The sequence below is a fragment of the Latilactobacillus sp. genome (assembly GCF_033176295.1).
Taxonomy (GTDB): domain Bacteria; phylum Bacillota; class Bacilli; order Lactobacillales; family Lactobacillaceae; genus Latilactobacillus; species Latilactobacillus sakei.
The window spans coordinates 1-115,343 of sequence record NZ_JAMQEX010000003.1 but is presented as its reverse complement, the minus strand read 5'-3'; the positions used below and the strand labels follow the sequence as shown (position 1 = coordinate 115,343).

The following is a 115,343-nucleotide window of genomic DNA, read 5'->3' as shown; positions in this document are numbered from 1 at the left end:
TAAAGCACTTGCTGGAACGTCTGTTGTTTGTGGGCCTTCTACTGTGCCTTTGATGGCTTCAGCTTTTGATTCGCCGTATGCGAATAAGACGATCTTCTTAGCCTTTAAGATTGAGCCAATGCCCATTGAGATTGCTTTTGTTGGCACGTCTGCTTCGTTTTCGAAGAAACGAGCGTTAGCCTTAATTGTTGATTCTGTCAATTGCACTTCTTGTGTGTTGCTGTCAAAAGCAGCACCTGGTTCGTTAAAACCGATGTGACCATTTTGGCCGATACCAAGAATTTGGATGTCTACTGGGTTATCAGCAATGACTTGGTCATAACGTTTTAATTCAGCAGGAATATCACTTGCCAAACCGTTTGGTAAGTATGATTTTGCAAATGGTTTCTTATTAAATAGATTTTCTTTCATGAAATAGTGGTAACTTTGGCTGTTATCAGCTGATAAGCCAACATATTCATCCAAGTTAACTGATGTACAGTTTGTGAAATCTAAGTCACTTGCAACAACTGTTTCGTAGAATTTGATTGGTGAACTACCAGTTGCCAAACCGAATACTTTCGCGTCGTTTGCTAAACCTTCTTTGAAGATTTCAAAGCCTTTTTGGCCGCCTTCTACTTGATCTTTTACTTTAATAATTTTCATCGTGATAGTCTCCTCATAATTTAGAATTCAAAGAACCATTGGTATAGTCCAATTATAAAGCAGGCCCCTTTCATTTGCAAGCATTTTAAATTTAATTCTATGTCTAAATATTGGTATACCTACCAGTTAGCATTTCCACTACCGTGCTAATTAGCTATCAATTATTGATTGGTCTGGCGATTTCATATTTTTCATTTACCTTACAAATTTAAATACAGGTATAATATTCAGAAAAACTATTATATAATATTGGACAGTATGAGAAAAAAGGTGGCGTTATTATTTGAAAGATTCAAAGCAGCGTTCCAGCCAACGGCAAAAGCACGCATCAGCCCTCATCTCTAAAGGGCGTCGCAAAGTCAATACGCTATTTTCCAAGATTAAAACGAAATTATCACATTCAATGCCTTGGCTTAACAATTGGTTTAAACATCAAGACAAAGACCAAAATCGAACATTTGTCGATCAATTTAGTGCCAAACCCCTCACTTTTAAGCTTAATGTCTTTTTAGAAGCACTTAAAAGTTTAATCCTCTACGGCATTTCAATCGGTTTGATTATGTTTGCCTTAGGTCTTGGGATTGGTGCCGGCTACTTTGCCGCATTGATGAAGGATGAACCGGTCCCAAGTTATCAAGTGCTTAAACAACAACTTGATAACACTGATCAAGCGGCCGGCCTTTACTTTGCCAAGAACACAAAATTCGGCGCAATTAAGACTGATCTCTCGCGGACACCCGTCAGCATCAATGAGATGTCGCCTTATCTAACCGATGCGATTGTCGCAACTGAAGATGAAGACTTCTATAAACATCAAGGGGTCGTTCCAAAGGCCCTCTTACGAGCTGTCATCTCTGATTTAACCGGCTTTGGTTCTCAAACCGGTGGTTCGACTTTAACGCAACAGTTAATTAAGATGCAGGTCTTAACATCTCAAGTAACCTTCAAACGGAAAGCGACTGAAGTCTTACTTGCTTTACGTGTCGATAAATACTTCACGAAAAAGGAAATCTTACAAGACTACCTCAACATTGCAACCCTCGGTCGAAACAATAAAGGCCAAAACGTTGCTGGTGTACAAGAAGCCGCTCAAGGGTTATTCGGTAAAGATGCTAAGAACTTATCTTTAGCCGAAGCCGCCTATATTGCCGGTCTTCCGCAGAGCCCTTCCGTCTATACACCATATGACCAAGATGGTACCTTGAAAGATCCTGAATACTTGAAATACGGACTAGACCGTAAGAATACCGTTTTATTCCGGATGTATCGTGATGACCGCATTACCAAAGCAGAATACAAAGCTGCTAAAAAAGTCGATTTAACGAGTGAATTCCAAGCTAAAGCAGAACCTGAATCAACTTCTAAGCATTATGGTTACGTTTATAACCTTTTGGAATCACAAGCAACCGACACCATGACGAAACAACTCGCTAATGAAGCTAATGTTTCGACTGAAAAGCTTAATAGTAGCCCAACGCTCTACAAACAATATGAAACAAAGGCAACTGAACTCTTAAGTACTAAGGGCTATCAAATCCATAGTACAATTGACAAAGATATCTATGATTCAATGCAAGAAATCGTCAAACAAGAAGGCAGTTCTTTTGGACCAACCTATCAAGATGCAACGACCGATCCAATTACTGGTCTGCAATCAGTGGGCGACACACCGGTTCAAAACGGGAGTGTCTTACTTGATAACCAGACTGGTAAAGTCATTTCATTTGTTGGGGGTCGCGACTTCTCCCTCAAGCAAACTAACTACATGTTAACCAAACGATCACCGGGTTCAACCATTAAACCACTCTTGGTTTATGGTCCAGCGATTGATCAAAAACTGATCGGTTCTAAAACGATGTTGGCTGACTTTAAAACTAACTTCAAAACTTATGCGCCAACCGATTATGGTAACACCATTCAAAACAAGTTCATCCCTGCGGATAAGGCTTTAGCCCAATCCCTCAATATCCCAACCGTTAACTTATACAATAAGTTACGTAAAACGACTAACCCTGCGACCTATATGGATAAGATGGGGATTCACCTTTCTGATGATGAATATAGTCAATTGGGACTTGCCTTAGGGGGAACCAAAGATGGGATTAGCGTGCTCGCCCAAGCAAGTGCCTTTACAACATTTGCCGATGAAGGCCAACACGTTGATGCTTACGTGATCGATAAGATTACTGACCCTGCTGGTAATATCATTTACAAACATCACACTAAGAAAACACGAGTCTTCTCGAAGGCGACAAGTTACATCATGAACCAAATGTTATCAGGTGTTTTAACGGATACGGATGGGACCGCAACACAATTGAGCGATCAACTCTACTTCAACACTAATAACCTGGTTGGTAAAACCGGGACTAATAATGATAACCGGGATGTTTGGTTTATCGGTAGCACACCAGGGATTACCCTTGCTTCTTGGATGGGTTATGACAGTACTGGTCGTAACTTAACCGATAGCTCTAGCACGATTAATCAAAACTATTGGGCTAAGTTAGCCAATAGCGTCTATCAAAATGATCCAAGTATCATGAAGCTTGAAGAAGATCATGAAAAACCAAGTACCGTTACAAGTAGCAAAGTTGTTAAAGCAACTGGACAACTGCCAGGTATTGTTTCCATTAATGGTAATACGCGAACCGTTGACAGTGGTAAGGTCACTTCGCTTTACAATAATTGGACACCAGAAGCAACGCAATACGAATTCGGAATTGGTGGCACAAGCAGCAATTACGAAACCTTCTGGAATCATTATATGGGTTATAATAACGGCTACGGTACAATTACGTACGGTGAAACAAAAGCTAGTCAATCAGAATCAGAATAAAAAAACAAGCGGTGATTACAGATTATGTAATCACCGCTTGTTTTTGTTTTATTTAGTTGATTGACGATCAACAATGCTATATGGCAATAGGATTGTCTTATCATCGATTTCTTCTTTGTTCATCATCTTCGTTAACAGACGCATCCCAACAGCACCCATATCATATAAAGGTTGTGAGATTGATGTCATCTTAGGACGAACCATTTCAGTTAACTTCGTGTTATTACTTGTCACAATTTCAAAGTCAGTTGGAATATTAACACCTGCATCAACAGCAGCATTTAAAACACCTACGGCTAATTCATCGTCACTGACAACAGCAGCAGTTGCGCCAGTTGCTTGAACCTTACCGAATAAGGCTTCACCAGCACTGTAACTGTATTCTGTTTCGAAAATTAAGCTTTCGTCATAAGGAATACCAGCTTCGTTCAAGGTATCTTTATAGCCACGTAAACGATATTTGCTGTTGATTGGAAAATCTAAGTTGCCACAGATGAAGGCGACTTTTTCGTTACCGTTCTTGATTAACTTCAAAGTTGCGTCCTTAACGGCTGCAACGTAGTCAATATTAACACTACCGACTTGTTCGTCTGGATCGATTGAACCAGCTAATACGATTGGTGTCTTAGAACGGGCGAATTCAGCACGGATTGCATCTGAGATACTGTGACCCATGTAGATTAAACCATCCACTTGTTTTGCCAATAAGGTATTCAATACTTGAACTTCCTTTTGGTTGTTTTCATCTGAGTTCGCTAAAATGATGTTGTACTTGTACATTGTAGCAACATCATCAATCCCGCGTGCTAATGAAGCAAAGTAGATATCACTAACGTCTGGGATAATAACCCCAACAGTTGTTGTTTTCTTACTTGCCAAACCACGAGCAACAGCATTAGGACGATAGTCTAAACGGTCGATCACTTCAAGCACTTTCTTGCGAGTGGCAGGCTTAACGTTGGGGTTCCCGTTAACAACCCGTGAGACGGTCGCCATTGATACGTCAGCTTCACGCGCAACGTCGTAAATTGTAATTGTTTGTTTTTCCATTTTAAAATGATTCCTTTCATTCGCAAAATAAAATATATTGTATTTTCATTTGTTTTCATTTCACTTCTTGATTAATTTAACAGATATTTAAGGCAAATGCAAGCGGTTTACATCATTTTTATGAAATTTTCATTTTTGTTTTCATTTGCAGTTTACATTAACGTTTACATTTTCTGTGCTATACTGTGATTATCAACTGTAAAGGAAGTGCTTTAGATGAATAATCAATTAGCCCAATTACAAAATTGGCTTGTCGAGAATAATATGGATGTGGCTTACATTAGTAATCCAACGAACATCCTCTATTTCACTGGTTTTGAAAGTGATCCTGCAGAACGGGTTTTAGCCCTCTTTGTTTTTGCAGATCAGGACCCATTCCTATTTACACCACAACTAGAAGTTGAATCTGCTAAGAAGGCTGGCTGGAAACTTGATGTTTATGGTTACCTTGATCATGAAGATCCATATGCCATCATCGCAGATCAAATCAAGAAACGGATGGCCAATCCAACACGTTGGGCTCTTGAAAAAGACGACCTTCCCGTTCAACGTTATGAAGCAATTCTAAAGCAATTCCCTAACGCAACATTCCCTGGTGATGCATCACGCTTCATGGAAAACTTAAAATTAATCAAAACACCTGAAGAAATTGCTTTAATGGAAGCAGCCGGCCGCGAAGCTGACTACGCCTTTGAAGTTGGTTTCAACGCTTTAAAAGCTGGCAAAACAGAACAAGACATCGTTGCTGAAATCGAATATGCTTTAATGCGTAAAGGCGTTATGCATATGAGTTTCGATACAATTGTACAATCAGGCATCAACGCTGCTAACCCACATGGTGGCCCAGAAGCTAATATCTTAACACCTGATGCATTAGTGCTCTTTGATCTTGGGACATTACACAAAGGTTATATGAGTGATGCGACACGGACTGTTGCTTTTGGTAAACCAGATGCTAAGTCACTTGAAATCCACAAAGTTTGTCTTGAAGCAAACTTAGCTGCACAAGATGCTGTTAAACCCGGCATTACAGCTGCTGAATTAGATAAGATTGCCCGCGACGTGATTACGAAGGACGGTTATGGCGAATACTTTATTCACCGTTTAGGTCATGGGATTGGGACTTCAGAACACGAATTCCCATCAATCATGGAAGGTAACGACATGATTATCAAACCAGGCATGTGCTTCTCAATCGAACCAGGGATTTACATCCCAGGTGTTGCCGGTGTCCGGATTGAAGACTGTGTCCACGTTACAGAAACAGGCGCAGAATCATTCACACACATGACAAAAGAACTACAAACATTCTAAGAGTGCGTAAGCAGGCGGTTATATTTTGAGGACTAGCCTAGTCTGGTGAATGACCAACTTGTTGGTCGTTTAACGGACGTAGCTAGCCGCAGAAATATGCCTGCTGAAGCACGTTTCAAGTAAGAGTGCTGATTCGAACGAATTGACTTTGAGGATTAACTTAAAAACGCGGATTATGACGCCCTTGGTCATGATTCGCGTTTTTTGTTAACCGGAAAAGGCAGTTCGAAGAAGCACGTTTCAAATAAGAGTGCCCTTAATTGTGTCTAGCAACTGAGCATTAATACAAAATGAGTCATAATCTTGGTTTTAAGATTATGGCTCATTTTAGATTAAGCGGAAGTTGTTGCAATTAATCCCCCCTCCAAATTAAAAAGCCCTCACTATCAGTGAGGGCTTTTTAACAATCCTTTATTCACCTAATGAATCTGGTATCATTTTTTCTTCTGCTTCATCTTTGGCTTGGCCAAAAGCACTCTTGCCTTCAATGACGATATCATCAAAATCTTCAGCAGCTGGTTCTAAACTACTACCAAATTGTGATTTTAAGTCTGCCGTCTTTTCATCAAATTGCGCTTTAGCCTGTTCTTTGATATCCAATGCATTTTCTTGCCAATCACTCGCATAATCGTGCACACGGTTCATATGGAACTTTGCTTCTCCTTTAAGATCAGCAGCCGTTTCGTTCATCAAGTAATAATAGTCTTGTGCGCGATCAATGGCATCTTCACCCAAGTCCACTAATTTATTTTGTAATTCTTTACCCGTTTTAGGTGTTAATAAAAGTGTGGCACCAATTGCTGCTGCGCCGCCCACTAAAACACCGAATAAAAAGCCTTTTTTTGCCATGTGAATTACTCCTTGTCTTTTGTTTGTCGTCTATTTTGATAGAATCTAAGGGCACTGGCCCCCATTTTAGAAGCAACTGTTGCTTTGGCGGTCGTGCGACCGACACTTGTTACTTTTTCAGTCAAACCACGACTGGCAGCATTCAAACTTGAAACACTCTCGCCTAATTCGCCGGCTGCACGGAAAACTGGATCTAAATCTGCTACTTTACCGTTGACATCGTCTAGTAAAACATTCGTTTTGTTCAACAGACCTTCAACTTGTCTTGAAAGGACATCTACATCATTCGTAATTGTTGTCACGCTCTTATTGGCTTCGGTGACTGTCTCGGAAACACGCGTTAAAACCTTAGTGACTTTTAATAACATCACTATTAGAAAAACAACCAAAACTGCAAAAGCCCCTGCAGCGATTAATGCTGCAATTTGACCACCCGTCATCAATTTGTTCCTCCTATTTCGTCGTCTATTATCTTGTTTCTCAGTCTCTAGGATAGCATTATTCGGTACAACCTTCAAATAATCATACTATATTAGATGTCATTTTTTTAAACATTTGCTAAACTAGAATTATGCACTTTTAAAGGAGTTTGTCAGCATGTTCTTTCAATCACTAACCACCACACCCGTCGAGTCGGTTCAAAAGCAAACCAATATCTTTATGCGCTATATAACCAGCATCGATTGGGATCACCTCTTAGGCCTCTTCATCACGGGCTTTTTTCAAATCATTTTAATTTCACTACTTTTTTACTTGCTTAGTCGCATTGGGCGTTTTATTATCAAACGGGCCTTTCGCAAATATCGCGAAGCAGATGGTTTTTCCAACAATCGAATGAATACCATCTATACCCTGATGACCAACGCTTTGGCTTATCTGCTAATTTTCTTTTACCTTTATGCACTGCTCAGCATTATCGGCGTTCCAGTCGGGACATTAATTGCCGGTGCTGGGATCTTCAGTTTAGCCGTTGGTCTTGGTGCCCAAGGATTCGTCAACGATATTGTCACCGGCTTTTTCATCCTGGCCGAACAGCAATTTGACGTTGGCAATACCGTCCGAATTGGAACGATTGAAGGTACTGTTACAGCGATCGGCTTGCGAACCACACAAGTGCAAAGCTACGATGGCACGCTCAATTTCATCCCCAACCGGAACATTTCAATCGTCAGCAATCTTTCCCGCAACAATATGCGGGTACTGATTAATATTCGTATCAACCCTGATACGGATATCGAACAACTCGCAACAATCGTTAAGCAAGTCAACACTGAATTAGTGCCGCGCCATCCCGAAATCAAAGACGGCCCCACATTACTGGGGGTTTCAACCTTAACGGATGGCACACTTGCCTACCAAGTGGTGATGCACACGCTTAACGGCGAACAAGCAACGACGCAACGTTTATTCCTACAAGGTTACTTACAGGCGATTAACGCCGCTGGGATTACCTTACCCACCAGTTCATTGACTTTAACCAACTAAATTATCCGCCAAAGGAGCACTCTTATGCCACTAATTAATGCACTCAAAGGCGCCCTCATCGGTGTCGCACTCGTTATTCCTGGTTTATCTGGTAGTATCTTTGCCGTCATCGTTGGTTTATATGAACCATTATTAAAGGCCATCGCGCAGTTCAAACAAGATTGGCGCCAAGCAATTGGCTTTTTATGGCCAATCGGTATTGGCGCGGGCATCGGTGTTTTATTATCGACCAAAGTTATTTTATGGTTATGCACCGCTTATCCACTGGCCGCTTATAGTTTCTTCATCGGCCTCGTTTTAGGCAGTTTACCGTTCATCTGGCGCAAGCTTAAAAAGCTAAACTGGCAGCAAGTCTTAATTGCCATTGCCTGTGGTGGCTTGATGTTATTGATTACCAAAATTGGTGGTCATCAAAACGAATCTGACATTGCCATCAAACAACTAACGTCCCTCCAAGATTTCGGGATGTTAACCTTTACCGGCTTTTTCTCCGTTTCATTGATGGTGATTCCCGGTATTTCGGGTTCGATTATGTTGATGATTATCAAGCAATACGGGACTGTCTATCACGCCGTTAGCCAATTACTCGATTTGCTCGTTTATCTCGTTACCGGCCGCTTTGAACAGGCAGGCGAGGCTTTCAAAAGTGTCGCCCTCCTCTTGCCATTTATGCTAGGTGCTGTGATTGGGACCGTGATTGTCGCTAAAATCATGCATTACTTACTCGCTCACTATGCCCAATATGTTTATGCTGGCGTTTTAGGCGTGATCCTAGCAGCCATCTGGATCCTAGCTGAAACGGGCGTTGTACCCGCTTGGCCGGCCGTGGGTGGTTTAACCGCACTACTAGGGCCAATCGCATTAATCGCCTTGATGCTCGTCTTAGGAGCCATTGCAACGATTTACTTCGATCGGGCCTAAAGAGTGCGTTTGAAACGCTTTGGCTTTGAGCATTAGCACAGCTCGGCGAATAACTGCTGCAAGCAGTTGTTTGACGAGTAACGCTAAACGCAGAAGGCAGTTTCAAAAAGCATATTTTAGCTATCAAAAAAAGCGTTACGACAAAATAACTTTTGGCGCAACGCTTTTTTAATGCGCTAAAATAAACTAATTTTGTTGTTTCTCTATTGGTAAAGCCTCAATCTTATATTCTTTTTCAATATTATGGGCTACCCGGTTAAAACTCTTCATCATCTCGCGCCGAGTCACAATCCCTGTGAATTCGCCGTCGTCTGATAATACCGGTAAGTAAGGATGATCAACCAATAAATGAAGTGTTTCTTCAATATCGTACGGATCTTTAATTGTCACAACATCCTTTTGCATCACATCTTGAACGGTCATTTTACGGAGGTTATCGAAACTCAAGTGATCGAGTCCTAACATCGTCTCTGTAATCAGTGGCATGGTTAGCATCCCTTTAAACTTCGAATGATTATCGAGCACCGGAATACTTGAATATTTAACAGTTGTTAAGAGAATAAACGCATGTTCTAACGAGTTATTTTCCTGAACGCTAGCGACCATTTCACCAGGAATTAAAAAATGTTCTTTGTTTTCGAGTAATAAATTCTGAAACGCATCTGAAATCATGCAGTGTCCTCCTTCTAATTACCTACGTTTAATATTGTACCAAACCACTAACTAAAAAGACTATCCACAGCGTCTAAACTTTGGATAGTCTTTAACTTTAAGCTCTTTTAAATTTAAATTGGAGTTGTGGTACTTTTTCAAAATGGCGGTCATAATATTGGACTTGATAGTCAGTCGCCGTGATATCCACAACAGCATATGTGCCACCTAAGGGTTGGAATTGGCCCCGCGGTTGCGAAATACTGCCCGGATTTAATACCAAGAGCCCTTGGTGCATTTCACAGGCTAACTGATGTGTGTGCCCGTAAAAAGCCAATTGCGCGCCTTCTGCTTGAGCCGCTAACATCAACCGCGTTAAATCAAAATTAACACCGTACAAATGACCATGCGTTAAAAAGGCCTTTTGCGCCCCAACTGGCACCACCACTTGTTCTGGGAAGTGGCCATTAAAATCCATATTACCTTGCACAACCGTCATTTGTTGAAATAATGAATCGGTCGTCGTTAATTCGGAATCACCACAATGTAAGAAAGTGACTGCTTCATCCTTATAATGCGCAACCAATTGCACCAAAATATCCCGATCGCCATGACTATCACTGACTACTACTAACCGCATCTTAATTCCTCCTATTTTGCCAACCAATCACGCCAAAGTGGTTCTAAATTTTCAATCGCTTTTGCACGATGGCTAATCGCATTTTTCTCGGCCATCGATAATTCGGCCATTGATTTATCTAGTTCTGGTACGTAAAACAACGGATCGTAACCAAAGCCGTTATCGCCACGGGGAATTCCTAGAATCCGACCGTTAACACTACCTTCAACCACTAAATCATCGTCAGGCCGATCAGGTTTCGCAAACACTAACGTTGTATGGAAATGGGCTGTCCGTTTTTCAGCAGGGACGCCCGTTAATTCGTATAATAACTTGGCATTATTGCCGGCATCGTTATGATCACCCGCAAAACGGGCTGAATAAATGCCAGGACGACCATCTAAGGCATCGACCATTAAGCCTGAATCATCTGCCAAAACGGGGAGCTGTAAAATAGCAGCAATCTGATCAGCCTTTAAACGAGCGTTTTCTTCAAAGGTTTGACCGGTTTCATTAATTTCTGGTAATTCAGGGTAATCCAATAACGTTTTAATTTGGATCCCCTCTTTTTCAAACATCGCATGGAATTCTTGGGCCTTGCCCGGGTTTTTAGTGGCAATCACAATTGTTGGCATCTCAGAGTGCTCCTTTTGAATGATTGGGTGGACAGCTTGTTGATAACTCGCTTGAATCTGTTCAGCAGTCCGTGTACCGCCTTGGCTAGCGACCAATAACAATTCGTTTAACTGACTGCTGTTAACCGCCGTTGCGCCTTGTAACGTCATCGCTAAAATTTGTTCTTGATTATCGGTCACGACTAACAACGTGCTATCAGCAACCGCTTCTTCCGTGTCACTGGCATCCACTAATGTTTCGTTACCGGTCAGAATAGCCGTAACGGCTGCTGCACGATTAGGTAAGAATTGTTCAGGTAATAATTGCAAGGCCCCAAAAACGGCATTGCTAGCTTCTGCTAGTAAACTACCACCGTCTTCTAAAACCGTCACTGACACCAGTAACCCCGTCTTTTCCAAAGCGGGCGCTAACAAAGTGGTTAGCGTCTGTTGTAACCAGTCACTTTGCACTTGCGTCAAGCCACTGCCAATTAGCGTGACTTTCTTAGTTGCTTGCTCACTGACAGCTGCTAATACTTTGGTTGTCCCGCGTTGCCATAAGACAGAAGCGGGTTGTTTCGTCAGATAATGCCACTGTACTTTGACAGGGCGTACATCATTTGCTGCTCGATTATCGGTCCGGACCATCATTTTTCTCCTTTTGAATATCAACTTGTTGTGCTGTTAAATCTGGTTGGGCAAGCCATTGTTGCGCAATCTCTTCAAAAGCGGCGACAGAGCCTGTTGTGTACATCCGTAGCGTCCCTGGCGTGGTTGTCGCCAATTGTTGTTGTTGCGTCAAGACTTCTTCTAACATCGTAATCGCTTGGACTGCTGGGTTAACCAACGTCACGTCAGGCCCCACTACCGTTTGAATGGCGGTCGTCAATAATGGAAAATGCGTACAGCCTAAAACAAGCGTATCAATCTCACTTTTTTGTAAAGGTTGTAAAATCTGATTGACGATGGTTTGCACTGCTTGACCGTGTCGTTGGTTGGCTTCAATCATCGTCACAAACTGCGGTGCTGCTAATCCAGTCACTTGCACATCAGGATTAAGGGCTGCCATTTGTTGACTGTAAGCCGCACTTTGAATTGTGCCAGTTGTTGCAATCACCCCGACACGTCGATTATGCGTCGTTTGTAGGGCCGCAATACTACCTGGTTTGATAACCCCAATCACCGGAATCGCCAATTGGGCTTGTAAGTCAGGTAAGGCCGCAGCGGTTGCTGTATTACAGGCAATCACTAGCGCCTTAATCTCTTGATGGCGTAAGAAATTAGCCATCTGCCAAGCAAATTCGCGTACTGTGGCAGCCGGCTTTTCGCCGTAAGGTAATCGTGCTTGATCACCAATAAACACCATGTCTTCATTTGGGAGGCGTTTGCGGGCTTCTTTGACTAGCGTCAAACCGCCAACACCGGAATCCATAAAACCAATTGGTTGTTTCTTCATAGTAGTCTTTCTCTTTTCATCACAAAATGCATTCGTAAACTCTATTTTCTCTTTTTTTTACCTAAAATTCAACCGACTACCCTTTAAATACTAAAAAATAATCTGATTTCGCGGTATAATACAACTATCTTAATTAAAAAATGTTATTAAAAAGGAGCACCGTCGTGACTCAATCACTTTACACACAACTCACAGATACCCCTCAAACCGCTACTTACCTAGCCCAAGCCACGCTCCGCGATATCTTATTACCGCTTATTTTAGGTGATGAAACTGAAGGCATTAGTTATTGGGCTGGTAAGCAATTAGCTACTAAATTTCCGTTGGAATCAATTGCGGATCTCAGTCAATTCTTCGAACAAATTAACTTTGGCCAATTATCGCTTAAAAAGCAAAAGAAAAACCAATACTTTTTTGAACTCACTGGTCCGATTATCACTAAGCGACTAGCCGATTTCAAAACACCCGACTTCCAACTCGAAGCCGGTTTTATAGCCCAAACCCTTGAGCAACAATTACAAGTCACTGCTGAAGCTAAGGCAACCGTTGAAAATAAAAAACGAGTTACTATTTTTGTTCAAACGGATACAAATGATCCGATTGAAATCCCGCTTGAAACAGAAGCAATGGTGACCATGCAATCGCCTGAAGTCACACCAATTTCCCCCACTGAACCAGCAGAACCAGTGACACCAGTCACTACTGAACCAACACCTGAACCGGAACATGAACCGGTCGCTAAAGCTTCCTTTAGCAGTGTGGCTAATCTCCCTAGCCGCCAAGAGTTACACCGTCGTAAAAAACATTAAATATGTTCAAAAGGACCTGATGCCAAGTTTGCATCAGATCCTTTTTTTATTATCCCATCTATCGTAATCGTTCTTGCCAATAGGCTTTTGTATCCGCCTGGAAAACTGGATTATGCGTCGTGACCATCGGTGTTTTAGCTGTTGGTTTAAGTTGGGCAACAATCTCAGTTATCGCCGTAATCCCATCTTGAAAAGCACTTGTTAACAAGCTAATCCCAGCACGATCCGGAATTTGATTACCAATCACCCAAATATCTGGGCGTTCTTCAATCTGTTCTGCGCTTAACTGCCACTGATCAATCGTCTGTAATGACCGGCGGTAGCCAAGACTGACCACGGCTTGATCAAATGTAATCTGCGTTTGATCCGCCAACGTGATGCTCGTCACTTGTTGATCTACCTGTTGATAACTTGCAAAAGGCTGGCAGTAATAGTCAATCTGTGGATAAGCGGTTAAGAACGCTTTTTCAGCTGCTTCATCCACAAAGGGGCGCTTGGTCGTTAACCACACCACTGATTTAGCAGTCGCTAACAAATGCGGCGCCAATTCCATCCAGTTATACCCAGGGCCAATTAAGACCACCCGTTGATCCCGATAATCCTCAGGGTTGGCTGGTGCATAATGGACGTTTTCAAAAGTTTGTTCCTCAAACAACCGTAATTGCTTAGGCCGGACCACGCCACCACCCATCGCTAAAATCAAGGTTTGACTATAATACCGATCATCCGGCGTATCAATTTGATAATAATCTTGGTCGGCTAAATATTTGACGTCTGTCACTAAGGTTTGAGTGCGCAAAGGTGTGTCATAAAAAGCGGCCTGCGCTGTTAGATTCTGAATTAAATCCTGGCCCGTAATGTTGGGCATCCCGCCAATATCGTGAATCACACGCTCCGCATAAGTGGCAACCTTGCCACCAAATTGTTGATCCCCTTCCAATAATTGGCCGTTTAAACCGTATAAACCAGCTTGAAAAGCAGCATACAAACCAGCTGGGCCACCACCAATAATCGTTGTCTCGTAAATGTTAGTCATTGCGGTCATACTCCTCTCATTTCGTTTTGATTAGTAAGTAAATAAAGTAAGGGGCACCGATTAAGGCCACAATAATGCCGGCCGGTATTTCGGCAGTAGGGCTCAATAGCTTGCCACAAGTATCGGCAACCAATAAAAAGCAACTGCCCAAAAGTCCCGTTAATAGTAATTGATAGCGGTGCTGATACCCGATAATTCTGCGGGCAATATGCGGTGTAATCAACCCAATAAAGCCAATCCCACCACTAATTGAAACACTAGCACCCGCCAAGATCACCGCAGCGCCAATCAAGTACAACCGTTGCTTTTGAAAATCAACTCCCAATGAACGCATGTTATCAGGTTTTAAAACAAAGGCATCCAAGGTTTGACTCTTACTGAAAATATAAGGCAGTGTTAATAACAACCATGGCAACAGCGCCCAGATAAATGGCCAGCTGCTCCCCCAGATACTCCCTGCTAGCCAAGTCATCACAAATTGATAATTATCAGGAGATAACTTCAAGGTCAATAAGACCATTAATGCAGAAAAACAGGTCGAAACCGCGACTCCGGTTAGTAATAGGCGATTGGCCGTAATCCCCACAGACTTTTGATACGCGCCAATCACGATTACTACAGCGCTGACTAACGCACCAATCAAAGCTAATACCGGTAATATAAAAATCTGACTACCTTGATCGGCGGCAAATGTAATAAATAATAAAACCGCAATTCCCGCACCCGAATTAATTCCTAAAAAGCCGGTGTCTGCCAATGGATTTTGCGTCGTACTCTGTAATACTTCACCCGCAATCGCTAACGCAAAGCCCACTAAGATTGCAATAATAATCCGTGGCATCCGAAAATCAACTAAGATTAACGCATCTTGCGCTTGACCCTGACCAATCAATAACTGGCCGATTGCTTGTGGACCAATCGCTAATTGGCCTGTTTGTAAGCTAACCAGGGTCGTTGCAATTAACAAAGCCGACAACCCGACGAGCCAACGCCGATAACGTTTTGTCATCATATTCATGCTTGACTCGCCCCTTTTCTCGCTAGATAAATGAAGAATGGCACGCCAATTAAGGCAATCATAATGCCAAAGGGAATCTCTTGTGGTGGATTAATCGTCCGCGAAATCAAATCCGCTGCCACAACCAGACTGGCCCCTAATAATAACGTGACTGGCATCACCTTACGCACATCGTAACCAACTAGATAACGTGTAATGTGTGGGACCATCAAGCCGACAAAAGCGACAGACCCAACTAAGGCCACTGAAATACCCGCTAAAATAATGACACAGATAAAGCCCAATAACCGCACGACACTCGTCTTGCGACCTAAACTTAATACAAGTTCATCACCTAGTTGTAATAAACGTAGTTGCGGTGCCAAACAGAGGCTTGCAATCAAGCCAGCAATTAACCATGGTCCTAGTTGCGTTAATTGCGTCCACGTAATCGCCGCGACGCCCCCAAAATGCCAAAACGCTAAATCCCGTTTAAGCTGGGTCATTAAAGAAAGGCCTTCGCTTAAAGCAACCAGACAGCTACTAATCGCCATCCCGGCTAAAACTACCGTCGTCGTTTTCTGCGTCTTTTTAGCCATACTAATTGCTAAGATTAAACAGGCTGACAGTGCGGCCCCGATTAAGGCAAAAATAGCAGTTTGTTGCGGTGTCGCTTTAGGTAACACGATAAAGCTGATTGTTAACATGAACCCTGCACCTGCGTTAATGCCTAATAAGCCAGAATCGGCTAATGGATTTTGCGTTAGTTCCTGCATAATCAGGCCACTACCCGCCAAACTAGCGCCTATTAAAGCGGCGCCTAAAACCCGTGGTAACCGAATTTCATGAATCACAGCTTGTTGTAATTGACTTGCGTGATAATCAAAAACCGCATGATAGACCGTCTTCATCGTTGTTTGTGCCGCACCATAGCGAATGCTGACAACCATCAGAATGGCTAACAGAATCAAACTAATCACTAAAGAAAAGCCGAATTTTTTATTCATCATGGTCCTGTTCCCCTTCTGACCAGCGATCATAAGTTAGGATTAAGGGACGCTGATCATGTTCGATTAACGTCGCATCAATATTAAAGATGTGTCGTAAATTATCACGCGTCATGACCTCATTGACTGTCCCACTGGCCTGTAATTGACCATTCTTTAAGGCAATCAACTGATCTGAAAAACGGGCCGCATGGTTTAAATCATGCAACGCCATGATAATGGTGCGGCCTTCAATCTGATTTAATTCCTGAATTAATAACATAATTTCTAGTTGGTGGGTCAAATCTAAATAAGTGGTTGGTTCATCCAATATTAAAATATCTGTGTCTTGCGCCAAAGCCATCGCAATCCAAGCACGTTGGCGTTGCCCGCCTGACAAGGTACTCAAGAAACGGTCTCTAAATTGATTAAGCCCCGTTCGTTCAATTGCCCACTCAATTTTTTCTTTATCGACCGCTGACAAGGGTCTGAATTGTTGCCGGTAAGGCAGCCGTCCAAACGATACTAAATCAAAGACAGACAAATCGGTCGTTAATTCCCCAACTTGCGGTAATAACGCCATTTCTTGGGCCATCTCTTTAGGCGTCTTAGTCGCTAGCGCCTGATCTGCCAGCAGAACCGTCCCTGAAGACGGTTTCAACAAATGGGCTAACGTCCGTATCAAAGTTGACTTACCACTCCCGTTAGGTCCGATCAAGGTTGTAATCTGCCCTTGAGGAATTTGAATTGATAAATCCTGAATAATTAAGCGTCGATTATAACCGACACTAACCTGTTGTGTTTCTAAAATTGCCATAATTCCGCTCACCTTTCGCCGGATTAACGGCTCTTACATATTATAAGAAAACATTTCTCAGATAACAATCTTATATGAGAAAACAATATCAAAATTCCGAAACAACTTGACAGTTACACTGTAAACATTCGATAATGAGAATAGTTCTCAATTATATTTTTGGAGGAAACTCATGAAAAAGTCAAGTCGTTTTATTGCCATTTTAGGATTAACGTCATTAATCATCTTAGCTGGTTGCCAAGCCAAAACAGCCACTAAGAAACAAACTCGAACCATAGCCGATAGTATGGACCATAAGGTAAGCGTTCCCACACACCCCAAACGTGTTATTGGTTCATATCTAGAAGATTATCTTATTTCGCTGGATATCAAACCAGTCGTGCAATGGTCTGTCAAAAATGGGACCAGTCGCCAAGACTACCTCGCAAAATACTTAAAAAACGTCCCCACTATCAACTACGATTTACCATTTGAAGCAGTTGCTAAAGCTAAACCCGATCTGATTTTAGTGGGTGACAACAGTGCTGTTCAAGGTGGTAAATATGCTCAATACAACAAACTAGCACCAACCTACGTTGTCAAAAATGGCGCTAAAGTCAAATGGCGCACCCAATTAAAAGATGTCGCCCAAGCTGTTAACAAAGAAGATAAGGGGCAAGCCGTTTTAAAAGACTATGACCAAAAACTAGCTAGCGCCAAGAAAACAATCCAAACAAAAGCGCCGAATAAATCAGCCGCTGTTTTATGGGTTACAAATAACTCAGCCTTCATGGTCAATGATCACGCCGCAAGTGGCGCGCTCCTCTATCAAGATCTCGGTTTAAAAGAACCTGAGTTGGTTAAAACAATTTCTAAAAACGCAACCGCCGACTGGATGCCCGTTTCTTTAGAAAAACTAACCGAATTAGATGCCGACTATATTTTCCTAGTTAACAGCGACCGCGGGGCTGCTATGTTTAAGGAACCGATCTGGCAAAATGTCAAAGCCGTTAAGAATAAGCAACTCTACAGCTATGACAAATCATCAAGCTGGATGTACAAAGGCCCAATCGCATATGAAGAAATGATCCAATCGGTATTGAAAGTGGTTAAATAAGAAGTGTGACTTCAACTGAGTGGTTTTGAGCATTTACTTAAATTGGTGAATTAGCGATGCAATCGCTAGTTTGACAAGTGTTGCAAAGCACAGAAATCAGGTTGAATGAACACGTTATAAGAAGTGTGACTAAGCAATAAAAAAAGCGTGCTGACAATTGTCAGCACGCTTTTTTAGTTTATTCTTCAAAATCTTGTACTTGATTACCAGCAACATCTTGCCATGAACGATCTAAGTAGTCATCTGATATTTTATATGAAACCTTACCAGCCTTCTTAGTTGCCATGAATGGTTGGACATGTTGGTCAACCTTCAACCAACCACGCCAGCCTAAATGAATCGTATCTTGCATAAAGTAATCTTCGTTACCATCTTTGGTCATATCAACAATATTGTTAAAGCCTTGTGATTTCAATTGGTAAGAAATCTTTGTCGAGAAGTTATTTAACATGTCTTGTGATAAGCCCGTATAAGATGCCCACCGTGCGTTAACAGGTGGAATGATGAATTGCACTGCCATCTTGTGCTGTGCAAAGAAATCGAGCATCAACTGGAAGTCCGAAAATTCTGGTGAACTTTCATAATTAAAGTTACTTTGTTCGCCCTTCAATTTCGCTTGATTTGGTAAAATTCGTTGTTCATAAAATTTCTTTTGAATCCCAAATGGATTACCGGCTGTTGCTTTGCGACCAAGTGTTGTGGCAACTTGGTCAAGTGTTTGTAAGTCTTGTTCATCTGGTAAAACTTTCAAGCCTTTAGCCAATTCTTTTTCACGACCGTGAATGAACAATTGACTGAAGAGCTGATCTTGGTGTTGCAAGCCTGGGCGCTTAATGTTGTTGATATACACCTTTTGCACCGTTGTTAACGGTAAGCCCAACGCCTTGTTCTTTAATGCATCCCGCATTACCCCACTGGTTGTATCACTCGTTAAATCTAGAATCCGTTTAGCTGCATACCGTGTTGCTGCTGAATCCTTAGCATGAACTAAGAAGTACGATGTTTGCAGTGGTGAATAGAAGAAATCAAACATTTCTGATTTAACCCCTCGTGGTACAAACCATTGTGGCGAAATAATCACGACCGCTTTCTTACCCGTTAGGTGTTGTCCTGTCGCTTGGAGGGATAAGAAATGTGTTAATGACTGTGTACCAGGTGCGCCAATTAAGAACGGCTTATTTTTCCAATCATACTTCTCAGCCATGACGGATGGATGTAATGGATCCATTCGTGATAACTCGGAAGAACCGATAACGGGAATATAATCCGCATTAAACGCAGCATCCTTGATGGCTTCACCTTTAATCACATTGGATGACATTGATGTCGCCGCTGTTGATAAAGTCTTAGCGCTCGGATGACTAAAGCGAAATGGCGATAATAATAACGCGCCTAAGCACACCCCGGCAATTAACACTGGCCCAAAAATCAGCCACAACTTCTTAAACATCTTATTGCAATTCCTTTGCTTTGGCGATAATTTTGTTTGGTGTTGCCCATTCATTACGATCAAATTCTGAAACTGGTACGTCGATGTCTAATTGACCTTGTAATTCAAGTAATAATTGAACAGTCGCCATTGAATCTAATGTCCCTGTTTCAAATAAATCCATATCCATATCATCTTTGATATCATCGTTACCCGTTAAATCTGCCAAAATTTCTACTACTGTGTTTTCTACATCCATGATTAAAACGCTCCTTCAATTGTTTGGTCTTAATGGAACCAGAGTCGGTCCAAGAAGCCTGAGAAAATTAAAAAACTTAAACATACTGTGTTAAATGTTGCAAAAATTGCGAGATAATTTGTCCAACGATTGCTGATAATGTGATCCTTATGTTTCTTCTTAAAGCGTAACCAGACATCTGTTAGGATAATCCAAATCGCATGGAATAAACCATAAGCGATGTAATACCAGGTTAACCCGTGCCAGAAGCCCATCAATAAGAATAACGTTAAATAGCCAAGGTTGGCGATTAATACTTTGCTCTTAGTGATTTTATGCTTCATCAAGAAAAACATGAGCCGCATGTAGATGTAATCTCTAAACCAAAATGATAACGTCATATGCCATCTATTCCAGAATTCCTTGATGTTTGGTGATGAGAATGGCTTGTTAAAGTTGATTGGTGTTTCAATCCCCATGACATAACTCGTCCCAACTGCGAATAAACTGTAACCCGCAAAATCAAAGAATAAATACATACTATAGACATACATGTAACCCACAAGGCCCCATGAAATATCTAAGAAACCGCCGCGACTTGCCATGGCTAAGTGCGCCATTCTTGGCAATAACAAAGTTCCGAATGCATAACCTAAGATAAACTTATACACAAACCCTAACATGAAGTTGTGCATTGCTTTCCCTAACATGTCGATATAGTGATCACGTTCAGGTACTTTTAGATAATCCTTCTTAAAGCGTCGGTAACGATCAATCGGACCGGATGAGATAGTTGGGAAGAAAAGCATGAATTGTAAGAACAACCATGGTTCAAACTTCTTAATACTCCCATCACGGGTTTCCATAATCATGCCGACAGCTTTGAAGGTTAAATAACTAATCCCTAAGAAACCAATAATCGAATTCCGTCCTGGATTTAAAAATGGCACGAATTTTACAATGACTAGCGGCATAATCGCTAGGACAACCGCCAAGTCGAACAATGCTGTATTATTACGTTTTTGACGATACACGGTGTAGCCCCAAATGAGAGCCCCTTCGAATATCACGTAGCCGATTAAAGCTAACCCTTGATTAATCTTATCACCGTCAAAGATTAAGACCAAAAAGAGCAGTGAAACAAGTGTTTCATAGATGTGCCACCGTTTACCATTTAAAAAGCCAATGATTAGCGGCACTAACGCAATTCCTAAAATAATGAAATAATTAGGATTTGCGTACGGTTGTAAATTAGGCATTCCCGTTTACCTCTTTAATCAACGCTTTACGATCAACCTTACCATTGACGGATAATGGTAAACTTTCTGGATAGACGAAACGTTGGGGAATCATGTAGGCCATTGTATTTTCAGCCAGGGCTGCTTTTAACGTTTTTGTTAATGTCGCATCCCCCACTTGGCCTTCAGCTGGCACGACGTAAGCAATTAATTGCGTTACTTGATGTGCCTTGTTGTAACGAGGGACCGTGCAAGCTTGTTTCACTTGTGCTAGTTGCCCTAAATGATGATCGATTTCTTCTAGTTCGATCCGATAACCATGCATCTTAACTTGGAAATCAGTCCGTCCTTTGTAGAAGATTAATTGATTGTCATCGGCAACCACTAAGTCTCCTGAATGATAGAAACGTTGGCCATCTTTTTCGAAAAAGGCAGCATTCGTTTTTTCAGGGTTATTTAAGTAGCCTTTAGAAACACTAGGACCACTAATCAATAATTCACCAGGCTGGCCAGGAGCGACTTCATTGTTTTGTTCATCAACCACAACCGTCTTCGTATCAGCTTTTGTATAACCAATTGGTAACCGATCATACTGTGCTAGAATATCGGCGGTAATTTCAATGCTGGTCATTGCGACCGTTGCTTCTGTTGGGCCGTAAGTATTGAAGACTTTGGCACTTGGGAAGCGTTCGAGTAATTTTTCAGCCGTTTGGTGCGTTAATTCCTCACCACAGAAGACGAATTCACGAAGTTCTGGGTAATGTTCGCTATCAAACGTTGGTGCGAGTAAACAGATTTCAACAAATGATGGTGTTGAAACCCATTCGTTAACCTTCAAGGTTAGCAATACTTCAAATAAAGTCTTGAAGTTGTCCGTAATTTCTTTTTCTAAAATTACTAATGTTGCACCTGAGCAAAGCCCTGGATAAAGATTCATGACTGATAAATCAAATGAGTATGGGGCTTGAATTAAGACCCGACTATTATCGGCAACTCCAAAGGCTGGGTTCGCCCAGTCAACAAAGCTCAAAAGGTTGTTTTCACTAATTTGAACTCCTTTTGGTAAGCCAGTTGTCCCAGAAGTGAAAATGATATAGAAGTTATCATCCCCTTGGACGCTTTGTTGGGCATCATAATCTGTTGCCCCACTTGCCACAACGTCCGCTAATATATCAGCTTGGAAGACCGGCATGTCAACCTCAATTTGGCTAGCTGACGCCCATGATAGAACCGCCGCTGGTTTAGCAACCGATTCAATTTGTTGAATGCGTTCTGCATCTGAGTGTTGTTCAACCGGAATGTAGGCATGGCCTGCTTTGACAGCGCCTAAGAATGTCGCCACCATTTCGAACTGTTGGCCCCCAAAAACAATCACTGGGGCGCCCTTAGGCAATGCTTGGTCTTGGATAAACGCCGCGATTCGATCGGATGCAACTTTTAAGTCTGCATATGAATACTGCGTTTGACCGTATTGATACGCTACAGTTTGCGGTTGTTCAATCGCAATTGTATCAATTTTTTGAATAATGCTATTTGTCATCACCATTACGCTCCTTCATTAAACTAAAATTCATTATAAATAAATTTAGGGCTACCAATACCACTGTAATCGTACAGGTAGAGTAAAATTAAGAGAATTACAAAATATATAATCGTTCTGCCAATGAAATTGACAACTGGTTTTTGCCAAAAATTAAGGATTTTTTGTCCCATTTTCACCATTTCTTTCTCTTTTTTCTGATTGGTACGCTTTATTACTTTATTAAAGGTACCACACCGATTTAATAACCACCACTAACATTTTTGTCACACATTATTGAGGACTAAAAAAGGACCTGGTAAAGAAATTCTCCCCCTGGTCCTTCAGTTGTTAGAGACGCTTTTCAACGCATGCTTACAATCGTCGTTGTGCTCTAATCAGTATATTTAGCTAATGTTTCCGTTAATTGTTCCTTATTGTGGAAGCCAGTAATTGTTTCGACAACTTGCCCGTCTTTTTTAACGAGCAATGTTGGAATAGCCATGATCCCAAATTTAGCTGGGGTATCAGGGTTGGCATCCACATCCATCTTTGTGAATTTAACCTTATCATTTGTTTGTGCTAATTCTTCAATGACAGGTGATTGCATCCGACAAGGACCACACCAAGTAGCCCAAAAGTCTGTTAAAACAACACCTTGGCTTGTTTCTGCTTCAAAATCTTTATCCGTTAAAACATCTACCATATCCGCACCTCCTATAATCAGTTGTGTAAAACCGATTGCTTACTTTTAGTCTACACTTTTGCCCGCCAAAAAACAATTAAAAAAACTCAAAAGCCGGCATTACCAATGCACTAGCTTCTGAGTTTTTAATTTCAATACCTTACTTAAACGTCACAATGGTTGCACCATTCCCACCAGCATTAGCTGGTGCATATTCGTACTTCTTCACTTGACGGTTAGCTTGGAGGTATTCTTGAACCCCTTGGCGAATCGCGCCAGTCCCTTTACCATGGACAATCGTGACTTGTTGATAATTAGCTAATAGCGCCGCATCAATGTATTGATCCACTTCGGCCATTGCTTCTTCATAGCGTTTGCCGCGTAAATCCAATTGTGCTTTAACGTGGCGTGCGCCACCGCTATTAACGGTTGTTACATGGCGTTGTGGTCGGTTATCTTCAACGACTTTTTGCTTTTCTAAATCGTCGTTGGCAATCTTCATCTTGATGATGCCCATTTGGACTTCCCAATTTTTCGAGTCGACTTGGCGAATTAAAGTGCCTCGTTGGCCGTAAGACGTGACCAATACGTCATCCCCAACTTTCAGCGTTTGACGCCGCTTAGCCCGTTGAAGCACTTTATTTTTCTTCAAGGTTGTTTCTTGATGTAATTGCCCTAATTCAGCCTTGGCATCGATTAATTGATTTTCCTTAATCTGTGCGCCTTGATTCATCTGCATGTCACGCAATTTAGTGATGACTTTATCCGCTTTGACTTCAGCTTTTTCGACAATCGCATTTGCTTTTTCCTTAGCCTTCGTCATTTCCGTTTCACGATCTTCAAAGAATTGTTGATAAGCTGTTGAGAGTTGTTGATGTAGATCCGTCGCTTCCGTCAATTCATGACGTAGTGCTTGGTATTCTGTTTCAGCCGCTTTACGTTGATTTTCAAGATCGGTAATCATATTGTTCAAATCTTGGCTTTCATCGTTCATTAACTGTTTCGCTTGATCGACGATTGAATTTGGTAAGCCTAGGCGCGTTGAAATATCAAATGCATTACTCCGACCAGGTACCCCAATTAAAAGACGGTACGTTGGCTGTAAAGTCGCCACATCAAATTCCATGCTGGCATTAATTGTTTGTGGTCGATTGTAGCCATAAATCTTCAATTCAGGATAATGGGTTGACGCAACCACGTTGGCTCCGACAATCCCGATTTGATCCAAGATGGCAATCGCTAAAGCGGCCCCTTCTTGCGGATCAGTCCCGGCACCTAATTCATCTAATAGCACCAAACTCCGATCATCAATCTGTTTGAGAATCTGAATGATATTTTCCATGTGTGCTGAGAAAGTACTCAAGTTTTGTTCGATTGATTGTTCGTCACCAATATCAGCAAAGATATCTGAGAAGACACCAACTTGGCTTTCCTCACGCGCAGTAATGAATAACCCTGATTGGGCCATCACTTGGACTAAGCCCAATGTTTTAAGTGTGATGGTTTTACCACCGGTATTCGGACCAGTCACCACAATCGCTTGATAATCCGCACCGATTGCAATATCATTGGCCACGACTTTAGTCGCATCAATTAAAGGATGCCGTGCTTGTTTTAAATCGACATGGTTTTCCGCATTGATTAAAGGTTCCGTTGCTTTTAGAGCTTTCGCAAGTTGGGCCTTAGCATTCACGAAATCGAGTTGACCCAATAATTCAGCATTTGCTAAAATATTGTGACGTTCCGGCATGATAGCTTCTGATAATTCCGCCAAAATCCGTTCGATTTCTTGTTGTTCTTCAATTTGTAATTGGCGCAAACGGTTATTTAATTCCATAATCGCTTGGGGCTCCATGAATAGGGTTTGCCCACTGGCACTTTGATCATGCACGACGCCACCAAATTGGCCGCGGTATTCTTGTTTAACAGGAATCACGTAGCGGTCGTTGCGAATCGTCACGATCGGATCACTTAAATATTTAGCCTTGGCACCGTGTGTGTAGCTGGCCATCCGACTTCTAATCTGGCCTTCTAACTGCTTCAAGCCCGTTCTTAAACCGCGTAACTTGGTTGAAGCAGTATCTAAAATGGCACCATCATCAGCCACCGAACTTCTAATTCGTTCGGTTAATTGTGGTAACGTGACAAATTGCGCTACTAATTCGGGTAAGGCTTTTAATTCGAGTTCGTCTTTTTCCAGGTCATCAAAGAAACGAACCACGGCAGATGTCGCACGTAAAACGCGCCCGATTTGAGCGAGCTCACTACCATTTAACATCGCACCGATTTCAATTCGTTTTAAATGTGGTCTGATATTTTCCAGTTGGGGCAATGGAATGCCACCTTTTAACCGTTCGATATCAACACCATCTTTGGTTTGGTTTAAGCGAATCTGAATCAGATCTGCTTCATTAATCGGTTCTAAAGTTGCTATTTGTTCTTGACCAAATGCTGTAATCGCATAACCTTGCAACATTTGTTTAATTTTATCGTACTCTAATGTTTTTAATATTTTATGATTCATTTCTGTTAACTCCTTCTAAAAAAGGGGCGACCTTCGTCAGCCCCTTACAACTATGTTAACCAACTATCCACCATTGCGTTACAAGTGAGGTTAATAGTGGTGTTTTAAGCACCATCATCTTAGCGAGCCACGAATGGGCCAACATGTTCTGTAACCCGTCAACTGGTACTAAGGCCAAGACATATAACACTAAGAAAATCCCAATATAGACAACGATGAAGTTTAAAACACCACCTAAAACCTTATTAAAGCGACTGAAAACATACATAAACGTTAACGAGTTCAGTAATAAGCCAATAAAACGAATAATCAGGCCACTGATGAACATCACTAATACAAAGGCCACACCGATATAAAAAGCTTTATCGAGTGATAACCCCACCTTCTGTTGGAAAAAGGCAAAGTAACTTTCTTCTGTTGCCGATGGATACGGCACTAACAAATTCAATTTAGGTCCGAGTGTCTGACTCAATGGAACCGCAATCCAAAAGGCGATAAAATAACCAATTGCATAAACGACCTGTAAGACAATTCCCCGGCGCATCCCAGTATAAACCGCATGTAACAACATTAAGATAATAATTAGACTTAGCATAATTTCCCCTTAACCGCGCTTTTAATTTGATATGATTCATCACTATCAGGCCAACCAGTTATTTCTGGTAACCTGCTTCAGACATCGCAAATAAAATTTGCTACTTCAACTGAACTATTTTATCATGAAATAAGGAGAAGTAGCAATTTTACCATTAATATCTTATTTTACCATTCATTGAGGAGGATGGCGCATGCAAGCTGTGATAAAAATGACCCCAGCGCAATTAAAAACAATTCAACAAACTTATCCGTCCAACCGTCCCCTACCACCTGGTGCCGTTTTTGCCCACCGTGGTAACGGTTTGAACGTTACCGGCTATCGCTCCGGCAAAGTCCTTTTTCAAGGCGCAACAGCCGAAGCAGCCGCCGCTAAATGGGGCCCACTAGCACCTGCCAAGAAAAGTAAGGCTACTAAGGGGTCTGCTAAAGGTGACACACTACCACCCGATTTTGCTAACTGGTCGGTTATCGGCTCAGATGAAGTCGGTAATGGCAGTTACTTTGGCCCACTGACGATTGCCGCCGTCTATGTCAGTCAGGAAAATCTCAGCTTTGTCCGCAATTTAGGCGTCGCTGATTCAAAAACATTAACTGACGCTCAGATTGATCAGATGGCGATTAAAATGATGACCAAACTCCCTTATCATATCGTCAATATCATGCCGCAAAAGTATAACCAAGTTCACGAACAAATGAATATCGAAAAAATGAAGGCGGTCAGCCATAACTTCGCCCTCTTAAAAGTTTTGAAAAAAATCCAACCTGATCAGCCCCAAGGCATTTTAATCGACCAATTCGAACCCCGTGCCACCTACTATCGTTATTTAAAAGACGAACCGGTGGTATTACGTGATAACGTCTACTTTACAACTAAAGCGGAACAGTTTCATCTAGCGGTTGCGGCAGCCTCCATTATTGCTCGCCATCAAGCTAACCTATCAATGATTGAACTTTCCAAACTCGCTGGACGCGACATCCCAGTCGGTGCACACAAATCGATCGACAAAATTGCGGCTGATTTATTGGACCAAGGCGGTTTAGAGTACCTAGGCCAATTTGCTAAATTGCATTTTATTAACACTAAAAAAGCACAGGCTTTACGCTCATAATGATAATAGGGACCAAGACGATTTAGCGTCTTGATCCCTATTTTTTTTATGGCATAGCCTAATTAAAACGTGCCTCCCAAGCTAGAGCGGTCACTCTAACAAAACGTGCCATACCAACCTGATTCTTGTGGTTAGCACGTCAGTCAAATAATCGACAGTCTAATTAAAACGTGCCTCCCAAGCTAGATTTCTGCGCTTAGTGCCGGTTGTCAGATTAGCGATATAATCGCTAATCTGACAACCTATGCTAATGCTCAAAATCTGATCAAGCTTGAGAGGCACTCTGTTTTATTGCATATTGTCGTCTGCTAAGAATGTGTTTAGGACTTCTTCTACCATTTCCCATTCTTCATCATCTTCGATTGGGAAGAGATCGCCTTGGCTGGCGTCTCCTGCAACGTCTGATGTGAATGCGAAAGCTTGGATGTCGACTTCTTCGTCTTCAGCTGAGCTTGCTGGGTATAATAGGACATATGATTTACCGTAATCTTCAGAATCAAAAGTAAAGAGCACTTGGTATAATTCTTCGTTACCTTGATCATCGATTAAAGTAATTTCTTGTTCTGCTTCTTGGTGGATGTTCTTATTTGTTTCAGTCATTCATCAAAACCCCTTAATATTTAATTATCAAATTCATTAACCGGTTGCTTTAATACCCTTGTTTCGTCAAAGGGCCCTTAGCATCCAAATAATTCTGCAAAATCATTACCGCAGCAAGTTTATCAATCACTTGCTTACGCTTTTTCCGTGAGGTGTCAGCTTGTTCAACTAACATCCGTTCAGCCTGAACAGTTGTTAGTCGTTCATCAATATAATCAACTGGGATCTCTGGGAATAACTCGGTTAACATGGCACCGTATTCCTGTGCTTTAACCGCCCGGGGGCCGATTGAATTATTCATATTCTTAGGTAACCCCAAGACAAAGCCCGTTACTTGGTGCTGTGCAACGAGTTCCTTCACTCGGTCTAAACCAAATTCAGATTCATCTTCATTAATTCTAATGATTTCAACACCTTGGGCGGTCCAACCAAATAAATCGCTCACAGCAATACCGACGGTTCTTGAACCGACATCAAATCCCATTAAGCGCATTATTTAGTATTCCCCTTATCAAGATAGTTCTTCACGAGTTCTTCGATAATCTCATCTCGTTCGTGCTTACGAATTAAGTTACGAGCGTCGTTATAGCGTGGAATGTAAGCAGGATCCCCTGATAGCAGGTAGCCGACAATCTGGTTAATTGGATTATAGCCCTTATCTTCTAAAGTTTGGTAGACCGTTACCAATGTTTCATGCACATTCTTAGGACTATTCTTACCAAAATCAAAATGGACTGTTTTATCTAGATTCATCTCTCAACACCTCAACTTTTCGCTACTTATACAACCATATTCTACTCGAAAATCAGTAAAAGTACAACTCGCATCACTCGGTTGTCATAATGCTGAATATCCACTATACCACAATTCAAACGGAACATGCTGTTTTCTGCAAAAAAATAAAGTTGATTAAAAATAATCAACTTTATTTTTTATCTATTAAGCTAAGAATTCTTTAGCAGCTGCCAAAGCATCTGGAATCCCAGCTGGATTTTTACCACCAGCTTGGGCCATATCAGGACGGCCACCACCGCCACCACCAACAAGTGGGGCGATTTGTTTGATTAAGTCACCAGCTTTGATCCCAGCTTTAATCGCATCAGGAGCTACTGCCACAATCAAACTAACCTTGTCACCCGCAACAGTTGCGAGCACTAAGACGTCTGAAATTTGTTTTTGTTGCCATTGATCCGCTAATTGCCGTAATTCATTCATCCCGGCAACCTTTGCATCTGCTGCCACTAAGCGCCATTGACCTGCTTCAACAACATTTTCAAAAACATTGCCGGCTTGTTCTTGCGCAAATTTAGCTTTTAATTGTTCATTTTCTTTTTGTTCTGCTTTTAAATCAGCTTGTAATTGTTGAATCTTCTTAGGAAGATCCTTTGTTTGTGCAACTTTTAATTCACCAGCTAATTCATTTAAAAGCACTTGTTTGTCATTTAAATATTTAAAGGCTGCCTTAGAAGTAACGGCTTCAATCCGACGTGTGCCAGCCCCAATACCTGATTCACTGGTAATCTTGAACAAGCCAAGATCTGAGGTGTTATTAGCATGTGTCCCACCACAAAGTTCCATTGAGTAATCCCCAATTTGAACAACACGAACTGTTTTACCATATTTTTCAGTAAAGAGCGCGATGGCCCCCATTTGTTTAGCTGTTTCAATATCGGTTTCAACCGTATTAACTGGAAGAGCTGCCCAAATCTTATCGTTTACGATTTGTTCCACTTCAGCTAATTGGTCTGGTGTCACTTGGCCCAGGTTAGTGAAATCAAAACGTAAGTAATCAGGTTCCACTAATGAACCAGCTTGATGAGTATGTTCGCCTAACACATCTCTTAATGCTTGATCCAATAAATGGGTTGCCGTATGGTTCTTAACAACGCCGCCTCTGAAGGTTGGATCAACAGATAAGGTATAGTGGACGCCACTGATCATTTCTTTTAACACTTTAACAGTGTGTAAAGGTTGGCCATTTGGTGCGTATTGAACGTCTGTGACTTCAGCAACCACTTGACCGGCAAGGTTCTTGATAATCCCTTGATCAGCCACTTGGCCCCCCATTTCAGCGTAAAACGGTGTTGCTTCAAAGACTAATTGCGCAACGCCGGTTGTCACACTTTCTTGTTCAGCATTATCTTGAATGATATCTGCTAGACGACTTTCAGTTTCTAATTCGCTGTAACCTGTGAATTCACTCTTAGTCTTGATGTTTAATAAGACTTCGTTTTGTGAGCCCATTGATTGTTCATCGCTCCGTGCATTACGAGCACGTGCTTTTTGAGCAGCCATTTCCTTTTCAAAACCAGCTTGATCAACGGTTAAACCTTCATCTTCAGCATATTCAGTTGTTAATTCGATTGGGAAACCAAATGTATCAAATAGTTTGAAAGCATCTGCGCCGTTAATTTCAGTTTCGTTTTCAGCTTTAACGGCTTCGATTGTTTGGTTTAATAAGCGTAACCCATCATTTAAAGTTTCGCGGAAACGATCTTCTTCAGAACGAATCACTTTTTCAATGAAGTCTTTTTGTTCTAGGACGTCTGGGTAATAGCTGTGCATAATTTCGCCAACGATTGGGACTAATTTGTACATGAAAGCGTCGTTGATGCCTAACTTCTTACCGTTTAAGATGGCCCGACGGATTAAACGACGGAGCACATAACCGCGTCCTTCGTTAGCTGGCATTGCGCCATCGCCAATCGCAAAGGTAACTGCCCGTGCATGATCGGCGATAATCTTAAATGAAATATCGTCAGCGGCATTTTGACCGTATTGTTTATGGTCACTCATTGCAGCTGTGGCTTCAATCAATGGCATAAATAAATCTGTTTCAAAGTTAGTTGGGGCTTCTTGAATCACTGAGACAAGTCGTTCAAGACCCATCCCCGTATCAATATTTTTGTGTGGTTGTTCGACATATTCACCGTTTGGTAAGTGATTAAATTCTGAGAACACGATATTCCAAACTTCGAGATAACGTTCATTTTCACCGCCAGGGTAGTTTTCAGGATCGTCTTCACTGACATTGTTGAAGCTTTGACCACGATCGTAGAAAATTTCTGAATCGGGACCACATGGGCCTTCACCGATATCCCAGAAATTATCTTCCACTTCGATAATTCGGTCTTCTGCTAAACCAACTTTTTCGTGCCAGATGCGGTGCGCATCCTTATCCTTAGGATAAACTGTCACGTAAAGTTTTTCAGGATCTAAACCAATCCACTTGTCGCTTGTTAAGAATTCCCAAGCCCAAGGAATAGCATCTTCTTTAAAGTAATCACCAACAGAGAAGTTACCGAGCATTTCGAAGAATGTATGATGACGGGCAGTCTTACCAACGTTTTCGATATCGTTTGTCCGAATACTCTTTTGTGCGTTTGTAATCCGCGGATTATTAGGCACAACACGGCCATCAAAATATTTCTTCAAAGTGGCAACCCCAGAGTTAATCCATAATAACGTTGGATCTTCGTCTGGAATCAATGAGGCACTTGGTTCAACATCATGGCCTTTTTCTTTAAAAAAGTCTAAAAACATTTGGCGCACTTGGGCGCTTGTGAGTTGTTTCATATCATTCTCTCCTTAAAAAATAAAACACCGCTGCAAATTCAAGGACGCAAAAGCGCGGTACCACCTTGATTGCAACGATGTTAGTCGTTAACCTCTTTATGAGTTTATTCAATTATTTAGGCGTTGGGGAGCGCGTCAATCCGTAGTCAGCACCTCTCAGTCAAGGGTGTTGTTCCTGTTGTTCTAATGATTAACGTATATCCCAGCACTTCAAAAGTATAGAAAATAATCCGCCGCTTGTCAACTACTCGAGTGCAACAGTGATTGTGCGCCGATAACGCGTCGCAAGATCGGTATTGCCCATCAACGCAGTTGATACGCCTGATTCATAAAATGGCGAGCTTGGTAACTGACGTTCAAGTTGATAGCGACCACCAGTGACACACGGCCCACCCTTGTAAACAAGCGGGTCAGTTGTTATTTCATAAGCCTGTTGGTCAGCCGTAAAATCTAAACCAAACGAAGCCGCTGATTCAGCCATTGGTTGTGGTAAATGATTGCCACTTGGCCATAAAGTGGGCGCACCCGCACCTCTTAACCATTCGTACTGATCAACACTGACAAAGTCATAGCCTTGTTGCCGCAATGTTTGTCTGAGTTGTTGATCCGTGAAAGTCATTTTCTCAAAAACCTGATAAACTTGTTGGTCTGCCAAAAGCCGTAACACTAAGTGCGCCGTTTCTAACAACGGTGTCTCAGGCTGCGTTCGGTATAGTCCATTTTGAATCTCAGCTTGAAAACGACTGAAGAATAGTTGGTTGCCTGTAAAATGTCGTGTGATTGGTGAATAGCGCCCTTGCGCTAGCCAATCACGCGGTACGGATTCTCGTGCCACCAGTAACGCTGGCATATTAACAATCCGACTCGGCGTGGTGAGTTGCTCAACATACGCATCTACATCAGCCTTATCTGCCCAGAGTTGCCCCTCGTTAGCAGCCAGTTGCCGATTGGTTTGTGCAAACCATTCACTCGGTGCCAGCTTATCCGCGCCCAATGACCAACCTAAACTAACGGCTGATTGTGCCGGAATGAAGACGAACTGTTCACCAGAAAACCAAGCACTATATGTCTTAAATGTTAGTCGACCAGCCTGGACCACTTCCGGTTGAATCCCTTCAATGGCGACAAGTGGGCTGACAAAATACCGTAAAACCTGGCCAAAATTAGCACGCCGGGCTTGTTCCGATAATTGTAACCAATTTGGTAATTGCAAGTCATTTTCATGTACCATGACAACACCTCATTTATAAACTCATTAGCGATTATTATTATTGATTTTGTTTTTTATTATTACGTTTACGTTCACGCATTTCAACACGTTGTTCAATCCGACGTTTTTGACGCGCATCCTTTTGGATTGCTTCTTTAATCTTCTTCTTGTAACCAGGCTTACGCTTGATTTTGGCCTTTTTAACAAAGCCCTTCAAGTTAACGTCTAATTCATGAGTTGTTGCAACCCGTTTTTTACGACGGTTACGGTCATAAGAAGTCACCAATTCGCCATCTTTAAAGGCTTTTGGTGTGAACTTAATTCCCATTGCTTCGATTTGTGCAACAGCTTGTTCGTCATCTGGACCATAAAGTGTAATCGCAGTACCCTTAAGACCATTCCGGCCTGTCCGACCCACACGATGCACGAAGAATTCTAAATCTTCGCGTGGCACTTCGGCATTGATAACCATGCTAATCCCTTCGATATCAATCCCACGAGCGGCTAAATCAGTCGCAACAACGTATTGATAATCGAGGTTATGAACTTCCTTCATAATCCGTTTCCGTTGACGTGGTGGAATATCGCCATGAATCTTAGCGACCTTCAAACCTTGTGATTGGAGGTAATGATGGATGTCATCAACCTTGCTCTTGGTATTTGCAAAGATCAAGACCATGAATGGATGGCCCATTGTGATTAATGAATAGATTGTTTGATTGAGGGCTTTGCCCTTAGTTGGCACCAACCAGTTTTCAATCGTTGGGCTAATAATCGTTTCATTTTTCACTTCTTCAATTACTGGGTTATGCATGTATTTTTGTAAGAATGGTTGTAATTTATCAGGAATCGTTGCTGAGAAGACCATCATTTGTAAGTCTTCTGGTAAGCGGCTCGCAATATTATCAACTGGCTTCAAAAAGCCCATATCAAGCGTCATATCAGCTTCATCAATGACTAATGTTTTAGCTGTATAAATCTTAAGTGCCTTACTTGTAATCAAATCTAAAATCCGACCAGGTGTCCCAATCACGATTTGTGGTTGGTGTTGTTGTAATTTTTCGATTTGACGTTGTTTATCAGTCCCACCAACGTAGCGACCAATCCGAATATCACCATTCATATGCTTTGTGATTAATTCAGCGGCCGTATAAATTTGGTAAGCCAATTCCCGACTAGGGGCTGTAATGACGATTTGAACTTCGTCTTTTTCAGGGACTAACTTATTTAAAAGTGGTAATAAGAAGGCATGTGTCTTCCCACTCCCTGTTTGTGATTGTCCGATAACACTCTTACCAGCGTTGATGGCTGGAATCACACGGCGTTGAACCGCCGTTGGTTTTGTAAAGTGCATCTCGTCTAAAGCCGTAATGATTTCTGGTTTTAGATTAAATTGTGTAAATTGATTATCCATAAAGTCCTGCTTTCTATTGTTTAAATCCGTCAAAAAAGTATCTGTTACTGTGCTGTGTAATCAGCAGCAAGCGCTGATAATGCCGTAATAATCGTGTCAATTTCAGCTTGATCAGCTGCTTTGGCCCCGCTGGCAAGCGGATGCCCACCGCCGTCATGTTGCTTAGCCAATTCATTAATGATTGGCCCTTTAGAACGGAAGTGGACGCGATAAGTACCATCGTCTTGTTGGACAAAAATGACCCACGTTAACACACCTTTTAATCGGCCAGGTGTGCCAACAATTGAATGAACCTGTTGGGCTGATACATTCAAACGTTTTTGCGTTTCTTGGTCCACAACCAGATAAGCCACTTGGTCGTCATTAACCTGCAATTGATCAAATAAGTAACCTTGTAACTTCGCTTGTTCGAGTGTAATCTCGTTCATCCGTTGGTTAATCTTATCATGTTGAATGTCAAACGTCATCAGTTGCGCGGCACATGTCATTGTGTGCGGTGTGGTTGAATTAAACATGAAGCGCCCAGTATCGCCGACAATCCCGGCGTAAAGCACACGAGCGGCTGCTTGATTCAATTGTAATTGGCCTTGGCTATCGTTGATCATATCAACAATAATTTCGGATGTACTAGAAGCATCCGGTAACACCCAATTTAAATCACCATAGGGTTCATCGTTAGGATGATGATCAATTTTAATCAAGTAAGCACCTTGGTTATAATCTTCGCCACTAATCCGGGGCGTGTTGGCAGCATCAGTTGTAATCACCAAAGCGCCTTGATATAAAGCCGGATCAATTGGTTGCGCATTGGCTAACCAAGCTAAGTTGCCGGTATCACTACCGACTTGGTAAACCTTTTTATCAGGGTAGCTATTACGAATCACTTCAGCCAAACCAACTTGCGAACCAATCGCATCTGGATCTGGATTGACATGGCGATGAATAATAATCGTTTGATAAGCTTTAATTTTAGCAATAATTTGTTCTGGAATAGTCATTGATTAACCTCTTTCTAAAATTTGGCAGGTCACAATTGCTTTGGCAACAATGACGTGATTGGCATAAACATCGACATCAATTTTAGCGGAACGCCGGCCAATCTCTAATATCCGCGGTAAAATCTGAATCTGACTTTCAATTTGGATTAAGCGCAGATAATGCAAATTAATCTGTTCAATCATTGAATGGCGTTGATGTGTCGCTTGCAACATGCGCTGACAAGCGGCCGAAACGGCTTCGCTCAAGACACCAAATGAAATCGTCCCTAAATTGTTGGTCATTTGCGGACTCACTTCAAACTGGTATGCCGCCGAATAAAATTCGGGGAAGCTCTCGCTAGGGTGCAGTAGTTCGATAATTTGATCGTAGAAAGTCTCGGCCACTTGCGGTTGTCGTTGGGCCGTTTGCATATTACTCATCACGTCTTGGCGCGTGATAATCCCCTCTAATTCAAGATTATCAGCAACCACCGGCATGATTTCCAAACTATTCCAAGTCATCGCATGTCCGACACTGGCAATACTCATATACTTCTTAACACTCGCAGGTTCTTTAGTCATCACCTTATCAAGCGTCATCGAAGCTGGTTTATCCAAAATATCCTTCACCGTGACAATCCCGACTAAGCGCCGGTGTTCATTAATCACAGGGAAGCGTGAATGTTTAACCGCGGCACTCAATTTCTTGTAATCGCCAACCGTATCAGTCGCCAATAATGAGTATGTTTCTGAAAATGGGCGATAGATTGAAGCGACCGTCGTAATTTCCTTTTTGATTAATTGGTCGGTTAATGCCCGGTTAATCAACGTCGCAACGGTATACGTATCGTAAGTCGTTTGCAAGATGGGCAATGCTAGCTCGTTAGCAAGTGCAATCACTTCATCTGAGGTGTGAAAGCCACCCGTGATTAAAACCGCCGCACCATTTTCCAACGCTAATCGTTGCACATCAATTCGATCACCAACGATCAATAACGATTTCGGCGTGATGTACCGGGTAATTGCTGCTAACTGCATCGCACCAATTACGAACTTATCCAACAACTTATTCAAGCCATCTTTGCCACCTAAAACTTCACCATCGATAACTTGAACAATCTCAGCAAAAGTCAGGTTTTCAATCTTACCTTTTAATTTTTGTTCAATTCGAATCGTGCCGACCCGTTCAATCGTGCTGACCAAACCGTTATTTTCGGCGGCCTTAATTGCCCGATAAGCCGTCCCTTCACTAACCGCTAGCGTCTTGGCAATTGAGCGCACCGAAATTTTATCGCCAATTGGCAAATTCTCAATGTACATTAATATTTGATCATGCTTCGTTGCCACTCAAACACCACCGCCGTTTCCGCTTAGTTAATCCTATTTTGCGCCAATTCGACTATTAGCCCATTTTCATAGTTACTTACAGTATATCGGTTTTACGCGTCAAAGACAAAGTAATCTCATCAATCATTTTCCCAATCATAAAGTGGGAGCGTTATATTTTCAAAAGTCTGAGGTGCTAAATTGGTCACGGTAATCCCTAACAAGCGAATTCCAACTTCCGCCTGCCCGATTGATTGCCAAATTTGGTTGGCAATTGCCTCTAATTCAGCTGCATTCCCGACATATTCGCCAAGTGTTTTGCGTTTGGTAATTGTTTCGTATTGCCGATTACGCACTTTTAAAACGACTGTTAACCCGTGTTTTTGATTTTTGCGCAGCCGTTGTGCCAATTCAACCGCCAAGCTTTTCAGTTGGACCTGCACTTGTTCTTCGCTAATCAATGGTTGTCCGTAAGTATGTTCGTTACCGATTGATTTACGTTCTCGTTGGTATTCGACTGGCCGGTTATCAATCCCCCGCACATGGCGATATAACCCATAACCCAACTTGCCAAAATGTTGCATCAAAAACATTTCCGATTGCGCCAATAAATCAGCACCGGTCATAATGCCTAAATCCTGCATCTTCGGCACCGTCTTTTGACCAACCCCTCTAAATTTTTCAATCGGCAATCGGCTTAAAAAGGCGATTGCTTGTTCCGGCAAGACCAGTGTTCGACCGGCCGGTTTACGGTAATCAGAAGCCATCTTCGCTAAAAATTTGTTGTAGGAAATCCCAGCGGAACTGACTAACTGTGTTTCCTCTAAAATCGCCTTTTGCAAGTAAGCGACCACTTCAATCGTGTGCGTTAATCCCAACTTATTTTCAGTAACGTCTAAATAAGCTTCATCAAAGGCAATCGGTTCAATCTTATCGGTCACCGTATGAAAAATATCGTGAATCTGTGCCGAAACGGACTGATACAGCGGAAAGTTTGGCGTCTTAAAAACGGCTTGGTGTTTAGGAATTAATTCGGCAGCCTTTTGGGCACTCATCGCCGAATGCACACCGTATTGGCGAGCAACGTAATTGGCCGTTGTCACGACCCCTTTGCCCCCCGTATCACTCGGATCACGGGCAATAATCAACGGCTTTTGGCGTAAGTCGGGCTGCTCACGTTCTTCAATGGAGGCGTAAAAAGCATCCATATCAATATGAATAATCTTGCGACTCGTATCATTTTCCAACGGAATCTTAAATAATTCAGCCATTTTACACCTCCACTTTCACGCGATAAGAAAAGCCTGGTATGAATGGCTTCACACGCAGACTTCTCGGCAATTCTTATTTTTTTGTTTGAGTTGGATCAAAAATCCATTTGGCATCCGTTGAAGCCAATAAATCCGTCGCTTCTTTAGGGCCCATCGAACCGATTGCATACGTAGGAAGCGGTGTTTGATCTGCGTCCCAAACTTGGCGAATTGCATCGACAAATTGCCATGAAGCAGCCAATTCATGCCAATGCGTAAAGTTTGTGCCATCGCCATTTAACGCTTCTAAAATCAAACGTTCATAAGCTTCTGGACTGTCAGCTAACATTTGTTTGTCGTATTGATAATTCAATTGGTCGGGTTTCAATGAGAAACCTTGACCGACTTCCTTACCATTAATTGTTAATGAGAAGCCTTGTTCTGGTTCCACATAGATGGTTAAGACATCTGGTGCCATTGCTGAGCGATCTGATTTATCATCAGCAAAAATGTTGACCCCGGTCTTCTTGAAGACAATGTTGATTTGGGTTTCCTTGCGCGCTAAACGTTTCCCGGTCCGAACATAAAACGGCACGCCACACCAACGTTCGTTGTCAATCATCACTTTACCAGCAACAAACGTTTCGGTTTGTGAATCTGGTGCCACGTTAGTTTCTTGGCGATAACCCGGTTTGTTTTCACCATCGACCGTTGTTTCAGCGTATTGCGCACGGACAAAGTTTTGTTTAATCTCTGCTGGTGAATAAGGTTGGATACTTCTGAACAGACGTGTCTTTTCGCGTTGCACATCTTCTGCTGAGAAGTTAACTGGGACTTCCATTGCCAACATCCCAATGACTTGCATGATATGGTTTTGGAACATATCGCGCAAAGCACCAGATGTTTCGTAATAGCCAGCCCGTTCTTCAACCCCAACTGATTCAGCTAACGTAATTTGCACGTTATCGATGAATTGATTATTCCAAACACCACTCAATAGACCATTACCGAAACGTAAAGCAACGATGTTTTGAATCATTTCCTTACCTAAATAATGATCAATTCGATAAATTTGGTTTTCATCAAAAGTTTGAGTTAATTCTTGATTGAGTGCTTTGGCACTTTCATAATCACGACCAAATGGTTTTTCAATAATTAAACGGTTGAACCCATCTGCGGTCAATAAAGCTTCTGACCCTAAATGACTCGCAATTGTCCCGAAATAACGGGGTGACATTGCCATATAATAGATGCGGTTTTGGTTTAATTGGTACTTATCATCTAATTTCGCTGCTAATGCCTTCAGTGTTTCATAATGTTCAGCATCCGTAACGTCATGCGATTGATAATAGAAGTGACTAGTAAAAGTTTGTTTCGTTTCGTCATCTTCTTCAAAACCTTCTAGAGAGGCCATCACGATTTCGTGGTAATGTTCATCCGTCCAAGGTCGTCTAGCGGTGCCAATCACTGCGAAGCTTTCTTTTAAGTACCCCTTACGATATAGGTTAAAAAGGGCTGGATATAATTTGCGTTGTGCTAAATCTCCCGAGCCACCAAATATAATAAATAATGCTGCTAAATCTGAGCGCATGTTCACACCACTTTCTTTATTAATCTGCTGCAATTGGCGTCACAAAAATGTGTTGCGCCGCTTTAATGCCAACTTGAATTTCAGTTTGCTGTGTTTCGTCCATCACGGTAATGGGGCTTTCAAAAAGGCCCACCTTCGTCAAGGTCACAGTATCGCCAACTGTCAAGCCGATTTCTAATGTGTATTTCAATAAATCATTATCATCTAGTACCCGTTCAATCACTGCTTTTTCGCCAACTTCAAGGTCGACTAACGCGTGATGGCTCTGTTGTTCAAACTCACCCTTGGCATTGGGAATAATCCCACCGTGCGGGCATCGTTTTGGATGACCTAGAAAATCGGCTAAGCGTTCAGCCAAGTCGTGGTTGGTCACATGTTCGAGTTGCTCCGCCTCTGGATGAACGGTATTAAATTGATAATGTAACTTGTCGACTAGAAAAACTTCCCACAAGCGATGATTGCGCACTAATAGCGCTGCTTCTCTAGCACCTTCACTTGTCAATTGAATCCCTTGATAGGGTGTGTGGTTGACGTAATTCTCTTTCACTAATTTGTTGACCATTTCCGTGACTGATGCTGCCGAAACGTTCAATCCCGCTAGAATTTCCTTATTGGTAACTTTTTTTGCGTCGCCACCAAGTTCAAAAATAATTTTTAAATAGTCTTCTTTATTGGGTGTCATTGCCATCCCGATCCTTAATCAAGTTTGTCGACAAACTTTTCTCAGTTCTCCCTGAATTAAATGAATGTCTACCCTCTATTATGCCCTATTTTGGATAATATTAATACTCTCAAGCTTAAATTTAGGCAATATAAAAAGGATTAAGCCCTTCTTGTTCAGCTTAACCCTTTTGTTCAATTTATTTTAAAATTCTGCCTCTAAAATGCCTTTTAATTCTTTAATCAATGGTTCTTTTGGATTTGTAACAGTACAGTTGTCTTCATAAGCTAATTCAGCTAACTCATCCACATGTTGCTTGAAGTCCGCCTTTGTGACGCCATTAGCTTTCAAACTCATTTGAATGCCAACACTTTCGGCCAATTCAGTCACTGCATTTGCATAAGCTTCAACAGGTTCTGCTGTCGTATTACCCTTCAACCCAATATAACGTGCGATTTCGGCGTAATCTTCATCAGCTCTGAAGTAACTATATTTAGCCCAGAGTGCCCGTTTGGTTGGCGTTGTCGCATTATAGCGGATAACATGCGGCATCGTGATGGCAATCATTAAACCGTGAGGTAAGTTGAACGCCCCGCCTAATTTATGTGCCAGTGAATGGTTGATGCCTAATAACGCATTCGCAAAGGCCATCCCCGCCATTGTTGAGGCATCGTGCATGTTACCTTTGGCCGTAATATCGCCATCGTAACTAGCCTTCAAGTTATCAAAAACTAATTTAATCGCCTGTAAACTAAGCCCCTTCGTGTAGTTAGAAGCCATTGTTGATACGTAACTTTCAGTCGCATGACAGAGCACATCCAACCCAGTGTGTGCAACAACTCGTGGTGGCACACTCTCGACAAATTGACTGTCAACAATCGCAACGTCTGGTGTCAATGCATAATCTGCCAATGGGTATTTAATATGGGTTTCACTATCAGTAATCACCGCAAAAGGTGTTACTTCTGAACCCGTCCCGGAAGTCGTTGGGATACAGATTAACTTCGTTTTGTTAAGTTTAGGGAACTTGTAAGTCCGTTTGCGAATGTCTAAGAATTTTTGTTTTGCGCCAAAGAAGTCGGCTTCTTCTGAATCATAGAATAACCACATCCCTTTAGCAGCATCCATGACAGAACCGCCACCAATTGCGACGATTGCATCTGGTTCAAAACTCCGCATCGCTGCAGCACCCTTATAAATCGTGTTTGTTGATGGATCTGGTTCAACATCTGAGAAGATTTGCATTTGAACGTCATTCGCCCGTTTAGCTAACACTTCTTCAACAATCCGGACATAACCAAGGTTAACCATCCCCTGATCAGCGACGATAAAAACCTTATTTAAATCAGCCATCTTTTCTAAATAGTTGACCGAATTTTTTTCAAAATAGATTTTGCTTGGCAATTTGACCCATTGCATATTATTGCGGCGTTTCGCCAATGTTTTAATATTCAATAAGTCGATTGTTGAGACGTTATGTGAAATTGAGTTATGCCCATAAGAGCCACAGCCAAGTGTTAATGATGGAATCATTTCGTTGTATAAATCACCAATCCCACCTTGGGCAGATGGTGTATTGACCAATACACGACAAGCCTTCATCCGTCTTGCAAATTCTAATGGTAACGCATCGTCAGTCGTATGCAATGATGCTGTGTGGCCCAAGCCACCCAGATCAAGCATCGCCTCGCATAATGCCAACCCATCTTCACGGTCTTTAGCTTTAATCATCGCTAAGACTGGTGATAATTTTTCATGTGAAAGTGGATATTGATGACCAACACCCTTGATTTCAGCAATTAAAACGGGTGTATCTTCTGGAATATCAATCCCAGCTAACTTAGCAATATTAGCAGCTGATTGACCAGGAATTGCTGGCCGCACAGCGTTTTTAGCTGGATCAATAATTGCTTCGTTTAAAGCTGGTAATTCACTTGCTTTAGCAAAATAGACACCTTGTGCTTGGAATTCTTTTTTAACTTCGTTGTAGATTTTAGCATCGACAATCACTGCTTGTTCTGATGCGCAGATCATCCCGTTATCAAATGATTTCGATAGAATTAAATCATTGACTGCTTGTTTGATATTGGCTGATTCTTCGATATAAGCTGGTGCGTTACCAGCCCCAACCCCTAATGCTGGTTTCCCAGTTGAATAAGCAGCCTTGACCATCCCTGGTCCACCAGTTGCTAGGACCGTTGCAATGCCGGTATGATTCATCAAAGCTTGGGTGGCTGCCAAACTAGGTTCTTCAATGAATAATAAGGCGTCAGCTGGTAAGCCAGCTTTAACGGCTTCTTCTTTAATGACTTCTAGTGCTCTGGCAGAACATTTTTGAGCATTGGGATGAAAAGCAAAGATGATTGGATTCCGTGTTTTAATGGCAATCTCTGCCTTAAAAATTGTGGTTGAAGTTGGGTTGGTAACAGGTGTTACCCCAGCAATGACCCCGACTGGTTCCGCAATCTTAGTAATCCCATGTTCAGGATCTTCTTCAATGACACCAACTGTCTTATTATCTTTAATCGCGTGCCAAATTTCTTCCGTTGCGAAAATATTTTTAATGGCTTTATCTTCATAAATCCCACGACCCGTTTCTTCAACGGCCATTTTAGCTAATTCCATATGATGATCAAGGCCGGCAATCGCCATTTGGTGGACAATATGATCCACCTTTGCTTGATCGAATGTTTCCATGATTTTAAGTGCTTCATGGGCCCGTGTGACTAAATCCGTCACCATCTTATCCACTTCAGATACCGCATCAACAACCGCTTTAACGCCTTCTTTTTTAACCATCAGGAATGCCTCCATAATTTTCATATGTGATTTAATTAACAAAGAAAGCATAACGCATTTGAAACCGTTTGTAAACCATTATTGTGATTTTTTTAACAGATTAAAAACACCAATTTAACACATCAAATTCATAATAACCTATCACATCACCGCTGATTGTATTTAAAATCACTAATACCAATCACAAAAAAAGCATGGCTAATTTTTCTATCGCTAGAAAATTAACCACGCTTTTTAAATTACTATTTTGTTTCTTCTTTTGATTCGTCAACCGTTTCTTCAACAACTGTTTCTGTTGCCTTAGCAGTTGGTTCAACTGTCCGGATAGCACTTAAGTTAAACTTAAGGTAAACGCCATCGCAATCTAAAACAACAATTTTAGTATCGTTATTCACTGAGTCAATAACACCGTGTAAACCACCAATTGTTACGACTTGGTCACCTTTTTTCATTTGGTTAACCATTTCTTGATGTTTTTGTTGTTGTTTCTTTTGTGGCCGCATAACCATGAAATACATCATGACCATCATCAAAACAAGGATGATTAAGAAACTTGAGTTGCCGCCAAATGGATTGGCACCTAATACTAGGTTTAACATTTAAAATACCTCTTTTCGTTATTTATCTACTAATCAACTTTAGCAGACTTATCGCCTAACTTCCAGTGATTCGCTAGAAATTACGGCCGTTATTTTCGTTATAGCCGTATTCTTCGAAGAATGCTTCTCTGAATTCCAATAAGTTATCTTGTTCAATCGCATCTTGCACTTGGTGCATCAAGTTGATCAAGAAGTATAAGTTATGGTAACTCGTTAAATGAATCCCAAAAGTTTCATCCGCTTTGATTAAATGACGAATGTAAGCCCGTGTGTAATTCTTGCAGACGTAACAGTCACATTTTGGATCTAGTGGTCTGAAATCTTCAGAATATTTCGCGTTCTTAACCACTAAACGGCCTTGAGACGTCATCGTTGTTCCGTTACGCGCAATCCGAGTTGGTAACACGCAATCAAACATATCGACACCCCGAATGACACCATCAATCAACGCATCTGGTGAGCCAACGCCCATCAAATAACGTGGTTTGTCTTCAGGCAACATCGGTGTTGTAAAATCAAGTACCCGGTTCATTTCACCTTTTGATTCACCAACTGAAAGACCACCGATAGAATAGCCGGGGAAATCCATCCCCACTAAATCACGCGCACTTTGGCGACGTAAGTCTTCAAAACCAGCCCCTTGGACAATTCCAAATAAGCCTTGTGTGGCTGGGTTTTGATGCGCAATTAAGCCTCGTTCAGCCCAACGTGAAGTCCGTTCAACTGATTTTTTAACGTAGTCATAACTTTCGAAGAATGGTGGGCATTCATCAAAACTCATCATAATATCTGCGCCCAAAGCATTTTCAACATGAATTGCTTTTTCAGGTGATAGGAATAGTTTTTCACCATTCAAATGACTCTTGAAGGCCACCCCTTCTTCACTGATATCACGTAATTTTGCTAATGAGAAGACTTGGAAACCACCTGAATCGGTTAAGACACCCCGATCCCAGTTCATGAATTTATGCAACCCGCCTGCTTTTTCGACGATATCTTCACCAGGGCGTAACCATAGATGATAAGTATTCGACAAAATAATGCCGGCACCCATTTCTTTCAAATCTTCAGGGGCCATTGTTTTAACGCTGGCTTGGGTCCCCACCGGCATAAACATCGGTGTTTTAAAAGTCCCGTGCGGTGTTACAATTTCGCCTAAACGCGCGCCTGTATGTTTTTCTTTTTTGATTAAACGATACTTGATCGCTGGTTCCATTTAATCGACTCCAATTCTAGAATTTCTACTTGCTTCATTCTATCAGACTTTAGTGATTAAGCAAGAAAACACGTTATTTCTCTACGCGATTTTACGAATAAATTAGGACTTGTAAGACTAACATGGCCCCACCAAAAGTCAGCACAAAAGCGACTACTGGCCAAACGAACCGTAACCAGTGAGCGTATTTAACATCTAACATTTGTAAGGTGGCCATTACCAAGCCAGTTGGTGCCAAGAACAACATTGCGTATTGCCCAAATTGATAGGCCGTTACCACAACAAATCGGGGAATATTAACCGTATCTGCTAACGGTGCTAAAATCGGCATCGATAAGACGGCTAGTCCCGAAGAAGATGGAACGATAAAGCCAAGCACGAAGAATATCACTAACATGATCAAAATAAAAATCGGACCACTAACATGTGCGACTAATGATGACGAATATTGTAATAAGGTATCTGAAATCATCCCTTCATTCATAATCAAGTTAATCCCTCGCGCAAGACCAATAATGAGCGAGACGCCCACTAAACTAGAAGCACCGTTCACAAAAGCGTCGATAACCCCTTTTTCGCCAATGCCCTCTGGTCCTGTCGCGGTTAAAAACATGATGATAATCGCAAACGTTAAAAATGACGCCGCCATCGTTGGGAACCACCACCCTTGAGACATAACGCCCCAGACCATAATCGGGAAGGTCACCACAAATAAGACCAGAATTAATTTCTTCCGCCAGGTAAAAACGGCTTTTGACTGCGTCCCCTCAGATGTAATTGCCCACATCTTATCAAAAGCGTCGTGATCTTCATATGAATACGATTGGGTCGGATCAGCCTTGACCTTTTTAGAATAGCGATAGAGATAATAAATGACAAAAATGGCCCCTACGATACAGCCGCCAACTCGCCACAACAAGCCTTCCGTGAAACTAATACCCGCGGCGTTAGAAGCAATCACAACTGAAAAGGGGTTAATGGTCGAGAAAGTCGTGCCAATTGAACTGGCAAGGAAAATCGCCCCCACACAAACAATCGAATCGTACCCCATCGCAATAAAGACCGGTACTAAAATTGGATAAAAGGCCACCGCCTCTTCTTCAATCCCACATAAAGTCCCGCCTAGAACCATGAGAATCGCGACGAAAAAGATTAACAAAAATTCGTGACCTTTTGTTTTCTTGGTTAAGGCCAACAGCCCCGACTCAAATGCCCCGCTAGCCTTGACCGTGCCAATCAAGCCCCCTAATACTAAAATAAAAACCATAATATCGACAGCTTCAACGGTCCCACGAACCATACTGTTAGGAACAGCTGCTAAACTGGCCGGCCGTTGTTTCAATCTTTGGTAGGTATTGGGAATCGATACGGCTGCATTAATACTGCCAGAAGTGAATTGACTAATTTTGATTTTAACGCCGAGTCGGTCTAATGATGCCTGTGTTGCTGGCACCTTTTCAACTTGACCTGATGGTTTTGTCACGACCAGTTGCGTACTCTTTTGGTCATACGATAACTTCGCGTAAGATCCTGACGGCACAACCCACGTCGCCATCACCGCGACCACTGTCAGTATGAAGAGGATCACAAAAGCCCCCGGCATTTTAAGTTTAAACCGCTTCTTAGTCTTGATTATTTCAGCATCATTCATCATGCCATCTCCTTTTTTAATACATCCCTTTAAAGCGTTTACAATGATTGGCACATAAAAACCCATAATAGTTGTCTTTTAAGACGATTTATTATGGGCTTTTAAACTTAATCTCGAGACGAAGTGCCCCTTAATTTTTACGCCAAGTCATCTTTAAAGAAGGCTTTTTCAAACCGAAATTCTTTATGCTCATAACTCAGCAGTTTTTGGGCAACCAACTGTTTAACAATTTGGCCCGCTGTTTCACGGGTAGTCCCACTCATTGTCGCTAATTCCTTCACCGTAATTGGATACGGAATATATGAGCGGCCGCACCGTAGCGGTTCACCTAAGTTAATTTCAAATATTTTTAGGGCTTGAATAACCCGTTGTTTCGCACTAGAAGTTACCATTCGCTGGATCTGATCTTCTGATTCACTAATAATCGAGCCCATTTCTTGAACGACTTTAACAATTGAATCGGTATTCTTTTGTAAAAGATGCTCAAAAGTCGCCATTGGGAAATAAATAATCTCAATATCCGTCATCGCCCGAGCGGTGTATGGATAATATTGATCAGTAAACATCCCCCGATAAGGAAAAGCTAAGTTTTGCTTGATATACGTATAGAACGTAAATTCATCACTTTCATCCGTTCGTTCGGCTCTTACGAGACCGCTTACAACGAAATAGAATCGGCTGCGCTCATCTGTTTGATCAAACAATTCCTGGCCCTTATGAAAATCTTTGACTTTCATATTATTCATCAGAATGTTCATTTCTTCATCTGAAAAATCAATAAATTCAGGTCTGGTCCTTAAGTATTGAATATATCTTGGATATTCGTCTGCGGCAATCATGATTTTCGCTCCCAAAGTATTCTCAATTATTACTTTTTACTCAAAGTAACCAAAGTTCTAATATAACATATCTAAATAACGATTTTCCCTGAAACAACTAACCAAATCCCGATAATTGCACCAATTACAATAATTGTCGTGATTAACCATTCCCCTTTTGATAAGAAATGTTGGTGCCCATTATTTTTACGGGCACGACCATAGAAGTAAATCCCAGGAATATAGGCTATAAAACAGAGTAATAAGTAACTGACACCCGCCATTAAGATTCCGGCAATTTCAAATAATAAGGCTAAAACCCCAATTAATAATTGTTGCCGATTTCCTTTTTCTTGAAGGTGGGCCCAAGAATATTTAATTTGATAAGCTGCCACCAACATGTAACAAACGATAATTGAAGCCGTACATAATGAATAAGCGAAGTTATAAGCTTTCGTTGTGAATAATAAGGTGAATAGGAAAACTTGAATCAACCCCGCTGTCACGACTAGTGCAAACGTCGGTGCTTTTTTCTTGTTGACGCGACCGAAGTAAGCTGGCAATAAATTTTGCTTTGCCATTAACAACATTGTTTCGGCAGGTAACATCGTCCAAGATAACCAAGCCCCTAAAATCGAGATAATTAACCCAACACCGATGAAGTAGCCACCCCAAGTCCCAACCATCTGTTCAAAAATGTATAACATCGCTGGTTGCTTGATGCTAGCTAATTGATCTTGCGTTAAATACCCATAAGGTAAAACAGACGCTAAGATATAAATGGCTAGTAAACTCACTAATCCTAAAATCGTTGCTTTACCAGCATCGGACTTCTTTTCCGCCCGCGCCGATAACATTGAAGCGCCTTCAATACCGACAAAGACCCACATCATAACCATCATACAGTTCTTGATTTGGCTCATCACATCGCCAGCAACAAAGCTACTACTCATATTATTCCAAAATGCTTGTGTGAAAAGATGACCTTTAAATAACACAATCCCAAAAATAATGAAGACAAATAGTGGAATCAATTTACAAATTGTTACCAATGTATTGATCGCAGCTGCGCCTTCTACCCCGCGATTAACAAAATATGTTAAGCTCCACGATAAAACACTGGCAACTAAGATTGAGGGTAAGTTCTGCCCTGATTTAAAAATCGGGAAGAAATAACCCAACGCACTCATTAAAATTGTCGCAAAAGCTACGTTCCCCAACCATGCTGACAACCAATAACCCCAGCCACTAATGAAGCCGGCAAAGGGGCCAAAGCCCTTTTCAGCGTAAGAGAAAATCCCTTCTAGTTCAGGTTCTTTCATCAATAAATTATTCAAGGATAATGCCAGCATTAAAATCCCAAAGCCAACAATAACCCATGCGATTAACACTGGGCCCGGTGCGGATGCACTCGCTAAATCAGATGTTAATCCGAAGACCCCACTACCAATAGATGAACTAATAACCAATGCAATTAATGCCAATAAGCCAATTTTTTTTGCTGGTTTTTCTTCCGTCATTTTAAACCACTCCTAAATTACGTCACTCAATTATTAATAGGTTCTGAGCGCTTTTGATAATTCGGCCAACCCTTTTTTCAGAGTTGCTTCTGGTGCACAATACCCTAATCTTGCATGTCCGGGAATTTCAAAACGCTTGCCGGGCACTAATAAGACGCCGTATTCTTTTAATAAATATTTGCAAAATGCTTCATCGTCTTCAATCTCTTTGAAATGAATAAACGATGTTGATACTGATTCTGGATAGACCACATCAACGAGTGGTTCTTGTACAACCCACGCTTTAAAAATCTCAAGATTGCGTTGAACAAGCGCCCGATTACGGGCTAAAACCTGCTTGCGATGCTGTAATACATAAACCGCTAACTGATCACTGAAAACACCGGCACAAATCATGGTGTAATCACGATATTTTCTAAACAAATCGGTTAATGTTTCGTTAGCGACAAGCCAACCAACCCGAATACCAGGGACTGAATAGGTCTTCGATAAACTATTGGTCGCAATGCCCAATTCATATAAATCAGCAATCGAAGTTGTTTGTTGGCCTTCACCTAATGGTAAATAAACTTCATCCACAAGGACGTATGCGCCCACCGTTCGTGCCACTTCAACGATTGCTTGCATCAGTTCAGTCGAAATGACCGTCCCAGTTGGGTTATTAGCATTGTTCAAACAAATCAATTTGGTTTCTGGTCTAATTAACTTTTTCAGTTCAGCAATATCTGGTACCCAATTATTGGCCTCATCCAACTGCCAATACGAAACGGTTGCCCCAATTGAGATGGGAATTTCGTAGAGTTGTTGATAAGTTGGAAACATGGTAATCACGTGATCGCCCGGTTTCACTAAGGCATAGAGCGCTAATAAATTGGCACCGGTCGCCCCGTTAGTTTGCAACACCTGATTACTGTTGACCGTTTGATACAATTCACTAACAGCTTGCTTAAAGGCCTCTGAGCCCTCAATCGCACCATAATTCATCTTTTGTTGCGCTAAGTCTTGATAAAATTGTGTCCCGTTATCAGGCGAGAGGGCCATCAATTCTGACATGGTCATTGAGGCAATCGTACTTTGCGCGATATCCAAAGTTGCTTGTGTTTCGTACACGTTTAACCACTCTTCAACGCCGAAATTTGCAATTTCCATTAGCTTGGCCTCTATTTCGTAATAATTGTCCCGGCATCATGTGCCAATAAATTCTTCACGTTATCAAGGGAAGTAATGATGGCCTTACTATCAGGACGATTATTAACGTATTCGATTGCGGCTTGAATCTTAGGTAACATGCTGCCTTTAGCGAATTGATCGTCTTTGATGTAATCTTCTAATTCAGCGACTGAGACGTTGGTTAATTTCTTTTGATCTGGCTTATTGAAGTTAACGTAGACGTTATCCACAGCTGTTAAAATAATTAACATGTCTGCACCCACTAATTCCGCTAATTTTTCTGAAGCGAAATCTTTATCGATTACGGCTTCAACCCCGCGGAGCTTGTTGCCTTCTTTCGCAACTGGCACACCACCGCCGCCGGCTGAAATCGTGATCACGTTACCTTCAACTAATTTTTGAATAACGGGTGCTTCTTGAATACCAATTGGCCGTGGTGAAGGGACTACTCGCCGCCAGCCACGTCCGGCATCTTCAACAAAGTGTGCTTCTGGGTTGATACTTTGTTGTTTCTTAGCTTCTGCTTCGCTATAGAAAGGTCCGATTGGTTTCGTTGGGTTTTGGAAAGCTTCATCTTTAGCATCAACAATCGTTTGAGTTACGATTGTGGCAACATCTAAAGCCAAGCCTTCTTCTGCTAAAACTTCGTTAAAAGCATTTTGCATCCAGTAACCAATTTCGCCTTGTGACATCGCACCGACCGTATCTAATGGCATTGCTGGTGTCTTTTCAGAATCGCTAGCAGCTTGTTGAATCAACAAGTTACCGACTTGAGGCCCATTACCATGCGAAATAATGAGTTGGTCGCCTTGTTTTACGAATGCAACTAATTGTTTAACCGTTTCCTTAACGGCTTTGATTTGAGCGCTTGCTGAGGCATCGGTTGATAAAATGGCATTGCCACCTAATGCAACGACGATTTTACGTTTTGTCATAATCATGTCCTACTTTCTGTTAATTAATTGTGGTTTCAATTAAAAAAGGAGCCGGGACAAAACAAAGTTTTGTTTTCCAGCCCCTTTCTACAATCTAGTTATGCTTGAGGTATGAATAAGTTGCCTAATGTTGCTGCCATAATTGCTTTGATTGAGTGCATTCTGTTTTCAGCTTCTTCAAATTGACGGGCATATTTGCTTCTGAATGCTTCGTCAGTAATTTCCATTTCTTGAATACCGAATTGTTCGTCAATCTTCTTACCATATTCAGTTTCAATATCATGGAAAGCTGGTAAACAGTGCATGATAATCATGTTTTCGTTACCGGTCTTCTTAACCATGTCCATGTTGATTTGGTATGGTTTCAACAAGTTAACCCGTTCTTCAAACTTATCTTCTTCACCCATTGAAACCCAAACGTCTGTGTATAAAACATCTGAGCCTTTAACACCAGCGTCAACGTCTGAAGTAATCATGTTCTTGCTGCCTGTTTCTTTAGCGTAACCTTCAGCTAAATCACGGACTTCTTGTGTTGGTTGTAATGAATCTGGGGCAACGATGTGGATATTTACGCCTAACATTGAACCTGTTACTAACAAGCTGTTAGCCATGTTGTTACGGCCATCACCAACATAAGTTAATGTCACACCTTTTAACTTGCCGAAGTTTTCTTTAACTGTCATAAAATCAGCAATCATTTGTGTTGGATGCCATTCGTCAGTTAAACCATTCCATACAGGAACACCTGAGTATTTAGCTAAGTCTTCAACCACTTTTTGGCTAAAGCCACGGAATTCAATGCCATCAAACATGCTTCCTAATACTTTGGCTGTATCTTCAACTGATTCTTTTTTACCAAGTTGAATATCATTTTTACCTAAGAATTCTGGGTGAGCCCCTAAGTCAATGGCAGCTGTTGTAAAAGCAGCACGCGTTCTGGTTGAATTTTTTTCAAATAGTAAGGCAATGTTCTTACCTTCTAGATAGTGATGTGGAATCCCTTTTTTCTTTAAATCCTTCAAATGTAATGAGAAATCGATTAAGTATTCGAGTTCTGATTTAGTAAAATCTTTTTCTGCTAATAAACTTCTGCCTTGAAATACGCTGTTTGTCATGTTGATCAACCTCGTTTTTTATTGTTTATTTTTTTAAGTCTTCTCTTACAAGTGGCATACTCATACAACGTGGACCCCCACGACCGCGTGATAATTCACTTGATGGGACTTCGATCACTTTAATGCCGCATTGACGTAAGTTTTCGTTTGAAACATAGTTGCGATCATAAGTGACAACAACGCCAGGTGCGATTGCTAATGTGTTAGAACCGTCATTCCATTGTTCACGAGGGGCAACAACTGCATCGCCACCACCACATGGGATTAAGGTTAATTCAGGCACTTCCAAAGCATCGCGGAGAACTTTTTCAAGATCTGTTTGATGTGTAATCTTGATTTCGTCGTTATTGCCTGGTTCTAAGATATAAGTGTCAACCATGCCGCCAGCACCTTGGATGCCTGGATGAATGGTGAACTTATCATAATCAATCATGGTGAAGACTGTGTCTAAATGCATCATGGCATGATTATGTGGAATCTTAATTGCTAAGATTTTTTCAAAGCCACTGTGGTTAGCAAATAATACCTTGGCAAGTTCTTCAATTGATTGTGCGGAAGTCCGTTGTGAAATCCCAATTGCAAGCACTTTATCGCTCAAGATTAATTCGTCGCCGCCTTCCATGCGGTCAATGTGATCGCGGTCGCGCCAAACTTGTGCGCCTTGGTTGGCAAAACGAGGATGATGTTGCATGATGACTTCCATGAACATTGATTCTCTTTGGCGAGCTTCAAAAGTCATTTTATTAATTGTTAAGCCATCCCCCATTGATGCGGCAGGATCGCGTGTGAAGTATAGGTTAGGCATTGGATCCATATAGAATGGATAGTCACCATCAGCACTAACGTCAATCAATGCCTTTGATTTAATATCGATTTCGTTGGTCCGAACCCCAGCCATGATTTTTTCAACCATGTCTAACGTTGCCATACTAATTAAGTAGTCTTTTAAGGCTGCTTGAACTTGTGGTGATTTGATGTGTGATTCATTCAACATCTTATCAAGGAAAGCTTCCTTAACGTCACCAGCATCGATTGCTTCGGCAGCGAGGTTTTCTAAGTAAAGCACTTCAACACCATTGTCACGTAATGTTTGTGCAAATTGATCGTGTTCTTTTTGGATTGTTGGTAAATAAGGAATATCATCAAACAATAAACGATACATAATGTCAGGTGTAATGTTTTCGACTTCTTTACCTGGCCGTTTTAGTAAGACCGTCTTAAGTTTTCCGATTTCGGAATTTACATGAATTGGACTTGTCATTTAAAACTACCTCCTTTGTTTACAAGACCTACTATAGTCGCGATGGTAATCGCTTTCAGGGGGATTCTTACACTTTTAATGTTAGCAATTTCACGTTTTATAACCAGAATCCTATCGCATCAATTGATAACGCTTACTTTAAAAACATAAAAAAACTAAGATACCTGAGTATCTTAGTTTCGTTTGGACAATTTAATTTTAAACTTTATTTTAAAACGAGTTGGTAAGCAAAGCGTTTAGGTGACGGATCATCAGCAATCAAGATATCGCCACAGTAAGTAAAGCCCGCCTTTTGAATGACGTGTTGCATGGCTAAATTATCGGGATGCGTATCGATTCTAACATCGTGCGCGCCGTCAATACTGGCGGCCGTAATTAATAACGTCATAAGCTGATGGGCCAAATGTTGGCCGCGAACTGAACCATCTAAGGCCATCCGGTGAATTGAATAATAGGGATGACTAGAAGCAACCGATTGCCAGTCACCATTAGTAATTGCACTGTAGCCGTCATCAACTGTATCGACAATTGATGCGACACCAACAATCGTATCATCCTTAATTAAGATATAACAATATTCTTGGCGAATATCATTTTCAAACTGACTTTCACTAGGATCGCCAGCTTGCCACTGGTTAACACCCCGTTCTTTTAACGCGGCTTTAGCACCATCGATAATTGCTGAAATTCGTGGTAAATCAGAAAAAACGGCTTTTCTTAAATACATCAATGCTCACACCTCGATTACATAATTTATTTAACAAACATGGCATCGCCAAAGCTAAAGAAACGATAACGTTCATCAACAGCATGTTGATAAGCATTTAAGATGTTTTCGCGGCCAGTAAATGAAGCCACTAACATCACTAAGGTTGATTTTGGTAAATGGAAGTTCGTGATAAAAGCGTCAACGGCTTTCCATTGGTAACCAGGTTTGATGAAGATTTCTGTCCAACCACTATCAGCTTTGATTTCGCCATCAAACTTCGTTGCGATTGTTTCTAACGTCCGAATGCTGGTTGTTCCAGTCGCTACAATCCGACCACCGTTTTGTTTGACTTCGTTCAACGTTGCAGCAGCTTCTTCTGTTAAACGATAGAATTCGCTGTGCATCTTGTGATCTTCAACGTTGTCTTCTGAAACAGGGCGGAAAGTCCCTAGACCAACGTGCAATGTTAAGTAAACCAATTTGATGCCTTTATCTTGCACCTTTTGTAAAAGTTCTTCTGTCCAATGGAAACCGGCTGTTGGTGCAGCGGCTGAACCTGGTTCCTTAGCATAAACTGTTTGATACATTTCTGGATCATCTAATTTTTCCTTGATGTATGGTGGCAATGGCATTTCGCCTAAAGCTTCTAGAATTTGCATGAAGATGCCGTCGTATTTAAATTCGATCATCCGACCGCCATGTTCAAGTTCCTTAGTGACAATGGCTCTTAATTGGCCATCACCAAAGACCACTTCAGTCCCCACTTTAGCCCGTTTAGCAGGCTTCATTAAAACTTCCCATTCATCGTCATGCGTATTGTTTAATAACAAGACTTCTTCATGACCACCAGTATCAGGTTTAACACCGTATAAACGTGCTGGTAAAACACGCGTGTTGTTCATGACAACTGCATCGCCAGGGTTTAATTCGTCAATAATATCGTAGAAAACCTTGTCTTCTAAAGCACCAGTTTCGTGATCCATCACTAATAAACGTGATGCTGCTCTTTCAATCATTGGTGTTTGTGCAATTAATTCTTCTGGTAAATTGTAATCAAAATCTTCTGTGGATACCATGTGGTTACCTCTTTCTATTTTTCTGGATAAGGCATGCCTAAATGGGCATAACCAGCCGGCGTTACCATCCGGCCTCTTTGCGTTCGTTTTAAAAAGCCAATTTGCAGTAAATAAGGCTCGTAAACTTCTTCAATTGTTTCGTTTTCTTCACCAATATTGGCGGCAATGGTTTTTAAACCGACTGGTCCGCCTTGATAATAATCAATCATCATCTGGAGGATTTTGCGATCGACACCGTCTAAGCCCCGAATATCAACTTGCAGCTGACTTAATGCGTGATCAGCAATCGCCTGATCAATCGTATTTTGGTCAGCCACTTGTGCGTAATCTCGAGTTCGTTTCAACAACCGATTGGCAATCCGCGGCGTCCCTCGCGAGCGACGTGCGATTTCTAACGCGCCATCTGGCACAATCGACATGTTAAAGACGCCGGCTGAGCGTTGCACAATGTCCATCAAATCAGCTTCCGTGTAGTAAGCCATGTGTTCCACAATTCCGAAACGATCTCGCAATGGCGCAGACAATAAGCCCGCCCGCGTCGTCGCGCCAATCAATGTGAATGGTGGTAATGGAAAATGGACGGGATGTGCGGTGGGCCCTTGACCAACCACAATATCGATGTAGAAATCTTCCATCGCTGAATAAAGTAATTCTTCAACCATCTTAGGTAAGCGATGAATTTCATCAATAAATAAAACATCCCCGGGTTGTAACTCGTTTAATAACGCCACTAAATCCCCAGGCCGCTCGATTGCGGGGCCACTTGTCGTTCGAATCTGGACTTGCAACTCGTTAGCAATCACCATCGCTAACGTGGTTTTCCCCAAACCTGGTGGGCCATAAAGTAAAACGTGATCGAGGGACTCTTCCCGTTTTTTGGCCGCTTCAATATAGACCGCTAATTCATTTTTAACCCGATCTTGACCGATATATTGTGCAAGGACTTGTGGCCGCAATGTTTTTTCAATGCTTGCTTCAGCAAAATCATCGTTTTCGGCTGAAACAATTCGCTCATCTGCCATTTAAAGTCCTCCTTATTTCTTCATCAATAACCGCAAACCTTCTCTGAGATATTGATCAGTTGTTTGCGCTGCAAAATCAGTTAACTTAGGCGTAATCGCTTTGACTTCCCGTGCGGAATAACCAAGCGCACTCAAGGCCGCTAGTGCATCACTTAATTCAGGTGAATCGCCTTGGCTGCCTAAATCAATTGCCGTTTGGCCGACTAACGTTGCGCTTTGTTCTAGATCACCTAACTTACCTTTAAGATCTAAGGCAATCTGTTGGGCCGTCTTCTTCCCAACGCCTGGGAACTTCGTTAAGTACCCAATATCATCGTTCATAATCGCCTGAATTAAGCCAGAATGATCACTGTTAGCCAAAATTGCCAAGGCACTCTTGGGACCAATTCCGGAAACACTGATTAATTTTTGGAAAAGTTGTTTTTCATCTAAGTCGTAAAAGCCAAAAAGCGTAATATCAGTATCGCGTACCGCTTGGTGGACAAAAATTTGAACCACTTCGCTCATCGATTCCGTATACCGATATGGGTTGGCAACTTGTAATTGATAGCCAATTCCTTGGACTTCCAAAACAACGTAATACGGATTAACCGCCGTCACTAAACCCTTTAAATATTCATACATAATCTAACCTACTTTACGAGAACATATATTTGCTTGCTAAATTGTACCATAAATACAGAGTGTGATTCAAAACGATTTGGCTGCGAGCATTTTCTTAGTATCGTGAATAAGCGACCCCGTCGATTATTTGCGATGCGGCGCAAAGCACAACAGCCAGTTTTGAAGAACACGTTTCAAATTAAGGTGTGATACAAAGCGATTTGGCTAAGAGTGCGATTAGTACTTGTTTAGCTTTTGAGCATTAACAAAGAGTGACGAATAAGCGATTCAATCGCTTATTTGGCATTCGTCGTTAAGCGCAGAAAGCTAGTACTAATCGCACGTTTCGGACATTATGCAAGTCATTTTTAGTCTCATCTGTTCACCAAAATTGGGATCAGTCCCGCCCTACTCGGTCCTAATCCCAATGATTAATATTCTCGTATTTTTGGTGGTTGATAAGTCGCAATAAACGTCGCAATTTCAGTTAAAGAATCGGTAAACAAGTATTTTTCAAAATCGCCTTGTGTTAAAAAGCCTTCTTCAACCATGTGGGCTAAGAATTGTTGTAATAAATCATAATAACCCGCTACGTTGTAGAAAATGCAGGGGCTATCTTGCTGGCCAATTCGCGCCCACGAAATCACTTCGCTCATTTCTTCTAACGTACCTGGTCCACCGGGTAAAGCGATGAAGACATCGGCTAATTCAATCATTTTTGATTTCCGTTCGGCCATACTGTCAACCATCACCAAATCGCTTAAGCCAGCATGCGCTGGTTCTCGTTAATTTAAAAATTCAGGCATCACACCGACTACCCGACCACCGTTTTCTAAAACGGTATCGGCAATCGTACCCATCAAGCCAACCCGACTCCCACCATAAATTAATTGATCTTGTCGTTTGACTAACCAATGGCCTAAATCGCTGGCGGCCTGTGTATAAACCGGGCGACGGCCACTGCTGGCCCCACAAAAAACTGCCACATTCACCATTTTTATTTCCTCTTAATTCTGCAACATTCTTGCAACGGTGCTGACTGGTAAACCAACCACGTTGTAAAAGTCACCATTAATCTTATTAATTAATAGCGCACCCGCGCCTTGAATCCCATAGGCACCTGCTTTGTCCGCATATTCATTCTGATCTAAATACTGTTCAATCTCGGCGGTGCTTAAATGCCAAAATGTAACGTCGGTTTGGACAACCTTTTGTTGCACCAGACCGTCTTTCATCAGCCACAATCCAGTATAAACTTGGTGTGTCTGACCACTTAACTGGCGCAGCATTTCATAGGCATCTTGGCGATCCTTGGGTTTGCCATAAAGCGTCCCTTGAAAACTAATCGCCGTATCCGCCGCTAGAATGGTCGCCGTTGGATATCGAACCGCGACTGCTTCACCCTTGCGTTGCGCTAAAGTTTGGACATAATCGCCCGGTGTCGTTAGCGGTGTTTCATGTTCATCAATCTGTGCTGGTTGTACCTCAAAGTCATTTACAACGCGCTTTAATAGTGCCTGTCTGCGCGGTGATTGCGATGCTAAAATAAACATTATTCGCCCTCCCAACTATGATGTGGTTCTTGAATCCGTTTAAACATCTTTTCCAAATCTTTTTGCGTGTAGTGAATCAAAACCGGGCGCCCATGGGGACAATTAAACGGATTCTCAGTCTTCGCTAGATCAGCCAGAAGCGCTTTGGCCTGGGCATCATCTAAATGATGGTGCGCTTTAATCGATTGCTTACAGCTCATCATAATCGCCGTCTTCTCACGGAATTGGGCAATGCTAATGCGACCGTCTTTTAAAACATCGTCAATCATCCCACGAATCGTCATTTCCTCTTGTCCCTGTTCAATCCAAGTTGGGTGACTGTGGACCACAAAACTATTCTGCCCGAAATTTTCTAATTGAATTCCGACTGCCGCCAAGAGTTCAGTTTTTTCCTGAATCTTTAGCGCATCACTATTCGGATATTCCAAAACAAGCGGTACTAACAAGTTTTGCACAGAGGTGCTGACTTCCCCAATTTTTTCTCGGTAATACTCGTACTTAATCCGTTCTTGCGCAGCGTGTTGATCCAAGATATAAAAGCCATCTTCGCCTTCCGCTAATAAGAAAGTACTATGCAGTTGCCCAATGTAGCGTAACTCTGGGAAACGAACAGTGGGTTCGACTACGGTTTCATCGCTTTCGTCCGTTTCGTCTACCACTTGATCACCAAACGGCTTCCCAACCGCCTCTGTCGCGTACTTCTGATCCCACTCGGCCAATGCCTGGGGTTGCTCAAATAAGGGCCGCTCCGGTGTCATCGCCGGCGCTTTAGCAGTTGGTGCGGCTAACGGCGTTTCAGTTTCCGCAATTTCGGGTATCGCCGGTTTGACCGTTGGGATTGGCATTGGACTGACTGGTCGCACCGTACCGCTTGGGTGCCGTCGTTCTTGTGTAATTTGGTTTAAATTCATCTGGAGCTGATCAACATCTACCGTCTTGGTCCGTTTCAAATTCTGCATGGCATCTGGAATTAAATTCTCGGTTGCCAGTCTTTCTTTGATTGCCCCTTCAATCAAGGTCATCAAGGCAGTTTCTTTGCTTAAGCGGACTTCCTGTTTTGTTGGATGCACGTTGACATCGATCAATAGCGGATCCATCTCAATCGCTAAGACGGCGATTGGATAGCGTCCGACCATCAATTTAGAACCGTAGCCCTTGATAATGGCCTTATTCAATTGGTAATTTTTAATAAACCGACCATTAATTAAAATCGACAAATAATTGCGCGTTGCCCGCGTTAATTCCGGCAATGACACGTAGCCCGTTAGTTTAAAATCTAAATCCGAAGCACTCACGGCTAAGAGTTTCTTGGCCATGGTGACGCCATAAATACCGGCAATCGTTTGTTTTAAATCATTGTTGCCGGCCGTTTTTAAAAGTAGATGGTCATCATTGGTTAGCGTAAAGGCAATCTGTGGATGACTCATTGCTAGCCGATTGACGATATCGACGATATTCGCCAATTCGGTTTGAAAAGTCTTCACGTATTTCAATCGTGCCGGTGTATTAAAGAATAAATCCCGCACCGTAATCGCCGTCCCCGGTCGAATCGGATTTGTTTTTTGTTCCTCTAACAGACCACCCTTAAAATGAGCAAAGGTTCCTAGAGAGTCCGCAGTTGCCGTTTCAATCGTTAAATCGGAAACGGACGCGATACTAGCTAACGCTTCACCCCGAAACCCTAGCGATTGAATCTTGAACAAATCTTGCCGAGTCGCAATCTTACTGGTGGCATGCCGCTTAAAGGCGACTGGCACATCTTCTGGTTCAATCCCGTCACCGTTATCGATCACTTGAATCATCTGTAAACCGGCCTGTTCAACAACAATATCGACTTGCGTACTATTAGCATCAATCGCGTTTTCAACCAATTCCTTGACCACTGAGGCGGGGCGTTCAATCACTTCCCCCGCCGCAATTTGATTACTCAGAATTTCCGACAGTTCATGAATTTTCCCCATCATCTAATCCTCTCAGTTCACTATTAATGTTTATTTAATTGCTTTTGCCACTCATATAATTGATTGAGGGCTTCTAGTGGTGTGGCGCTCATCAAATCAAAATTCTTAATTGCCGCTACCACTTTATCTGTTTTCTTATCGACCGGGGCCGCCACTTCTGGTTCAAAAAGCGCCATCTGTTCTTCGACAGCCGCTGCAGCCGGTTGTGCTGGTACGACTGTTGCTGGTTGCACCGGTGCTTTTGGTTTATCTTCTAATTGACCTAAAATAACATCGGCCCGTTGTAATAAGGTTTCTGGCATGCCCGCTAGTTTAGCGACATGAATCCCGTAAGACTTATCCGCAGGTCCGGCCAACATCTTGTGTAAGAAGACCAACTCGCCGTTTTCCTCAACTGCACCAACATGCACGTTACGAAGGGCGGTCAACATATCGGCTAAAGCCGTCAGTTCATGATAATGCGTTGAAAAGAGCGTCTTGGCGTGGACGTGATCATGGATATATTCGATAATCGCTTGCGCCAAGGCCATCCCATCATAAGTGGCCGTTCCCCGACCAATTTCATCGAAGAGAATTAAACTATTGGCGGTCGCACTCATAATCGCACGGTTGGCTTCCATCATTTCTACCATAAACGTACTTTGTCCTGAAATCAAATCATCTGCCGCACCAATGCGGGTAAAGATTTGGTCAAATACAGGCAAGTTCGCTGACTTGGCAGGTACAAAACAACCCATTTGCGCCATGATGACCGTTAAGGCCAATTGCCGCATGTAGGTACTTTTACCAGACATATTAGGTCCGGTAATTAATAACATATCCGTTTCTTTGCCCATTTGAACAGCATTGGGGATATATTTTTGGCGTCCCAATACCTTTTCAACCACCGGATGACGGCCATCGACTAAATCAATTTCGCGACTATCAGTTCTTAATGTTGGTTGGACATAGTGGTAGCTTTCGCTGACGACCGCAAAACTTTGCAAGACATCTAGGGCCGCTACGCCTTTAGCCAATGTTTGGAGCCGTTCAATTTGTAACTTCACTTGTTCCCGAACTTGGGTAAACAATTCGTATTCTAGAGCGGTTGAGCGTTCTTCCGCCTCTAAAATCAGTTGTTCTTTTTCTTTTAATTCCGGTGTGATGAATCGTTCGGCGTTGGTTAACGTTTGTTTGCGTTCATACCGCCCTTCCGGTAATGAACTCAAGTTAGCCCGCGTGACTTCGATATAATACCCAAAGACGCGGTTAAAGCCGATTTTCAAATTATGAATGCCCGTAGCTTCTCGTTCTTGCGCCTCTAATTGCGCCAACCACTGCTTGCCGTTAGACATCGCATTGCGGTATTGATCAAGTTGTTCGTCGTAACCATCTTGAATAATCCCACCATCAGTCACTGAAATCGGTGAATCCGGGTTAATCGCTGTTTCAATTAACGTCCGCACATCATCAACTGGATCCAAACGCGTTAACGCTTGATCAAAAGCCTGCGTTTCGTTAATGCCCGTCAAAACATCTTTAATCTTTGGAATCTGTTCTAAGGATGTTTTTAATTGAATCAAATCGCGCCCATTAACGCTCCCAAAAGCAACGCGGCCTGCTAGACGTTCCAAATCATAAACTTTAGTTAGGGCTTCTTGAAGGTTCGTCCGTTCAAAGTAATGCTGTAAGAAACTAGCGACTTGGTTTTGCCGGTTCTTAATCTGGTTTAAATCCAACAATGGTCGTTCCAACCATTGTTTTAATAAGCGACCACCCATCGCAGTCTTTGTTTCATCCAGTAGCCACAATAACGTCCCGCTCTTATGACCAGTTCGTAATGAAGCCGTCAATTCGAGGTTCATCTTAGCCGAATGATCCAACTTCAAGTATTGAGAAGGTTCATAGGCTTGGGCGCGTTGTAAATGACCCAAGTGCCGCTTTTGCGTCGTTGCTAAATAAACAACTAATTGTTTAATGACGGCTAACGCTAGTGGTTGTGAGATGTTTTGAGAAACAAAACTGACCTCTGCCGTATCGGCCCCCTCATCTTGATAAGAAACCAAGATTTGTTGTTGGACAAAGGCTTGAACGACTTCGCTTGGGACATCATGATTCACAACCACTTCTTTGGTTTGTAAACTCAACATTTCGTTTAATAACACATCTAAACTACTGATTTGGCTAACCTTCATTTCACCTGTGGATAAATCTGTATAGGCGAAGCCAAATTGATCGCCCTGTGCAACGACTGCCGTTAAATAATTATTTTGTTTAGCGTGACCGGCTTTTTCGTCCATCACAGTCCCAGGTGTTACTAATTGAACGACTTCGCGTTTGACCATGCCCTTAGCCGTTTTAGGATCTTCCATCTGTTCACAAATGGCGACCTTGTAACCTTGATCCACTAAAATATCAATGTAGTTTTGCGCTGCATGATGGGGCACACCACACATCGGAATGGGGTCTGCTGCATTCTTATTACGCGCTGTCAGCGTTAATTCTAAAAGTTGTGATGCTTTAACAGCATCGTCATTGAATAATTCGTAAAAATCACCCAATCTATAAAATAAAAAGGCGTCTGGATATTGATCCTTAACCTTTTGATATTGGGCCATCATTGGCGTTTCTTTTGTTTTTTGCGGCATTTTCAAGCCCCTTTCTATCTCTTAAAAGCGTGATCCGAATGGATGATCTGGTGAAATATGGATGGGTTTGATTGATTTGGCATGACCTGTTTGATCACCAATTTCAATTAAACAGCCATTCAATTGGCCAGGACCTTCTGTCACTAGTTCAAATCGTTCTGGGCGTTGCGTCATAAACCGTGAAATGATTTTTTCGCGTTTCACACCAAGAATCCCGTTATAAGGACCTGTCATCCCGGCATCTGTCAACACTGCCGTTCCGTCTGGTAAAACACGTGCATCATTTGTTTGCACATGCGTATGCGTTCCAACTAACGCTGAAATCCGACCATCTAAATACCAAGCTAAGGCCAATTTTTCACTCGTTGTTTCGGCATGAAAATCGACAAAAATACAATTGGTTTCCTTGCTGACTTGGGCCACCATGTCATCTAACATTGCAAATGGGTCTTCTAACAATTCGCCCATCAATGCACGACCTTGTAAGTTAATAACGGCTAATTTAGCCTGATTGACGTTAATCATCGTCATACCTTGACCTGGCGTTCCCTTAGGAAAATTAGCGGGTCGCACTAACTTTTTGGCATCATCAATGAAGTCCAAAATATCCCGTTTATTCCAAGTATGATTGCCCATCGTAATGGCATCCGCACCGGCTTGCAATAAGTTCTTGTAATCCTTTTGTGTCATTCCCTTGCCATCAGCGATGTTTTCACCATTGATAATGGTAACCTGTGGTTTATATTGTTGTTTCAAAAGTGGTAAATACTCGTTCACCATTTTTTGTCCCATTGTGCCAACTGTGTCACCAATAAATAATATTCGCATGTCGCGCCCCTTAATGTTGTGTACTAACTTTAATAGCTTCTATTGTAGCAATTTTTACCATGAATAAAAAGTTCTGGCCGGTGCTTAATGAAACAAAAAAACTTGCACTAAACTAAAACAGTCTAGGGCAAGTTTTTTTGTTAATGCTCAGTTGCTAACCACAACCAAAAGCACTTCTAGTGTTTCAAGTGGTAACTGTATGTTGAGATAATGATGTTTTCACGGCTGGCAAAAGCTGTTCTTAAGCGTAAACTTGATTGGTTATGCAAAATGTTTTGCCATGGTTTTCTTGGCACAAATTGTGGTACCAAGACCGTTGTCGTGAAGTTTCGTTTTTGGGCATTCTTGCTAACAATATCCACAAAACGAACAATTGGTTTTTGAATTGAACGGTATGATGAATGCACATCGACAAAGCGGACGTTCGGGAAATCAGCCTTAAATTCAGCTTGAATTTCACGTTCTTTTTCCGGATTTTCATCTGTCGACACGTGCATCGCAATGACGTAATCACCGATTGATTGTGCATAATCAAGCGCCCCGCGGGTAACTTGAGTCACGTTGCTGACCAAGACGATGACGGTTGAACCATCATAATCATGTAAGACAGCTTCGTTGGCACTTACTCGTAATTGACGTGCAACCTTCTTATAGTGATCATGAATCTTATAGAAAATCCAGATCATAATTGGCATGATGATGAAGAATGGCCAGATATCAGGTAAACGATAAACGAATAAGATGATTAAAATGGCAAATGAAATCAAGGCACCAACAAAGTTAGCGATTGATTTGCCAAACCAATTCTTAGGCCGTTCAACCCACCACTTACGCAACATCCCTGATTGAGAAAGCGTAAATGGAATGAACACCCCAACGGCGTATAACGGAATCAAACGTGATGTGTCACCGTTAAAGATGAAGATCAACGCCATTGAACCGATTGCCAATGTGATAATCCCGTTTGAGTAACCCAAACGATCGCCACGATCCATATACATATGTGGCATATATTTATCTTTTGCTAAGTTATAAGCCAACACTGGGAATGCTGAGAAACCAGTATTAGCGGCAACGGCTAAAATGAAGGCCGTTGCGAATTGAACGATATAGAAGAAGAACCCTTTACCAAAAGTATGTTGTGCAACTTGTGATAAGACCGTTACTTTTTCCATTGGCACAATGCCGTACCAGTAGTTCAAGAATGTGATGCCGGCAAAGAAGAACCCTAAGATAGCGGCCATGATTGCCAATGTTTCAGCAGCATTTGTGGCCCGTGGTTTCTTGAAGAACGGTACCGCATTACTGATTGCTTCAACCCCGGTTAATGAAGATGAACCAGATGAGAAAGCTCTAAAGATCAATGCCATTGAAATCCCTGGTACAACGGCCCCAACTGTTGCTGTTGCGTGGAATGGAATCGCACCTGTGAAAATTTTGTAACATCCGACGATAATCATCAAGGTCATCATCAAGACGAATAAGTAAACTGGCACCATTAAGAACGACGCTGATTCGCGCATCCCACGGAGGTTCATCGCCATTAAAATAATCACGATGACAAAGGAAATCCCTACCTGGTGCCCGTACATTGCCGGAATTGCCGAGGTAATCGCCTCAGCACCAGCCGAAATACTAACCGCAACTGTTAACATGTAATCCACAAGCAGTGAACCACCTGCGACTAAACCCGCATTCTTACCCAAGTTTTCACTTGAAACGACATAGGCGCCACCACCACCTGGATAGGCGTGGATAACTTGCCGATAAGAAAGGGTTAAAGAAATCAATAACACCAATACGAACGCTGCAATTGGAATTGAATACCAAATTGCTGCTGCAGAAAGCGTTGTTAAAACAACAACGATTTCTTCGGTCCCGTATGCAACTGATGACAAAGCATCAGAAGACAACATTGCCAGGGCCTTGAAGCGCCCTAATTTCTGGTTACCTTCATCGGAAGACTTTAATGGTTTCCCGATGAAAATCCGTTTTAGTTGTTGCATTGCAATATAACTCCTTTAATTAATCGTATTTCTATACATAAAAAGCCCTCATGTGATAATCGCCTGTTACCATTTCACACGGTGACTTTTGAATATAATATCCTACTTAAAAATAATTGCTGTTTTTTCGAACAAAAGGTATTCTACTATATCTGACACTAAAATACTACAAGAATTTAACTTAGGTACCTATCTATTCTAACCATCATTGACCGTTAGTTATAGCGTCGATTAGCTAAATAAAATCTATTTCGACGGGCGCCTTGCATTCATTATAAGCTAAAAAATGATAATAACCAGCGTTAATTTTGAAAACAACAGTAAAAAAGGCCATCCCCAGTAAAATGCTGGGGATGGCCTTGGTTGAACGTACTGCTTTAACGTGTTTTTCAAACCATGTTCCTGCGGTTAGCTACACAAATCAAACGATTGCTGCGCAATCATCCGCCTTGTTAGGCTAATCCTCAGAACATCCCGGTTTGAACACACTCATTTTAATTACATCATGCCGCCCATTGCTGATGGGTCCATGCCTGCTGCTGGTGCTGGGTTGTCTTCTGGTTTGTCAGCAACCACTGCTTCAGTTGTTAACATTAGAGCAGCAACACTAGCTGCGTTTTGTAATGCTGAGCGTGTTACCTTAGTTGGATCTAAGATACCCGCTTCAATCATATTTTCCCAGTTGCCGTTTGCTGCATTGTAGCCAACTTCAACAGGTTGTGATTTTACTTTTTCAACAATGACTGAGCCTTCAAGACCAGCGTTTGTTGCGATTTGACGAACAGGTTCTTCTAATGCACGAAGCACAATGTTAATCCCTGTTTGAACGTCGCCTTCTTCTTCAAGAGCGGCAACACTTTCGATGACATCGATTAATGCTGTCCCACCACCGGCAACGTAGCCTTCTTCAACAGCTGCACGCGTTGCATTTAAGGCATCTTCAATCCGATATTTTTGTTCTTTCAATTCTGTTTCTGTGGCAGCACCAACCTTGATCACTGCAACACCACCAGCTAATTTAGCTAAGCGTTCTTGTAATTTTTCACGATCAAAGTCTGATGTTGTTTCAGCAATTTGTTTCTTGATGTTTTCAACACGTTCTGCGATAGCTGATTTGCTACCAGCACCTTCAACGATTGTTGTATCGTCTTTTGTAACAGTTACCTTACCAGCTGTCCCTAATTGATCGATTGTTGTTTCTTTCAATTCTAGACCAAGGTCACTTGTAATCACTGTGGCACCTGTTAATGTCGCGATGTCTTCTAATTGTTCCTTACGACGATCACCAAAACCAGGGGCCTTAACAGCAACCACGTTGAATGTCCCACGAATCTTGTTCAAGACAAGTGTTGGTAATGCTTCGCCATCAACATCATCAGCGATGATTAATAAAGCTTTACCTTCTTGCACGATTGATTGTAGAAGTGGTAAAACATCTTGAATATTTGAAATCTTCTTATCTGTAATCAAAATGTATGGGTTGTCTAAGTCAGCTTCCATCTTGTCGTTGTCAGTCACCATGTATTGTGACAAGTAACCACGATCAAATTGCATCCCTTCAACAACGCTTAATTCAGTATCAATCCCTTTTGATTCTTCAACTGTGATGACACCGTCGTTACCCACTTTTTCCATAGCATCAGCAATTAAACGACCCGTTTCTTCGTTAGCTGATGAAACAGCAGCAACTTGGGCAATCGCATCTTTACTTTCAACTTTGTGTGAAATTTCGTGTAACTTCTTAACAGCTTCTTTAGTCGCTAATTCAATCCCACGACGGATACCAACTGGGTTAGCACCGGCTGTCACATTCTTCATCCCTTCGCGAATAATGGCTTGGGCTAAAACAGTAGCGGTTGTTGTACCGTCACCGGCGATGTCGTTCGTTTTTGAAGCAACTTCAGAAACTAATTTGGCACCCATATTTTCAAAATGATCTTCTAATTCGATTGCTTTAGCGATTGTCACACCATCGTTAGTGATTTCTGGTGAACCGTAAGCTTTTTCCAAAACAACGTTGCGGCCTTTTGGTCCTAATGTTGTCTTAACAGTGTTAGCTAATTGATCAACACCTGCTAACATTTTTGAACGTGCGTCTTCTGAAAATTTAAGTTCTTTTGCCATAGTTATTTCACCTCAAAAAAATTTTTTAGTTTGTTTTTAAACGTTTCAGTTTATTATTCAATAATGGCGATAATGTCTTTTGCGTGTAATACCAAATATTGTTGGCCTTCGTATTCAACTTCTGAACCAGCATATTTATCGTAAATGACTTCATCATTTTCTTTGACATCAAGTGGGATTCGCTGACCGTCACTGGTCATTGCGCCGGCACCAACGGCAACGACTTTACCAGTTTGTGGTTTTTGTTTGGCGTTACTTGCAATGACAATGCCACCTACTGTTTGTTCTGCTTCGTCTTTAACGGCGATCACTACGCGATCTTCTAATGGTTTTAACACTTAAAATCCCTCCATCACTTTTTCTTTTTTAGCACTCTAAACACTCAAGTGCTAATCACATTTTTTATCATAGCATTTTTTCAGAACATTGCAAGTATTTTGCTACCCCCTTTTGCATTTTAATCGCCAATGCGCTACGCTATGGTCACATCAACTTTCAGGAGCGTAATCATGACTCAAAGCCAACAAAATTTTAGGCTGATTATCAGCTATCTCATCATTTTATTAATCCCTAGTGCCCTCGTTCGCTTTTTCGGGTTGTCAGATCAATTCTATTTATTCACCACAATCACGGATAGCCTCGGCGCACTTTTATTACTCTATTTTAATTATCGAGGCCCAAAAAGTAGTCTTGAGAAACACCCCTTGCCGCTTAAGAAAGTCATCATCTGGGGCATTAGTGGTATTTTACTCGCGTTAATCGTCCAAATTATCGCTGGTTCAATTGATCATCTACTCTTTAAAAATAGTACGCAATCACTCAATACGCTCACTCTCATGACGGCCCTCAAAGCCCAACCGTGGTTGATCATTATTCTAACGATTGCTGCGCCAACAATGGAAGAACTCGTTTTTCGAAAGGCGATTTTTGGCGGTCTTAGTGGCCGCTTAAATTCGGTATTAGCCGCACTCATCTCTAGTTTATTATTTGCCGTGATTCATCAAGACAGTCATCTAATTATCTACGCGGCAATCGGCCTTTTCCTTTGTTGGCTGTATCGCAAAACGGGTTCCATTTATACAACGATTATCAGTCATGCGGGAATGAATCTCGTCGTAACGCTCTTTTATCTCAGTCATTAAAAAAATAGAGCCCATCAACCGACATTACTGCTGGTTAATGAGGCTCTATTTATTTTGACGCTTCTTCTGTATTATAATTATCAAGGAAATAAATTAACGTTTGTAACTCTTTCGCTAAATCAACATTTTGAATCCGAATGGTATTCGGTACAGAAATTCGAATTGGGGTAAAGTTCATGATGCCCTTAATCCCTGCATCAACTAGTTGATCCGTTACTTTTTGAGCAACTTCGATTGGAACCGTCAAGATGACGATTTCAATTTGTTGTAACTTCAATTGTTCAACCATTTCGTCCATTGAGTAAACCGGCACACCTGTTTGGATTGTGCCAATTAATTCAGGTTTAACATCAAAAGCAGCGCTAATCCGAATATTATTCGTTTGTCTAAAGTTGTAATTTAACAAAGCATGTCCTAAATTACCGATACCGATCAAAGCAACATTCGTTAAGCGATCTTGATTCAACGTCTTCTTGAAGAAACTCAAGAGAGACTCAACATCATAGCCATAACCCCGTTTACCGAGCGCACCGAAATATGAAAAATCACGGCGAATTGTCGCACTATCGACTTTAACAGCTTCAGATAGTTCAGTTGACGAAATCTTGGTCTTACCCGAATTGTTTAAAAAGTTTAGATAACGATAATATAAAGGTAAACGCTTCGCTGTGGCTCTTGGAATTTTATTTTCAGCCATTTGGAACCTCCGTTCATTCTTTTACTTGTGAAAATATCCCTACACTATATTGAAATGATACTGAATTTTCTTGTGAAAAGCAATTAATTTACTATTTTGACTGTCTTTGCCCTAAATCTGTTATGATAGTTGAAACGGACTTTAACGATTCCTTAAAATGGTACCTTAAAAACACGACATCGAAAGGATTTTACATTGTGATATTATTACAGGTTCAACAAGTCGCCCGTCACTTTGGCGGTGACTACTTATTTAAAAATGCACAATTGGAAGTGCAAGATCACGCCCGCGTCGCCTTAGTTGGCCCTAACGGTGCTGGTAAATCAACACTTTTGAAGATGATTGCTGGCATTACGACGCCCGATGATGGTCAAATTATTCTGGGTAAAAATGTCCAAGTTGGCTACTTAGCCCAAGATAGCGGTCTTAGTTCTGAACGGAACATCTATGACGAAATGCTAACGATTTTCGAAGGCCTTCGCCAAATGGAAGCTCAGATGCATACGTTGGAACAAGCAATTGCCGATCCAGATGCTAATCGTTCAGATGAGGACTACCAAGCCCTCTTAAAACAATACGATCAGATTCAACACGACTTTTCTGAAGCAAACGGGTATGGTTACGAAGCCGAAATTCGTGGTGTATTGCACGGTTTCCAATTCCCAGAAGAAACTTTCACCAAACCAATCAGCACGCTATCTGGTGGCGAACGGTCCCGCTTAGCACTTGCTAAGCTATTACTTGAGAAAAAAGACGTCTTAATCTTGGATGAACCAACTAACCATTTGGACATTCAAACCTTAACATGGCTTGAAAATTATCTTCAAACCTATCCCGGCGCACTTTTAACCGTTTCTCATGACCGCTACTTCTTAGACAAGATTACTAAAGAAGTTTACGATATGAGTCGCCACACATTAACGCACTACACCGGCAATTACAGTCACTTCTTGACGCAAAAATCAGCCAACCTATCACTCGAATGGAAGGCTTATGAGAAACAACAATCCGAAATCGAGAAACTCCAAACATTCGTCGACAAAAACTTAGTTCGAGCTAGCACGACTAAGCAAGCCCAAAGCCGCCGTCGTCAACTTGAAAAGATGGATAAGTTAGAACGCCCAACCAACGACGCCTCTAAAATCCACTTCCATTTTGATATCGATCAACCAAGTGGTAACAAAGTCTTGCAAGTCGTTGACGCAGCTGTTGGTTACTCAGCCGACAAAGTAATGGTCGAACCCATTAACTTTGAAGTCAACAAGCAAGAACGCTTAGCGATTATCGGACCTAATGGGATTGGTAAATCAACACTTTTAAAGAGTATCCTTCATCAAATTCCATTCTTAAAAGGTCACGAACGTGTTGGTAGCAATGTTTCTATCGGTTATTATGACCAAGAACAACGCAACCTCCACGCTAACAAAACTGTTCTTAATGAATTATGGGATGAACATCGCACCACCCCTGAAAAAGAAATCCGCACGCTTTTGGGTAGCTTCTTATTCACCGGCGACGATGTTTTGAAAGTCGTCTCACAATTAAGTGGTGGCGAAAAAGCACGACTACTACTGACTAAATTAGCCATGAACCATGATAATTTCTTGATCATGGATGAACCGACTAACCATTTAGACATCGATAGTAAGGAAGTTTTAGAACAAGCCTTACGCGAATTCGATGGTACCGTCCTCTTCATCTCCCATGACCGGTATTTTATCAACCAAGTGGCAACCGGCATCATTGAACTGTCAACCACCACTGGCAGCAAGCGCTACTTAGGCGATTACGACTACTATCTCGCTAAAAAAGCTGAGGAAGAAGCCTTCGCACAAGCCGCTGAAGTGCCAGTTGAAGTCAGTGATCAACCTGTTACTGCTCAAGATAATTATAAAGCCAGCAAGGAAACACAACGGGCACAACGGAAGTTAGAACGGGAAGTCGCTGCTTTAGAAGAACAAATGGCAACACTCGAAGAACAAGCAACTGCCATTCAAGAAAAAATGACGCAAGCCGATATCATCACTAAACCATTGGTCTTGCAGGAATTACAACAAGATTTAGAAAAAGTGCAAGCAGACCTTGCCCAAACAGAAGCTGATTGGGAAGAACAAGCGATGGCACTCGAAGAATTGACTAATTAAAAACCAGAAAAAGCGCGTATCCTACGATACGCGCTTTTTCTAGCCAACAATTTGTTTGCCAAATGGGCTCAATGATAAGCTTGCTAATTTAAAATGTTGATGGGCAAATGGGATGCCGACAATTGTAATTGTTAATAACAAGCCCCAGAAAATATGGTTAGCCCATAAAATGAAGCCTCCAAAGATAAACCAGACAATATTTAATAAAAAGGAGCCCGCACCACCGCTCGAAACAACTCGTGCATTAAATGGCATTAACGTCAGACCACCAATTTTGAAACATTGTAAGCCAACTGGAATCCCCACGATTGTGACACACCACACTAAGCCGGCTAAAAACCAACCAACTGCACTCACTAAGCCACCGAAAATCCACCAAATAATTGTGCCTAAAAGACTCATTAGCTTCTCCTCCTCTACTCTTTTCTCCGATTATACAGACTTGTCTAACCCTAATCAAAAAGCCCGCCTAATTACTTAGGTGGGCTTTGTTTTAAATCATTAACCGATTAGTGCTAACGCTTGTTTCAAGACGGTTTCGCCATCCATCATCCCGTAGGCTTTCATATCGATCACTTCAACACCAATGCCTTTAGGTGCCAATTTTTCTTTAAATTGACCTTCCATAAAGCGTACTTGAGGGCCTAATAAGACGCAATCAATTTTTTTGTTTTCTAATTGGTTATCTGCATCTGATGCGCCAGTTGCGAAGATTTCTGCATCGACACCTTGTGCTTCTGCTGCCTTTTGCATTTTTGAAACGAGCAAGCTGGTTGACATACCTGCCGCACAACATAACATGATTGTTTTTTCTGCCATAGTAATTACCCCTTAATTTTTTTAGATTGAAATGAAAAAATTGTACAGAAAGTGAAATGAAGCGTTTTCATCACTGCTGTAAATTCAGTATAAGCGCTTTCTAAATAATTGTCAATTAATGTTATTTTTTAATTTAAATAATTGCTGATTCCCCTTTACTGACTATTTGTTAATAAATTAACTAATAACTAGTGTTATTTTATATTGATTTTTTTAACCTGACTTTTCCTGTCAACTATGGTTAAATGGCTTTTAGACACTTTTTTTCGGAGGTATCATGTTTAAATTTAAATCACTTTATCTATTCAGTTACGGCCTTATTCTGAGCGCCATCGTCGGTATCTTGCTCGGCCTTTTTTACAGCTTGCAAAGTACCCTAATTGAAATTTTCTGGCAAAAAGCAACCTTTGGTGGCCTCTTAGACGCCATTATGCTGGTGGTGGTGGGCCTAGTCATTATTATTTCACGACACTATTTTGGGCCCCTCCCACAAAATTTGGGGGTCATTAAGGCTGATCTCAAACAAGCGGGCACTGCTAATTATCGCTATGTCCTCTTACAAATGCTGATTCCAGCTGTTATTTTAGTCAGTGGAACAAGTCTGGGCCCTGAAGCAACGTTGGTTAGCTCAACCTTCCTCTATAGTATTTGGCTTGCTGATAAGCAACGCTACGTCGCCGCGCATTTTGATGACTTATGTGTACAATCAATAGGCACGAGATTAAAAGTACTCGCGACACCGCACCGCTATCTATTGCATTATCAACAACCAACCACCTCACTTACCAAAGTAGCAACCTATCAAAAGAAAGCCCTCATTGTCACTTATTTTTTAAACGGGACCGCATGGCTTAGCGGTGTCTTCATCTTAACTGGTCAACCGTCATTAATTATTCGGCTTGGCCAATCACACTGGCAAGGGCGCGATCTCTATTGGTTTTTACCATTAGTGCTCGGAGGTTATTTACTCGGAAAACTTTGGTTGGCCGGCATGGTGGGCTTACGCAAAATTATGCAAGCCCGCCTCACCAACGATCAGGTCCGCGTCTTAATCGGTGGTCTGGCGATTTTCTTAGCCAGCCTCTTTTTTCCACACATTCTCTTTTCCGGTCAACATAACTTTCATTTATTCACCACGATTTGGCAAGATCAATCAATGCTTTTTTTAATGAGCCGCTCCCTATTAAAACTAATTTTATTAACAATCTGTTTGAACACCGGTTGGCTTGGTGGGGATATCTTCCCGGTATTGTTTGCTTCAACCGCTCAAGGGATGGCAATCAGCCAGTTATTTCCGCAAGTTGATTCCCTCTTTGTCATTGGGTTAATTGCCATCAGTATGGGCAGTGCCATTCTTGAAGCCCCACTGGTAGCTGGATTGATTATGGTTATTTTATTCTTACCGCCTAATCTCTTTTGGGTTGGTATTATTGCTACTGGCATCGTCTTAGGCTTAGAAAAATACCGTCAACATCATCAAGCACGCCGTGAGCAGCACCAAAGCCAAGGTGCGCGACTACATCAAAGTGAAGCCTGACAAAAGGGGGGCTGAGACAAAAGTAAATTTTGTCCCAGCCCCCTTTTTTGTTATCCAAATATTGATGGTCTAAACGTGTTCTATAAGTCATATCCTTCCGGTTAACCCTGAATCTCAAACGATTGCTTACAGCAATCATTCGCCATTCTGTGTTAATCCTCAGAACATACCCAACTTATGGCACACTCTCTTTTTTAAACGTGTTCTATAAGTCATATCCCTCCGGTTAACTCTGAATCTCAAATGATTGCTTGCAGCAATCATTCGCCATTCTGTGTTAATCCTCAGGACATACCCGACTTATAGCACACTCTCTTTTTTACTTTTAAAGTTCGTTTTGATATGGAAAGTCCAAACTAGGGACGGCGTTTAAATCTAAATCGGCCAGCGTATTTTGCGCAAGTGCAATGTGGGCAGCAGCGCCAATCATCGCGCCGTTATCGCCACATAAGCGTAGTGGTGGCATGATTAAATCAAGATCTAATCCTGCTGATTCAATCCCAGCCGCTAAGCCTTCTCGCAAGCCTTGGTTGGCCGCAACCCCGCCGGCAACAACCAATTGTTTAACCTTTAGTGATTGTGCTGCACGAAGGGTTTTAGTGACTAATACTTCAACAACACTTGTTTGGAAGCTCGCCGCTAAGTCCGCTTGATCCAATGTTTCACCAATTTGATCAGCATGGTGGACCGTATTGATAAAAGCACTCTTGAGACCACTGAAACTGAAATCCAAGTTATCTTCTTTCAACATTGCGCGTGGAAAATTAAACGTATCTTGGCCTAAATGTGCGAGGCGGTCAATTTCCTTACCAGCTGGATATGGCACACCCAATACCCGCCCAATCTTATCGTAGGCTTCGCCAGCCGCATCATCCCGTGTATCACCGATGATTTCGAATTGACCCGCAGCGGGCATATAAACTAATTCTGTGTGACCACCTGAAACCAATAGGGCTAACAAAGGGTATTCTAACGGTTTAACAAAGCGGGCCGCATAAATGTGCCCGGCCATATGATTAACCGGTACAAGTGGCAAATGATGTGCGTAGGCGATTGCTTTGGCCGCTGTGACCCCAATCAACAAAGCACCGACTAGTCCAGGACCGTAAGTGACGGCGACCGCTGTTAAATCATCATAAGTCACACCAGCTTGTTCCAGTGCTTCTTGTGTACAAAGTGTGATTTGTTCAACATGATGGCGACTAGCGACTTCTGGGACTACCCCGCCAAAACGTTGGTGACTCTTAATCTGCGTTGCGATGACATTACTTAAGATGCGTTGGCCATTTTCAATGACCGCCACACTCGTTTCATCACAACTTGATTCAAAGGCTAAAATTAATTCTTTTTTCTCCGTCATTTTGTTACTCCTATTGACTCAGTATGCGGCACATACTGAATGCATCTTCTTTTTCCTGAACATAATAATTACGTCTGGTTTTAACAACCTTAAACCCCATTCGTCGATAAACAGATTGGGCGCCGGTGTTACCAGTGCGGACCTCAAGGGTAATTTTTTGGCTTGGATAATCCCGCGCAAGTGCAACCACTTCGTGGACTAAAAAGTGGCCAATCCCCCTTTTTTGAAAGCTGGGACGGACCGCAATATTCGTGATGTGGGCCTCATTAGTCGAAAACCAGGCGCCAACAAACGCGACCACTTCTGAGCCTTGGCACAATACTAAATAAATCGATGTCCGGCGCTTGCTGAGTTCACTAGCAAAGGCCCACCGATCCCAGGGTGTTTTACCGCCATAGACCGAGCGTTCAATATCAATCAACGCTGGAATATCGCTCTGGCTAGCACGCGCCAAGTAAAACGGCTGATCATCAATCATGACTTGCCGCGTAACGTAGGGGAGCTCTTTTTTTAACCAAACACGTGGGCGTAGGTATTCCCTAAACTTGTTCCACATAAGCTGCCGATCCTTGATCGTCATGTGTCTTACCCCAGTTGACCTCTGCTTCTGTCTTTCTGAGATAATGTGGCCCAAAGCCATGGATGTCAGCAACTGGTTCAGCATTAGCCCCCAATTGACCTAGAACAGCTGCGTGTGGCAAGTTATGGTTGGCATCGACAAAATGGGCCTGACTACCCAAAGTGGCTTTAATCTGTGCGTTAAACTGTTGTACGTCACCGCCAACAAAATAGACAGGTTCATTTAATAACGCCACTTGTGCTAATAAGTCGGTTAGTGCCAAATATTGATCAGCAACCACGTTTTGTAAGTGCTGGTCTTGCCATTGATAAACACCGGCAAAAACGTTGTCCCGGCGCGCATCAAATAGCGGCACAATCAAAGCGGTTGTTTCTTGAACGTTCCCCGCTAAGAGCGCCAAACTGGAAATCCCGACTAATTCCTTGGCCATTGTCCAGGCAAAAGACTTGGCCGTTGTGACCGCAATCCGCAAGCCAGTATATGAACCGGGCCCTTGTGCGACTACAAACCGGTCGATTGCTTCAATCGATGTCTTAGTTTGTTTTAAAAGTTGATCAATCATTGGTAACAATGTTTGACTGTGGGTTTGCCGAATATTGACGGTCATTTCGCCTAATATTTGTTGGTCTTCAAGTAGCGCCACACTCACCGCTTGATTCGAGGTATCCATTGCCAATAGCTTCATTAATGTCATCCTTCTTCTGCTTATAATCCTTGTTATTCTAGCATAAATTAGCGATTAAATCGACACGCGTCACTTTTAGCTGCACTAAAAAACCACCTTGATAAAGAATAACTTTATCAAAGTGGTCGTTGTTTTTAAAATTATTGAATTCTGTCTTTCAAACGAACAATTGGTTCAAAATGCATCACGAGGTAAATCACAATCGGATGAATGACCATTGTGGCGGCCTCGCCCACTGCTCTTGTAGCAAAGTGGACACTGATTGGGGTCTGACTTAAAATCGATACCCACCATGAATTTAGGCCAAGATTAACGACGACAACCACCGTTAATACCGCTAAAATCACGCGTAACCACGTAATCTTTTGCCGGTAGAAGAAACAGCCGTAAATGAATGCGCCTAAGAAGGCTGATAACGTGAAACCGGGGAAATAGCCGCCCGGGACACCAATCATCAAACTATTGATGAGATCGCCAAGGACGGCCGCTAAGCCCGCCCAAACTGGCCCAAACCACCAGCCCATTAAAGCGGTGACGATAAAACCAAAACTAATTCTGTAAATCGTTAGCGAAATCGCAAAGCGCGCAATCACTAATTGTAAAGCGATTAGAACAGCTAGTAATACAACGCGTCTGGTGTCTAGCTTCACACCAAATAACCGATCTTGATTAACCATAAAAAAAGCATCTCCCTTTTGGAGTTGCCACAAATAACACTGCGGCGAATGCGGGACTAAAACCGCGAGCATTACTGCTCTTCGTCTGGTGTTCACATTCCGTTCCACCAGCACTTAACGCTTTAATCCCTACTCCGAATCTTTTTAGAACTTACTAAATGTACCACCGATTCCCTGAGGATACAACTATTCAGTTTGTCCACTTCAAAATATATCATCTCAATGTGGTTAAAATTTGCTATACTGGAACTAATTAAGCTTGATTATGAAAGGGACTGACAACTATGAAAAAAATCCTCGTCTTGCACACTGGCGGTACAATCGCCATGTCCGCTGATCAAGACGGTGCAGTCGCACCAACTGGTCAAAATCCAATGGCCGGTTTTGAAAAATTATTCGATAACCAACTCACAATTATTAGTGAAGAATTTGCGAATCTGCCCTCACCACACATTACACCAACCGTGATGTTAGCACTCAAGAATCGCATTCAAGCAGCTGAAGCAACTGGTATCGATGGGGTCGTCATCACTCACGGGACCGATACACTTGAAGAAACTGCCTACTTCTTAGACCTGACCTTGCCTAACAACGTGCCAATTGTTATCACCGGTGCGATGCGTTCTTCTAATGAAATCGGCTCAGATGGTCTTCATAACTTAATTAGTGCCGTTTGGACCGCCGCTTCTGACGATGCCCACGATAAGGGTGTTTTAGTCGTCATGAACGATGAAATCCACACCGCTCGTTATGTGACAAAAACGCACACGACAAATGTCGCTACTTTTAGAACACCAACTTTTGGCCCAATTGGTTTGGTCAGCAAGCACGATGCTAATTTCTTCCAAGAATTAATTCGTTCTGAAATCTGCGATATCCAAGAATTGGTTGAACCGGTCTTCTTATTAAAAGCTTATGCCGGCATGGACGGGACGCTTTTTGAAGCCATCAATCAGCCAACTACTAAAGGCCTTGTGATCGAAGCTCTTGGTGCTGGGAATTTACCACCCGCAACACTACCTGCCATCCAAGCCTTACTGGACCGCAATATTCCCGTTGTGCTCGTATCACGCTGTTTCAACGGTATTGCCGAAGACGTCTACGACTACGATGGTGGTGGCGTTAAATTGAAAAAAATGGGCATTACTTTCTGCCAGGGCTTAAACGGTCCCAAAGCCCGCTTGAAACTTCAAGTTGGCTTAAGTGCTGGTAAAACAGGCGCTGACCTCGTGAACTTCGTCAGCAATGCCGTTTCATAAGAAAACTAACTAAAAAAGGAGTGTGCCATAAGTCGGGATATCCCGAGGATTAACACAGAATGGCGAATGATTGCTGTAAGCAATCGTTTGACATTCAAGGTTAACCGGAAGGATATGACTTATAGAACACGTTTAAAAAAGAGTGTGTATCATAAGTCGGGTATATCCCGAGGATTAACACAGAATGGCGAATGATTGCTGCAAGCAATCGCTTGAGATTCAGGGTTAACCGGAAGGATATGACTTATAGAACACGTTTAGACCATCAATATTTGGATAACAAAAAAGGGGGCTGGGACAAAATTACTTTTGTCCCAGCTCCCTTTTTTTGTATCTGAAACGTACTTTTAGCAATACGCTTATCTTTTAGTCCATGCTATTTCGGCTTCTGCTGCGCTGAGGTCATCCACGGCTACCTTGTGGCGTGTCGTCATTATGTCATCCACCATCACTTGTTCGACCTGGCTTTGTGTCATTTGGCCGTATTGAATTTCATGACCATAACGGATATTAACACTTGTCACCCGATGATCCATCAAGAAATCATAATCCAAGGCGTCTAACATCCATTCAAAATAATGGACGTTATTGACGTGTTGATTGCCATCAATATCAAAATAACGCACGCGGTATTCTTTTTGCGATGCCTTTTCTGAGTCTATCTTCTTAATACGTGGGAATCGTTTGCTACCTTTGATTGCCATTGATTCAAACGGTGCCATGATTTCGGGGACAACGGGCACCATACTGCGCGTTTCATAAGACATCATCACAAAAATACTCTGGACAAAGACGCACTCGTTGCCCGCTTCATCATACAACCAAAAATTCCGATAACAGAAATAGCGATTATAACTCTCTGCTTCCGTCACAATCCGCACCTTTTCATCCACTTTGGGCATCCGGTTAATCGTCATTTGATATTGCGTGACAACCCAACCAAGGTTTAAACTATGCATGGTTTCTTCGCCGACGTTGAGGTCATTGAGTTGGTGTTCTGAGGCCAAAATTAAAACGTTGACCAATGATGCCAAAGTCAATTCGCCTTTAATATCCGTTTCAAAATACGGAATCCGGTATTCCTCTGTATACTGCTTGCCTGCCATCTTATTTCCTCTATTCTGTTAAATCGTGGTACGCGTTGTAGACCACCTGTTTCTTCAAGTCATTGGCCTTAGCGACCGTTTTAATGGCAACATTAGGACTAGCCCCTTGTTGAATCTGGGCTTCGACTTGTTCTGATAGTGATAAAGTCGGATTGGTGTCCACCACACTTAGGTTTTGAGGTGTTGGGTTGCCCGCTATGATAATCACAAATTCACCGCGCATTTCATTATCAGTTGCCCAAGTTAAGGCTTCTTGTAAATCACCGCGAATAAATTCTTCAAACTTCTTCGTCAATTCTCGGCCTAAAGTCACTTGGCGCTCGCCACCAAAACCGTTAATCAACGCTTGTAACGTCTTTTTTAAACGATGAGGCGCTTCGTAAAAGATGGTTGTTTCCGGCTTTAAGGCTAATTGCGCGACCGTTTCCGTTAATTCTTTACCTTTACGTGGTAAAAAGCCAAAGAACGTAAAGGGTTGCGGTGTAATCCCGGAAGCAATTAACGCCGTAATCCCAGCATTTGCGCCTGGTAGTGGTACGACTGCGATATTGGCTTCGATACAAGCTTTGACCAATTCATGACCCGGATCGCTAATCGATGGCATCCCCGCATCACTAACTTGGGCAATATCGTCGCCTGCTTCCAATTTTTCAATCAACGTTTCAATCCGTTGTTGCGTATTATGTTCGTGGAAACTAATTTGTTTGGTTTCAATTTCAAAGTGGTTCAATAATTTTTGCGTATTGCGTGTATCTTCAGCCGCAATTAACTGAACGTTTTTTAACGTCTCAATTGCGCGGTAAGTCATATCACCCAAGTTGCCGATTGGTGTTGGCACCAAATAGAGCACCCCTTGAGTGGTTGTTTTAAAACTAGATTGTGTTTGCATGTTTAATTATCCCTTCACGCCGTAATGACTCGAGCTTATAAAAGCGGGCGCCGCGACAAATAATCTTGCCTCAGCGCCCTGTTTGCGTTGCTTAATGATTAATCAGCTGTCCGTTCGCCATAAATAACGTCGTTACAAAAGGCGCATGGTTCGTCGTTTTCACGTCGCGAGCCATAGAAATAAGGACAGATATGAAAGCCTTCTTCATACAGATTCTGTAAATTTTGTTTAGACTTAGACAAACCTTGCGATAAATCTTTGGTGTCAGTTTCCTCAGTTGTTTGTTGTAATTCCTGAAGGTGTTCTCTGAGGTGTTTATTTTCAATCTCTAATTCTGCATTTTCTTCCAGAACTTTAGATAAAACTGCCTTCATTTCAGTGATGCCGTCAAACGTTAACTTGGCCTGCTGCTCAATAGTTAATAATTGTTCGTATAAGTCTGTTTTACTCAACGTTTACATCCTCCCGATGGCCTTTTAAGCTAATTTTTGAACTACGATCCGCTATGCTACTGCGATTAAATTTAACGTTAAACTCTCTAAGACGTTTTGGCAACTCACATTTTGTTCAAACGTGCGTTGGGCCGTTAAAACGAATTCTGTTTGCGCCACAATCTCCGCTGCGGTCATTTGTTGACTAATGGTGTTTAACTGTGTGCGATACTCACTAAAACAAAGATCACCCGCCAAATCATACCGGCAGTTTAAAAGATCTTGATACCACAAACCAATTAAGTTTAAGGCGATCTTTTGTTGGGACCGATCTGTCAATAACGGTAGTAGTTGCGTTTGAATCGTTACAAAACTCTCCAAATCCTTTTGGGCAACTTTTTGGGCCCAACTCGTGATTTTAGCAACGACTTGCATCAGCCAGTCTTCGGCCAATAATTGTTGGGCCTGCGTTAAGTCACTCGTCAAGTGACTCAACAGCTGTGCCTGCGCTGGTAAAATCTGCGCTTCTTCAAATTGTTGACGCACCATTTCCTTCGGCAGATTGGCTAAGTCAATCACTTGAAGCCGCGATAAAATCGTCGGTAACATCAGATTCTTATTGCTGGTACATAAAATTGCGTAGACGTTTGGCGCCGGTTCTTCCAAAAATTTCAATAAACTGTTGGCCGCACTAGCCGTCAATGTCTCTGCCGCTTCAATAATGAAAAGCCGCTGACTCGATTCCATCCCACTCTTAGCAACTTCTTGCTTCAAATAGCGAATATCAGCAATTTTAATGCTCTTACCGTCTGGTTTAATTTCGACGACATCGGGATGATTCCCAGTTAAAATCCGCTGGCATTCAGGACATTGATAGCAAGGTTGACTGTCTTCATTGACCTGTTGGCAAAAAAGACGCAGTGCTAACCATTGTGCCAATTGCATCTTACCCACACCTTGTGCACCGGCTAATAAATAACCATGTGCTAACTGCCCACGCGCAATAATCTGGGCAAACTGCTGGACAAGCTTGGGTTGCATTTGTTCAATTGTTAAAGTGGCCATTGTTTAGAAGCGGTGGAATTGTTCGATTGGCATCACAAAGACGGTTGCCCCACCGACTTGTACTTCAATAGGGTAAGACATTGAACTGTCCATTGTGGCATCCATATTGATAGGAGGTGTCATGAATTGTTCGCGTGCTTGGCACGTTTCTTCAATAATCTTCAATGCTTCTGGGACCCGTTCGTCTTCAATCCCCACGATAAACGTTGTATTGCCAGATTTCAAAAAGCCCCCAGTTGTTGATAACTTCGTTGCTCGAATGTTGGCATCAATTAATTCACTACTTAATAAGTTACTGTCTTTGTCTTGGACGATTGCTAATAATAATTTCATCTTAATCTCTCCCCTTATACTTCAAATAAATGCGGATTTGCTTGTGCGATGACTTGTAAACATTGTGTCACAACCGCTTCAAGGGGTTGTGAGGCATCAATTGTTTTAATCCGATCTGGGTGCGCCTGTGCTAGTTTCAAATAAGATTGACGCACTTTTTGATGGAATGCTAATTTTTCCTGATCCAAGCGGTCATATTGATTTTGACGATGCTGCTTAATCCGGGCTAACCCGACTTCAGAAGGCACATCTAAGTATAACGTTAAATCTGGCGTGAGGCCGTCAGTAGCAAATAAATTCATTTGCGCCACTGCCTCTTCCCCAATCCCGCGCCCAGCACCTTGATAAGCAATTGAACTATCCACAAACCGATCACAGATCACGAGTTTATCGGTTGCAAGTGCCGGTTGAATCTTTTCAACAATATGTTGTCTTCTAGCTGCTGCGTATAATAATGCTTCTGTTCGATCATCCATCGCCGTATTCTTCACATCCAGGATAATCTGGCGAATCTGTTCAGAGATTGGATTGCCACCTGGTTCACGTGTCACGACAATTTCTTGGGACACTTCTTTTTGTAAGCGTGCCACGACTGCTTCGAGTGCACTGGTCTTACCGGCACCATCTGGTCCTTCAAACGTAATTAATTTGCCTACCACACAACAACCTTCTTCATCAATAGAGTTACTCTTATTTTACTTGATTGAGCAAACAAGGTAAAGGGAAGGGGTTAAAAGTTCGCTAATAAAAAGATTGGTCCCCCGATAAAATCACTTTTATCAAGGGTCCAATCTTTTTTTGGTTATCTTAAAGCATTACGGCTGGCTACTTCACGCGAAACGGCATCACTGGCCACCTTGCGCTGACGTGCTTGTCGGTATAAAAATTCGAACTTTGCTTGTTGAATCTTACTTTCCATCTCCAACGTTTGATCTAGTCCTCTAACGTTTGCTTGCGTTTTTTGTGCTGAGCGCCACTTATCTTTCACTTGATAAATCAAATCAAGTAACGCTTCATCGCCAGCTTCTCTTAGCGTTGGTTTTCGTCTACCGAACATTATAACCCCACCATTTCTAGATTTCTTGACGACCCTCGACAGCTTTTAATAAAGTCATCTCATCCGCATATTCAATATCGCTCCCGACCGCTAAACCATGGGCTAAGCGAGTGACTTTAATCCCGGCCGGCTTAATTAGCCGTGAAATATACATCGCCGTTGCTTCCCCTTCTGGCGTTGCATTGGTGGCGATGATGACTTCTTTAGCTGGTGTTTTTTGGAGTCGTTTAATTAAATTAGCAATATTAATATCGTCTGGCCCTTTACCTTCAATTGGTGACAACACCCCGTGCAAGACGTGATAGAGACCGTGATAATCGTTCATCCGTTCCATCGACATCACATCTTTAGGTTGTTCGACCACCAAAATCATTTCCTGACTACGCGCGGTATCCCGACAAATCTCACAAGGATCTTCATCAGTGATATTGCCACAGACACTACAATAATGGAGGTCTCGGCGTGCTGAAATCAGATTCTTGGCAAAGTTAGTCACGTCATCTTCATTCATATCAATCGTATAAAAAGCTAATCGCGTTGCTGTTTTGTTACCAATGCCTGGTAACTTCATATAACTTTCGATCAACTTCGCAATTGGTTCTGGATATTGCATATGTGCACTTCCTTATTCGGTTACCTTAGAATGGGAGGCCCTTTGTGAACTTGCCCATTTTAGCTTGTGTTTGTTTATCGATATCAACCATTGCTTCGTTAACTGCCATGATGATTAAATCTTGAAGCATATCAATGTCATCTGGATCAACAGCTTCTGGTTTGATGGCGATATCTTTCATCTTCTTGTCACCAGTCATGGTCACAACAACAGCATCGTTAGCAGCCTTACCAACGAATTCAGTGCTGTTTAATTCGTCTTGTGTTTGACCCATTTCTTTTTGCATTTTTTGCATTTGTTTCATCATACCTTGCATATTACCCATTCCGCGCATTTTAAAACATCCTCTCAATTTTTAAATTAATCTTTTTGAACAACGACTGCATCCCCGAATAACGCTTGGGCCTGCTGCACAACTTCGCTAACTTCAGGCGCCGGTGCTTTTTCGGTAGTCGTCGTTGGTTGGTCCTCATTATTATGACCTGAAACCGCATGATTTTGCAAATATTCTTTCCGGATTTCTGGCCAATTATCTTGCGGTACTAAGACCACTTTAAACGGATTGCCCGTTAACCGGTTTAAGCCGTTTTCTAGGACCGTCAATAAATCCTGATCGTTATTAGCCCGTTCGAATAAAATTTCGTAGTTAAAAGCGACAACGACGCCACTTTGACTCGCTGCTACCGGTTCAGAAACCCGCATAATCGCTCGTTTGGTAACATCTAACATATTTAATAAATCTGGCCAAACTTCTTTTAAGTTTTCTAAATTAGTCCGAGTAGCATCCGCAAGTACCGGATAAATCAACTTGCGGTTGACCTTCTTACTAATTTTCTTAGCTGGTTTAGGTTTTGCTTGTTGAACAGGCGCACTTGGTCCGGCCGTTTCTAATTTCTGTAAGGCAGCTTGTAATTGAGCAACTTGTTGACTTAATTGGGTCACTTGCTCATTATCGGCTGGGTCTGAAACATTGGCGCTAACGGCCGCAGGTGCCACTGGTTGTTGCGTCAAACGCACCGTTGCAACTTCCAAATAGATTTCTGGATGATTAGTGAACCGTAGTTGTTGTTGCGTTTCATTTAAAATATCGATCACCGTATACAATTGTTCGGCGCTCAAGGCATCACTAAGTTGTTTGAAGTGTTCGTCCAATAAATCCATTTCATTAGCCATTACCAATTCAGGTGCTTGTTGATACATCAATAAATCACGTACATATTCGATTAAATCTTCAACAAAGCGTTGGGCATCTTTACCCTCAGCTAATATCTGTTGCAATAGTTGCAACGCTGCTTTAGGCGCGTGATCGTGAATTGTTTGTACGTAATCGGCTAGTAAAGCTTCCGTCAAACTCCCCGTCACATCCAACGCGTTTTCTAAAGTGACGTGATTATCACTAAAGGATAAGACCTGATCCAAGATACTCAGTGCATCTCGCATCCCACCTTCAGCAGCTTTAGCGATCACTTTTAACGCAGCTGGATCGTAAGTCATTTCTTTTTGTTCCAAGATGTAAGCCATCCGTTTGAATAAATCAGCAGCCGTAATCCGCTTGAAGTTAAAGCGTTGGGTCCGCGAAATAATCGTCGCTGGCACCTTGTGAACTTCGGTCGTTGCTAAAATGAAGACCACGTTGGCTGGTGGTTCTTCCAATGTTTTCAACAGCGCATTAAACGCACCGGTGGATAACATGTGGACTTCATCAATAATATAAATTTTATAATCGGCTTGGGTTGGGGCATACTTCGCTTTATCCCGGATATCCCGAATTTCTTCAACCCCGTTATTTGAAGCCGCATCAATTTCAATCACATCATTTAACGCACCGGCAGTAATTGCCCGACACGTTTCACATTCATTACAAGGTTCGCCATCTTTTTGATAATGACAATTAATCGCCTTGGCAAAAATCTTCGCAGCGGACGTTTTCCCAGTCCCCCGCGGCCCCGTAAATAAATAGGCATGACTCGTCTGTTTTGTGATGATGGCGTTTTTTAATGTTTGGGTCATTGTTTCTTGCCCAACGACATCATCGAACCGTTGTGGCCGCCAAACCCGATATAAAGCTTGATAGCTCATTTAATGACCTCCGCCTTTCACCTAATCGTCCTATTATTTAAAAAAACTACTTGTTCCATTTTAGCATATTTTACAGTATTTTTTAGGGCCTAAAGGCACTAAAAAAGAGACTGCTCCAAAAATAATTTTAGCTTCAGTCTCCCTGCATCTTCTGAATCAACGTGCTTTTTCAGACATATTGTTACGGTTAGCAGCGCCGCGCAAACAATCGACCACGTCGCTTATTCACGTGACGAGGCTAAGCCTACACAATATGACCGCCTGAAACACACTAGGCACTAAAAAAGGATTAAGTCATATTGACCTAATCCTGGTTAATTTCTAAAAAACTTAAGACACATGATAAAACAAACTTAGTGCTGCTTTCTTCCGAACCTGACACGATTCGTAGGCTCATCATTGTCTCAAGGCCTTACGGCAACTCTTATTCTACCTGATTAGGTTTAAAATTACCAGTTTTTTTCTTCTTTTTTCGACGATTTTCCCGAATTTTTTTGAAAAAAGTCTGTAATAAGGCGGCACATTCAACTTCGCGCACACCAGCCACCACTGTCGCTTGGTGATTAAACCGTTTGTCCGTCAAAAGATTCATCAAGGTGCCAGTCACACCGGCTTTTGGGTCGCTAGCGCCAAAATAAACATTTGGAATTCGACTGTTAGTAATCGCCCCGGCACACATTGGACACGGTTCTAACGTTACAAAAATCGCCGTGTCTTCTAAGCGCCAACTCTTTTCAACCATGCAAGCTTCTTGAATCGCGATGATCTCCGCATGTAACGTTGCATCCTGTGCGTGTTCGCGAATGTTGTGCCCCCGACCAATAATCTGGCCGTCCTTCACGATAACCGCCCCAATCGGTACTTCACCAATAATCCGTGCCTGATTCGCTTCATCAATTGCAACTTGCATCCACTGATCAATCTCAGTTTGTGTATATCCCAATTCACTAACCCCTTTACCAATCAAAAGAGTGTCCCTAAAACAAAAGACATCTTTGTCCTAGAAACACTCTTAGTCGTTTTTTATAGCCGTTCTTTGACTTTCGTCGCATAAGCCGTCAACGTTTGCCGTAAGTCTTCCATCATTTCTGGAATATTATCGGTTTGTTCGCCTAGCTTATCCTTTAATTGGTTGAGCTTATCAGCCGCCCCTAATAAATTATTCACGTCTGCATCGGAAAGTTGATCAACCAATTCCAATGCCTTTTGATTACCATGTAGTTTATCTTTGACAAAGTTTTTAACTGCCAAACGTTTACGGTAGCGTTCAACTTTCTCGATGATTGCCTTAGAACCAACGAAAGTGGCTGTTGCACCGACCCCCGCTGTGACACCAACACCAATTAGAATCTTATATCTCATTTTCATTGTATCAACCTCCTTACACTATAGCCCTATTTTAGCATATCCCAGCCTGTTTGACGTCTTATCGGCTCAACATTATTTTAACTTAATACTTTGTAAAATATAGTAGCCTTTATCCTTATGAATGATTTGTACATTACCAAAAGTATCCGCCATTAATTGCTTAGCTGAAGGTGCGCCTTGCTTCTTTTGAATCACGACGTCTAATTCACCATCTGGTAACAAGTGATCGTAGGCACCCTTCAAAATATTTTGAACAACTGTTTTGCCAGCTCGAATTGGTGGGTTCGTCAAAATCGCAGCGTATTGCGCCGTCACATTTTGATATTCAGCTGATTCAAAGATTGCAACATTTTGGATTTGATTCAAATCGCAGTTTTTTTGTGCTAAACCAAGTGCGCGTTCATTAACATCGACCATGTCGATTTGACGCTCAGGTGCTAGTTTAGCAAGTGTCATCCCAATTGGCCCGTAACCGCAACCCATGTCTAAGATGGGACCTGCTGGCGTCTCGCTTAAATCAACGGCATCTAGTAATGCCCGTGAACCGTAATCCACAGTATTTTTGGAAAACACACCATTGTCAGTCGTGAACTTGAAATTAAAGCCCCGTAGTTCAAACGTCCAATTTTTCTCAGCGTGTTCAACTTCCGGATTTTTTGAATAATAATAATCTGTCATTTAAGAACCTCATTTGTCTTGATTGTTAGTTAAGTTGCCGATTTGAACAAAACGCATAAAATGACCTGCGAGTCCTTTTCGTTGTGGTGTCTCCGTCACTTTTTGGTTCACTACTAATAGAATTTGGAGCATCGTAAAGATAATTGAGGTCCGCTTTTGATAAGCAATGTATTTAGGAATCCACTTCGTCGTATATTTCTTCTTATACGTCCGTAAGCCTTGGAAGCCGTAGAAGTGATAGCCATATTCATAAATCAAATGCGCGATTTTTTCTTCAATAAAACTGAATTCTGACGTCCCCACATTGGCCAGTGGCGCCATCCCTAAATTGAAGTACTCATAACCTTCTGCTTTGTTGTGTTCAAAAAGACTAATGAAAACTTCATCCATTATACCAGATGGCGCGTCTTTTCTGTGGCGCATGAGGTCAATACTTGAAACTTCTTTCGTCCCAGTTGGCATATCATTGGCAAAAGCCACAATCCGATGCTCTGGATCATAAATCACAGCGATGGCTGCCTGTTGTAAATAATTAGGATCGAAGAAGCCCAGTGAAAAGCCTTTTTCAACCCGCCCATCAAGCCAATCATCCGAAACGGCCTTCAATTCAGCCATTAAGTCATCTGAAAATGGTGGCGTCAATAATTCAAATTGATAACCTTCACGTTCAAATTTATTCATCAAGGCCCGCTCAGCACGGCGCTTCTTACCAACTAACGTAAAGTCAGCCAACTTCACGTACCCTTCTTCACCAAACTTGATGAAATCAAACCCAATTTCATGTAATTGCATCGTTAACTCAGCCGAGATTTCATAGAACGCCAAATGACAATCAATCAAATCGGCTTCGCGCATCAATGCTTCAATCGCATCTATAAACTTGTCTGGATTTCCGACTGGTTCGCCCATCACAATCAAGCGATCCGCTTTTTTTCGGAATAACAAGAAGACTTGATCTTCGCCATCTTCTTGATAGAAGTAAACTGATTTGTCTTTTAGATAAGCCAAATGACTAACTTCATTGCCGCCGTATTCCGCAATCACCTTGCTAATTCGCGCTTCATCAAATGGTGTTGCGATCTTATGCCCACCACGACTTAGATAGCGGAAAACGATGAACAACGTTGCCGCTGCCACTAACAAGCCAACAAACCCGACAAGCCAAATTCGTTCCGACGGGAATAATAACGCCGTTGGTACTGGTTTACGGTGATGCAAGTGTGGTGAGTTCGCGATTCCGACAAAACTATATAGCAAGAAGACGCCGACAAAAATGGCGCCATCGACGATTCGATCATTCCATGAGAATTCAATCTTTTCACGATAAAGTTCCCGTTTCAATAAGAGGCTAGCTAATAAGACAAGGATCAAGAAAACAGCCAACTTAATCGAGAAGTCACGCCATAGGGTATTGGCAATCGCAATCACCAATAAAATCATCAATGGCCAATAAACCCGTTTTACCCGGTTAGCAACCCCGCGTGCTAACCCTAGCATGACAAAGGCCACGATAATATTCGTCACCCGGTCTAGGAAAAAGAACGTGTAAGGATAAAGTTGACCGATCACGGTATTGGTAATCGCAAAGTTTGGCACAGTCGCTACTAATAGTAAAATAATCCCCGAAATATAGAGGAAAAAGACGATAAAGTGGTGCGCGATTTTTTGCATAATCTGCCGTGGTAGGCCTTGAAGGTAGTGATTTAAGCGACTACCCGCATCGTGGGTAAATAAGCCAACCCCCACCAAGAATGGCATGATGTAGTAGAATACCCGGTAGAATGATAACCAAACAACTGCATCAGCATTACCAACGCCAATTGCACTCAACCCAAAGATCATGAATAAATCAAACGTCCCTAACCCACCAGGCACCATCGAAATGACCCCAATGATGTTGGCAATCATGAATAATGGTAGGACTTGTAATAAGTCACCTTTGATTTCCAAGAAATAACCGATCAGCAAGAAGAAGCCACCAGCAAAACCCCATTCAAAGAATGAGCCTGCCGTTAAGCGCAAAATCCGTTTAACGGATAAATCACTAAAAAATGCCGCGTTCTTCAGACGGGTACTTCCGAGTAATACTGGGAAATAACAAGCCCCGCCGACTAACCATAACCAGTAGTTGGCATAAATTTGACCAATGCCAAAGCCAAAGATTAAGACGATGCTAATTAAACACCAAATCGAAAGACCCGCTAATAAAAAGAGTGCAATCTTTGAAATTGCAATTAAGATTTCTTTTTGCGAAGCTTTTTTACCGTAGAAGTTAGCCCGTAAACTAGCACCTAAAAAGCCGCCAAAGCCGGCGATATTCGTAAATGTATTAACAATCCAGCCTGATTTGACCTTATACCAAAACGAATACTCTTCTGGTAACAACTCCGCAATGACAAAGTCATAATTGAGCATTGGTAATATCGCTAAAAAACCAATTACGAGCATCGCTAGTAACGTTAACGGACTCTGCGTGGTCAAACTTGCGCGTAATTGTTCTCCGTTGAGATCTCGAAAAATACGACCGACTTCAAAGATCACAAATACTAAGACTGATAAGATAAAGAGGCCTTTTAATAGTGTTAAATGGCGCTGGATTCCTTGATAAATGCGTCTACCCAAATTTTTCATTTTAGTCTCCTCTTGATAATGAGATACCTTAATTATAAGCTATCCAACAGAAAAACTCAGCAAAATGACAATTATGTTAGTTACACCTAACGCACATTAATCCGTAAAGCACTCATAATGACTAACGTCTGGGCAGAGCTAACGGTTGCGCCACGCAATAAATCGAGTGAGAAGACCGCTTTTTCAAACGTATTGTGACTCAAATCAAATGCTTTTAAATTAGTCCCCGTCAAATCAATCCCGTTCAAATCATTACCGCTCATCGTCAACCACTGCCAGTCGACATATTCAAACGCCACTTCTTGTAGCGAGCATTCTTCAAAATCCACATGTCGGATTCGTGTTTGGTTGAACCCCGCATAATCCAATTTGCAAGCGCCAAAGCGGACATCCCGCAAACCAGCTTCGGCAAAATCAGCCCCGACTAACTGGCAGCCTTCAAAAGCCACTCGCTGAAAAGTATTGCCGATAAACGAACAGTTTAATAACGCACAATGCTCAAAAAAAACGTCTTGAAAATCACAATTATCAAACGTCACCTGTTCAAATTGCACATTTTTAAAGTGGCTGCCCTTGAAATAGGCCATATTAATTGTGACTTCTTTTAACGGCACCTCAGTAATTAACTGATTTTCATAGGCTTCATCCGTTTCAAAATATGCTTCCTGGTAGGGACTTAAAGTCGCCATTAAAATCGGTGCTTGTGCTTTTTTTACTGTCATCATCATTTCTCCTCTAATTAAAAAAGATCGGCAGTCAAACTTGGTTGCCAATCTTTTTTACTTACTATTTTGTATAACGATTGCCCGGGTAATAATCGGCAACCTTCATTGTTTGATCAACACGACCACGGCCGGTTGCATAATCGAACTGCATCTTTGGCTCAACATTCCAAACATAGGCGTTAAAATTCAATGTCTTATCTGTTGAAATTGCTTGTACCCAATAACCACGTGGCATCAATTCTGATCCGCGGAAAACAGTCGTCACTTGATAGATTACTTTTTTATGCCGAATTAAAGCTTGGCGAACCTGATCTTCAAAAATCTGCATCGTCCGCTGGTTACTGAATTCGGTTTGGGTGGCTAAATTCTTAGGATTGTCACTACTGCCCAATTGTCCCTTCTTAAAAACGCCATCTTCATCGAAGTTAAAAGATATTGCATAGGCAATCAGATGACCACGATTCTGAGGTATTACTCGGTGGCCATCAATCATCACGGGCTGGTTATGCCAGCCGGTTGGCCGCCAATTTTGCCGTTCACGTGTATTGGAACGTCCCAACGTATCATGTGATAAATAAGCTGTATTGGTTGTCGTCCGATTCAAATCGTCTAACGCGCCCCATATTTAATCCGTTCGGTTTGCCATTGGCGCACATCTAACGTCGATTTGTTATGGTTAACAACCAGATACGGCTTATCACCACTTTTAAACGTCTTATTCGATAAAGTGGTCGTTGCTTTGGTTTGCTTGTGAGTCGTCGTTGTTTGTGTCGGTTTATGGGTCGTTGTTTGTTCAGCCTGACAGCCCGCTAATACAAGTGCTAATAGCGCAACAACGCCAATGAATCGTTTTTTAAACATTTGGGGACTCCTTTTTTTTCGTTTGCTTTGCTGCTCTTCGTTTTAACTGCCGCATGGTCTTAAAGTATGATCCCAATAAGACTAAACATGAACCAATCCAAGCTAATGGATTGGCCATGCTAGCCCCGGTAAAGCCAAGCATCCTCACTAAGATAATGCCTGCAAAAATCCGCATTAATAACTCAGCCAATCCTGCTAGCGTTGGCATCACACTCTGCCCTAAGCCCTGTAGTGTATAGCGAATCGCAAACAGGATCGCTAAAATAAAGTAACAACTACTATTATAGCGGAAATAAATTTGCGCTAACGCCGTTACGTGCGGCTGTTGCGTCCCGATAAAGATATTCACTAATGGTCGGCCAAAAGTAATAATTAAAGCCCCCATTATAATACTAAAGGTAATCGACACCAATAACGTTTGCCGCACGCCCACCCGGATTCGATCGTACTGCCGAGCCCCATAATTCTGAGCCGCATAGGTCGCCAGTGCAACACCAAATGAATTACCGACTTGGTTTGCAAGTTGATCTATTTTGCCAGCTGCCGTATAGGCTGCGACTGCGCTTGCACCTAGTGTATTCAACATAATCTGAATAACAATGGCTCCAATGGCAATAATTGAGGATTGAAATCCCATCGGTAAGCCTACTTTTAAATGCTCACGAACTTCTTTGGGCGTTATCCGAAAATCTTTACGCCGTAAAACCAAGGCTGGAATCCGTCGATAAATATAAATTAAGCATAATACAGCAGAAACCACTTGCGCGGAAACTGTTGCAAATCCAGCCCCTTCAACACCCATTTTAAATCCTAAAATAAAGATAAAATCTAAAACGATATTAACCACCACGCCCACAATTAAGAAAAAAAGTGGGGTTCGACTATCACCCAGTGCTCGGATAATATTCGATAATAAATTAAAAGCCATGGAAGCAAAAATACCAGCGAAAATTATCATAATAAACTGCTGGGCATCAGCAATAATCGCCGTTGGTGTCTTCATCAAAACTAATATCTGCCGCGAAAACACCATACTCAAAATGGTTAAGATTACTGTAATCACCAAACTAATTAGGATACTGGTTGCAAAACTACGCTTCACACCGCGATAATCTTGTGCACCATAACGTTGGGCTGTCAAAATCGATAAACCAGCTGTCGTCCCTGTACAAAAACCAATAATCAGCATATTTAAGCCACCAGTCGACCCAACAGCTGCCAAGGCATTGACACCAATTGTTCGTCCAACAATTAGAGTATCAATAACACTGTATAATTGTTGAAAAATATTACCAATCAACAATGGTCCGGTAAACAAAATAATCACTTTTAATGGATTACCCTTAGTAAAATCATGCATATGAATTCCCCCTTTTTCTCACGCGCTAAATATAACCCACTGCGGTTGATTGAAAGAGCATTTTCAGACTCAATAAATTGAGTTAAGTTTCTCATATGCACTAGTAAATTACCATAAAAAGGCTTAACTTTTTTCACTTTTTTAATGCCATAAGAAAAGCTTGATTGATCTCCTAACTGGCGTTCAATCAAGCTTTCATTAACAAAATTTAGTTGAAATAATTAATCCCCATTGCATCGCGTACTTCTTTAAGCGTTTGTTCTGCAACGGCATTTGCTTTCTTGCTACCTTCTTCTAACATCTTATAAACGGCTGCTGGATTCTTTTCGAATTCAGCACGACGTTCACGAATTGGTGCGAATTTAGCTTGCAAGACTTCGTTTAAGTAACGTTTAATCTTCACATCACCCAAACCACCAGCTTGATATTGTGCTTTGAGTTCAGCCACTTTTTCATGATCATCATCAAAAGCATCTAAATAAGTAAAGACAGTGTTGCCTTCAATGTGACCAGGATCGGTTACTTTGATATGCAATGGATCAGTGTACATTGACATGACTTTCTTTTCAAGCGTTTCAGCGTCGTCTGATAGGTAGATGGCGTTGCCCAATGACTTACTCATCTTGGCGTTCCCGTCTAAGCCAGGTAAGCGACCTTCACCTTTTGGTGGGAAGACGCCTTCTGGTTCAACCAAAATTTCTTGGCCATAAACGTTATTGAACGTCCGGACGATTTCGCGGGTTTGTTCCAACATTGGTTCTTGATCATCACCAACTGGGACGGTTGTTGCTTTGAACGCTGTAATATCAGCAGCTTGACTAACAGGGTAAATTAAAAAACCAGCTGGAATACTTTGTTCAAAGTTCTTTTGTTGAATTTCAGCCTTAACAGTTGGGTTGCGTTGCAACCGCGAAACCGTCACAAGGTTCAAGTAATGCATTGTTAATTCACTTAAAGCTGGAATTTGCGATTGCACAAAGACGGTTGTTTTAGCAGGATCGATGCCCACTGATAAATAATCCAAAGCGACTTGAAAAAGGCTGTTACGAATCTTTTCAGGATCGCGCGCATTATCCGTTAAGGCTTGTTGATCAGCAATCATAATGAATGCTTCGTATTCGCCTGAGTCTTGCATCGCAACTCGGTTGCGCAATGATCCGATGTAATGCCCAATGTGTAATTTACCAGTTGGTCGATCGCCGGTTAAGATGATTTTTTTTGCCATAATAAAGTCCTCCAATTTTTACTTATCAACTAAAAAAGCGTCCTAATTGTTGTTCACAATTAGGACGCTTAGACGTGGTACCACCTAAATTGCACGAAAAAATCGTGCCACTTATGCGATAAGGGCGCTACCCGAACTGGCTTATCACCAGCTCCCGATTAAAGGCCCATTCACAACTTGCTTTTGACGACTTCTCAGTACCGCCGCTTCCTGTACAAAAAGTTAAAGTTGCTACTTATCCTTCACTCTGTTTGTTGAATTACTGTCATACTAACGGATTTTAAAATGAATGTCAAACGGTCGCTTTTTTCTAATAACACGACTATAATATAATAACTAACATCTGGAGGTCGCCATGCTACAAGAAGATACGCAACAACAAGAACAAGCCCGTGTTGATTTAACGGTTGACCAAGTCAATCAACGGCTAACGGTTATCAACCAGCAATTGGACAATGCCTATAATGAAACTAAAGATATTGAACAACGTTATGGTGATACTACCAAGGTCAATATTACGGAGGTCGATGACCGGATGGAAACCAATGCCGCCGTCCAACAGCAAAAACAACTAGTCGCAGCGGCCGTTGAAAACGAAAAACTCCTAACGTCACAACAAAAACGGCTAACGGATTTAGTCGACTCTCCTTATTTTGGTCGGATTGATATCAATGAAGACGGTGAGGAAGAATCACTCTACATCGGGACCGCCACTTTTATCAACGAGCAAGACCAATTCTTGGTTTACGATTGGCGAGCACCCATTGCTAGTATTTACTATAATGGCACATTAGGAACCGTCAGTTACGACACGCCTAATGGCCCCGTTAAAGTTGATTTAACACTAAAACGACAGTTCAAGATTAAAAACGGTCAAATTGAACATCTTTTTGATACAAACGAAACAGTTGGCGACGAACTCCTGCAAGCCGTCCTCGGCCAACAAAGTGATGAGTACATGCAAAATATCGTTGCAACAATTCAAAAAGAACAAAATGATATTATCCGTGATACGACTGCCGATTTACTAATTGTCCAAGGCGTCGCTGGCAGCGGTAAAACCTCCGCTGTTTTACAACGCATCGCTTTCTTACTCTATCACAGTCGTAGTCACTTAGAAGCCGATCAAATGGTCCTTTTTTCACCTAATCGCTTATTCAGTCACTATATTTCTGAGGTGCTGCCTAGTTTAGGGGAAAAGAATATGCGCCAAGTGACGATGGCTGAATTTTTAAGTCATCGTTTCTCGGGGCTTCAAGTTGAAACACTCTTCGATCGTTTTGAAAAAGACCAAGCGAGTTTCCCAGAAATGACGCAAGCAATACGCCGCTTTAAAGAAAGTGCCCCCTTTATGCAACAAATTACGGATTATGTTAAACAGGTTTCTACACAGCCATTGGCCTTCAATGACCTCTACTTTGAAGATCGTCCGTTCTTCACAAAAGCGCAAATTAATAAAATTTATCTCGATCTCCCACATAATATGCGTCCCGGTGATAAATTTATTGCCACTAAAAATACCCTCATTAAACGACTCAAACGCCAAATTAATTTAGAAGTGCACCTTGATTGGGTCGCTGAAAAAATTGATACCTTATCAGATGATGACTACCGTGCCATCGTCGGTGATCGCGAATTTGATTCTGGCGATTTAGAACAAGCATTTATTGCCCGGGAAATTGTTCAAAATTATTTTGCCGATTTATACGATGCTATTTATAACGATTACTTTTTGGATGTGTATACTGAATATCAAAACTTCTTACGGACAGCTTGTCCGGCTATAATTCCGGTTGCCGTTTGGGAAGCAATGATTGAAACAGTCGCTCAAAATAATGAACGCCACCTCGTCGGTTTAAGTGACGCAGCGCCAATTCTGTATCTCCGTGATTTATTAACCGATAGTGGTCAAAATCACAGCATTCAATACTTATTCGTCGATGAGATGCAAGATTATAGCATTGCGCAATTCGTTTATCTCCAGCATGCTTTCCCGAACGCTAAATTCACCGTGCTCGGCGATTACGCGCAGGACGTCTTTACCGCTACTTATCAAGCCGGTAATTTCATTGAACGCCTCTGCGCGGCTTTTCCAAAACTAAAAACTAACCAAATTAGTTTGACGAAGAGCTATCGCGCGACTGCCCCCATCACGAATTTCGCAAAAGCCTTATTGTCTAAAGAAACAGCCTTGCAAGCCTTTAGTCGTGATGGACGGCTCCCTCGTGTCATCACAGCCACTAAGGAAGCTAGTTTAAATGCCTTAACGCAAGAAATTTTCCACCTACAAAAACGGCATGCAACTATCGCCATTTTAACCAAGGATCAACAAACGGCGCGCCAACTTTTCGCCAGCCTGACTCCCGATGATCAGGTAACACTCATCTCCGAAACCACCCGCTCATTGCCAAAAGGTGTTTTAGTATTACCGTTATATCTCGCTAAAGGTCTCGAATTCGATGCTGTCATTGGTTACGACATTTCAGCAACCACCTTTGGCCAATCAAGTGACGTTGACTTACTCTACACACTGATGACGCGTGCCATGCACGACTTAACCTTGTTGGGAATTGGTACCCTCAGCCCACTCATTACTAGCCTCGATCCTCAATACTACCAAAACATTACAACCACTAAGGAAACGATTGCCTAAGCGTTTCCTTTTTTGGTACAAAAAAAGACCGTTGCACATTAGCAACAGTCTTTAATTCGAATGATTATTAAGCTGTTTATCGGATTTGAACCGACGACCCCCACCTTACCATGGTGATGCTCTACCTACTGAGCTAAAACAGCATAATCACGGCTAATTGATGACCGTGATATAAGTATATCGAAAAATAAAAAGCGGGTCAAGTCCCTAAAGGCCAACTTCTGAATCTGATAATGATAATTCAAAATGTTTTTGTAAAAACTTAGCGACACCATCGTTAACATTACTCTCCGTCACATAATTAGCGACTGCTTTTACTTCTGGTAAAGCATTTCCCATTGCAACACTATACTTAGCCGCTTGTAACATGCCAAGATCATTTTGACCATCCCCAAAAACAAAGGTATGATCTGCATCAATCCCATGTAGGGTTTGAATTTGGCGAATCGCCGTTGCCTTATCGATTCCCTTAGGAATTAATTCGATATTATCCGGTCCGGATGATGATAAATTCATCACATCTTGTTCAGCTAGGTATTGTTTCACTGACGCTAGTAATGCTGGTTCACCTTTCGCAACAATAACACCATTAATAATCTGATTACTCATCGCTAGCAAAGTATCTAAATCATTGACTGAGTCATAAGCAATTTCGGCCCCCATACTGGTGAGGTTCCCCGCATCACGTGCCACAAACCGCGGAATTTCACGTGTATAATATGCCGCATCAGTCGTAAAAAAATGGGCTGATAATCGCGGATCTGATTGTGTGATTTCGTAAGCTGCTTTTAGCGCAGCGTGGCCTAAATGATGTTGAACACTTCCTTGCTCATTTTCAAATACAGCACCATTAGAGGCAATATAAAATATCACATCTCGTTGCTGTAGTTCTCGAATAACCCGCTTCGTAAATGGTGTGACAATTTGATGATCAATGACTAATGTCCCATCAATATCTGAAAAAACTAAGTAAGGTTCCATAATAACTCCTTTTTCAGCCGCTTTTGTAATCGCTAACATAACTCTATTCTAGCCTATTTACTTTATAAATTAAATAGCTATCAGCAATTGTGTCACCGATTTATTTTCTTTTTACTTGGTTAGAGCTTGCTATTTAGAGTGACATAGTTTATTATCACCTTATTTGGTAATTTTATTATGTCTAAAGGAGTTTTTACGATGGATAAAGAAAATCTCAATATCGGTGATATTGTCACTGGTAAAGTCAACGAAGATCTAGAGTCAGCTTTTACAGGAACTGTCGAAAAGGTATATGAAAACTCAGCTTTAGTCACCATCACGGATTTCGACGCAGTTGATAAAGCTAACGTTTCGGAATTAAACAACAAAATTGTTGTTAATCTTAAACAATTGAAAGCCGCTAAAACAAAATAGTCCTAAAAGAGCCGATTCAACAATTAATCTTGTTGAATCGGCTCTTTTTTATTCATTACTTTCAAAGCGACCCCATAAATTCATTGTCGATTGAATATTAACAAACGCATTTGGATCTGCATCTTGCACCACTAATTTAAGGGCGGTCAAATCATATTTAGAAACAACTGTCATAATCACAGATGTCTCCTGATTCGTATATAAGCCCGTCCCATCCAATTCGGTCGCACCATGGATAAATTCGCGCATTCGTTTCTTTAACGCTTCAGGCTGCTTCGTAAAAATCGTTACTGTCACCTTTTGTTGTTGCGTGTAAATATAGTCCATTAATAAGCTCGATACGAAGATTTCAACGATACTATATAAAGCAGCACCCCAACCAAAGAAAATACCAGCAGCGAGGATAATCATGCCGTTAATGACGTTGTTCACGGCACCCACTCGCTTGCCTGTTAACCGACCAACAAGGGTCACAATAACATCAGTTCCCCCAGTGGAAAAACCAGCTCTAAAACAAAGACCAACACCAAGGCCAATTAATGCCCCACCAAACAGAGCACCCGCAAAGCGTTCCGTTAGAATGGGTTGAACTGGTACTGGAATGATTTTTAGAAAAATGACACTTGTAAAAACCGCAACAATACTGAAAATTGCATATTGATGATTGATTTTAAACCATGCCAATACTAACAGCGGCACATTCAGGATAAACACTAAGGCCGCCACACTCAAAGAACCACCAAGGTGTGACACTAGCGCTGTTAATAATTGTGCAACCCCCGTCACACCACTTGAATACGTCTTAGCAGGAATCAAGAATAGATTCACACTGACCGCTGCTAAAAAACCATAAACCATTGCGATTACAATTCGCTTGGAACTCATTTTTAAATCAGTCATTCTCAGCACCTCCATCAAAAAAGTCACACTCCCCCCTTGGAAGTGTGACAAATTAATTAAAAGTCCGATTCTCTTAAAGATTCTTATCCATTACAAAGGTCAACTTAGACAATTGCGTGCCTTCTGTGACTAACTGTGCTAACAAATCAGTTGTTGCTTCATTATAATGCGTTGCAATCTCATGATTTTGAGCCGTCAAAAAGGCCACTGCGTCAGCTTGATTTTCAATTGCTTTATCAGTTGCAGCAATCTTAGTTCTTGCCCATTCTGATAATGCCTTTTGATAATCGATATCAGCTTGTTTAAACGCACCATAATGCGATTCAACAATCATTGCTAATGCTTCATGTAACCAATAAGCATTCTTTAAGGTCATCTTTTCTGGCAATTCACGATAAGTTTCATCCGTATCATTTGCATTCGTAAAGAAAGGCACGTGAGGGCAGAATGTCGGTACACCAAAACCTAACCATTGAACACCTTTCACCGCATCAGGCACATTATTTCTAATCTGACAAATATGGGAATTTTGTGTCCGTGAAAGCGAAATTGCACGATAAGTCGTCTTTTGTTCTTCCGTCCCATTACCAAGTGGATCGTATTCTGTTTCGTTATAATGTGATTTTAACACATATTGAACATCTTCCACACTTAATTTGCGATTTGCTTTCCGGATAAATGGTAAATCACTTGATTCTGGTTCTTGTTTAATTTCTGGATTGAGATAACGTTGTGCGTACCAAACACGTGGTGTGTTATAGTGCCGGTCTTTTTCCGTATCTGTTCCAAAAATCTTCCGGAAATTCCATTCTGTCTCACTTGGGTTCAAGTGATTTCCACTAACAAATTCTTGAATGCCCTCTGACCACATATAGTTATCAGGGTCATTAAAATCAATATTTTCAATTGCAACTTGGTTTGCTGCAACTGCGTAACAGTCGTCTGGAATCTTAACGGCTACCCAGTGGTGACCTGTTACGATTTCTTGATACCAAACTTCATTTTCATCACTGTATTGAATACCGTTACCTTCGGCTGAGCCGTATTTCGTAACGATATCGCCCATCAATTTAACCCCTTCACGTGCTGAGTTAATGTATGGTAATACGAGTGAACACATTGAGTCTTCTGCTAAACCATTCTTAATCAACGGATCGTATGCTAAAACCCGTTCGTTAGCGTAGACACTTTCCGTTGCAGAAAGTGCGACGTTTTTTTCGTTAATGCCGTCTTCTTCATTCAAACCATCACTTAAATCACCATTAGGGGTAGAGGTATAACGATAACCTTCTTCTGGTAATGGCATGGTTAACCCATTATATTTAGAAACATATGTTTCGTGCCGATTGTGCACTGCTGGTTGTACGAAGAAACGTTTAGGGTGGATCGCATAAAAGCGATCTTCATTACGCGAAATCATCGTAGAGCCATCAATTGACGCATTCTTGCCCACCATCATTGAAGTACATGCGGATAACTCGATTCTGTCTGTCATTTGAAAAACTCCTTTATCTATAAGCTATTTTAATCATGATTCACAACTTTAATTAACTCAATCCGTCACACGTTTGATTAAATGTTCAGTTTGTTCTAAATGATTTAAATAAACGAGTAATCGTTCATATAGATAGTCGTTTGTTTCATCATATTCGGCTGCGAGTGCTTGGCCAATCTGATAAACACTCCGCTGACCATTAACGTGTCTAAATACGAAACTACCATAATCATCCAGCGTCAATTTTGATTCAGCTGGAATTCTGACGTGTAACCGTCTAAAGAATCGTTGAATCCAATGATCCTGAGGACGAATAATGGTTACCTGTCCCGCTTTTAATTGAAACTTAACTTCTGGGACCTTAGCAAAGATTAGTTGATTTAAATCAACTTCAGCCTTTTGCTTCCTCATCTTCGCTATCTCCTCCTTTTTTGATCATCATCAATGGTGCTGCAATCGCAACAATCATGACAACTAAGAGAATCAATGCCATTTCGTTACTGCTTGCAAAACCTGAAATCACGCGGTCTTTTAGAACACCTGTGACATGGAGGATAATCCCGATTAAGCCGATAATTGAACCACCAGCGATTAAACCTGAAGATAAACTAATCCCACTTTGGATTCGATTATTCTTAACAGCTTCATCACCAGTAACTTTATCGATAAACACTTTAATTAAAGCACCAATTAAAATGATTGATGTTGTTGAAATTGGTAAGTAAAAACCAATCGCAACAGTCATAATTGGTAATTCTAAGAAGTATAATACAATGGCCATTGCAACCCCAACGATAATCATAATCCATGGTAATTCACCAGACATAATACCTGATGTTAACGTTGCGATTAAGTTAGCTTGTGGCAAACCAAAAGCAGGTGTTGCACTGTCTGTGACAAATTGTGGTGATAAGATACTGATTGTCCCAATAACAACAACAACACCGATAAATGCTGAAATCATGAAGTATTTCATCATTTCTGATTTAGAACCACCGATAACATAAGTTACTTTTTGTGATTGCATGTAGCCACCACCAACAGCGATTGCTGTCACAACGAAAGTCCCAAACATTAATAAGATTTGTGTATGCGCATTGCTTGTCCAACCGAATAAGACGAAGACAACCGTCATAATCACTAATGAAGCAATTGTCATCCCTGATACAGGTAAGTTAGAACAACCAATTGTACCGGCAATTCGAGCTGATACGATAACAAATAATAAACTTAAGATAACAGCTAATAGTGCACCAACAATCCCCATCATGAAGTTTTGGGCAATAATAATACCAATTACAAAGATCCCAACAGCACCAAGTACAATTGAAACCATGCCAAGTGTGTTTTTATCTTCACCTGTTGTGTTTTTAGCGTTTAATGTCTTCTTGATTGATGTGACAATTGTTGGGATTAATTTAATGGCACCAATTAAACCACCACAAAGCATCATCCCAGCACCAATATATTTAACGTATGAACTTGCTAAATCGTTAACTGTCATTTGGTTAACAGCTAAGCTTGCGTTATTCCAAACATGAGCGCCGTTGCCAGCCATATCAGTAAAGTAACCGATAAGTGGTGCAATGGCAAAGTTTGATAATAAAGCACCCGCAAACATTGTTAATGCGACTTCTAACCCAACAATGAACCCAATCCCTGCTAGTAAGGGGTTAACTTCAACGTCTAATTTCCATTTATAAAATGATGAGCCAACATAGTTCATCATATTGTTAACAACACCAAAAACAGAAGTTGTTAACATCGTAATAACGCCACCGATACCAAAGCCAATTCCCATGTATTTCAAAGAATCGCCACCAGTATCAGAAGCAACTAGCGCTTCTGAAATCGCCATGGCTTCTGGATAAACCAAGTTACCATGTTCTTCAACAACTAAGTAGTTATGCACTAATGAAGATGTCCCAATTGAAAAGAGAATTGCTAAAATCCCAACAATTAATCCTTCAATAAAGTTGATATGACCACCAATTAAAACGATGGCTGGTAAAACATAAATCATCCCACTGGCGATTGATTCCCCACCACTGGACATCCCTTGCATGATATTTTTACCTAAAATCCCTTTTGATTTAGCGAAAGCCCCTACTAAACCTGAACCAATGATTGAACCTGGAATGCCGGCCGCAACAGTTAAACCGGCCTTCATTCCTGAATAAGCTGTGGAAGCTGCGAAAATAATAGCTAATAAGCTCCCCATAATTAAAATGGCTGTATTACCGACTTTCTTATTCCCTTGGCTGACATACGGGACATACTTTTCTCCCGAAATGCCACCGTATGCTGATTTTGAAAGCTTCTTTTGCATCGAATTTCCTCCTAAAATAGCAAAGCTATTTATTTATCAATACTCATATCTTGACCAAAAATTTGCATTTTAAGCGCAATCCCAGTTGGTGTTGCTGCTAAACCGCCTAAGCCAGTTTCTCTCAGTGTTGAAGGTAGGTTTTCACCAATACTCTTCATTGCACTAATGACCTCATCAGCTGGAATTTTACTTACTAAACCAGCAAGTGCCATATCAGCACTTGTTAAAGCGTTGACGGACCCAATCACATTCCGCTTAACACATGGCACTTCAACTAACCCTGCGACGGGATCACAAACTAATCCTAATAAATTAGACATGGCCATTGCAAAAGCTTCTGAAGATTGTTGTGGTGTTCCACCAGCTGCTTCGACTGCTGCGGCCGCCCCCATTGCTGAGGCACTTCCGACTTCTGCTTGGCAACCACCTGTTGCACCCGCAATCATCGCATCATTAGCAACAACCATCCCAAAAGCAGACGCACAAAATAAGAAACGAATCTGCGCATCACGATCGAGTGATAACTGTTTTGTAATCACCGATAAAATACCTGGTAAAGTACCTGCAGAACCTGCCGTTGGTGTTGCACAAATAATCCCCATTGACGCATTAACTTCATTTGTTGCAATGGCATTTTGAACGGCTTCCAACATGATATCACCTGATAGCGATTGCCCTTTTTCGCGATACCGTTTCATCAAAACGGCTTCACCACCAGTAATCCCGGTTGCTGACTGAACGCCTTCGCCGGTTACCCCTTTTTCTTCCGCAGCAAGCATGACATCTAAGTTCTTCCCCATTGTTGCCCAGATAATTTCTCGACTAGAATGGCTCATCTTGATTTCTTGCTCGATAATTAATTCCGAAATTGGGAGTTGTCGTTCTTGCGCTGTTTGAACTAACTCATGAATTTTTGTGTACATCCCATTTCACCGCCTTCTATAATACAATCATATCTTTACTCATACCGCGAACCTGTTCAACTTGTTCTGGATATGGCTTATCAAGTAACTCTAATTTATACAAGAAGCGTCCTGGTACACGAACCGAAATCCGCGCATCCCGGTAATTATCCTTGAAGATGTGGTCCAAAGCAGTCCCAATCTCTTGATCGGCTTCAACGAAAATAATGGGTAGTGGCCCATCAGGTTGGAAGATAATGCCGTTTAAATCGACCTTCCGAATTTCGATTGTCCCACCCCCGATTGAACAACCCCAATTCGTTAGTGATTTTTGCGAATTAATAAGCGTTAACTCAGCAGTATTGGGATGATTGACTGGACTATCACCAGGATCTTCAATGAATTCGACTTCAATCCCCTGACGACGAGCTAAATCAACCGCCATCGGTACTCGTTGATCAGCAGGATCAAATCCCAAAACGCCACTAATAATGGCGTAATCCGTTCCATGACCTTGATGGGTCTGTGCAAAAGATTCATAATAACGCACAATGACCTTTTGAATCGGAGCATGGAAAAGCCGATTGGCAACGTGTCCGATAGCAACCGCACCAGCAGTATGTGAGCTGGATGGTCCAATCATAATCGGTCCAATAATATCAAAAACACTACGATATTGGTTTGTCATTCTAAACGCCTCTCCTCAAGAAAAATTAAATAACAGCTTGTTAAATTAGGTTATTGTAAAATACATCACAATCCTTATACCTGTACCATAACACAAATTGAATAACAGTTCATTATATTACAATAAGCATATTTATGTGATTATGAGAAGGTTATTAAATGGTTGGCAAGCTTTACCATGTTAATTATATAAAAAGGTTTATTTAACGTCTATGCATCGCCTATATTTCTTATTTAAATCTCATAAATCACATTAGAAAAAACGATTTATAATTGTTTTACTAATTGTGCTATAACACGAGTCTTTTACTTTGCACTTACTAATAATAACTACTATAATGAATCTTAAGATAATCAGCAAAGGAGTCTCTATTATGAAAATATTCGTTATTGGTGCCCATGGTAACATCGGTCAATTACTAATTCCCAAACTCGTTGCAGCAGGTCACAACGTCTCTGCAGGTATTCGCAATGAGGCACAAGCAACTGAAATGACAGCATTAGGTGCGACACCCGTTTCTTTTGACTTAACGAAACAACCTAAAGAACTAGCACCTCTTTTCGCTGAACATGACGCCATCGTCTTTACTGCTGGTTCCGGTGGTAAAACTGGTGATGATCAAACGCTATTAGTCGATTTAGACGGCGCTGTTAAAAGTATGGCGGCTGCTAAAATCGCGGATGTGAAACGCTATGTCATGGTCAGTGCACTCTTCGTTGAAGACCGCGCAAAATGGCCAGAAAGCATCAAGCCTTATTATGCCGCTAAATACTACGCTGATCACTGGCTTGAATTCTCTGGTTTGGACTGGACTATCCTCAGACCCGGCACATTAACCAATGATGCCGGTACAGCGCAATTCACTATGCAACCAACTGGCGGGAAAGTTGCCCGTGCTGATGTTGCAGCAATGATTCAAGCCGTTCTTGAAAAGCCAGAACAAACAATTCACCACAAGTATTCATTTGTAAATGGTGACTTACCAATCCAACAAGCAATTGAACAAGCAGATTAAAAAAGTGGACCATCAATATTCGAGTATTAAAAAAGGGTCTGAGACAAAATTTACTTTTGTCCCAGACCTTTTTTAATACTTGCTTTAAGCGTCACTTTTTTTCTTAGTCGTTGTCTTCTTAGCGGCTGTCTTTTTAGTTGTTGTTTTCTTTGTTGCTGGTTTCTTCTTGGTGGTTGTCGCCTTTTTCTTAGTGGTTGTTTTTTTAGCCGCCGTTTTCTTCTTAGGTGTTACTTTTTTCTTAGCAGGGGCCTTAGAGGCTTCAACTGGCGCTTCTTTGGCCAACTTAGCACCTGCTTCAACAGCTTCTAAATCTTGTGTTAATAGTTGTTCGACTTTGGCCCATGCTTGATCAGCTTGTTCTTCAAAGTCAGCAACAGTCCCAATGAGGTCAATCCGCATTCCCGAGCGGTTCACTAGTGGTGAAGTGACATAAAGATAAATATTCACTTCTGCTTGTGCTTCTAATTCTAAAAATTGGTTAACCTTTTTGATGTATTGTAATGGTAAATTCACAACGCCCGTTTCTAGCGTCACCTTCACTTGTTCGCCTTCATAAGTGGTCAATGCTGAAAAAGAAGCCAATGCTTGTTTTTCAACAGCCTTACTGACAGCGGGTTTCAACTGTGCCAAAAAGTCAGCCGCCACAAATGGGTTGGGTGTTGCTATTTCATATTCATCTGTTAAATAAGTTTGATCTTGAATTTCATTAATAAATGCTTGTACGCCGATTTTCATTTCATCAGTCCTTTTTTGATGTTCTACCTAGCATAGCTTATTTTGATCTAAAACACAAAAAACATCCCACAGAACGTGAGATGTTTTAATTTTTAAGTGTTTAGAAGACACGTTTAGCAAAGCTTGGTGTGTAATATTGCATTGAACCAATTTTAACATTTTCACCAGGTTGTGGTGCGTGGACGTATTGACCACCACCGATATATAAAGCAACGTGGTATGAGCTGCCTTGTGCACCCCAGAATAATAAGTCTCCAGGTTGTAAGCTGCTTAATGAAACAGAATAACCGGCACTTTCTTGAGGGACTGTCCAGCCACCGATACTCCGACCGGCTGCATTTTGGAAGACATAGTCCATCAAACCAGAACAATCAAAGCTACTTGGGCCATGAGCACCCCAAACATAAGGTTTACCAATTTGAGCCATTGCTAAATTGATAACAGCTTGTGCATTACCAGTTGTTGGTGCTGGCGTTGCAGGTTTTGGTGTTGTAGGCGCTGGTGTAGGTGTTGTTTGTGTTAGCGTTGTTGGTTTAGTACTTTCAACAACAGCTGGTTTGCTTTCGGCAACAGACGATTGTTGTGCTGGTGCTTTAGGTGTTGTTTGTTGTGTACTACTTTCAACAACTGGCGTTGAAGGTGTCGTTGATGAAACAGTCGCAGATTCTGCTTGAATTGGTGTCGCTTGTGGTGCTGATTCAACCGTTTCTTTAGCAGGTACTTCTACTGCTGATGCAGATGAGCTTTGTGCTGGTGCAATTGAACTTTCAACAGCTGGTGCTGTTGATTCAGATGTCACACTACTTTCAGCAACCGGCGCTGTTGATTCTGACGTTACACTACTACTTTCAACGACAGATGATGAGGCTGCTGGCGCTGAAATAGATTCAGCTTGGCTTTCTGATGCAACAGGAGCTGCTGTTGATTCTGAGACAGGTGTACTTGAAGCAACACTTTCTGAAACTGATGATGAGGCAACTGGCGCTGGTATTGCTACCGATGTCCTTTCTGAGGTTACTGTTTCAGCGGCTGGCGTCACTACCTTAGCAGCAGTCGTTGATTGAACTGGTGCTTGAGTAGGTGTTGTTTGCGTTGGTGTTGCTGCTTGTTTAACAACAGGTGTGCTCTTCAATTGACCTTCACCTGTAAAACGAGCAGGAACCCAACCGCCATTAGCTAATTGGTACCATTCTTCACCTGAGACAGTTTGTGTTTTTATAACGCCTTCAGTTTGACCGTAAGTCATATAACGGCCGGTAGGTTGTGTATAAGTTGGTGATGACCAGACAGTTATGGCACCATCCGCGAAAGCAACACGAATCGTTTTAGCAGCATCTGTTTGTGCCTTAGGTGTTTCCTTAGCAGTCGTCAAATAGCGTTCTGGCACCCATTCGCCGTTACCAATCCGATACCAAGTTTCAGCACCTACTTTTTGTGAAGCGAGTAGATTAACTGATTGCCCTTTAAAAATGTATCGTTTAGCTGCTTGGCCGGTTTCAGGACTTGTCCAAACTGTCGTTGCACCAGCTGAGTAATTGACTGTTGCGGTTGCGGCGTTGGCTTGACTTGCACTGAGTAAACTAATCCCAGCAACTCCTAAGATACCTGAACCAAGTGCAATTAAACTCTTCGTGTTGTTCATTAACTTATCTCCTAATCGTGATTTTATATTTGGCATTTTTTAATATTCGTAAGTAAATCCTAAATATCTTTAAAAAAAAATAATTTCTAAAAGCAATCTTAGCACAATTTAGCCCCATTAATCAAGTTTGCACGCTTTCACCCTTTTTTAGAAAGTACTAAAAAAGGGACAACAAAATTTAATTTGTCATCCCTTTTTCTTAAATCACCTAATGAGCCACGTTTCCGGCAACATTTAATGCATCCCAAGTTCTTGCAAATGGCGGTGCGTAGACGAGGTCTAACAGTCCCAATTGCTCAGTTGTCATTTGCGCTTGAATGGCAGTTGCAAGTACATCAACCCGCAAAACTGCATCCTTTTGCCCAATAATTTGACCACCAATTAAAACATGATCTGCTTTTTTATAAACTAATTTAATCGTCAGTTCTGATTGTCCTGGATAATAATCGGTATGATTCTTATCGTGGATCAAAACAGTATCATAATCAATGCCAGCTGCTTGTGCTTCGGCAGAAGTTAATCCTGTCCGTCCAGCTTCAAGGGTCACTAATTTGACCCCGGCTGAATTTAGCATCCCTGGTAATTGCGCTTGTTGCCCCGCTAAATTAACGCCCACAACGCGACCTAACTTGTTAGCACCAGTGGCTAAAGCAGAATACATGGGCTCGCCGGTCACACTGTTAATTACCGTGGCATTATCGCCTGCTGCGAAAACATTTTCGATTGATGTCCGCCCTGTTTGATCGACGACAATCGCACCATTTTTAAGTTTTTTAAGCCGATCATCCGTAATAAATTGCGTATTAGGGCGAATCCCAGCTGCGACAACGACCAAGTCTGTTGCGTAGCGGCCTTTATCAGTTACAACACCCGTTACCTTCGATTGCCCTTCAAATGACTGAACGGCTTCTGATAATCGTAACTCGATACCATTATCGCGTAAATCAGCGGCCATCATAGCCGTTAATTCTGGATCAAATGCAAGTGGCAAGACGCGATCTTCTAATTGAATAACCCGTACCTTTTTACCTAATTGATGGAACTCTTCAGCAATTTCTAAGCCAATAAAGCCAGCACCAATCACCGTTACGGATTGAATTTCAGGTGTTTGGCCTAATTGACGGAGTACTTCACCATCAGCCAACGTCCGTAAATGATAAATATTATCTAACTGACCATTTTCAAACGGTGGCATGACTGCGGTTGCCCCAGTCGCTAACATTAATTGATCGTAATGTTCTGTTTTGGCTTGCTTTGTTTTTAAATCACGAACAGTAACCATCTGTGTGTCAAAATCAACCGCAACGACTTCATGTTCTAATTGCACGTCGATGCCTTGTTTAGCAAAGGCTTCAGGCGTTCTAGCAATCATTTGGTTGGGATTATCAAAATGCTCGCCAACAAAGTATGGTAAGCCACACGCACCAAAGGAGACGTAATCCCGCATTTCATACATTACAACTTCTAGTTCTGGGTTCATTCGTTTAGCCTTAGCCGCTGCACTCGTGCCAGCTGCCGTTGCACCTACAATAATAGTTCGCATTGTTATCCCTCCAATTTAAAATTAAGCAATATCGTCAGAATCTTCTGTTAACGTCATGTCATTAAACTTGTGCTTATCTAGTTTACCTAAGAATTGTGCCGTCAACACCCCAACAGTCATTGAACCATTAACGTTCAATGCTGTCCGACCCATATCGATTAATGGTTCGATTGAGATTAAAAGACCGGCTAATCCAACTGGTAAGTTCATTGAAGAAAGAACAATTAAAGCGGCAAATGTTGCGCCACCACCGACACCGGCAACCCCAAATGAGCTGATAGCCACGATTAAGATTAATTTAACCAAGAAGCCGATGCTCCAAGGATTAATCCCAACCGTTGGTGCAATCATAACAGCTAACATGGCTGGGTAAACACCAGCACAGCCGTTTTGACCGATTGAAGCGCCAAATGAAGCTGATAAGTTGGCGATGCCTTCTTCGACCCCTAAACGTTTTGTTTGGGTTTCAATATTCATTGGAATTGAGCCCGCACTTGTCCGTGAGGTAAAGGCAAAGATTAAGGTTGGAATAACCTTTTTAATGTAATTAATTGGGTTTAAGCCCGTAAAGGTGATCAATAGGAAATGAACGATAAACATGATGATTAAAGCGACGTACGAGGCGATCACGAACTTCCCTAAGTTCAAGATACCTTGGACATCTGTTTGGGCCACCGTCGTTGTCATTAATGCTAAAACCCCGTACGGTGTCATTCTCAAGATTAAAGTAACCATTCGCATGATAACGGCGTAAAAGGCATTGACAATTTTATTAAACGTCTCTGCTTGTTCCGGTTTCTTCCGGCGTAATTGTAAGGCAGCTAGCCCCAAGAACGCTGAGAAAATAACAACGCCTAAAGTTGACGTTGGCCGCGCACCAGTCATGTCCATAAATGGATTTTCTGGAATGAAGCTGACAATCTTTTCAGGGACGGTTTGTTCTTGGACATCCCCTAATTTTGTTTCTAATTCTTTTGAACGTGCCTTTTCAACTTGTCCTGATTGAATTGAACTGGCATTTAAATCAAACACGTTTGACGTCACTGAACCAACAGTTGCAGCAATTAACGTTGTGAAAACTAATAAACCAATGACCATTCCGGCCATTTTCCCCAAGCCCTTAGATGTTTCTAAGTTGGTAATAGCTTGAATGATTGAAACCATGACTAATGGCATCACGATCATCTTCAAGAATGATACATAACCATTCCCGACAATCCCAATCCAATCAGCCGTTTGTTTCACTACTTGTGAGTCGGTTTTAAAAATTAATTGTAAAATAGCACCAAACAAAATACCGACACCTAATGCCGTGAAAACCCGTCGACTGAATTTAACGTGAATCCGCGCCATCTTATTTAGAACAAATAACATGATCAACATAATGATAATATTGATCACAACATATGTAATAGTCATCTCTATCCCTCATTTCCTTTTCAATACTTACTTATTGTAAACGAAAACTACTTTTTTTGCATTAAGTAAGCCCTAATTTCTGAAATAATTCGCAAAAGGCCATTAAATCACATTATTTCTTTCAATTTTTAAGCTAAAATTTACAGAAAACCCGATTTAAGCCACAAAAAAAGACCTTTCCTAAAAGGAAAGATCTTTCTCGACAGTATTCCGAAGAATAAACACCATGTGCTCCACAACACAGCGGGCGAAAACACCCTTACAATACGGTAAGTGATTAAATTAATAATCGTGGCATCCTGTATCTTTGGGTCTCCTAGCTGCTTTCGCAGAATAGTTGCCTATCGAGACTTACTCGACTCATCGCATAACAGTAGTATAACATACTTTTTAGTGTCTTGAAAGCCAAATTGGCACACTACTTCTTTTTCTTGTAATATCCGCTAGAATTTGTGCAAACATAAAGCCAACTGCAATTGCGCCGGCCACCATAATGACTGAAATACTCTGCGTCACAGCCTGTGAGATGTTCCCTAAAACAAGATTTCGAACCGCCCGATAAGCTGTTCCACCGGGCACTAATGGTACCAAGCCTGGAATATTGAAAATAATAACGGGCATGCGTTTGTAACGGGCCAAAATACTCCCGACAATGCCGACGGCTAACGCACCAAATAAATTAGCCATCATCCGACCACTACCAAGATTGAACAACACCCAGTAAACTTGCCAGCCGAGCATACCAGCAATCCCACACCAAACTAATGCTCGGCGCGGTAAATTAATACAGATTCCAAAGGCGACCGTTGAAAAATAACTAAAGCTCGCTTGGACAATAAATTGTAGCCAATATGGCATACGTCACACCACCTTCATTAAATTAAAAATCTAAAGATTAACGCAATCCCAGTCCCAATCGCAAAGGCACTTAAAAGCGCCTCAACACCACGGACCATTCCGGATAATAAGTGTCCGGCCAACATATCTCGAATTGAATTCGTAATTGCCACACCAGGCACAAGTGGCATCACGGCCCCGATAATAATGTTATCGAGATCGACCCCTAGGTGCCACTTCGTTAATAAGTAAGCTGACACGCCAATTGAAACGGCCCCTAAAAACTCGCCGATAAACCGAATGCTAGTCAAACGGTTTATTTCAGAGAAAACGGCATACCCTAATGCCCCCACTAAAGCCGCTGGTAATAAATCAGCCCAGTCATATTCACCGGAAAAAATAATCATTAATAGCGCTGATACAAAGGCCGCCGCAATAATTTGAATCCATAATGGAAAATACGGCGTATGTTGGTCAATTTGTTTCAAGCGGGTACTCAACTGATCTAACGTAATTTCCTTTGTCGCAAACTGTCGCGAAGCTGTATTGACATTTTCAACTTTTTCTAAGTTAATCGTACGCACTGCAACTGATTCCAATTGCACATAAGGTTGATTTTCAATCCCGATAAATAAGCCAGTCGGTGTCGTAAAGACCACACTCTTTTGAATACCAGCATTATAAGCAATTCGGTTCATCGTATCTTCAACTCGGTACATTTCAGAACCACTTTCGATCATGATGCGCCCCGCAATTAAGCAGGTTTCTAGAATTTTATTTTTTTGTGCAATTTTCATACAAACCCTCACTCAATTCTTTTCTCAATATCTCCATCATAACTTGTTTAAACTTAAATAGAAACAACAAATCTGATTAAAAATTGCTCATAGAGCCCCTCATGCTTCCTCATCTATGTTAATCTAATAAGGAAGCAACATTTATAGCACCTATTCGAATACGTACTGCGAGAGCTACGTTTATGACGGGCTATTTTTTTGGACTTTTTTTCAGCTTATCTAGGAGGGTTTTCATGCATTATTCAAAATCAAGGATCATCTGGCTATCCGTTCTACTCGGCTCTTTGAGCGCTTATGGTCCATTATTAGTCGATATGTATTTACCGGCATTTCCAATTATGGAGTCTGATTTTCACACTTCCGCTTCCATGATTCAGATCAGTTTAACGATGTGTTTAGCCGGTTTGGCAATTGGTCCCATTTTCATGGGGGCCTGGAGTGATCGCGTCGGTCGCAAAAAGCCGTTGGTGATTGGGACATCACTGGCTATTATCGCTTGTTTTCTATCACTTGTTACACATAATATCTGGTTATTCTTTTTACTTAGATTTATCCAAGGACTTGCAAGTTCTGCTGGCCAAGTTGTCACCCGGGCCGTTGCCAAGGATCTCTTTAACGGCAAACAACTGACTAAGTTTATCGCATTGTTGATGGCCATTAACGGGATTTTCCCGATTATCTCACCATTAATTGGTAGTCTCCTGTTGCGTTATACTTCCTGGCAAGGTATCTTCGGTTTCATCGGTGGTGCCGGCTTACTCTTATTACTCGGGTTAATCTTCGGGTTTAAAGAAACGCACAAGTTATCCCCAGCCGATCAAAAGGCAACCAGTACCCGACTCAATGTTCAAACAGTCTTTAAAGACCGCCCCTTTATCTGTTTCGTACTCATCCAAGGACTCGTTTACGGCGCAATGTTCTGTTATATTTCTGGTTCTAGTTTTATGTTACAAAACGTCTTTTCACTTTCGAAATCAACTTTTAGTCTCATCTACGGGATTAACGGCATTGGGATTATCCTAATGGCAGAATTATCAACCGTTCTGATTAATTGGTTCACCGAATTAGAACAACTAAAATTAGGCCTCATTGGGGGGCTCATCGGTGGTTTCTGTATTTTGATCAGTGGCTTAGGCCCTAACAAACTTTGGTTGGCATTGATTGGTTTATTCCTAGTCGTTTCAACCCTTGGTCTTATCAATGCCGTTGTCACCTCATTAGCGCTCCAACGACAAGGCAAACAAGCCGGTATCGCTTCATCCGTTTTAGGATTAGGCATGTATGTCTTTGGCATCTTCTTATCACCACTTGTCGGTATCATGGGCAGTTACACTTACCTCCCATTAGCCGTTCTTATCCTACTCTGCGAATTTAGCGCATTATTACTTTATCGCTATGTCCGTCGTATTGTTTAAGCTTAACAAAATAAAAGGCGAGACGTCCAATTTGGATGTCTCGCCTTTTATTTAGCCTTCATGATTAGATTCTGCTATCTTCTTATCTAAATACCGTTTTAATTTTTCTTTAGGGAAAGCACCAGTTACTTTTTCAGCTGCCTTCCCTTTTTTAAAAATTAATAAGGTTGGTACGGATTGAATATCATATCGTTCTGCTAATTCAGGTTGATCTTCAACATCCACCATCCCAAGCTTAAATGCGTCATTAGAAGCTGCATGCAATTCTTGAATCATTGGTGTCATGATTTTACAAGGCATACACCAGTCCGCCCAAAAGTCTAAAATAACTAACGGTTCTTCAGCAACAAAGGCCTCTATATTGTTTGCTGTAATTGTTTGAGTCATTATTTTTTCCTTCCTAATTAAAATATAACTAACAAAAAAGGCTGAACCTGAGGTTCAACCTTTTTAATTTGCGTGGCAACGTCCTATCCTCGCAGGTAGTTTCCCACCAACTACTATCGGCGCTAAGAAGCTTAACTACTGTGTTCGAC

General features: G+C 41.8%; 108 protein-coding genes, 1 tRNA gene, 1 rRNA gene, 1 other RNA gene, 1 pseudogene and 1 riboswitch (1 of these 113 running past the window's edge). Of the genes and pseudogenes, 16 read left to right on the top strand and 96 right to left on the bottom strand.

Features of this window, described 5'->3' with window-relative positions; all coding sequences use genetic code 11:
* Positions 1 to 645 carry the 5' portion of a glucosamine-6-phosphate deaminase gene (locus NDN60_RS03095; RefSeq protein WP_011374126.1) on the bottom strand. The gene continues 63 nt to the left of window position 1, outside the view, so only the first 645 of its 708 coding nucleotides appear in the window; its start codon is at positions 643 to 645; the stop codon falls past the left edge of the window.
* A gap of 283 nt (positions 646 to 928) precedes the next feature.
* Here NDN60_RS03095 and NDN60_RS03090 point away from each other — a divergent pair, with 283 nt between their 5' ends.
* On the top strand, positions 929 to 3,484 hold the full coding sequence (locus tag NDN60_RS03090) for a transglycosylase domain-containing protein (RefSeq protein WP_056947942.1): 2,556 nt from the start codon (positions 929 to 931) through the stop codon (positions 3,482 to 3,484).
* Positions 3,485 to 3,532: 48 nt separating this feature from the next.
* On the opposite strand, the gene ccpA is transcribed toward NDN60_RS03090, so the two are convergent.
* A complete protein-coding gene (ccpA, locus tag NDN60_RS03085) occupies positions 3,533 to 4,534 on the bottom strand; it encodes a catabolite control protein A (RefSeq protein ID WP_099947618.1) in 1,002 nt (333 codons plus the stop codon).
* A 216-nt stretch (positions 4,535 to 4,750) separates the two neighbouring features.
* Between ccpA and NDN60_RS03080 the strand changes: the two genes are divergently transcribed.
* On the top strand, positions 4,751 to 5,848 hold the full coding sequence (locus tag NDN60_RS03080) for a M24 family metallopeptidase (protein WP_056947940.1): 1,098 nt from the start codon (positions 4,751 to 4,753) through the stop codon (positions 5,846 to 5,848).
* Positions 5,849 to 6,259: 411 nt separating this feature from the next.
* Here the strand turns inward: NDN60_RS03080 and NDN60_RS03075 are convergent, their stop codons facing one another.
* Positions 6,260 to 6,697, bottom strand: a complete 438-nt coding sequence (locus tag NDN60_RS03075; protein ID WP_056947938.1) for a YtxH domain-containing protein — start codon at positions 6,695 to 6,697, stop codon at positions 6,260 to 6,262.
* Between the two features lie 5 nt (positions 6,698 to 6,702).
* Entirely contained in the window at positions 6,703 to 7,137 is a 435-nt protein-coding gene (locus NDN60_RS03070) for a DUF948 domain-containing protein (protein ID WP_016264674.1), read from the bottom strand.
* A gap of 157 nt (positions 7,138 to 7,294) precedes the next feature.
* Here NDN60_RS03070 and NDN60_RS03065 point away from each other — a divergent pair, with 157 nt between their 5' ends.
* Together NDN60_RS03065 and NDN60_RS03060 are read left to right on the top strand one after the other, a co-directional pair.
* A complete protein-coding gene (locus NDN60_RS03065; protein WP_011374119.1) occupies positions 7,295 to 8,182 on the top strand; it encodes a mechanosensitive ion channel family protein in 888 nt (295 codons plus the stop codon).
* Positions 8,183 to 8,206: 24 nt separating this feature from the next.
* A complete protein-coding gene (locus tag NDN60_RS03060) occupies positions 8,207 to 9,103 on the top strand; it encodes a DUF368 domain-containing protein (RefSeq protein ID WP_056947934.1) in 897 nt (298 codons plus the stop codon).
* Between the two features lie 186 nt (positions 9,104 to 9,289).
* Here NDN60_RS03060 and cbpB read toward each other — a convergent pair whose 3' ends face one another.
* The 4 genes from cbpB to murI all read right to left on the bottom strand — a co-directional run bounded on the left by cbpB (position 9,290) and on the right by murI (position 12,443).
* Positions 9,290 to 9,775 (bottom strand): cyclic-di-AMP-binding protein CbpB, encoded by a 486-nt coding sequence (cbpB, locus tag NDN60_RS03055; protein ID WP_011374117.1) that lies wholly within the window; start codon positions 9,773 to 9,775, stop codon positions 9,290 to 9,292.
* A 97-nt stretch (positions 9,776 to 9,872) separates the two neighbouring features.
* Entirely contained in the window at positions 9,873 to 10,394 is a 522-nt protein-coding gene (locus NDN60_RS03050) for a metallophosphoesterase family protein (protein WP_056947932.1), read from the bottom strand.
* 11 nt (positions 10,395 to 10,405) lie between these two features.
* Positions 10,406 to 11,638, bottom strand: coding sequence for an XTP/dITP diphosphatase (locus tag NDN60_RS03045; RefSeq protein ID WP_099947254.1), 1,233 nt, complete (start codon positions 11,636 to 11,638; stop codon positions 10,406 to 10,408).
* Positions 11,619 to 12,443 carry a glutamate racemase gene (murI, locus tag NDN60_RS03040; protein WP_056947929.1) on the bottom strand — a complete coding sequence of 275 codons (825 nt, stop codon included), beginning with the start codon at positions 12,441 to 12,443 and terminating at the stop codon, positions 11,619 to 11,621. Before murI ends, NDN60_RS03045 begins: the two co-directional genes overlap by 20 nt.
* Before the next feature lie 164 nt (positions 12,444 to 12,607).
* Between murI and NDN60_RS03035 the strand changes: the two genes are divergently transcribed.
* Entirely contained in the window at positions 12,608 to 13,252 is a 645-nt protein-coding gene (locus NDN60_RS03035; protein ID WP_011374113.1) for a YslB family protein, read from the top strand.
* Between the two features lie 58 nt (positions 13,253 to 13,310).
* Here NDN60_RS03035 and NDN60_RS03030 read toward each other — a convergent pair whose 3' ends face one another.
* From NDN60_RS03030 to NDN60_RS03015, 4 genes are read right to left on the bottom strand one after another with little or no spacing between them, the layout of a single operon-like run.
* Entirely contained in the window at positions 13,311 to 14,288 is a 978-nt protein-coding gene (locus NDN60_RS03030) for an NAD(P)/FAD-dependent oxidoreductase (protein ID WP_056947927.1), read from the bottom strand.
* A gap of 16 nt (positions 14,289 to 14,304) precedes the next feature.
* The gene (locus NDN60_RS03025; RefSeq protein WP_082267756.1) at positions 14,305 to 15,306 is read right to left on the bottom strand and encodes a FecCD family ABC transporter permease; all 1,002 of its coding nucleotides are present in this window, start codon (positions 15,304 to 15,306) and stop codon (positions 14,305 to 14,307) included.
* Positions 15,303 to 16,295, bottom strand: coding sequence for a FecCD family ABC transporter permease (locus NDN60_RS03020; protein ID WP_011374110.1), 993 nt, complete (start codon positions 16,293 to 16,295; stop codon positions 15,303 to 15,305). The genes NDN60_RS03025 and NDN60_RS03020 overlap by 4 nt, the downstream gene beginning before the upstream one ends.
* The gene (locus NDN60_RS03015; protein ID WP_056947923.1) at positions 16,285 to 17,088 is read right to left on the bottom strand and encodes an ABC transporter ATP-binding protein; all 804 of its coding nucleotides are present in this window, start codon (positions 17,086 to 17,088) and stop codon (positions 16,285 to 16,287) included. Before NDN60_RS03015 ends, NDN60_RS03020 begins: the two co-directional genes overlap by 11 nt.
* 172 nt (positions 17,089 to 17,260) lie before the next feature.
* Between NDN60_RS03015 and NDN60_RS03010 the strand changes: the two genes are divergently transcribed.
* Positions 17,261 to 18,184, top strand: a complete 924-nt coding sequence (locus NDN60_RS03010) for an ABC transporter substrate-binding protein (RefSeq protein ID WP_099947617.1) — start codon at positions 17,261 to 17,263, stop codon at positions 18,182 to 18,184.
* A 178-nt stretch (positions 18,185 to 18,362) separates the two neighbouring features.
* Here the strand turns inward: NDN60_RS03010 and dltD are convergent, their stop codons facing one another.
* The 8 genes from dltD to NDN60_RS02970 form a co-directional block, all read right to left on the bottom strand.
* On the bottom strand, positions 18,363 to 19,634 hold the full coding sequence (gene dltD / locus NDN60_RS03005) for a D-alanyl-lipoteichoic acid biosynthesis protein DltD (protein WP_056947803.1): 1,272 nt from the start codon (positions 19,632 to 19,634) through the stop codon (positions 18,363 to 18,365).
* A gap of 1 nt (position 19,635) precedes the next feature.
* Complete coding sequence (gene dltC, locus NDN60_RS03000; RefSeq protein WP_011374106.1) at positions 19,636 to 19,872, bottom strand: D-alanine--poly(phosphoribitol) ligase subunit DltC; 237 nt, start codon at positions 19,870 to 19,872, stop codon at positions 19,636 to 19,638.
* Positions 19,873 to 19,901: 29 nt separating this feature from the next.
* Positions 19,902 to 21,110: a D-alanyl-lipoteichoic acid biosynthesis protein DltB gene (gene dltB / locus NDN60_RS02995; protein ID WP_011374105.1), complete on the bottom strand. Its 1,209-nt coding sequence runs from the start codon at positions 21,108 to 21,110 to the stop codon at positions 19,902 to 19,904.
* Complete coding sequence (gene dltA, locus NDN60_RS02990; RefSeq protein ID WP_172952580.1) at positions 21,103 to 22,629, bottom strand: D-alanine--poly(phosphoribitol) ligase subunit DltA; 1,527 nt, start codon at positions 22,627 to 22,629, stop codon at positions 21,103 to 21,105. Before dltA ends, dltB begins: the two co-directional genes overlap by 8 nt.
* Positions 22,630 to 22,652: 23 nt before the next feature.
* Entirely contained in the window at positions 22,653 to 22,802 is a 150-nt protein-coding gene (locus NDN60_RS02985; RefSeq protein ID WP_035144601.1) for a teichoic acid D-Ala incorporation-associated protein DltX, read from the bottom strand.
* Positions 22,803 to 23,002: 200 nt separating this feature from the next.
* Positions 23,003 to 23,314 carry a thioredoxin gene (trxA, locus tag NDN60_RS02980; RefSeq protein WP_011374103.1) on the bottom strand — a complete coding sequence of 104 codons (312 nt, stop codon included), beginning with the start codon at positions 23,312 to 23,314 and terminating at the stop codon, positions 23,003 to 23,005.
* Positions 23,315 to 23,453: 139 nt separating this feature from the next.
* Positions 23,454 to 25,817 (bottom strand): endonuclease MutS2, encoded by a 2,364-nt coding sequence (locus NDN60_RS02975; RefSeq protein ID WP_011374102.1) that lies wholly within the window; start codon positions 25,815 to 25,817, stop codon positions 23,454 to 23,456.
* Positions 25,818 to 25,872: 55 nt separating this feature from the next.
* Positions 25,873 to 26,412, bottom strand: a complete 540-nt coding sequence (locus tag NDN60_RS02970) for a CvpA family protein (protein ID WP_016264660.1) — start codon at positions 26,410 to 26,412, stop codon at positions 25,873 to 25,875.
* 193 nt (positions 26,413 to 26,605) lie between these two features.
* On the opposite strand from NDN60_RS02970, the gene rnhC reads away from it, so the two are divergent.
* On the top strand, positions 26,606 to 27,523 hold the full coding sequence (rnhC, locus tag NDN60_RS02965) for a ribonuclease HIII (RefSeq protein ID WP_011374100.1): 918 nt from the start codon (positions 26,606 to 26,608) through the stop codon (positions 27,521 to 27,523).
* Between the two features lie 288 nt (positions 27,524 to 27,811).
* Here rnhC and NDN60_RS02960 read toward each other — a convergent pair whose 3' ends face one another.
* The 31 genes and pseudogenes from NDN60_RS02960 to NDN60_RS02810 form a co-directional block, all read right to left on the bottom strand.
* Positions 27,812 to 28,123: a DUF1292 domain-containing protein gene (locus NDN60_RS02960; RefSeq protein ID WP_011374099.1), complete on the bottom strand. Its 312-nt coding sequence runs from the start codon at positions 28,121 to 28,123 to the stop codon at positions 27,812 to 27,814.
* 49 nt (positions 28,124 to 28,172) lie between these two features.
* The gene (gene ruvX / locus NDN60_RS02955; RefSeq protein ID WP_011374098.1) at positions 28,173 to 28,616 is read right to left on the bottom strand and encodes a Holliday junction resolvase RuvX; all 444 of its coding nucleotides are present in this window, start codon (positions 28,614 to 28,616) and stop codon (positions 28,173 to 28,175) included.
* A complete protein-coding gene (locus tag NDN60_RS02950) occupies positions 28,616 to 28,876 on the bottom strand; it encodes an IreB family regulatory phosphoprotein (protein WP_011374097.1) in 261 nt (86 codons plus the stop codon). Before NDN60_RS02950 ends, ruvX begins: the two co-directional genes overlap by 1 nt.
* A gap of 186 nt (positions 28,877 to 29,062) precedes the next feature.
* Positions 29,063 to 31,699 carry an alanine--tRNA ligase gene (gene alaS, locus NDN60_RS02945; protein ID WP_016264658.1) on the bottom strand — a complete coding sequence of 879 codons (2,637 nt, stop codon included), beginning with the start codon at positions 31,697 to 31,699 and terminating at the stop codon, positions 29,063 to 29,065.
* 244 nt (positions 31,700 to 31,943) lie between these two features.
* On the bottom strand, positions 31,944 to 32,930 hold the full coding sequence (locus tag NDN60_RS02940; RefSeq protein ID WP_011374095.1) for a hypothetical protein: 987 nt from the start codon (positions 32,928 to 32,930) through the stop codon (positions 31,944 to 31,946).
* Positions 32,931 to 32,967: 37 nt separating this feature from the next.
* The gene (locus tag NDN60_RS02935) at positions 32,968 to 34,323 is read right to left on the bottom strand and encodes a DEAD/DEAH box helicase (protein WP_011374094.1); all 1,356 of its coding nucleotides are present in this window, start codon (positions 34,321 to 34,323) and stop codon (positions 32,968 to 32,970) included.
* Between the two features lie 44 nt (positions 34,324 to 34,367).
* Positions 34,368 to 35,321, bottom strand: coding sequence for a DHH family phosphoesterase (locus NDN60_RS02930; RefSeq protein ID WP_011374093.1), 954 nt, complete (start codon positions 35,319 to 35,321; stop codon positions 34,368 to 34,370).
* A gap of 3 nt (positions 35,322 to 35,324) precedes the next feature.
* On the bottom strand, positions 35,325 to 36,647 hold the full coding sequence (locus NDN60_RS02925; RefSeq protein ID WP_011374092.1) for a DRTGG domain-containing protein: 1,323 nt from the start codon (positions 36,645 to 36,647) through the stop codon (positions 35,325 to 35,327).
* Positions 36,648 to 36,766: 119 nt separating this feature from the next.
* Positions 36,767 to 37,897: a DNA polymerase IV gene (gene dinB / locus NDN60_RS02920; RefSeq protein WP_011374091.1), complete on the bottom strand. Its 1,131-nt coding sequence runs from the start codon at positions 37,895 to 37,897 to the stop codon at positions 36,767 to 36,769.
* Between the two features lie 73 nt (positions 37,898 to 37,970).
* Positions 37,971 to 39,467, bottom strand: coding sequence for a glucose-6-phosphate dehydrogenase (gene zwf / locus NDN60_RS02915; RefSeq protein ID WP_016264653.1), 1,497 nt, complete (start codon positions 39,465 to 39,467; stop codon positions 37,971 to 37,973).
* Positions 39,468 to 39,486: 19 nt separating this feature from the next.
* Entirely contained in the window at positions 39,487 to 40,149 is a 663-nt protein-coding gene (locus tag NDN60_RS02910) for a metal-dependent transcriptional regulator (protein ID WP_011374089.1), read from the bottom strand.
* Positions 40,150 to 40,332: 183 nt separating this feature from the next.
* Positions 40,333 to 42,927 (bottom strand): bifunctional acetaldehyde-CoA/alcohol dehydrogenase, encoded by a 2,595-nt coding sequence (adhE, locus tag NDN60_RS02905; RefSeq protein ID WP_099947615.1) that lies wholly within the window; start codon positions 42,925 to 42,927, stop codon positions 40,333 to 40,335.
* A 242-nt stretch (positions 42,928 to 43,169) separates the two neighbouring features.
* Positions 43,170 to 43,526 carry a preprotein translocase subunit YajC gene (gene yajC, locus NDN60_RS02900; protein WP_056947801.1) on the bottom strand — a complete coding sequence of 119 codons (357 nt, stop codon included), beginning with the start codon at positions 43,524 to 43,526 and terminating at the stop codon, positions 43,170 to 43,172.
* Positions 43,527 to 43,599: 73 nt separating this feature from the next.
* A complete protein-coding gene (tgt, locus tag NDN60_RS02895) occupies positions 43,600 to 44,742 on the bottom strand; it encodes a tRNA guanosine(34) transglycosylase Tgt (protein ID WP_011374086.1) in 1,143 nt (380 codons plus the stop codon).
* A gap of 91 nt (positions 44,743 to 44,833) precedes the next feature.
* A complete protein-coding gene (locus tag NDN60_RS02890) occupies positions 44,834 to 46,393 on the bottom strand; it encodes a YfcC family protein (protein ID WP_025016295.1) in 1,560 nt (519 codons plus the stop codon).
* 137 nt (positions 46,394 to 46,530) lie between these two features.
* On the bottom strand, positions 46,531 to 47,232 hold the full coding sequence (locus NDN60_RS02885; RefSeq protein ID WP_011374084.1) for a Crp/Fnr family transcriptional regulator: 702 nt from the start codon (positions 47,230 to 47,232) through the stop codon (positions 46,531 to 46,533).
* Between the two features lie 71 nt (positions 47,233 to 47,303).
* Complete coding sequence (gene arcD / locus NDN60_RS02880) at positions 47,304 to 48,731, bottom strand: arginine-ornithine antiporter (protein ID WP_011374083.1); 1,428 nt, start codon at positions 48,729 to 48,731, stop codon at positions 47,304 to 47,306.
* 33 nt (positions 48,732 to 48,764) lie between these two features.
* Positions 48,765 to 49,880 carry an aminotransferase gene (locus NDN60_RS02875; RefSeq protein ID WP_056947799.1) on the bottom strand — a complete coding sequence of 372 codons (1,116 nt, stop codon included), beginning with the start codon at positions 49,878 to 49,880 and terminating at the stop codon, positions 48,765 to 48,767.
* Between the two features lie 11 nt (positions 49,881 to 49,891).
* A complete protein-coding gene (gene arcC / locus NDN60_RS02870) occupies positions 49,892 to 50,836 on the bottom strand; it encodes a carbamate kinase (protein ID WP_011374081.1) in 945 nt (314 codons plus the stop codon).
* A gap of 98 nt (positions 50,837 to 50,934) precedes the next feature.
* Positions 50,935 to 51,951 (bottom strand): ornithine carbamoyltransferase, encoded by a 1,017-nt coding sequence (argF, locus tag NDN60_RS02865; protein ID WP_011374080.1) that lies wholly within the window; start codon positions 51,949 to 51,951, stop codon positions 50,935 to 50,937.
* A 25-nt stretch (positions 51,952 to 51,976) separates the two neighbouring features.
* Positions 51,977 to 53,212, bottom strand: a complete 1,236-nt coding sequence (gene arcA, locus NDN60_RS02860) for an arginine deiminase (protein WP_056947797.1) — start codon at positions 53,210 to 53,212, stop codon at positions 51,977 to 51,979.
* Positions 53,213 to 53,417: 205 nt separating this feature from the next.
* Positions 53,418 to 53,939: a GNAT family N-acetyltransferase gene (locus NDN60_RS02855; RefSeq protein ID WP_056947794.1), complete on the bottom strand. Its 522-nt coding sequence runs from the start codon at positions 53,937 to 53,939 to the stop codon at positions 53,418 to 53,420.
* Between the two features lie 26 nt (positions 53,940 to 53,965).
* Positions 53,966 to 54,997 (bottom strand): tRNA preQ1(34) S-adenosylmethionine ribosyltransferase-isomerase QueA, encoded by a 1,032-nt coding sequence (gene queA / locus NDN60_RS02850; RefSeq protein WP_011374077.1) that lies wholly within the window; start codon positions 54,995 to 54,997, stop codon positions 53,966 to 53,968.
* Between the two features lie 14 nt (positions 54,998 to 55,011).
* Complete coding sequence (ruvB, locus tag NDN60_RS02845; RefSeq protein ID WP_011374076.1) at positions 55,012 to 56,019, bottom strand: Holliday junction branch migration DNA helicase RuvB; 1,008 nt, start codon at positions 56,017 to 56,019, stop codon at positions 55,012 to 55,014.
* A gap of 12 nt (positions 56,020 to 56,031) precedes the next feature.
* Positions 56,032 to 56,643: a Holliday junction branch migration protein RuvA gene (gene ruvA / locus NDN60_RS02840; protein ID WP_011374075.1), complete on the bottom strand. Its 612-nt coding sequence runs from the start codon at positions 56,641 to 56,643 to the stop codon at positions 56,032 to 56,034.
* Positions 56,644 to 57,053: 410 nt separating this feature from the next.
* Positions 57,054 to 57,617: pseudogene (locus NDN60_RS02835) on the bottom strand (TIGR00730 family Rossman fold protein).
* Positions 57,618 to 57,629: 12 nt separating this feature from the next.
* On the bottom strand, positions 57,630 to 58,175 hold the full coding sequence (locus NDN60_RS02830; protein WP_056947792.1) for a Maf family protein: 546 nt from the start codon (positions 58,173 to 58,175) through the stop codon (positions 57,630 to 57,632).
* A complete protein-coding gene (gene mutL / locus NDN60_RS02825; protein WP_056947790.1) occupies positions 58,175 to 60,136 on the bottom strand; it encodes a DNA mismatch repair endonuclease MutL in 1,962 nt (653 codons plus the stop codon). The genes NDN60_RS02830 and mutL overlap by 1 nt, the downstream gene beginning before the upstream one ends.
* A 23-nt stretch (positions 60,137 to 60,159) precedes the next feature.
* Positions 60,160 to 62,763, bottom strand: coding sequence for a DNA mismatch repair protein MutS (mutS, locus tag NDN60_RS02820; RefSeq protein WP_056947789.1), 2,604 nt, complete (start codon positions 62,761 to 62,763; stop codon positions 60,160 to 60,162).
* Between the two features lie 21 nt (positions 62,764 to 62,784).
* On the bottom strand, positions 62,785 to 63,591 hold the full coding sequence (locus tag NDN60_RS02815) for a TIGR00282 family metallophosphoesterase (RefSeq protein WP_011374070.1): 807 nt from the start codon (positions 63,589 to 63,591) through the stop codon (positions 62,785 to 62,787).
* 176 nt (positions 63,592 to 63,767) lie between these two features.
* Positions 63,768 to 65,597, bottom strand: coding sequence for an APC family permease (locus tag NDN60_RS02810; protein ID WP_016264636.1), 1,830 nt, complete (start codon positions 65,595 to 65,597; stop codon positions 63,768 to 63,770).
* A gap of 308 nt (positions 65,598 to 65,905) precedes the next feature.
* On the opposite strand from NDN60_RS02810, the gene NDN60_RS02805 reads away from it, so the two are divergent.
* A complete protein-coding gene (locus tag NDN60_RS02805) occupies positions 65,906 to 66,058 on the top strand; it encodes a hypothetical protein (protein ID WP_155516314.1) in 153 nt (50 codons plus the stop codon).
* A gap of 37 nt (positions 66,059 to 66,095) precedes the next feature.
* Here the strand turns inward: NDN60_RS02805 and groL are convergent, their stop codons facing one another.
* Positions 66,096 to 67,721: a chaperonin GroEL gene (groL, locus tag NDN60_RS02800; RefSeq protein ID WP_035146245.1), complete on the bottom strand. Its 1,626-nt coding sequence runs from the start codon at positions 67,719 to 67,721 to the stop codon at positions 66,096 to 66,098.
* Between the two features lie 53 nt (positions 67,722 to 67,774).
* Positions 67,775 to 68,059 (bottom strand): co-chaperone GroES, encoded by a 285-nt coding sequence (gene groES / locus NDN60_RS02795; RefSeq protein ID WP_011374067.1) that lies wholly within the window; start codon positions 68,057 to 68,059, stop codon positions 67,775 to 67,777.
* 171 nt (positions 68,060 to 68,230) lie between these two features.
* On the opposite strand from groES, the gene NDN60_RS02790 reads away from it, so the two are divergent.
* On the top strand, positions 68,231 to 68,863 hold the full coding sequence (locus NDN60_RS02790; protein WP_056947787.1) for a CPBP family intramembrane glutamic endopeptidase: 633 nt from the start codon (positions 68,231 to 68,233) through the stop codon (positions 68,861 to 68,863).
* 49 nt (positions 68,864 to 68,912) lie between these two features.
* Here NDN60_RS02790 and NDN60_RS02785 read toward each other — a convergent pair whose 3' ends face one another.
* On the bottom strand, positions 68,913 to 69,560 hold the full coding sequence (locus tag NDN60_RS02785; protein WP_011374065.1) for a redox-sensing transcriptional repressor Rex: 648 nt from the start codon (positions 69,558 to 69,560) through the stop codon (positions 68,913 to 68,915).
* A 197-nt stretch (positions 69,561 to 69,757) separates the two neighbouring features.
* Here NDN60_RS02785 and NDN60_RS02780 point away from each other — a divergent pair, with 197 nt between their 5' ends.
* Positions 69,758 to 71,704 carry an ABC-F family ATP-binding cassette domain-containing protein gene (locus NDN60_RS02780; protein ID WP_056947785.1) on the top strand — a complete coding sequence of 649 codons (1,947 nt, stop codon included), beginning with the start codon at positions 69,758 to 69,760 and terminating at the stop codon, positions 71,702 to 71,704.
* Between the two features lie 39 nt (positions 71,705 to 71,743).
* On the opposite strand, the gene NDN60_RS02775 is transcribed toward NDN60_RS02780, so the two are convergent.
* Together NDN60_RS02775 and NDN60_RS02770 are read right to left on the bottom strand one after the other, a co-directional pair.
* Positions 71,744 to 72,106 carry a YccF domain-containing protein gene (locus NDN60_RS02775; protein WP_011374063.1) on the bottom strand — a complete coding sequence of 121 codons (363 nt, stop codon included), beginning with the start codon at positions 72,104 to 72,106 and terminating at the stop codon, positions 71,744 to 71,746.
* Positions 72,107 to 72,205: 99 nt separating this feature from the next.
* Positions 72,206 to 72,523 carry a PTS sugar transporter subunit IIB gene (locus tag NDN60_RS02770; RefSeq protein ID WP_025016444.1) on the bottom strand — a complete coding sequence of 106 codons (318 nt, stop codon included), beginning with the start codon at positions 72,521 to 72,523 and terminating at the stop codon, positions 72,206 to 72,208.
* 277 nt (positions 72,524 to 72,800) lie between these two features.
* On the opposite strand from NDN60_RS02770, the gene NDN60_RS02765 reads away from it, so the two are divergent.
* Positions 72,801 to 74,060, top strand: coding sequence for a chloride channel protein (locus NDN60_RS02765; protein WP_056947783.1), 1,260 nt, complete (start codon positions 72,801 to 72,803; stop codon positions 74,058 to 74,060).
* Positions 74,061 to 74,385: 325 nt separating this feature from the next.
* Here NDN60_RS02765 and tsaD read toward each other — a convergent pair whose 3' ends face one another.
* The 4 genes from tsaD to NDN60_RS02745 all read right to left on the bottom strand — a co-directional run bounded on the left by tsaD (position 74,386) and on the right by NDN60_RS02745 (position 77,362).
* A complete protein-coding gene (gene tsaD, locus NDN60_RS02760; RefSeq protein ID WP_056947781.1) occupies positions 74,386 to 75,420 on the bottom strand; it encodes a tRNA (adenosine(37)-N6)-threonylcarbamoyltransferase complex transferase subunit TsaD in 1,035 nt (344 codons plus the stop codon).
* Positions 75,421 to 75,430: 10 nt separating this feature from the next.
* Positions 75,431 to 75,898 carry a ribosomal protein S18-alanine N-acetyltransferase gene (gene rimI, locus NDN60_RS02755; RefSeq protein WP_052039295.1) on the bottom strand — a complete coding sequence of 156 codons (468 nt, stop codon included), beginning with the start codon at positions 75,896 to 75,898 and terminating at the stop codon, positions 75,431 to 75,433.
* 61 nt (positions 75,899 to 75,959) lie between these two features.
* Positions 75,960 to 76,685, bottom strand: coding sequence for a tRNA (adenosine(37)-N6)-threonylcarbamoyltransferase complex dimerization subunit type 1 TsaB (tsaB, locus tag NDN60_RS02750; protein WP_056947779.1), 726 nt, complete (start codon positions 76,683 to 76,685; stop codon positions 75,960 to 75,962).
* 140 nt (positions 76,686 to 76,825) lie between these two features.
* Complete coding sequence (locus NDN60_RS02745) at positions 76,826 to 77,362, bottom strand: folate family ECF transporter S component (RefSeq protein WP_011374057.1); 537 nt, start codon at positions 77,360 to 77,362, stop codon at positions 76,826 to 76,828.
* A 40-nt stretch (positions 77,363 to 77,402) separates the two neighbouring features.
* A riboswitch (THF riboswitch) is annotated at positions 77,403 to 77,501 on the bottom strand.
* Positions 77,502 to 77,646: 145 nt separating this feature from the next.
* Here NDN60_RS02745 and NDN60_RS02740 point away from each other — a divergent pair.
* Positions 77,647 to 78,621 carry an asparaginase gene (locus NDN60_RS02740; RefSeq protein WP_056947777.1) on the top strand — a complete coding sequence of 325 codons (975 nt, stop codon included), beginning with the start codon at positions 77,647 to 77,649 and terminating at the stop codon, positions 78,619 to 78,621.
* Between the two features lie 359 nt (positions 78,622 to 78,980).
* Here the strand turns inward: NDN60_RS02740 and NDN60_RS02735 are convergent, their stop codons facing one another.
* The 20 genes from NDN60_RS02735 to trpS all read right to left on the bottom strand — a co-directional run bounded on the left by NDN60_RS02735 (position 78,981) and on the right by trpS (position 95,042).
* Complete coding sequence (locus tag NDN60_RS02735) at positions 78,981 to 79,727, bottom strand: acyl-[acyl-carrier-protein] thioesterase (RefSeq protein ID WP_016264623.1); 747 nt, start codon at positions 79,725 to 79,727, stop codon at positions 78,981 to 78,983.
* Positions 79,728 to 79,737: 10 nt separating this feature from the next.
* Entirely contained in the window at positions 79,738 to 80,616 is an 879-nt protein-coding gene (gene rsmI / locus NDN60_RS02730; protein ID WP_099947246.1) for a 16S rRNA (cytidine(1402)-2'-O)-methyltransferase, read from the bottom strand.
* A 98-nt stretch (positions 80,617 to 80,714) separates the two neighbouring features.
* Positions 80,715 to 81,068: a DNA replication initiation control protein YabA gene (locus NDN60_RS02725; protein ID WP_011374052.1), complete on the bottom strand. Its 354-nt coding sequence runs from the start codon at positions 81,066 to 81,068 to the stop codon at positions 80,715 to 80,717.
* A gap of 51 nt (positions 81,069 to 81,119) precedes the next feature.
* A complete protein-coding gene (holB, locus tag NDN60_RS02720; RefSeq protein ID WP_025016439.1) occupies positions 81,120 to 82,112 on the bottom strand; it encodes a DNA polymerase III subunit delta' in 993 nt (330 codons plus the stop codon).
* Between the two features lie 3 nt (positions 82,113 to 82,115).
* On the bottom strand, positions 82,116 to 82,445 hold the full coding sequence (locus tag NDN60_RS02715) for a cyclic-di-AMP receptor (RefSeq protein ID WP_011374050.1): 330 nt from the start codon (positions 82,443 to 82,445) through the stop codon (positions 82,116 to 82,118).
* A gap of 14 nt (positions 82,446 to 82,459) precedes the next feature.
* Positions 82,460 to 83,104, bottom strand: a complete 645-nt coding sequence (gene tmk / locus NDN60_RS02710) for a dTMP kinase (protein WP_099947245.1) — start codon at positions 83,102 to 83,104, stop codon at positions 82,460 to 82,462.
* Positions 83,105 to 83,247: 143 nt separating this feature from the next.
* Complete coding sequence (locus NDN60_RS02705) at positions 83,248 to 83,502, bottom strand: YaaL family protein (RefSeq protein ID WP_011374048.1); 255 nt, start codon at positions 83,500 to 83,502, stop codon at positions 83,248 to 83,250.
* A gap of 16 nt (positions 83,503 to 83,518) precedes the next feature.
* Positions 83,519 to 84,115, bottom strand: coding sequence for a recombination mediator RecR (gene recR, locus NDN60_RS02700; protein ID WP_011374047.1), 597 nt, complete (start codon positions 84,113 to 84,115; stop codon positions 83,519 to 83,521).
* A gap of 25 nt (positions 84,116 to 84,140) precedes the next feature.
* Complete coding sequence (locus NDN60_RS02695) at positions 84,141 to 84,449, bottom strand: YbaB/EbfC family nucleoid-associated protein (protein ID WP_056947773.1); 309 nt, start codon at positions 84,447 to 84,449, stop codon at positions 84,141 to 84,143.
* Positions 84,450 to 84,475: 26 nt separating this feature from the next.
* Positions 84,476 to 86,194 (bottom strand): DNA polymerase III subunit gamma/tau, encoded by a 1,719-nt coding sequence (gene dnaX / locus NDN60_RS02690; RefSeq protein WP_099947244.1) that lies wholly within the window; start codon positions 86,192 to 86,194, stop codon positions 84,476 to 84,478.
* A gap of 319 nt (positions 86,195 to 86,513) precedes the next feature.
* Positions 86,514 to 86,611: signal recognition particle sRNA small type (ffs, locus tag NDN60_RS02685), an RNA gene on the bottom strand.
* Between the two features lie 7 nt (positions 86,612 to 86,618).
* On the bottom strand, positions 86,619 to 87,137 hold the full coding sequence (tadA, locus tag NDN60_RS02680; protein WP_099947535.1) for a tRNA adenosine(34) deaminase TadA: 519 nt from the start codon (positions 87,135 to 87,137) through the stop codon (positions 86,619 to 86,621).
* Between the two features lie 80 nt (positions 87,138 to 87,217).
* Complete coding sequence (locus tag NDN60_RS02675; RefSeq protein ID WP_056947769.1) at positions 87,218 to 87,562, bottom strand: hypothetical protein; 345 nt, start codon at positions 87,560 to 87,562, stop codon at positions 87,218 to 87,220.
* Between the two features lie 72 nt (positions 87,563 to 87,634).
* On the bottom strand, positions 87,635 to 88,240 hold the full coding sequence (locus tag NDN60_RS02670) for a class I SAM-dependent methyltransferase (RefSeq protein ID WP_011374042.1): 606 nt from the start codon (positions 88,238 to 88,240) through the stop codon (positions 87,635 to 87,637).
* A gap of 9 nt (positions 88,241 to 88,249) precedes the next feature.
* The gene (mprF, locus tag NDN60_RS02665; RefSeq protein ID WP_056947766.1) at positions 88,250 to 90,871 is read right to left on the bottom strand and encodes a bifunctional lysylphosphatidylglycerol flippase/synthetase MprF; all 2,622 of its coding nucleotides are present in this window, start codon (positions 90,869 to 90,871) and stop codon (positions 88,250 to 88,252) included.
* Between the two features lie 86 nt (positions 90,872 to 90,957).
* A complete protein-coding gene (locus NDN60_RS02660) occupies positions 90,958 to 91,593 on the bottom strand; it encodes a pentapeptide repeat-containing protein (RefSeq protein ID WP_250790771.1) in 636 nt (211 codons plus the stop codon).
* A gap of 64 nt (positions 91,594 to 91,657) precedes the next feature.
* Positions 91,658 to 92,200: a DNA/RNA non-specific endonuclease gene (locus NDN60_RS02655; RefSeq protein WP_391486470.1), complete on the bottom strand. Its 543-nt coding sequence runs from the start codon at positions 92,198 to 92,200 to the stop codon at positions 91,658 to 91,660.
* Between the two features lie 5 nt (positions 92,201 to 92,205).
* Positions 92,206 to 92,457, bottom strand: a complete 252-nt coding sequence (locus NDN60_RS09355; RefSeq protein WP_391486469.1) for a hypothetical protein — start codon at positions 92,455 to 92,457, stop codon at positions 92,206 to 92,208.
* On the bottom strand, positions 92,450 to 93,817 hold the full coding sequence (locus NDN60_RS02650; RefSeq protein ID WP_011374037.1) for an MATE family efflux transporter: 1,368 nt from the start codon (positions 93,815 to 93,817) through the stop codon (positions 92,450 to 92,452). The genes NDN60_RS09355 and NDN60_RS02650 overlap by 8 nt, the downstream gene beginning before the upstream one ends.
* Positions 93,818 to 94,025: 208 nt before the next feature.
* Complete coding sequence (gene trpS / locus NDN60_RS02645) at positions 94,026 to 95,042, bottom strand: tryptophan--tRNA ligase (protein ID WP_096585441.1); 1,017 nt, start codon at positions 95,040 to 95,042, stop codon at positions 94,026 to 94,028.
* Between the two features lie 355 nt (positions 95,043 to 95,397).
* On the opposite strand from trpS, the gene helD reads away from it, so the two are divergent.
* On the top strand, positions 95,398 to 97,695 hold the full coding sequence (gene helD / locus NDN60_RS02640; RefSeq protein WP_056947762.1) for an RNA polymerase recycling motor HelD: 2,298 nt from the start codon (positions 95,398 to 95,400) through the stop codon (positions 97,693 to 97,695).
* Positions 97,696 to 97,765: 70 nt separating this feature from the next.
* On the opposite strand, the gene NDN60_RS02635 is transcribed toward helD, so the two are convergent.
* Positions 97,766 to 97,838 (bottom strand) — tRNA-Thr (locus tag NDN60_RS02635).
* Positions 97,839 to 97,902: 64 nt separating this feature from the next.
* Positions 97,903 to 98,715, bottom strand: a complete 813-nt coding sequence (locus tag NDN60_RS02630; protein WP_231953184.1) for an HAD family hydrolase — start codon at positions 98,713 to 98,715, stop codon at positions 97,903 to 97,905.
* Positions 98,716 to 98,874: 159 nt separating this feature from the next.
* On the opposite strand from NDN60_RS02630, the gene NDN60_RS02625 reads away from it, so the two are divergent.
* Positions 98,875 to 99,090, top strand: coding sequence for a DUF2187 family protein (locus NDN60_RS02625; protein WP_011374032.1), 216 nt, complete (start codon positions 98,875 to 98,877; stop codon positions 99,088 to 99,090).
* A gap of 48 nt (positions 99,091 to 99,138) precedes the next feature.
* Here the strand turns inward: NDN60_RS02625 and NDN60_RS02620 are convergent, their stop codons facing one another.
* The 6 genes from NDN60_RS02620 to sdaAB all read right to left on the bottom strand — a co-directional run bounded on the left by NDN60_RS02620 (position 99,139) and on the right by sdaAB (position 105,404).
* Complete coding sequence (locus NDN60_RS02620) at positions 99,139 to 99,990, bottom strand: YitT family protein (RefSeq protein WP_056947760.1); 852 nt, start codon at positions 99,988 to 99,990, stop codon at positions 99,139 to 99,141.
* A gap of 73 nt (positions 99,991 to 100,063) precedes the next feature.
* Positions 100,064 to 101,485 (bottom strand): C69 family dipeptidase, encoded by a 1,422-nt coding sequence (locus NDN60_RS02615; RefSeq protein WP_056947754.1) that lies wholly within the window; start codon positions 101,483 to 101,485, stop codon positions 100,064 to 100,066.
* Between the two features lie 57 nt (positions 101,486 to 101,542).
* Positions 101,543 to 101,896, bottom strand: a complete 354-nt coding sequence (locus NDN60_RS02610) for a PqqD family protein (protein WP_011374029.1) — start codon at positions 101,894 to 101,896, stop codon at positions 101,543 to 101,545.
* The gene (locus tag NDN60_RS02605; protein WP_056947752.1) at positions 101,877 to 103,814 is read right to left on the bottom strand and encodes an OPT family oligopeptide transporter; all 1,938 of its coding nucleotides are present in this window, start codon (positions 103,812 to 103,814) and stop codon (positions 101,877 to 101,879) included. The genes NDN60_RS02610 and NDN60_RS02605 overlap by 20 nt, the downstream gene beginning before the upstream one ends.
* A 29-nt stretch (positions 103,815 to 103,843) precedes the next feature.
* Complete coding sequence (sdaAA, locus tag NDN60_RS02600) at positions 103,844 to 104,737, bottom strand: L-serine ammonia-lyase, iron-sulfur-dependent, subunit alpha (protein ID WP_011374027.1); 894 nt, start codon at positions 104,735 to 104,737, stop codon at positions 103,844 to 103,846.
* 16 nt (positions 104,738 to 104,753) lie between these two features.
* Positions 104,754 to 105,404: an L-serine ammonia-lyase, iron-sulfur-dependent subunit beta gene (gene sdaAB / locus NDN60_RS02595; protein ID WP_056947750.1), complete on the bottom strand. Its 651-nt coding sequence runs from the start codon at positions 105,402 to 105,404 to the stop codon at positions 104,754 to 104,756.
* Positions 105,405 to 105,777: 373 nt separating this feature from the next.
* On the opposite strand from sdaAB, the gene NDN60_RS02590 reads away from it, so the two are divergent.
* Positions 105,778 to 106,419, top strand: a complete 642-nt coding sequence (locus NDN60_RS02590) for an SDR family oxidoreductase (protein WP_056947748.1) — start codon at positions 105,778 to 105,780, stop codon at positions 106,417 to 106,419.
* 84 nt (positions 106,420 to 106,503) lie between these two features.
* Here NDN60_RS02590 and NDN60_RS02585 read toward each other — a convergent pair whose 3' ends face one another.
* From NDN60_RS02585 to NDN60_RS02560, 6 genes are all read right to left on the bottom strand, one after another.
* Complete coding sequence (locus NDN60_RS02585; RefSeq protein ID WP_056947747.1) at positions 106,504 to 107,154, bottom strand: hypothetical protein; 651 nt, start codon at positions 107,152 to 107,154, stop codon at positions 106,504 to 106,506.
* Between the two features lie 100 nt (positions 107,155 to 107,254).
* Entirely contained in the window at positions 107,255 to 108,796 is a 1,542-nt protein-coding gene (locus NDN60_RS02580) for a C40 family peptidase (protein WP_099947614.1), read from the bottom strand.
* A gap of 208 nt (positions 108,797 to 109,004) precedes the next feature.
* Positions 109,005 to 110,339 (bottom strand): CoA-disulfide reductase, encoded by a 1,335-nt coding sequence (locus NDN60_RS02575; protein ID WP_056947743.1) that lies wholly within the window; start codon positions 110,337 to 110,339, stop codon positions 109,005 to 109,007.
* 21 nt (positions 110,340 to 110,360) lie between these two features.
* Entirely contained in the window at positions 110,361 to 111,758 is a 1,398-nt protein-coding gene (locus NDN60_RS02570; RefSeq protein WP_056947740.1) for an L-cystine transporter, read from the bottom strand.
* A gap of 390 nt (positions 111,759 to 112,148) precedes the next feature.
* Positions 112,149 to 112,616: a threonine/serine exporter family protein gene (locus tag NDN60_RS02565; RefSeq protein ID WP_056947738.1), complete on the bottom strand. Its 468-nt coding sequence runs from the start codon at positions 112,614 to 112,616 to the stop codon at positions 112,149 to 112,151.
* Between the two features lie 17 nt (positions 112,617 to 112,633).
* Positions 112,634 to 113,392 (bottom strand): threonine/serine exporter family protein, encoded by a 759-nt coding sequence (locus NDN60_RS02560; protein ID WP_011374019.1) that lies wholly within the window; start codon positions 113,390 to 113,392, stop codon positions 112,634 to 112,636.
* A 233-nt stretch (positions 113,393 to 113,625) separates the two neighbouring features.
* Between NDN60_RS02560 and NDN60_RS02555 the strand changes: the two genes are divergently transcribed.
* Positions 113,626 to 114,807 (top strand): multidrug effflux MFS transporter, encoded by a 1,182-nt coding sequence (locus NDN60_RS02555; protein WP_056947736.1) that lies wholly within the window; start codon positions 113,626 to 113,628, stop codon positions 114,805 to 114,807.
* A gap of 51 nt (positions 114,808 to 114,858) precedes the next feature.
* On the opposite strand, the gene trxA (NDN60_RS02550) is transcribed toward NDN60_RS02555, so the two are convergent.
* Both trxA (NDN60_RS02550) and rrf read right to left on the bottom strand, forming a co-directional pair.
* Entirely contained in the window at positions 114,859 to 115,194 is a 336-nt protein-coding gene (gene trxA / locus NDN60_RS02550; RefSeq protein ID WP_056947734.1) for a thioredoxin, read from the bottom strand.
* Between the two features lie 70 nt (positions 115,195 to 115,264).
* Positions 115,265 to 115,343: ribosomal RNA gene (gene rrf / locus NDN60_RS09350) — 5S ribosomal RNA — on the bottom strand; the annotation flags it as partial.

Bases quoted from the DNA above. Each gene is read 5' to 3' on its own strand.
- NDN60_RS02670 (WP_011374042.1), bottom strand. From the start codon at position 88,240: ATGACAGATTATTATTATTCAAAAAATCCGGAAGTTGAACACGCTGAG.
- NDN60_RS03015 (WP_056947923.1), bottom strand. From the start codon at position 17,088: ATGGCAATTTTAGAAACACAACAGGTTAGTGTCGGTTATAATCGACGC.
- NDN60_RS02630 (WP_231953184.1), bottom strand. From the start codon at position 98,715: ATGTTAGCGATTACAAAAGCGGCTGAAAAAGGAGTTATTATGGAACCT.
- NDN60_RS02970 (WP_016264660.1), bottom strand. From the start codon at position 26,412: ATGCTAAGTCTAATTATTATCTTAATGTTGTTACATGCGGTTTATACT.
- NDN60_RS02575 (WP_056947743.1), bottom strand. From the start codon at position 110,339: ATGCGAACTATTATTGTAGGTGCAACGGCAGCTGGCACGAGTGCAGCG.
- adhE (WP_099947615.1), bottom strand. From the start codon at position 42,927: ATGGTTAAAAAAGAAGGCGTTAAAGCGGTTGTTGATGCGGTATCTGAA.
- NDN60_RS02560 (WP_011374019.1), bottom strand. From the start codon at position 113,392: ATGAAAATTGCACAAAAAAATAAAATTCTAGAAACCTGCTTAATTGCG.
- trxA (WP_056947734.1), bottom strand. From the start codon at position 115,194: ATGACTCAAACAATTACAGCAAACAATATAGAGGCCTTTGTTGCTGAA.
- trpS (WP_096585441.1), bottom strand. From the start codon at position 95,042: ATGGCAAAAAAAATCATCTTAACCGGCGATCGACCAACTGGTAAATTA.
- NDN60_RS09355 (WP_391486469.1), bottom strand. From the start codon at position 92,457: ATGTTTAAAAAACGATTCATTGGCGTTGTTGCGCTATTAGCACTTGTA.
- NDN60_RS02830 (WP_056947792.1), bottom strand. From the start codon at position 58,175: ATGTTTATTTTAGCATCGCAATCACCGCGCAGACAGGCACTATTAAAG.
- NDN60_RS02565 (WP_056947738.1), bottom strand. From the start codon at position 112,616: ATGCCATATTGGCTACAATTTATTGTCCAAGCGAGCTTTAGTTATTTT.
- dltB (WP_011374105.1), bottom strand. From the start codon at position 21,110: ATGCCTAATTTACAACCGTACGCAAATCCTAATTATTTCATTATTTTA.
- NDN60_RS02975 (WP_011374102.1), bottom strand. From the start codon at position 25,817: ATGAATCATAAAATATTAAAAACATTAGAGTACGATAAAATTAAACAA.
- dltA (WP_172952580.1), bottom strand. From the start codon at position 22,629: ATGACAAATAGCATTATTCAAAAAATTGATACAATTGCGATTGAACAA.
- NDN60_RS03020 (WP_011374110.1), bottom strand. From the start codon at position 16,295: ATGATGAATAAAAAATTCGGCTTTTCTTTAGTGATTAGTTTGATTCTG.
- NDN60_RS03070 (WP_016264674.1), bottom strand. From the start codon at position 7,137: ATGACGGGTGGTCAAATTGCAGCATTAATCGCTGCAGGGGCTTTTGCA.
- ruvX (WP_011374098.1), bottom strand. From the start codon at position 28,616: ATGCGCTTAATGGGATTTGATGTCGGTTCAAGAACCGTCGGTATTGCT.
- NDN60_RS02555 (WP_056947736.1), top strand. From the start codon at position 113,626: ATGCATTATTCAAAATCAAGGATCATCTGGCTATCCGTTCTACTCGGC.
- NDN60_RS02815 (WP_011374070.1), bottom strand. From the start codon at position 63,591: ATGCGAATATTATTTATTGGTGACACAGTTGGCACAATGGGACAAAAA.
- NDN60_RS02705 (WP_011374048.1), bottom strand. From the start codon at position 83,502: ATGTTCGGTAGACGAAAACCAACGCTAAGAGAAGCTGGCGATGAAGCG.
- tgt (WP_011374086.1), bottom strand. From the start codon at position 44,742: ATGGAACCAGCGATCAAGTATCGTTTAATCAAAAAAGAAAAACATACA.
- NDN60_RS03075 (WP_056947938.1), bottom strand. From the start codon at position 6,697: ATGGCAAAAAAAGGCTTTTTATTCGGTGTTTTAGTGGGCGGCGCAGCA.
- dinB (WP_011374091.1), bottom strand. From the start codon at position 37,897: ATGGCTGAATTATTTAAGATTCCGTTGGAAAATGATACGAGTCGCAAG.
- arcC (WP_011374081.1), bottom strand. From the start codon at position 50,836: ATGACAAAACGTAAAATCGTCGTTGCATTAGGTGGCAATGCCATTTTA.
- alaS (WP_016264658.1), bottom strand. From the start codon at position 31,699: ATGAAACAACTCACAAGCGCCCAAGTGCGCCAAATGTTTTTAGACTTT.
- NDN60_RS02855 (WP_056947794.1), bottom strand. From the start codon at position 53,939: ATGTATTTAAGAAAAGCCGTTTTTTCTGATTTACCACGAATTTCAGCA.
- tsaD (WP_056947781.1), bottom strand. From the start codon at position 75,420: ATGACGGAGAAAAAAGAATTAATTTTAGCCTTTGAATCAAGTTGTGAT.
- NDN60_RS02610 (WP_011374029.1), bottom strand. From the start codon at position 101,896: ATGAGGAAGCAAAAGGCTGAAGTTGATTTAAATCAACTAATCTTTGCT.
- dltC (WP_011374106.1), bottom strand. From the start codon at position 19,872: ATGGATGTAGAAAACACAGTAGTAGAAATTTTGGCAGATTTAACGGGT.
- NDN60_RS02695 (WP_056947773.1), bottom strand. From the start codon at position 84,449: ATGCGCGGAATGGGTAATATGCAAGGTATGATGAAACAAATGCAAAAA.
- NDN60_RS02745 (WP_011374057.1), bottom strand. From the start codon at position 77,362: ATGGTTAATCAAGATCGGTTATTTGGTGTGAAGCTAGACACCAGACGC.
- NDN60_RS03050 (WP_056947932.1), bottom strand. From the start codon at position 10,394: ATGCGGTTAGTAGTAGTCAGTGATAGTCATGGCGATCGGGATATTTTG.
- recR (WP_011374047.1), bottom strand. From the start codon at position 84,115: ATGCAATATCCAGAACCAATTGCGAAGTTGATCGAAAGTTATATGAAG.
- rimI (WP_052039295.1), bottom strand. From the start codon at position 75,898: ATGATTGATGATCAGCCGTTTTACTTGGCGCGTGCTAGCCAGAGCGAT.
- NDN60_RS02570 (WP_056947740.1), bottom strand. From the start codon at position 111,758: ATGACTATTACATATGTTGTGATCAATATTATCATTATGTTGATCATG.
- trxA (WP_011374103.1), bottom strand. From the start codon at position 23,314: ATGGTAGATGTTTTAACGGATAAAGATTTTGAAGCAGAAACAAGCCAA.
- NDN60_RS02910 (WP_011374089.1), bottom strand. From the start codon at position 40,149: ATGACACCCAATAAAGAAGACTATTTAAAAATTATTTTTGAACTTGGT.
- NDN60_RS02650 (WP_011374037.1), bottom strand. From the start codon at position 93,817: ATGCATGATTTTACTAAGGGTAATCCATTAAAAGTGATTATTTTGTTT.
- NDN60_RS03010 (WP_099947617.1), top strand. From the start codon at position 17,261: ATGAAAAAGTCAAGTCGTTTTATTGCCATTTTAGGATTAACGTCATTA.
- NDN60_RS02585 (WP_056947747.1), bottom strand. From the start codon at position 107,154: ATGAAAATCGGCGTACAAGCATTTATTAATGAAATTCAAGATCAAACT.
- ruvA (WP_011374075.1), bottom strand. From the start codon at position 56,643: ATGTATGAATATTTAAAGGGTTTAGTGACGGCGGTTAATCCGTATTAC.
- yajC (WP_056947801.1), bottom strand. From the start codon at position 43,526: ATGTTAAACCTAGTATTAGGTGCCAATCCATTTGGCGGCAACTCAAGT.
- arcD (WP_011374083.1), bottom strand. From the start codon at position 48,731: ATGACGGAAGAAAAACCAGCAAAAAAAATTGGCTTATTGGCATTAATT.
- NDN60_RS02580 (WP_099947614.1), bottom strand. From the start codon at position 108,796: ATGAACAACACGAAGAGTTTAATTGCACTTGGTTCAGGTATCTTAGGA.
- ccpA (WP_099947618.1), bottom strand. From the start codon at position 4,534: ATGGAAAAACAAACAATTACAATTTACGACGTTGCGCGTGAAGCTGAC.
- NDN60_RS02935 (WP_011374094.1), bottom strand. From the start codon at position 34,323: ATGGATAATCAATTTACACAATTTAATCTAAAACCAGAAATCATTACG.
- NDN60_RS03045 (WP_099947254.1), bottom strand. From the start codon at position 11,638: ATGATGGTCCGGACCGATAATCGAGCAGCAAATGATGTACGCCCTGTC.
- helD (WP_056947762.1), top strand. From the start codon at position 95,398: ATGCTACAAGAAGATACGCAACAACAAGAACAAGCCCGTGTTGATTTA.
- NDN60_RS02930 (WP_011374093.1), bottom strand. From the start codon at position 35,321: ATGACTATTCCAGAACAAATTATTGCTAAAATTAAAGCTTATCAAACG.
- rnhC (WP_011374100.1), top strand. From the start codon at position 26,606: ATGCAAGCTGTGATAAAAATGACCCCAGCGCAATTAAAAACAATTCAA.
- arcA (WP_056947797.1), bottom strand. From the start codon at position 53,212: ATGACAAGTCCAATTCATGTAAATTCCGAAATCGGAAAACTTAAGACG.
- NDN60_RS02885 (WP_011374084.1), bottom strand. From the start codon at position 47,232: ATGATTGCCGCAGACGAATATCCAAGATATATTCAATACTTAAGGACC.
- NDN60_RS02985 (WP_035144601.1), bottom strand. From the start codon at position 22,802: ATGGGACAAAAAATCCTTAATTTTTGGCAAAAACCAGTTGTCAATTTC.
- NDN60_RS03030 (WP_056947927.1), bottom strand. From the start codon at position 14,288: ATGACTAACATTTACGAGACAACGATTATTGGTGGTGGCCCAGCTGGT.
- queA (WP_011374077.1), bottom strand. From the start codon at position 54,997: ATGGTATCCACAGAAGATTTTGATTACAATTTACCAGAAGAATTAATT.
- NDN60_RS02960 (WP_011374099.1), bottom strand. From the start codon at position 28,123: ATGACTGAAACAAATAAGAACATCCACCAAGAAGCAGAACAAGAAATT.
- NDN60_RS03065 (WP_011374119.1), top strand. From the start codon at position 7,295: ATGTTCTTTCAATCACTAACCACCACACCCGTCGAGTCGGTTCAAAAG.
- ruvB (WP_011374076.1), bottom strand. From the start codon at position 56,019: ATGGCAGATGAGCGAATTGTTTCAGCCGAAAACGATGATTTTGCTGAA.
- tsaB (WP_056947779.1), bottom strand. From the start codon at position 76,685: ATGAAGCTATTGGCAATGGATACCTCGAATCAAGCGGTGAGTGTGGCG.
- NDN60_RS02605 (WP_056947752.1), bottom strand. From the start codon at position 103,814: ATGCAAAAGAAGCTTTCAAAATCAGCATACGGTGGCATTTCGGGAGAA.
- NDN60_RS02675 (WP_056947769.1), bottom strand. From the start codon at position 87,562: ATGAAAATGAGATATAAGATTCTAATTGGTGTTGGTGTCACAGCGGGG.
- rsmI (WP_099947246.1), bottom strand. From the start codon at position 80,616: ATGCAAACACAATCTAGTTTTAAAACAACCACTCAAGGGGTGCTCTAT.
- NDN60_RS02660 (WP_250790771.1), bottom strand. From the start codon at position 91,593: ATGACAGTAAAAAAAGCACAAGCACCGATTTTAATGGCGACTTTAAGT.
- sdaAA (WP_011374027.1), bottom strand. From the start codon at position 104,737: ATGTACACAAAAATTCATGAGTTAGTTCAAACAGCGCAAGAACGACAA.
- NDN60_RS02625 (WP_011374032.1), top strand. From the start codon at position 98,875: ATGGATAAAGAAAATCTCAATATCGGTGATATTGTCACTGGTAAAGTC.
- NDN60_RS02715 (WP_011374050.1), bottom strand. From the start codon at position 82,445: ATGAAATTATTATTAGCAATCGTCCAAGACAAAGACAGTAACTTATTA.
- NDN60_RS02875 (WP_056947799.1), bottom strand. From the start codon at position 49,880: ATGGAAATTGCAAATTTCGGCGTTGAAGAGTGGTTAAACGTGTACGAA.
- NDN60_RS03025 (WP_082267756.1), bottom strand. From the start codon at position 15,306: ATGAATATGATGACAAAACGTTATCGGCGTTGGCTCGTCGGGTTGTCG.
- NDN60_RS02765 (WP_056947783.1), top strand. From the start codon at position 72,801: ATGTTTAAATTTAAATCACTTTATCTATTCAGTTACGGCCTTATTCTG.
- NDN60_RS02940 (WP_011374095.1), bottom strand. From the start codon at position 32,930: ATGGTACATGAAAATGACTTGCAATTACCAAATTGGTTACAATTATCG.
- NDN60_RS02775 (WP_011374063.1), bottom strand. From the start codon at position 72,106: ATGAGTCTTTTAGGCACAATTATTTGGTGGATTTTCGGTGGCTTAGTG.
- mutS (WP_056947789.1), bottom strand. From the start codon at position 62,763: ATGCCGCAAAAAACAAAAGAAACGCCAATGATGGCCCAATATCAAAAG.
- NDN60_RS02890 (WP_025016295.1), bottom strand. From the start codon at position 46,393: ATGAATGATGCTGAAATAATCAAGACTAAGAAGCGGTTTAAACTTAAA.
- NDN60_RS02810 (WP_016264636.1), bottom strand. From the start codon at position 65,597: ATGCAACAACTAAAACGGATTTTCATCGGGAAACCATTAAAGTCTTCC.
- argF (WP_011374080.1), bottom strand. From the start codon at position 51,951: ATGACAAACAGCGTATTTCAAGGCAGAAGTTTATTAGCAGAAAAAGAT.
- NDN60_RS02740 (WP_056947777.1), top strand. From the start codon at position 77,647: ATGAAAAAAATCCTCGTCTTGCACACTGGCGGTACAATCGCCATGTCC.
- sdaAB (WP_056947750.1), bottom strand. From the start codon at position 105,404: ATGACAAACCAATATCGTAGTGTTTTTGATATTATTGGACCGATTATG.
- murI (WP_056947929.1), bottom strand. From the start codon at position 12,443: ATGAAGAAACAACCAATTGGTTTTATGGATTCCGGTGTTGGCGGTTTG.
- NDN60_RS03060 (WP_056947934.1), top strand. From the start codon at position 8,207: ATGCCACTAATTAATGCACTCAAAGGCGCCCTCATCGGTGTCGCACTC.
- zwf (WP_016264653.1), bottom strand. From the start codon at position 39,467: ATGCGCTCAGATTTAGCAGCATTATTTATTATATTTGGTGGCTCGGGA.
- NDN60_RS02785 (WP_011374065.1), bottom strand. From the start codon at position 69,560: ATGGCTGAAAATAAAATTCCAAGAGCCACAGCGAAGCGTTTACCTTTA.
- NDN60_RS02950 (WP_011374097.1), bottom strand. From the start codon at position 28,876: ATGAATCTAGATAAAACAGTCCATTTTGATTTTGGTAAGAATAGTCCT.
- dltD (WP_056947803.1), bottom strand. From the start codon at position 19,634: ATGTTTAAGAAGTTGTGGCTGATTTTTGGGCCAGTGTTAATTGCCGGG.
- NDN60_RS03080 (WP_056947940.1), top strand. From the start codon at position 4,751: ATGAATAATCAATTAGCCCAATTACAAAATTGGCTTGTCGAGAATAAT.
- mprF (WP_056947766.1), bottom strand. From the start codon at position 90,871: ATGAAAAATTTGGGTAGACGCATTTATCAAGGAATCCAGCGCCATTTA.
- dnaX (WP_099947244.1), bottom strand. From the start codon at position 86,194: ATGAGCTATCAAGCTTTATATCGGGTTTGGCGGCCACAACGGTTCGAT.
- mutL (WP_056947790.1), bottom strand. From the start codon at position 60,136: ATGGGGAAAATTCATGAACTGTCGGAAATTCTGAGTAATCAAATTGCG.
- groL (WP_035146245.1), bottom strand. From the start codon at position 67,721: ATGGCAAAAGAACTTAAATTTTCAGAAGACGCACGTTCAAAAATGTTA.
- NDN60_RS02590 (WP_056947748.1), top strand. From the start codon at position 105,778: ATGAAAATATTCGTTATTGGTGCCCATGGTAACATCGGTCAATTACTA.
- NDN60_RS02770 (WP_025016444.1), bottom strand. From the start codon at position 72,523: ATGGCAGAAAAAACAATCATGTTATGTTGTGCGGCAGGTATGTCAACC.
- NDN60_RS02790 (WP_056947787.1), top strand. From the start codon at position 68,231: ATGACTCAAAGCCAACAAAATTTTAGGCTGATTATCAGCTATCTCATC.
- cbpB (WP_011374117.1), bottom strand. From the start codon at position 9,775: ATGATTTCAGATGCGTTTCAGAATTTATTACTCGAAAACAAAGAACAT.
- NDN60_RS02615 (WP_056947754.1), bottom strand. From the start codon at position 101,485: ATGACAGACAGAATCGAGTTATCCGCATGTACTTCAATGATGGTGGGC.
- holB (WP_025016439.1), bottom strand. From the start codon at position 82,112: ATGGCCACTTTAACAATTGAACAAATGCAACCCAAGCTTGTCCAGCAG.
- NDN60_RS02735 (WP_016264623.1), bottom strand. From the start codon at position 79,727: ATGGCAGGCAAGCAGTATACAGAGGAATACCGGATTCCGTATTTTGAA.
- NDN60_RS02620 (WP_056947760.1), bottom strand. From the start codon at position 99,990: ATGACTGATTTAAAAATGAGTTCCAAGCGAATTGTAATCGCAATGGTT.